This is a genomic window from Paraglaciecola sp., assembly GCF_039964565.1.
Taxonomy (GTDB): Bacteria; Pseudomonadota; Gammaproteobacteria; order Enterobacterales; family Alteromonadaceae; genus Paraglaciecola.
This window is the reverse complement of sequence record NZ_JBDVXF010000044.1, coordinates 346,029-461,371: the sequence shown is the minus strand read 5'-3', so window position 1 is coordinate 461,371 and position 115,343 is coordinate 346,029. Positions and strand designations below refer to the sequence as shown.

The 115,343-nt window shown below is 40.3% G+C and carries 96 protein-coding genes (2 of these 96 cut by a window edge); 59 read left to right on the top strand and 37 right to left on the bottom strand.

The genetic code is table 11. The features are described from left to right. Window positions 1-2,591, bottom strand: partial view of a pitrilysin family protein gene (locus ABJK37_RS21685; protein WP_348358183.1) — the 5' portion only. The gene continues 304 nt to the left of window position 1, outside the view; 2,591 of the gene's 2,895 nt are visible here — the first part of the coding sequence; the start codon lies at window positions 2,589-2,591; the stop codon falls past the left edge of the window. A gap of 271 nt (window positions 2,592-2,862) precedes the next feature. On the opposite strand from ABJK37_RS21685, the gene ABJK37_RS21680 reads away from it, so the two are divergent. Genes ABJK37_RS21680 through ABJK37_RS21670 form a run of 3 tightly spaced genes read left to right on the top strand, consistent with a single transcriptional unit; the run spans window position 2,863 to window position 5,911 of the window. After that, window positions 2,863-3,780, top strand: coding sequence for an acyltransferase (locus tag ABJK37_RS21680; protein ID WP_348358181.1), 918 nt, complete (start codon window positions 2,863-2,865; stop codon window positions 3,778-3,780). Next, a complete protein-coding gene (locus ABJK37_RS21675; protein WP_348358179.1) occupies window positions 3,773-4,669 on the top strand; it encodes an acyltransferase in 897 nt (298 codons plus the stop codon). The genes ABJK37_RS21680 and ABJK37_RS21675 overlap by 8 nt, the downstream gene beginning before the upstream one ends. After that, window positions 4,670-5,911, top strand: coding sequence for a mechanosensitive ion channel family protein (locus ABJK37_RS21670; protein WP_348358177.1), 1,242 nt, complete (start codon window positions 4,670-4,672; stop codon window positions 5,909-5,911). Window positions 5,912-5,927: 16 nt separating this feature from the next. Here ABJK37_RS21670 and ABJK37_RS21665 read toward each other — a convergent pair whose 3' ends face one another. Beyond that, on the bottom strand, window positions 5,928-6,125 hold the full coding sequence (locus tag ABJK37_RS21665; protein WP_348358175.1) for a hypothetical protein: 198 nt from the start codon (window positions 6,123-6,125) through the stop codon (window positions 5,928-5,930). A gap of 267 nt (window positions 6,126-6,392) precedes the next feature. On the opposite strand from ABJK37_RS21665, the gene ABJK37_RS21660 reads away from it, so the two are divergent. The 4 genes from ABJK37_RS21660 (at window position 6,393) to ABJK37_RS21645 (ending at window position 10,164) form a co-directional block, all read left to right on the top strand. Continuing rightward, the gene (locus ABJK37_RS21660) at window positions 6,393-7,175 is read left to right on the top strand and encodes a YggN family protein (protein WP_348358173.1); all 783 of its coding nucleotides are present in this window, start codon (window positions 6,393-6,395) and stop codon (window positions 7,173-7,175) included. Between the two features lie 38 nt (window positions 7,176-7,213). After that, window positions 7,214-8,026, top strand: coding sequence for an NAD-dependent epimerase/dehydratase family protein (locus ABJK37_RS21655; protein ID WP_348358171.1), 813 nt, complete (start codon window positions 7,214-7,216; stop codon window positions 8,024-8,026). Window positions 8,027-8,587: 561 nt separating this feature from the next. Further along, a complete protein-coding gene (gene trpS / locus ABJK37_RS21650; protein ID WP_348358169.1) occupies window positions 8,588-9,610 on the top strand; it encodes a tryptophan--tRNA ligase in 1,023 nt (340 codons plus the stop codon). Between the two features lie 200 nt (window positions 9,611-9,810). Continuing rightward, a complete protein-coding gene (locus ABJK37_RS21645; protein ID WP_348358167.1) occupies window positions 9,811-10,164 on the top strand; it encodes a hypothetical protein in 354 nt (117 codons plus the stop codon). 320 nt (window positions 10,165-10,484) lie between these two features. Here the strand turns inward: ABJK37_RS21645 and ABJK37_RS21640 are convergent, their stop codons facing one another. The 6 genes from ABJK37_RS21640 to ABJK37_RS21615 form a co-directional block, all read right to left on the bottom strand. Next, window positions 10,485-11,906 carry a sodium-dependent transporter gene (locus ABJK37_RS21640; RefSeq protein ID WP_348358164.1) on the bottom strand — a complete coding sequence of 474 codons (1,422 nt, stop codon included), beginning with the start codon at window positions 11,904-11,906 and terminating at the stop codon, window positions 10,485-10,487. Window positions 11,907-12,031: 125 nt separating this feature from the next. Further along, the gene (locus ABJK37_RS21635; protein ID WP_348358162.1) at window positions 12,032-12,766 is read right to left on the bottom strand and encodes an SDR family NAD(P)-dependent oxidoreductase; all 735 of its coding nucleotides are present in this window, start codon (window positions 12,764-12,766) and stop codon (window positions 12,032-12,034) included. After that, window positions 12,759-13,172, bottom strand: a complete 414-nt coding sequence (locus ABJK37_RS21630; protein ID WP_348358160.1) for a DUF393 domain-containing protein — start codon at window positions 13,170-13,172, stop codon at window positions 12,759-12,761. Before ABJK37_RS21630 ends, ABJK37_RS21635 begins: the two co-directional genes overlap by 8 nt. 95 nt (window positions 13,173-13,267) lie before the next feature. After that, window positions 13,268-14,497, bottom strand: a complete 1,230-nt coding sequence (locus tag ABJK37_RS21625; protein WP_348358158.1) for a sigma-70 family RNA polymerase sigma factor — start codon at window positions 14,495-14,497, stop codon at window positions 13,268-13,270. Between the two features lie 47 nt (window positions 14,498-14,544). After that, a complete protein-coding gene (locus ABJK37_RS21620) occupies window positions 14,545-14,886 on the bottom strand; it encodes a YciI family protein (RefSeq protein ID WP_348358156.1) in 342 nt (113 codons plus the stop codon). A 352-nt stretch (window positions 14,887-15,238) separates the two neighbouring features. After that, on the bottom strand, window positions 15,239-16,378 hold the full coding sequence (locus ABJK37_RS21615; RefSeq protein ID WP_348358154.1) for a hypothetical protein: 1,140 nt from the start codon (window positions 16,376-16,378) through the stop codon (window positions 15,239-15,241). Between the two features lie 225 nt (window positions 16,379-16,603). Here ABJK37_RS21615 and ABJK37_RS21610 point away from each other — a divergent pair, with 225 nt between their 5' ends. The 4 genes from ABJK37_RS21610 to ABJK37_RS21595 all read left to right on the top strand — a co-directional run bounded on the left by ABJK37_RS21610 (window position 16,604) and on the right by ABJK37_RS21595 (window position 18,908). Further along, window positions 16,604-17,014 (top strand): nuclear transport factor 2 family protein, encoded by a 411-nt coding sequence (locus ABJK37_RS21610; protein WP_348358152.1) that lies wholly within the window; start codon window positions 16,604-16,606, stop codon window positions 17,012-17,014. 34 nt (window positions 17,015-17,048) lie between these two features. Further along, a complete protein-coding gene (fldB, locus tag ABJK37_RS21605; RefSeq protein ID WP_348358149.1) occupies window positions 17,049-17,591 on the top strand; it encodes a flavodoxin FldB in 543 nt (180 codons plus the stop codon). A 9-nt stretch (window positions 17,592-17,600) separates the two neighbouring features. After that, window positions 17,601-18,401, top strand: a complete 801-nt coding sequence (locus ABJK37_RS21600) for a CLCA_X family protein (RefSeq protein WP_348358147.1) — start codon at window positions 17,601-17,603, stop codon at window positions 18,399-18,401. A 99-nt stretch (window positions 18,402-18,500) separates the two neighbouring features. Further along, window positions 18,501-18,908, top strand: a complete 408-nt coding sequence (locus ABJK37_RS21595) for a biopolymer transporter ExbD (protein ID WP_348358146.1) — start codon at window positions 18,501-18,503, stop codon at window positions 18,906-18,908. Between the two features lie 124 nt (window positions 18,909-19,032). On the opposite strand, the gene rraA is transcribed toward ABJK37_RS21595, so the two are convergent. After that, a complete protein-coding gene (gene rraA / locus ABJK37_RS21590; protein WP_348358144.1) occupies window positions 19,033-19,518 on the bottom strand; it encodes a ribonuclease E activity regulator RraA in 486 nt (161 codons plus the stop codon). A 387-nt stretch (window positions 19,519-19,905) separates the two neighbouring features. On the opposite strand from rraA, the gene ABJK37_RS21585 reads away from it, so the two are divergent. The 6 genes from ABJK37_RS21585 (at window position 19,906) to ABJK37_RS21560 (ending at window position 24,661) form a co-directional block, all read left to right on the top strand. Continuing rightward, a complete protein-coding gene (locus ABJK37_RS21585) occupies window positions 19,906-20,076 on the top strand; it encodes a lipoprotein (protein WP_348358142.1) in 171 nt (56 codons plus the stop codon). Next, on the top strand, window positions 20,077-21,327 hold the full coding sequence (lysA, locus tag ABJK37_RS21580) for a diaminopimelate decarboxylase (RefSeq protein WP_348358140.1): 1,251 nt from the start codon (window positions 20,077-20,079) through the stop codon (window positions 21,325-21,327). It abuts the gene before it with no gap. A gap of 167 nt (window positions 21,328-21,494) precedes the next feature. After that, the gene (gene dapF / locus ABJK37_RS21575) at window positions 21,495-22,325 is read left to right on the top strand and encodes a diaminopimelate epimerase (protein ID WP_348358137.1); all 831 of its coding nucleotides are present in this window, start codon (window positions 21,495-21,497) and stop codon (window positions 22,323-22,325) included. A gap of 21 nt (window positions 22,326-22,346) precedes the next feature. Next, a complete protein-coding gene (locus tag ABJK37_RS21570) occupies window positions 22,347-23,012 on the top strand; it encodes a DUF484 family protein (protein ID WP_348358135.1) in 666 nt (221 codons plus the stop codon). Window positions 23,013-23,018: 6 nt separating this feature from the next. Continuing rightward, entirely contained in the window at window positions 23,019-23,912 is an 894-nt protein-coding gene (gene xerC, locus ABJK37_RS21565) for a tyrosine recombinase XerC (RefSeq protein ID WP_348358133.1), read from the top strand. Between the two features lie 32 nt (window positions 23,913-23,944). Next, window positions 23,945-24,661 carry an HAD-IA family hydrolase gene (locus ABJK37_RS21560; RefSeq protein ID WP_348358131.1) on the top strand — a complete coding sequence of 239 codons (717 nt, stop codon included), beginning with the start codon at window positions 23,945-23,947 and terminating at the stop codon, window positions 24,659-24,661. A 15-nt stretch (window positions 24,662-24,676) separates the two neighbouring features. Here ABJK37_RS21560 and cysE read toward each other — a convergent pair whose 3' ends face one another. Beyond that, a complete protein-coding gene (gene cysE / locus ABJK37_RS21555) occupies window positions 24,677-25,456 on the bottom strand; it encodes a serine O-acetyltransferase (RefSeq protein WP_348358129.1) in 780 nt (259 codons plus the stop codon). 118 nt (window positions 25,457-25,574) lie between these two features. Between cysE and uvrD the strand changes: the two genes are divergently transcribed. Next, on the top strand, window positions 25,575-27,743 hold the full coding sequence (uvrD, locus tag ABJK37_RS21550) for a DNA helicase II (protein ID WP_348358127.1): 2,169 nt from the start codon (window positions 25,575-25,577) through the stop codon (window positions 27,741-27,743). Between the two features lie 62 nt (window positions 27,744-27,805). Then, complete coding sequence (locus ABJK37_RS21545) at window positions 27,806-29,035, top strand: diguanylate cyclase (RefSeq protein WP_348358124.1); 1,230 nt, start codon at window positions 27,806-27,808, stop codon at window positions 29,033-29,035. 17 nt (window positions 29,036-29,052) lie between these two features. On the opposite strand, the gene rarD is transcribed toward ABJK37_RS21545, so the two are convergent. Next, window positions 29,053-29,952, bottom strand: coding sequence for an EamA family transporter RarD (rarD, locus tag ABJK37_RS21540; protein WP_348358122.1), 900 nt, complete (start codon window positions 29,950-29,952; stop codon window positions 29,053-29,055). A 290-nt stretch (window positions 29,953-30,242) separates the two neighbouring features. Beyond that, window positions 30,243-31,166 (bottom strand): diguanylate cyclase, encoded by a 924-nt coding sequence (locus tag ABJK37_RS21535; protein WP_348358120.1) that lies wholly within the window; start codon window positions 31,164-31,166, stop codon window positions 30,243-30,245. A gap of 377 nt (window positions 31,167-31,543) precedes the next feature. Here ABJK37_RS21535 and recQ point away from each other — a divergent pair, with 377 nt between their 5' ends. Together recQ and dnaB are read left to right on the top strand one after the other, a co-directional pair. Beyond that, window positions 31,544-33,364: a DNA helicase RecQ gene (gene recQ, locus ABJK37_RS21530; RefSeq protein WP_348358118.1), complete on the top strand. Its 1,821-nt coding sequence runs from the start codon at window positions 31,544-31,546 to the stop codon at window positions 33,362-33,364. 96 nt (window positions 33,365-33,460) lie between these two features. Next, the gene (dnaB, locus tag ABJK37_RS21525; protein ID WP_348358116.1) at window positions 33,461-34,858 is read left to right on the top strand and encodes a replicative DNA helicase; all 1,398 of its coding nucleotides are present in this window, start codon (window positions 33,461-33,463) and stop codon (window positions 34,856-34,858) included. 115 nt (window positions 34,859-34,973) lie between these two features. Here dnaB and ABJK37_RS21520 read toward each other — a convergent pair whose 3' ends face one another. From ABJK37_RS21520 to ABJK37_RS21505, 4 genes are all read right to left on the bottom strand, one after another. Beyond that, window positions 34,974-36,323 carry an OmpA family protein gene (locus tag ABJK37_RS21520; RefSeq protein ID WP_348358114.1) on the bottom strand — a complete coding sequence of 450 codons (1,350 nt, stop codon included), beginning with the start codon at window positions 36,321-36,323 and terminating at the stop codon, window positions 34,974-34,976. A 106-nt stretch (window positions 36,324-36,429) separates the two neighbouring features. Further along, window positions 36,430-36,849 carry a secondary thiamine-phosphate synthase enzyme YjbQ gene (locus ABJK37_RS21515; RefSeq protein WP_348358112.1) on the bottom strand — a complete coding sequence of 140 codons (420 nt, stop codon included), beginning with the start codon at window positions 36,847-36,849 and terminating at the stop codon, window positions 36,430-36,432. Between the two features lie 15 nt (window positions 36,850-36,864). Further along, window positions 36,865-37,329, bottom strand: a complete 465-nt coding sequence (locus tag ABJK37_RS21510; RefSeq protein WP_348358253.1) for a chemotaxis protein CheX — start codon at window positions 37,327-37,329, stop codon at window positions 36,865-36,867. A gap of 29 nt (window positions 37,330-37,358) precedes the next feature. Next, entirely contained in the window at window positions 37,359-37,505 is a 147-nt protein-coding gene (locus ABJK37_RS21505; RefSeq protein ID WP_348358110.1) for a hypothetical protein, read from the bottom strand. A 430-nt stretch (window positions 37,506-37,935) separates the two neighbouring features. Here ABJK37_RS21505 and nudC point away from each other — a divergent pair, with 430 nt between their 5' ends. Further along, on the top strand, window positions 37,936-38,754 hold the full coding sequence (gene nudC / locus ABJK37_RS21500; protein WP_348358107.1) for an NAD(+) diphosphatase: 819 nt from the start codon (window positions 37,936-37,938) through the stop codon (window positions 38,752-38,754). Between the two features lie 261 nt (window positions 38,755-39,015). Beyond that, a complete protein-coding gene (gene hemE / locus ABJK37_RS21495) occupies window positions 39,016-40,080 on the top strand; it encodes a uroporphyrinogen decarboxylase (RefSeq protein ID WP_348358105.1) in 1,065 nt (354 codons plus the stop codon). 8 nt (window positions 40,081-40,088) lie between these two features. On the opposite strand, the gene ABJK37_RS21490 is transcribed toward hemE, so the two are convergent. From ABJK37_RS21490 to mpl, 4 genes are read right to left on the bottom strand one after another with little or no spacing between them, the layout of a single operon-like run. Continuing rightward, window positions 40,089-41,075 carry a sugar phosphate isomerase/epimerase family protein gene (locus tag ABJK37_RS21490; protein WP_348358103.1) on the bottom strand — a complete coding sequence of 329 codons (987 nt, stop codon included), beginning with the start codon at window positions 41,073-41,075 and terminating at the stop codon, window positions 40,089-40,091. A gap of 40 nt (window positions 41,076-41,115) precedes the next feature. Beyond that, window positions 41,116-43,023 (bottom strand): alkaline phosphatase family protein, encoded by a 1,908-nt coding sequence (locus ABJK37_RS21485; RefSeq protein ID WP_348358101.1) that lies wholly within the window; start codon window positions 43,021-43,023, stop codon window positions 41,116-41,118. Between the two features lie 17 nt (window positions 43,024-43,040). Continuing rightward, complete coding sequence (locus ABJK37_RS21480; protein WP_348358099.1) at window positions 43,041-43,817, bottom strand: S1/P1 nuclease; 777 nt, start codon at window positions 43,815-43,817, stop codon at window positions 43,041-43,043. Window positions 43,818-43,840: 23 nt separating this feature from the next. Next, window positions 43,841-45,190, bottom strand: a complete 1,350-nt coding sequence (gene mpl / locus ABJK37_RS21475; protein WP_348358098.1) for a UDP-N-acetylmuramate:L-alanyl-gamma-D-glutamyl-meso-diaminopimelate ligase — start codon at window positions 45,188-45,190, stop codon at window positions 43,841-43,843. Between the two features lie 244 nt (window positions 45,191-45,434). Here mpl and ABJK37_RS21470 point away from each other — a divergent pair, with 244 nt between their 5' ends. Continuing rightward, a complete protein-coding gene (locus ABJK37_RS21470; RefSeq protein ID WP_348358096.1) occupies window positions 45,435-46,403 on the top strand; it encodes a class 1 fructose-bisphosphatase in 969 nt (322 codons plus the stop codon). Between the two features lie 73 nt (window positions 46,404-46,476). Here the strand turns inward: ABJK37_RS21470 and ABJK37_RS21465 are convergent, their stop codons facing one another. Beyond that, a complete protein-coding gene (locus tag ABJK37_RS21465; RefSeq protein WP_348358095.1) occupies window positions 46,477-48,471 on the bottom strand; it encodes a sodium-translocating pyrophosphatase in 1,995 nt (664 codons plus the stop codon). A 318-nt stretch (window positions 48,472-48,789) separates the two neighbouring features. On the opposite strand from ABJK37_RS21465, the gene ppa reads away from it, so the two are divergent. The 4 genes from ppa (at window position 48,790) to ABJK37_RS21445 (ending at window position 52,924) form a co-directional block, all read left to right on the top strand. Further along, window positions 48,790-49,338 (top strand): inorganic diphosphatase, encoded by a 549-nt coding sequence (gene ppa / locus ABJK37_RS21460; protein WP_348358093.1) that lies wholly within the window; start codon window positions 48,790-48,792, stop codon window positions 49,336-49,338. Between the two features lie 179 nt (window positions 49,339-49,517). Then, window positions 49,518-50,681 carry an MFS transporter gene (locus ABJK37_RS21455; RefSeq protein ID WP_348358251.1) on the top strand — a complete coding sequence of 388 codons (1,164 nt, stop codon included), beginning with the start codon at window positions 49,518-49,520 and terminating at the stop codon, window positions 50,679-50,681. After that, a complete protein-coding gene (locus tag ABJK37_RS21450; protein ID WP_348358091.1) occupies window positions 50,678-51,151 on the top strand; it encodes a DUF3299 domain-containing protein in 474 nt (157 codons plus the stop codon). The genes ABJK37_RS21455 and ABJK37_RS21450 overlap by 4 nt, the downstream gene beginning before the upstream one ends. Window positions 51,152-51,304: 153 nt before the next feature. After that, window positions 51,305-52,924: a methyl-accepting chemotaxis protein gene (locus ABJK37_RS21445; protein WP_348358089.1), complete on the top strand. Its 1,620-nt coding sequence runs from the start codon at window positions 51,305-51,307 to the stop codon at window positions 52,922-52,924. Between the two features lie 38 nt (window positions 52,925-52,962). On the opposite strand, the gene ABJK37_RS21440 is transcribed toward ABJK37_RS21445, so the two are convergent. Next, complete coding sequence (locus ABJK37_RS21440) at window positions 52,963-53,361, bottom strand: thioesterase family protein (RefSeq protein ID WP_348358087.1); 399 nt, start codon at window positions 53,359-53,361, stop codon at window positions 52,963-52,965. Between the two features lie 12 nt (window positions 53,362-53,373). Next, entirely contained in the window at window positions 53,374-56,202 is a 2,829-nt protein-coding gene (gene uvrA / locus ABJK37_RS21435; RefSeq protein ID WP_348358085.1) for an excinuclease ABC subunit UvrA, read from the bottom strand. 200 nt (window positions 56,203-56,402) lie between these two features. Here uvrA and ABJK37_RS21430 point away from each other — a divergent pair, with 200 nt between their 5' ends. Then, window positions 56,403-57,740, top strand: coding sequence for an MFS transporter (locus ABJK37_RS21430; protein WP_348358083.1), 1,338 nt, complete (start codon window positions 56,403-56,405; stop codon window positions 57,738-57,740). Window positions 57,741-57,752: 12 nt separating this feature from the next. Continuing rightward, complete coding sequence (gene ssb, locus ABJK37_RS21425; protein WP_348358081.1) at window positions 57,753-58,349, top strand: single-stranded DNA-binding protein; 597 nt, start codon at window positions 57,753-57,755, stop codon at window positions 58,347-58,349. Window positions 58,350-58,765: 416 nt separating this feature from the next. On the opposite strand, the gene ABJK37_RS21420 is transcribed toward ssb, so the two are convergent. Next, on the bottom strand, window positions 58,766-62,893 hold the full coding sequence (locus ABJK37_RS21420) for a COR domain-containing protein (protein ID WP_348358079.1): 4,128 nt from the start codon (window positions 62,891-62,893) through the stop codon (window positions 58,766-58,768). Between the two features lie 320 nt (window positions 62,894-63,213). After that, entirely contained in the window at window positions 63,214-63,468 is a 255-nt protein-coding gene (locus ABJK37_RS21415; RefSeq protein ID WP_348358077.1) for a hypothetical protein, read from the bottom strand. A 348-nt stretch (window positions 63,469-63,816) separates the two neighbouring features. Here ABJK37_RS21415 and ABJK37_RS21410 point away from each other — a divergent pair, with 348 nt between their 5' ends. Continuing rightward, window positions 63,817-65,142 carry a site-specific integrase gene (locus ABJK37_RS21410; RefSeq protein WP_348358075.1) on the top strand — a complete coding sequence of 442 codons (1,326 nt, stop codon included), beginning with the start codon at window positions 63,817-63,819 and terminating at the stop codon, window positions 65,140-65,142. Here ABJK37_RS21410 and ABJK37_RS21405 read toward each other — a convergent pair. Next, window positions 65,041-65,634, bottom strand: a complete 594-nt coding sequence (locus ABJK37_RS21405; protein ID WP_348358073.1) for a helix-turn-helix domain-containing protein — start codon at window positions 65,632-65,634, stop codon at window positions 65,041-65,043. The genes ABJK37_RS21410 and ABJK37_RS21405 overlap by 102 nt on opposite strands. Before the next feature lie 285 nt (window positions 65,635-65,919). Between ABJK37_RS21405 and ABJK37_RS21400 the strand changes: the two genes are divergently transcribed. Next, on the top strand, window positions 65,920-67,758 hold the full coding sequence (locus tag ABJK37_RS21400; RefSeq protein WP_348358071.1) for an EAL domain-containing protein: 1,839 nt from the start codon (window positions 65,920-65,922) through the stop codon (window positions 67,756-67,758). Here the strand turns inward: ABJK37_RS21400 and ABJK37_RS21395 are convergent. Beyond that, window positions 67,755-69,773 carry a TonB-dependent receptor gene (locus ABJK37_RS21395; RefSeq protein ID WP_348358250.1) on the bottom strand — a complete coding sequence of 673 codons (2,019 nt, stop codon included), beginning with the start codon at window positions 69,771-69,773 and terminating at the stop codon, window positions 67,755-67,757. The genes ABJK37_RS21400 and ABJK37_RS21395 overlap by 4 nt on opposite strands. 724 nt (window positions 69,774-70,497) lie before the next feature. On the opposite strand from ABJK37_RS21395, the gene ABJK37_RS21390 reads away from it, so the two are divergent. From ABJK37_RS21390 to ABJK37_RS21305, 18 genes are all read left to right on the top strand, one after another. After that, window positions 70,498-71,424, top strand: coding sequence for an MSHA biogenesis protein MshI (locus tag ABJK37_RS21390; RefSeq protein WP_348358069.1), 927 nt, complete (start codon window positions 70,498-70,500; stop codon window positions 71,422-71,424). Further along, window positions 71,424-72,038, top strand: a complete 615-nt coding sequence (locus tag ABJK37_RS21385) for a PilN domain-containing protein (RefSeq protein ID WP_348358067.1) — start codon at window positions 71,424-71,426, stop codon at window positions 72,036-72,038. The genes ABJK37_RS21390 and ABJK37_RS21385 overlap by 1 nt, the downstream gene beginning before the upstream one ends. 21 nt (window positions 72,039-72,059) lie before the next feature. Further along, window positions 72,060-72,737 carry a type II secretion system protein GspM gene (gene gspM, locus ABJK37_RS21380; protein WP_348358065.1) on the top strand — a complete coding sequence of 226 codons (678 nt, stop codon included), beginning with the start codon at window positions 72,060-72,062 and terminating at the stop codon, window positions 72,735-72,737. A 6-nt stretch (window positions 72,738-72,743) separates the two neighbouring features. Then, complete coding sequence (locus ABJK37_RS21375) at window positions 72,744-73,082, top strand: hypothetical protein (protein WP_348358063.1); 339 nt, start codon at window positions 72,744-72,746, stop codon at window positions 73,080-73,082. After that, the gene (gene mshL, locus ABJK37_RS21370) at window positions 73,072-74,730 is read left to right on the top strand and encodes a pilus (MSHA type) biogenesis protein MshL (RefSeq protein WP_348358061.1); all 1,659 of its coding nucleotides are present in this window, start codon (window positions 73,072-73,074) and stop codon (window positions 74,728-74,730) included. Before ABJK37_RS21375 ends, mshL begins: the two co-directional genes overlap by 11 nt. A gap of 3 nt (window positions 74,731-74,733) precedes the next feature. Beyond that, window positions 74,734-75,642, top strand: a complete 909-nt coding sequence (locus ABJK37_RS21365) for an AAA family ATPase (protein ID WP_348358059.1) — start codon at window positions 74,734-74,736, stop codon at window positions 75,640-75,642. Further along, window positions 75,639-76,763, top strand: coding sequence for a tetratricopeptide repeat protein (locus ABJK37_RS21360; protein WP_348358057.1), 1,125 nt, complete (start codon window positions 75,639-75,641; stop codon window positions 76,761-76,763). Before ABJK37_RS21365 ends, ABJK37_RS21360 begins: the two co-directional genes overlap by 4 nt. Further along, on the top strand, window positions 76,760-78,631 hold the full coding sequence (locus tag ABJK37_RS21355; protein WP_348358055.1) for an ATPase, T2SS/T4P/T4SS family: 1,872 nt from the start codon (window positions 76,760-76,762) through the stop codon (window positions 78,629-78,631). The genes ABJK37_RS21360 and ABJK37_RS21355 overlap by 4 nt, the downstream gene beginning before the upstream one ends. After that, window positions 78,618-79,838: a type II secretion system F family protein gene (locus tag ABJK37_RS21350; RefSeq protein WP_348358053.1), complete on the top strand. Its 1,221-nt coding sequence runs from the start codon at window positions 78,618-78,620 to the stop codon at window positions 79,836-79,838. Before ABJK37_RS21355 ends, ABJK37_RS21350 begins: the two co-directional genes overlap by 14 nt. Before the next feature lie 4 nt (window positions 79,839-79,842). Further along, a complete protein-coding gene (locus ABJK37_RS21345; RefSeq protein ID WP_348358051.1) occupies window positions 79,843-80,373 on the top strand; it encodes a hypothetical protein in 531 nt (176 codons plus the stop codon). A gap of 97 nt (window positions 80,374-80,470) precedes the next feature. Beyond that, window positions 80,471-81,094: a type II secretion system protein gene (locus ABJK37_RS21340; protein WP_348358248.1), complete on the top strand. Its 624-nt coding sequence runs from the start codon at window positions 80,471-80,473 to the stop codon at window positions 81,092-81,094. A 177-nt stretch (window positions 81,095-81,271) separates the two neighbouring features. Beyond that, the gene (locus ABJK37_RS21335; protein WP_348358049.1) at window positions 81,272-81,787 is read left to right on the top strand and encodes a prepilin-type N-terminal cleavage/methylation domain-containing protein; all 516 of its coding nucleotides are present in this window, start codon (window positions 81,272-81,274) and stop codon (window positions 81,785-81,787) included. Between the two features lie 84 nt (window positions 81,788-81,871). Next, on the top strand, window positions 81,872-82,420 hold the full coding sequence (locus tag ABJK37_RS21330) for a prepilin-type N-terminal cleavage/methylation domain-containing protein (protein ID WP_348358047.1): 549 nt from the start codon (window positions 81,872-81,874) through the stop codon (window positions 82,418-82,420). Continuing rightward, the gene (locus ABJK37_RS21325) at window positions 82,407-82,949 is read left to right on the top strand and encodes a prepilin-type N-terminal cleavage/methylation domain-containing protein (protein ID WP_348358045.1); all 543 of its coding nucleotides are present in this window, start codon (window positions 82,407-82,409) and stop codon (window positions 82,947-82,949) included. The genes ABJK37_RS21330 and ABJK37_RS21325 overlap by 14 nt, the downstream gene beginning before the upstream one ends. Further along, entirely contained in the window at window positions 82,949-83,812 is an 864-nt protein-coding gene (locus tag ABJK37_RS21320) for a type II secretion system protein (RefSeq protein ID WP_348358043.1), read from the top strand. Before ABJK37_RS21325 ends, ABJK37_RS21320 begins: the two co-directional genes overlap by 1 nt. Continuing rightward, window positions 83,793-84,236, top strand: a complete 444-nt coding sequence (locus ABJK37_RS21315) for an MSHA biogenesis protein MshP (RefSeq protein WP_348358041.1) — start codon at window positions 83,793-83,795, stop codon at window positions 84,234-84,236. Before ABJK37_RS21320 ends, ABJK37_RS21315 begins: the two co-directional genes overlap by 20 nt. Next, window positions 84,233-89,074 (top strand): DUF6701 domain-containing protein, encoded by a 4,842-nt coding sequence (locus ABJK37_RS21310; protein WP_348358039.1) that lies wholly within the window; start codon window positions 84,233-84,235, stop codon window positions 89,072-89,074. Before ABJK37_RS21315 ends, ABJK37_RS21310 begins: the two co-directional genes overlap by 4 nt. A gap of 193 nt (window positions 89,075-89,267) precedes the next feature. Next, entirely contained in the window at window positions 89,268-91,139 is a 1,872-nt protein-coding gene (locus tag ABJK37_RS21305; RefSeq protein WP_348358037.1) for an SUMF1/EgtB/PvdO family nonheme iron enzyme, read from the top strand. Between the two features lie 287 nt (window positions 91,140-91,426). Here ABJK37_RS21305 and ABJK37_RS21300 read toward each other — a convergent pair whose 3' ends face one another. After that, on the bottom strand, window positions 91,427-91,831 hold the full coding sequence (locus tag ABJK37_RS21300; RefSeq protein WP_348358035.1) for a response regulator: 405 nt from the start codon (window positions 91,829-91,831) through the stop codon (window positions 91,427-91,429). Further along, window positions 91,815-93,449 (bottom strand): ATP-binding protein, encoded by a 1,635-nt coding sequence (locus ABJK37_RS21295; RefSeq protein ID WP_348358034.1) that lies wholly within the window; start codon window positions 93,447-93,449, stop codon window positions 91,815-91,817. Before ABJK37_RS21295 ends, ABJK37_RS21300 begins: the two co-directional genes overlap by 17 nt. Window positions 93,450-93,654: 205 nt before the next feature. On the opposite strand from ABJK37_RS21295, the gene ABJK37_RS21290 reads away from it, so the two are divergent. The 8 genes from ABJK37_RS21290 (at window position 93,655) to tldD (ending at window position 104,355) form a co-directional block, all read left to right on the top strand. After that, a complete protein-coding gene (locus tag ABJK37_RS21290; protein WP_348358032.1) occupies window positions 93,655-94,698 on the top strand; it encodes a rod shape-determining protein in 1,044 nt (347 codons plus the stop codon). A 58-nt stretch (window positions 94,699-94,756) separates the two neighbouring features. Next, window positions 94,757-95,617: a rod shape-determining protein MreC gene (mreC, locus tag ABJK37_RS21285; protein ID WP_348358030.1), complete on the top strand. Its 861-nt coding sequence runs from the start codon at window positions 94,757-94,759 to the stop codon at window positions 95,615-95,617. Further along, window positions 95,614-96,090 carry a rod shape-determining protein MreD gene (gene mreD, locus ABJK37_RS21280; RefSeq protein WP_348358028.1) on the top strand — a complete coding sequence of 159 codons (477 nt, stop codon included), beginning with the start codon at window positions 95,614-95,616 and terminating at the stop codon, window positions 96,088-96,090. Before mreC ends, mreD begins: the two co-directional genes overlap by 4 nt. Window positions 96,091-96,092: 2 nt before the next feature. Then, window positions 96,093-96,662, top strand: coding sequence for a Maf family protein (locus ABJK37_RS21275; protein WP_348358246.1), 570 nt, complete (start codon window positions 96,093-96,095; stop codon window positions 96,660-96,662). Further along, window positions 96,652-98,115: a ribonuclease G gene (gene rng / locus ABJK37_RS21270; RefSeq protein WP_348358026.1), complete on the top strand. Its 1,464-nt coding sequence runs from the start codon at window positions 96,652-96,654 to the stop codon at window positions 98,113-98,115. Before ABJK37_RS21275 ends, rng begins: the two co-directional genes overlap by 11 nt. A 61-nt stretch (window positions 98,116-98,176) precedes the next feature. Further along, a complete protein-coding gene (locus ABJK37_RS21265) occupies window positions 98,177-102,088 on the top strand; it encodes a YhdP family protein (RefSeq protein WP_348358023.1) in 3,912 nt (1,303 codons plus the stop codon). A 28-nt stretch (window positions 102,089-102,116) separates the two neighbouring features. Continuing rightward, window positions 102,117-102,920 carry a carbon-nitrogen hydrolase family protein gene (locus tag ABJK37_RS21260; protein ID WP_348358244.1) on the top strand — a complete coding sequence of 268 codons (804 nt, stop codon included), beginning with the start codon at window positions 102,117-102,119 and terminating at the stop codon, window positions 102,918-102,920. After that, complete coding sequence (tldD, locus tag ABJK37_RS21255; protein WP_348358021.1) at window positions 102,913-104,355, top strand: metalloprotease TldD; 1,443 nt, start codon at window positions 102,913-102,915, stop codon at window positions 104,353-104,355. The genes ABJK37_RS21260 and tldD overlap by 8 nt, the downstream gene beginning before the upstream one ends. 7 nt (window positions 104,356-104,362) lie before the next feature. On the opposite strand, the gene ABJK37_RS21250 is transcribed toward tldD, so the two are convergent. Both ABJK37_RS21250 and yjgA read right to left on the bottom strand, forming a co-directional pair. Beyond that, window positions 104,363-106,798, bottom strand: a complete 2,436-nt coding sequence (locus ABJK37_RS21250) for an Ig-like domain-containing protein (protein WP_348358019.1) — start codon at window positions 106,796-106,798, stop codon at window positions 104,363-104,365. Window positions 106,799-106,803: 5 nt separating this feature from the next. Continuing rightward, the gene (gene yjgA, locus ABJK37_RS21245) at window positions 106,804-107,343 is read right to left on the bottom strand and encodes a ribosome biogenesis factor YjgA (protein ID WP_348358017.1); all 540 of its coding nucleotides are present in this window, start codon (window positions 107,341-107,343) and stop codon (window positions 106,804-106,806) included. Window positions 107,344-107,428: 85 nt separating this feature from the next. Between yjgA and pmbA the strand changes: the two genes are divergently transcribed. Then, window positions 107,429-108,754, top strand: coding sequence for a metalloprotease PmbA (pmbA, locus tag ABJK37_RS21240; protein WP_348358015.1), 1,326 nt, complete (start codon window positions 107,429-107,431; stop codon window positions 108,752-108,754). A gap of 115 nt (window positions 108,755-108,869) precedes the next feature. On the opposite strand, the gene ABJK37_RS21235 is transcribed toward pmbA, so the two are convergent. From ABJK37_RS21235 to ABJK37_RS21210, 6 genes are all read right to left on the bottom strand, one after another. Next, on the bottom strand, window positions 108,870-110,792 hold the full coding sequence (locus ABJK37_RS21235) for an EAL domain-containing protein (RefSeq protein ID WP_348358013.1): 1,923 nt from the start codon (window positions 110,790-110,792) through the stop codon (window positions 108,870-108,872). Between the two features lie 3 nt (window positions 110,793-110,795). After that, a complete protein-coding gene (locus tag ABJK37_RS21230; protein WP_348358011.1) occupies window positions 110,796-111,506 on the bottom strand; it encodes a transglutaminase-like cysteine peptidase in 711 nt (236 codons plus the stop codon). Window positions 111,507-111,521: 15 nt separating this feature from the next. Further along, window positions 111,522-112,178 (bottom strand): OmpA family protein, encoded by a 657-nt coding sequence (locus tag ABJK37_RS21225; protein WP_348358009.1) that lies wholly within the window; start codon window positions 112,176-112,178, stop codon window positions 111,522-111,524. Beyond that, window positions 112,168-113,538, bottom strand: a complete 1,371-nt coding sequence (locus tag ABJK37_RS21220; protein ID WP_348358007.1) for a TolC family outer membrane protein — start codon at window positions 113,536-113,538, stop codon at window positions 112,168-112,170. Before ABJK37_RS21220 ends, ABJK37_RS21225 begins: the two co-directional genes overlap by 11 nt. A gap of 61 nt (window positions 113,539-113,599) precedes the next feature. Then, complete coding sequence (locus tag ABJK37_RS21215; RefSeq protein ID WP_348358005.1) at window positions 113,600-114,973, bottom strand: HlyD family type I secretion periplasmic adaptor subunit; 1,374 nt, start codon at window positions 114,971-114,973, stop codon at window positions 113,600-113,602. Further along, on the bottom strand, window positions 114,970-115,343 hold the 3' end of the coding sequence (locus tag ABJK37_RS21210; protein WP_348358003.1) for a type I secretion system permease/ATPase. The gene runs 1,801 nt beyond the window's last position; only the last 374 of its 2,175 coding nucleotides appear in the window; its start codon lies beyond the right edge, outside the window; the stop codon is at window positions 114,970-114,972. The genes ABJK37_RS21215 and ABJK37_RS21210 overlap by 4 nt, the downstream gene beginning before the upstream one ends.

The following is a 115,343-nucleotide window of genomic DNA, read 5'->3' as shown; positions in this document are numbered from 1 at the left end:
TCGACAGTTAACCCTTGAGCTTGAAAGGCTGATATTTCTTTTCTAAATTGCACAATAGAATCAGCAGTGGTGTCGGCACGCACCCCGGCTTGAGCTCGATAGAAACCGTGAATGTCATCTCCATAAAAGAAAGATCTGGCGCCGTAGGTATACCCTTTATCTTCCCTAAGATTGAGGTTAATTCTACTGTTAAACGCACCGCCAAGGTTGTAATTCATTAAATCTGCGCGGTAATATTCACCAACCGAGTCATACTTAAGCGCACGTTTTCCAATACGAATTTCTGATTGTGCCGCTTCAGGCTTGTCGATAAAGTATAGGGTTCCGGTTTGCAGTTCTGGAAAAGGCTTGATTGCCGGCATTGGGCTACTTTTGCCTTGCCAAACATCCAAAGTTTTAAGTGCCTGACTAATTTCTTTTTCACCCAAATTGCTTACTACAATAACGTCTGCATTCGCAGGGCCGAAATTAGCTTCGTAGAACTCAGTTACGTCCTTTAAAGACAGTTTTTCGACAGTAGAAATTGTGCCGTTGTTAGCATAAGCAAAACTATTGTTGGCACCAAAAACCAACTTATTAAATACCTCTGTTGCGGTTGTTGATGCATCTTTTTTCGCTCGTTTCAAACCTTCAATTTGTTGCTTTTGAAGCCGTAAAAAATCAGCAGGGTCGAATTTAGGCTGGGTTAATTGCTCGATAGCTACGGCAAGTGTTGGCTCCAGGTTTTTAGTGAGTGTTCGTATATTAACTGTTGTAAACTTATTATTAGCTGAAAAGCTCACGGTTGAGCCCAACTTCTGTAATTGGTTGGATAGGTCTTCAGCAGTGGATTGTTTGGTTGCCTCTTCCATCATTGCCGCGGTTAGCGAAGCGAGTCCAAGTTTGTCTATTGACTCCCTTGTTTGCCCGGCTGGAACCCGAATTCTTATGGTAGTGGTTGGCACTTCGTCATTAACTGCGCCTAACACTTTGATGCCGGTCTGAGTGCTTAACTGGTAAATATCCGGCACACTGACACTAGGGTTTTTCCCCGAAGTAGGGATCGCCGAACGGTCAAAATCAGAAGTACCAGGGCGCAACACGAGTGACTCGTCTTCTGCACTTTCTGGAATGATTCTGTCATAACGTTGCCATGTATCCGGCTTGATTATTTGTTGTGATTGACCATTAGGCACTATGCTCATGATCACACCATGATTACCCTTAATATATTTTTTATAGACGCGCATTACATCATCTTGGCTGACGTTTTCATAACGAGCCACGTCTTCACCAATAGCATCAGGATTGTCTCTAAACGTTTGGTAACTTGCCAATTGAGCCACTTTGCCAGAGACACTTTCCAAACCATAAATGAGACCGGAGACGATGTCGGCTTTTACACGCTGAATGTCATCCAACTTAGCACCACCACGACTTTCAAACTCATCCAATGAAGCTCGAGTAATCGTTTCTAGTTCCGCTAAAGTCGTTCCTGGAGTAGGCAATGCAAAAATACTGAATTGGCAACTGAGTTCTGCACAGCCATGACTTGCATTGGCTTGCACCGCCTTGCCATTTTTAACCATATTTTTGTACAACAACGAGGTTTTCCCCGTTCCTAATATATACATCAGTACGTCAAGTGGCGCTTCGTCTGAATGATTGAGATGAACAGTAGGATAAGACATATACATCAAAGGCAATGACACATTGTCTTGCATAGAAATATAACGATCTTTGTTCAAAGTAACGGGGTGATATATTGGATTAGCCACTTCAGGGCCGCGGGGTATACCGCCAAAATATTTTTTTACCCAGGCTAAAGTTTGCGCTTCATCCAAGTCGCCGCCAATGGTCAAAGTGGCGTTGTTAGGCCCATACCAGCGTAGAAAGAATTTTTTTAAGTCGTTAAGGTTGGCGCGATTTAGGTCTTCAATATATCCAATAGTGGACCAAGAGTAAGGATGCCCTTCAGGGAATAGTGCTTCGTTGACTCTTTCTCGTAACAGTCCATAGGGTCGATTATCGTAATTTTGACCACGTTCGTTTTTAACCGTTTCACGTTGGTTTTCAAATTTTTCTTTAGTCACCGCATCAAGAAAAAACCCCATACGATCTGCCTCTAACCACAGCATACGTTCCAATTGGTTAGAAGGAACGGTTTCATAATAATTGGTGCGATCTTGATTGGTGGAGCCGTTTAGGGTGCCACCAGATTCTGTGATCAATCCAAAATGTTGTTCATCTGCAACATTTTCAGAGCCTTGAAACATCATGTGTTCGAAAAAATGTGCAAAACCGGATCTGCCCGGCTCCTCACGCCCAGAGCCGACATGATAAGTCACATCAACATGCACTAGTGGGTCTGAATTGTCAGAATGTAAAATAACGGTTAGCCCGTTGTCGAGCTGATACTTAGAAAACGGGATACTAATTGCAGCGTCTTTTTTCTCAACACTGGTAATTTTTTTAAAGCCCTGAGGTATTCCCTTGGATTGCGGTTGCTCAGTATCAAGGTGACTGACTTGTGTCTGAGAATTGTTTACATCACAAGCAGACAGGCAAAATAAAGCCGAAATACTTGCGATGAGTAGAGTTTGTTTTTTCATAAAAATGCTTTACCCGTTTTTTACTCATTAAATGCGATGATGACATAACTTGAAGGGCTGAGATAATACACACTCCAGATTCAAAAATCTCGAATCACTATTTGAGTCTGTGTTTCCATCGATAGCGGAAGCGGCTCTGAACCATTGTTTGGGTGCTTTAAGTAGGGTGACAATTTTTCTATATGAGTTGAAATTAATAACTACTACATTTCATGTGCTGTTTTAGTTTAAACTTGTCGCAGTATTAAGAGTAGTAGTGGTGTTTTGCTGTATGTTTTCGACAATTATTTCCTCCTTATTTGGTGCAATTTCTATATTAGGATATTTCTTTAATACCCTATTTTGGTTGATACCCATTTTAATTTGTTCATTTTTTAAATTAATCCCTATTAAAATATGGCAGACGTTTATGTCGTATTTGTTAGATGGGTGCGCAACCTTTTGGATTTCAGTCAATAGCGCCAATCAAAATTTATTTAGCCGTACTCAATTTGAAGCAACAGGACTAGAAGGGTTAAGCCCTAAGGATTGGTATTTAGTAATATCTAACCATCAATCATGGGTTGATATTTTGGTACTACAGCGGGTTTTTAATCACAAGATTCCTTTCCTGAAATTTTTTCTCAAAAAAGAACTGATTTGGGTACCCTTTCTTGGTTTGGCTTGGTGGGCTTTAGATTTTCCTTTTATGCATAGATACAGCAAAGCCTTGTTAGCCAAAAAACCTCATCTAAAAGGTAAAGACTTAGAAAACACTAGAAAAGCTTGCGAAAAGTTTGTTTTTAAACCCGTCAGTATTATGAATTTTGTAGAGGGCACCCGTTTAACTGAACATAAACGAACTCGCCAAGGCGCTGCGTTTCAGCACTTACTTAAACCTAAGGCGGGAGGCATGGCTTTTGTTTTAGGCGCTATGGGAGAACAATTACATAAACTTCTAGATGTGACTATTCACTATCCTGAAGGCACACCAACGTTCTGGGACTTTGTGTGCGGAAAAGTTAAAAAAGTGCAGGTACAAGTTAAAGTATTGTCTATTCAAGACTTAATCAGTAACGATACCTTTGGAGCAGATTATTTTGATGACCACAAACAAAGGGTCAAATTTCAGCGTTGGCTTACCGAGTTATGGGAGCGAAAAGACCGAGATTTGCAGGCACTTTCTGAACAAAAATCTCAAAATGTTTAGTGTGTTACCAAGTTTTATCGTCTATCCCCTGCATTTAACATTGCAAATGTTAAGCCTAGCGTTTTGGGCGATAAACATTATTTTGCTCGGTTTCATTAAGTTTTTACTGCCTTTCTCATTTGTGTCTAAACCGATCAATATTGTTCTCAACTTCATGATGTGCGCGTTTGGTTTTTGCAGCGTGACACTAATAAAATTGATGAACAAGGTGGAATTTGACTATGTTGTTGACGGACAACTTAGTCAACAAGAATGGTACCTCATCATTTCAAATCACCTAAGCTGGCTAGATATTATTTTGTTGACAGATTTTGCTGCTGGAAAAATACCTGCGCCAAAGTTTTTTCTTAAAAAAGAGTTAATTTGGCTTCCTTTTGTTGGACTTGGGGCTTGGGCCCTAGATATGCCTTTTATGCAAAGGTATAACAAGGCTTTCTTGCAAAAGAATCCACATTTGCGTGGAAAAGACATAGCGACCACCAAAAAATCTTGTGAAAAATTTCGGCAGCTACCTACAACAGTAATCAACTTTGTTGAAGGCAATCGTTTCACTCCCGAAAAACAAAAGCTAAAACAAGGCCCATTCACAAACTTGTTACCACCCAAGGCTGGGGGAATTGCATTTACGCTTGCCACCATGGGAGAATTATTCACAAGCGTACTAGACGTTACGGTAATCTATCCCGATACAAAAGGCAGCCCAATGCATGCAATGTTAAGCGGCCGTCTTAGAAAAGTTATTGTGAGAGTCCATGTGCATCCAGTAACTGATGAAATTGTGGGTGATTATTTTAACGATGAATGCTTTAAACAAGGTTTTCAAAACTGGCTAAACTCGGTTTGGCACAACAAAGATAAACTAATATCTAAATTAAAAGAGACAAACTAAGTGCTTAACAATCAATTTCTTACTGACAGTCTAATTTCCGCTTTAGCGCAACTAGGGGTAAAAACAACGCCTGAAGATTGGATTTTTCAAAGTGTTGCGTTGACTGGAATATTAATTTTCGCTGGATTAAGTAGTTGGATAACTAAACGTATACTTAACAGCAGTCTCAGAAAGTTAGTCAGTAAGAGTAAAAACGGATTCGACGACGAGCTTCATGAACATGGCTTTTTTAGGCGAATCGGGCATATCATTCCTGCCTTAGTTATTTATCTACTTAGCCAACTATTAATTGAGAACCCGTCTTTACTGGCCTTCTTACAGAAATCCTCGATTATCTACTTGCTTGTTTCTACCGTCATGGCTGTCAGTGCATTACTCAATACGGTTGAAGATACTTACAACGCATCAAGTTTAGCCAAAAAAGCGCCAATAACTGGTTTTATTCAAGTGGGTAAATTGTTTGTAGTGATCATCGCTGGTTTATTAATAATTTCAAACTTAATGGATAAGTCCCCATTGCTACTGTTGTCGGGACTAGGTGCATTAACTGCGATCCTGCTGTTACTTTTCAGAGATACAATACTGGGCTTTGTAGCAGGCATTCAAATAGCAGCAAATCGCATGGTGAATACCGGCGACTGGATTGAAATGCCGAATTTTGGTGCTGATGGCGAAGTGTTGCAAGTGGGTCTGACTACGGTAAAAGTACAAAATTGGGATAAAACAGTTTCAACCATTCCCACTTACACTTTGATAACGGATTCCGTAAAAAACTGGCGCGGCATGACAGAAAGTGGCGGCCGCCGTATCAAACGTTCGTTAAATATTGATATTCAAAGTATCCGTTTTTGCGATCAGGATATGTTAGATGAATTTGGAAAAATTCGTTATATAAAAAGTTATATTCAAGCCAAACTTGAAAAATTACAACGCTTTCATAGTGAACAACACATAGACACCACAGATTTAGTCAATAGCCGCAGGCTTACCAATATCGGGACGCTGCGCGCCTATATGCAATCCTATTTAGAAAATCACCCCGACATCAACAAAGACATGACACTTATGGTTCGTCAAAGACCTCCAACTGAATTAGGGGTCCCTCTAGAAATCTACTGTTTTTGTAGTAATAAAAACTGGGTGGCTTACGAAGGAATTCAAAGCGATATTTTTGATCACTTATTGGCCATTTTGCCAGCTTTCAGACTAAGAGCCTATCAACGTGTGAGTGATAGACCCTAATTTTCTAAATCTAACCCTAGGCTGTGGCTAGGGCATAAACGAACACCGCGAATAAAGCCAAAGCAGCCACACCAAAAAAGCTATATTCAACTTTAGACTGCATGACGTTATGACCTTCTGGTGTAGGTAAAAAGCTCATAATGAGACTGCTAATACCTAGAACAAAGGTAATTAAAGTAAAGCCAAATAAAATGGGTTCATGCCAATTGCTCATTAGTTAATTCCTATGTATATAAAACTGCGTATATTATGCACCAAAACATGCGGATCCCAAAAGACATAAAAATAAAATCTCCTCGTTTTAAGTTCCAAGGCTAGTGGCACAAAATCTCATTTATTAGTGATATTCACTAACTTCGCCTCATTTTTTGTCAGACTGCATATCGAAAAAAACGTAAACAGTTGTTTTATATAAGTTTTATTTTATGGCCTAAGCTTTGCTCTATTTACTGAGTCAATCTGACCCATTTAGGAGAATATTATGCGTACCACGATTTTTGCAGCAGCGTTAACGTGCTGTTCAGTTCCAGCATTAGCGAATCAGTGTAACGTTGAGTTTAGCGGCAACATGCAACTAGAAAACAATGTGTTGGCCGTCACTTTGGACAACAAAACCCAGCTTACTATTGCTGAAGATAAGACTTTGTATGTTGATGGTGTTGCACTAACTTTGGATACGCAACAACAACGTTGGGTAGATAGTTATTATGACGGTATCAATCAAGCGGCACCACAAGCTGCGGCAATCGCTACAGAAGCAGTCGCTTTGGCGAGTACCGCTTTAAACGAAGTATTTACCGAACTATTGGGCTCTGATAACACCTCACTGGCAGATTTGTCCGATAAGTTGCGGGATCTAGATCAACAAATCCAATACAACTTTTATTCAGAAAATGGTGACATTCGATTGCATTCTGATTCATTTGAAAATGGTGAGTTTTTTGGGCACCAATGGGAAGCTCAGTTTGAAAATGCAATCGAAAGCCTTGTCACGGAATCAATTGGACACATAATGGTGGCCATAGGTACCCAGCTTATATTTAACGGTGGCGATATGGATAGGTTCGAACAAAAAATGGAACGTTTTGGCGAACAAATGGAACAAAAAATAGAATACCAAGCCGAAGCACTAGAAGAACAAGCCGAACAACTATGCACTACCCTTGCTAGAGTTGACAACGCAGAAAACCAATTACAAATGCACATCAAACAACTTTCTGGTCTTGACGTCATTCAAGTTAGCCATGATTATCAGGCAATGTGATAACTTAGGGTTACCATACTGTTAGACGAAAAATATTCATGCAAATTGCAATTGTAGGATGTGGTTGGTTAGGACAACCCTTAGGTTTAAGTTTACAAAAAAGTGGCCACAATATTGTGGCCACTAATCGTTCTGAAACTGGCTGCGCAAAACTAAATACATTGGGGTTTAAAGGGTTACAGTTCAATCTCGGTGACAAACTTTCAACTAACAACCTTGAAGCAATTTTTAACTCTGATTTATTAATTTTAAATATTCCTGTCGGGCGAAAAAGCAATGCAAATGGGACCTTCCTTGCCAATATAAACGACTTATTAAAACGCCTTGTCACAAGCACAGTTAAAAGAGTGGTTTTTGTTAGTACAACTTCAGTATATGGCGCCCAAAAAGGTGAGCTATCTGAACATTCCGCGACCTCTCCCAATACTCAATCTGGCCAAATAAACCTACAAATTGAACAGTTAGTACAAGAATATTTTTCCTCAAATGCCACCACAATGAGACTTTCTGGGCTAGTGGGAGAGGATAGGCATCCAGTCATCTATTTGGCAGGAAAAACCGCATTAGCAGCACCTAATACCCGCGTTAATTTAGTGCACCAAGTAGACGTCATTCAAAGCATTGAAAGTATCATTAGAAATGAAATTTGGGGGCAAACCTTGTTGTTAAGTGCCGCCGAACACCCTACCAGACAAAACTATTATACTTGGGCTGCTAAGCGCCTCAAATTAGCAATACCACAATTTATTGACGAATTAGAAGCATCTGACGGCAAGATAATCAATGCAGCGGCGAGCATACGCCTACTGGATATAACACTTCAATACCCTAGCCCTTATGATATGTTGTGAATCACAAGATCTGCGCCAATTTTATAGCTCGTTTACAAAGACTACATGACATGTAATTAGCAGGCTAAACGTTACTAGCGAGCCCTCTGGCAGCATTGACTACACGCCCATTCGATTAGGGGTATCTTCAGGGGATATCCTAGTAGAGAGTTCATGGTGGTTGGAGTTATGAAATTTCTGTGCTTTCTAGATAGTGTTTACAGCAATATCTATTTAATTTGTGCGTTTAAGTTTTCACATAACCTGAGCGAAAATCCTGCGTTAGGGATAACTCGATTTTACCCCTGTACGATTTAGAGCATTTTGATTGCCTTGCCTAACAACAATGTTTTTACATCAGTTTTTCTATTAGCAATCCACTGCTCGGTGTTGAATTTCGACCGGATTATCGTTAAATTGTCTGCATGAAATACATTTCAACGCCCACATCATTCTTTTTCTGGTGGCGCTCTATTTAGAGCGGCACGGAATTCTTACATTCTTAAGCTGCTGGTAGGTAGCTAAGACTGTCATTTCTTTTGTATCTCCAGTAGCGATCTATTTTAACTAGGAGATATCCCCATGAACACAAAACAAAATGTTGATAAACCAGAAATTATTCTAACCGGAGATAGAGCTACAGGCCCATTACATCTCGGTCATTATGTTGGCTCTTTAAAGCAACGTGTAGCTTTGCAGGCAATTCATGAGCAAACAATTCTTGTGGCTGATATGCAAGGTCTTACTGACAATGCTCACAATCCGAAAAAAGTGTCATCCAACATTCTTAACGTTGTTGCTGATTATCTAGCTGTTGGTATCGACCCGTCGAAAACAACTATTTGCCTTCAATCTCAACTCCCCGCCCTTGCTGAGTTGACTATGTATTACAGCAACCTCGTCACCATCAGTCGGTTAGAGCGAAATCCGACAGTTAAAAGTGAAATCCAAAACAAAGGATTTGAGCGCTCTATCCCAGCTGGTTTTCTAACCTACCCTATATCGCAAGCCGCAGATATAACAGGGTTCAATGCGTCATTAGTGCCTGTTGGAGATGACCAGTTACCCATGCTTGAACAAACTAACGAAATAGTGAGAAAGGTTAACTCACTAGCAGGACGTATTGTTTTGAGTGAGTGTCGGCCTTTACTCAGTAATGCATCGCGGCTTCCTAGTACAGATGGAAAAAATAAGATGTCTAAGTCGATGGGCAACGCCATTAACCTTGGTGCTACTGAAAAAGAGATCTCCGCCGCTGTGAAATCAATGTATACCGACCCTAACCACTTAAGGGTTGACGATCCCGGTAAGGTAGAAGGAAATGTTGTGTTTACCTATCTTGATGCCTTTCATCCTGATGAAGAGTATATCAGCCAATTAAAAGAGCACTATCGACGTGGGGGTCTTGGTGACGGTACTACGAAAAAACTACTGGAACAGTGTTTGCAGGACATGCTCCGGCCTATAAGAGAGAGAAGAATCGAGTTTTTAAATGATAAGGCTCAACTAGTGGATACTTTAGCCAAGGGAAGTCAAATCTCTAGAGAAAAAACAGCAGAAGTACTTTTTAATGTTAAAGATATTTTTGGATTGAATATTTTCTAAAATTAGCGTTTTAGTTGCACTGTGCTCCAAAGCCTTAATTGACACTCAACCATATCTTATCTAAAGTGATAACGCAGTGTAATTTAATTACCGCAATTGTATTTTCACCATTACACCAGCAGCAAAAATCACCCGTGAAATGGCGTTTTACTCAATGTAAGGGATTTAGTCACCTTTAAAAATTAACAAGGGGTTAAGAGATGTTTAAATTTAATTTGTCTTTAATATTGATACTGAGTTTAACTGGTTGCAGTCTATTTCCTTTCGAAACAGCTATTAAGGAAAATCACTTTAGATTCGAAAATTTTAAGAGAGATGTAGGTGACGATTTAGAGTTTGTTTATTTGATGTGTTCCCATAAAAAGCCGATTGGTTGGGAGCAGCCCAAACAATATGAGAGTGGCGAGCATAACCTCTGGGTGATGGTTGAAACTTACCAGCGCGATATTCCTATTAGCTATAAGGTTGCAGTAGTAAATTTCGATGTGAATTTACAAGCTGATAAAAGTTATATGCTAAATAGAAAAATAGTTAAACGTAAAGCATTTCTGTGAATCCAAGAAGTCGATACCGGTGAAATCGTTTCAGAAATTTTATCAGAAGATCTTAAATATCCACTATCATATGATTTCCTTGAGAAAAGAAAGCAATGCAAAACCGGTACAGTTTAGTGATTAAAACTCACCCTATGAGTTAGGCTAGAGGCAATTTAGGTTAATCAAAGTTACTTTCGTTAATACCAGTAAAGTCGCTCATTGGTAACCACTTAAACTTAACCCATACCAACCGTTAGACTCTGCTTCCAAGTTAGAACAAAAAAGCCAAACCCGTTAAGGTTTGGCTTTAATTGTTCTAACTGCAACTCATTCGGGTATTAACCAATAAGTGCCGCACCAAAATATTTTAAGGCTATGGTATTGATAAGCACCAGCAACAAAATAACCGGAATAAAAGTCCCTACCGAGAAATCGACATAACGTTCAAACCAACTATGTTCATAGTCGGGTGACCCTTGATCTAGTTCTTTATTGAAATTTGCTTTCTTCCAACGGTAAATAACGAAAATACAAATCAACAAACCATTCAATGGCAAGATGGTGTCGTAAAACACGTCAATTATCACATCAAAGAACGATTTGGATTGGCCTGCGTAACTGATAAACCCAGTGAAAAAATCCAATATCCCGAATGATGTTGCAGCCATTAGTGAAAAAATAACCAGCAATGCCCCCATCCAACCAAGGGCTTTGCGGCGGCTGAATTTTTTCTCTTCCATTAATGCCGCCACTGGTACCTCAAATATTGAAACGATGGAGGTAATCGCAGCAAAAAATACTAATAAAAAGAAAAAACTAGCAACAGCGCTAGCCCCTACATAACCAATAGTGGCTTGTAATGCTAAAAATATTTTAGGTAAAAATGTAAATATCATGCCCACCGACGAGTCACTTAAATCGTTCGTGTTGATATCGGGGTTAAAAGAAAACACCGCTGGCAGAATCAATAAACCTGCGATAAACGCAACAGCGGTATCTAACAAGGCCACCATTTTTGCTGAACCCGGCACATCGGTCTTACTATCTAAATACGAGCCATAAGTGATCATGATCCCCATACCCAAAGATAATGAAAAGAATGCCTGAGATAAGGCACCGTTGACCACGGCAGCGTTAATTTTGCTGAAGTCAGGGATCACGTAATATTTCACACCTTCAAATGCATTGTCCAAGGTCAAAACAAAAATGACTAGGGCGACTAACATAATAAACAAGGTAGGCATCATAAACTTCGCAGCTTTTTCTATACCTTGTTTTACACCGCCTTGAAGAATGAGATAAATAATCGCTAATACTGCAACCATATAATAAAACAGATCAAAACCATTAATAAAGGAGCCAAAAGTATTGGGGTCCGCTAGCATCTCAAGGTTACCCGTTAAAGAATGAAACAAATAACCGAAGATCCAAACCGTAATGACTAAATAAAAAACCGCAATCATGAAAGGCGTAATAATCGACAACCAACCAGCCAATTTCCAGCCTTTATGACCGTTTGTCATGGTTGAATAGGCACCCAATGGATCTTTACGACTATTTCTACCCACAGACATTTCAGCCAACATCACGGGCAAGCAAATAAAAGCCACAAAAACGGCGTAAATTAACAAAAATGCGCCGCCACCATTTTTAGTCGCTGCGACGGGGAAACCTACCATGTTACCGATGCCTACAGCCGAACCCGCTGCAGCTAGAATAAAACCTAAACGTGAACCAAACTGTTCGCGAGGTGCGCTCATAACCTATCCTTTTTATTTTTATAATTTTGTTAGATATTAACAGCAGATTTTCAGAAAGTCTTTTATGTTACCAACGCATTAAACATAAAAAGTAGTAAAAAATCTTTACAGCTAGTTTTCAGGACTTACCAAGGGATATAACGGCCCTGCCAATCAATATAGTGCGGGCCGTCCTCTGGACTTAGGCTAGGAATAATTTTAAGTAACTGTGTGGCAGTGAAATCTGCGGTGAATAGCTTACCTGCTGGCACGTTTGATTGAAAAGGTTGTGATAAATCTGTGGCAACTGTGCCTGGATGGTAACTCACAAGGCAGAGATTTTTTGCCCGTCTTTGACATTCGATTTGTGCACATTTTATCAACATATTCAGAGCGGCTTTACTGGCGCGATATCCATACCAGCCACCCAATTCGTTATCTTCAATACTTGCGACCCGTGCACTAAAAAATACCAACGTAGCCGGTTGCGGCCCTTTGAGTAGTGCTTCCACATGTTTTAACCACAGTGCAGGTAAAATGCTATTCACGGTGAAATAATAATTAAGTTGTTGCGATTGAATATCTTCTAGGCGTTTTTCAGGTTTGATATTATTAGGGCCGTGAGTTTGTAATGCGCCGATGCAACATATCACCAGCGTAAACTGTATCCCAGAATTTTTGAGTTGTTGGCAATATTCAGAAACTAATGTTTCGTTTTCAGAGTCAAGACTATAGTAGTTTACACCTTTAATTGGTTCTGAAGGAGCATTGCGAGAAACCGCAAAAACATTTCCATAAACCGTCGATTCGCTAAGGTGCCTAACCAATGTTTTGCCTATGCCGCCTGAAGCTCCTATAACCAAAGCATTGCCCTTAAACATCAGGTGTTCCTCGTTTAATTTCGCAAGTTCGACAAGTTTTTTTGCCCGTTAAGAGATAAGATATGCGGTAGCGATTTTTGGCGAATATATTGTAGGCTCTGTCTGCAAACCAACTTATCACCGGCCAGCGCAGTGGTGCGTACACCCACCCTTTTCCTACTAAGCGCCAAGCTAAGTAAGTCACATCTAATCCACTGATCAATTTTCCATTTGGTAAATAACCGTGTATACGAGCGTTTAGCGCATGCCAGTCAAGTTGCGGATATTCCTCTGCAAAACAAGGCGCTTGAATGTCGACAAAAGTGATAGTGTGTTGTTTATCCAACTGCTTAAGTTTGTTCATTTCCAACAAACATAATGGGCAATAACCATCATAAAAAAGAGTAAGGGACGAGTGTGGCTGCATTTAATGAATTTGCACCTTTGCTTAAGTTTGCTTAAGTTTAGTTAGTTCGATTTGCTTACAGGTACGAAGAAAAATGGCGAGTGGTTTACTTTGACTCAACCTTTTCGCACTAACAGGCCTTGTTTTTTTATTAGGAAGTCCCTCTCGATATTATTTTTAGTAAGATTTATTGCCTTAGTTATCGATCTGTAAGCTTTTTCGGGCAAGTTCAATTGGCTTTCTAATTCACTACAGGCAGCGTGATACGGTTGATAGTGCTGCAATGCCTCACCTAGACGTAAAACATCTGCATAGGCTTGCTGCAATTGCCCAGCATTCGCTTTAGCAATACTAAGATTTAGTGCAACAACAGGCGAAGGGTGCAGTTGCAATAAACTCCTATATAATAATTGAATTTGCTGCCAGTCAGTGGTTTCCCAACTCGTTGCTTTTGCATGTAACGCACTGATTGCAGCCTGAATTTGGTAAGAGCCGCGCTGCTTAAATTGCAAAGCTTGCTGAATAAATTGATTAGCCTGTTCAATCTGCTCGTGATCCCATAAAGCTCTATTTTGCTGCTCTAAAGGAATATAGGGATCTAATTGTGTGCTACGAGACAAGCGCCGCGAGTTATGAAATAACACTAACGCAGCTAAACCCAATACCTCTGGGTTGGATATCAATTTGACCATTAACAGGCTCAACCTTACGGCTTCGTCTGCCAAGTCGAGTCTTGTTAGGGACTGACCTTGATACGCTGTGTAGGATTCGTTATAGATCAAATAAATGACTTTTAATACCGATGGCAATCTATTGGAAAGTTGCTCTGAACTAGGAACTTCATAGCTTATCCCAGCATCTCTTATCTTCTTTTTAGCACGGGTAATACGCTGACCAATAGCAGCTTCGGAAGTAAGGTAAGCTCGAGCAATTTCGCGCACTTCCAAACCACATAAAGTACGCAGCGTCAGTGCCACTTGAGCCTCCTCTTTTAACGCGGGATGACAACAAGTAAAAATTAATCTCAACCTCTCATCGGGCACTTCATATTCTGTTTCTGGCTTTAAATCTGGTTGTGCATATAAAGATTCTTCAATTAACTGTAGCTTTTGGTCATTTTTTTGAAATTGCTGGTGCCGCAATTTATCGATGAGTTTGCGCTTAGCGACTAAGTGTAGCCAAGCGCCAGTATTTGTTGGAATACCTTGAATCGGCCATTTATTGCTAGCCTGTTCACAAGCGTCTTGCAGAGCATCTTCGGCTAACTGCAAATCTCGAGACCAATACACCAGCGAGGCTAACACTTGGCCAGATTCAGCGCGAAAAATTCGCGCTAGATTATCCATTGACAAAAGCCCCTGACTTTTGAATCGCGAGCACGGTTTAGGTACTTTTACTGTTCAAATACCATCACCGGTCTGACTTCTATGGTCCCATATCGTGCACTAGGGATTTTTGCCGCCCATTCGAGGGCCTCATCCAAATCTTTGCATTCCAACAAATAGTATCCACCAAGCTGTTCTTTGGTTTCTGCAAAAGGGCCATCGGTCAATTCAGGTTGACCATTTCGTACCCTAACAGAGGTGGCAGTACTAACGGCCTCTAAAGCGTGGCCACCGTGCATAATACCAGCCGAGTCAAGCTGATCTTCGAATTCTTGATATTGAGTTATCAAGGTTTCCATATCCACGTCATCTTGGTCTTCACCCGCATAAATCAAAGCTAAAAATTGCATATATTTTTCCTTATAATTGAATAAAAGTAAGAAACAAAAAATGTCTCTCACTATAACGTCGAAACAGCCAAGCGTATTCAGACACTTTCTAAAAGAAACTTACTATTTTTATGCCATAAGTCATAGACGCTAATAATATAGATGATCAATAACACAATGATTGAGTGACCTATGGAACTTAAGAAACGAAAAATGAGAGGAAACAGGCGCATTAATTAGCAATCAAAAAACGTTCAATCAATCTCAGGTGTAAATGTTAATGATTAATGGCAAACCGTTATTCAGATATTATTTTGGGAAAAATGAACAACGGCAAATGCTATCTGTTGTTATGAACAATCAAAGGCTCGAACTAATCGAACCAACTGGTTTGTATGGGCACACTAAATAACAGTGGAGCAAACATTTCGTAATGAGAGCGATTTTGTTCACACTTAACATTGTTTAAGTACATAGCCTTCCAAGGATCATTAATTAACCAGAGAGTATCATCGATCACCGCAACACCTTCTATTGAAGCGTTATCCATGATTTCATAATTTCCACACTCTTGGTTGTTTCCCTGAACCTCAGCAAAAAAAGTCATAGGGATAATGACGGTGTCTTGCTCGCCAGATAAGTCCACTACCCATAACGCTTCATCATTTCTGGCAGCCGCAAGTAAAAACTCTCTACCATCTGGTGTTTGATAATAGTCCATACCATTTATAGGGTGATTTCCCGACTCAAAAGTAGGTAGCTTTAAACTAAATTTGGTGACTATAGCAAATTCATCAGTTTGCCAAAATTCGTCATCCATAATTAACGAAAGCACTCTCGCCTGTTTCTTGGAATCTTTTTCAACCCCAAGATACAAAGTTCTATCTTGGCCAAATGCGAGCGCTTCGACACCGTCGTTCGGGAAATCTCCAATCTGCATATCAGCAGTAAACTGAATCGGACGCACGTGAGTCATCAACACTGTGTTATTTACTTGTAATTCAAGCCTAACGAGCAGTTTGGGATATTGTGTCGAGCCCGAATTTAAGTATTTTTGTTGGCATGCCTGCGACATGGGTTCTGCATAAGAGCCATCTTCGGTAATGATATAGAATACTTCATCATCATCAGGATCAACCACCAAAGACTCTAAATCTGGATTGTTAGAAATGTAAGGGGCGAAGCAGCTTGATTTTAACGTTTCAGATAACACCATTGGAAAATCAGGACCATTTAACAAAGCATTATCCGCTAATATAGCGCGTAATCTCAAACGCTGTGAGAGGTCAGCGCTTCGATCACTTAACGTCAACAAACCATCACGCCACTTAACTAGACCTGATGTCTGAGGATTAAGCATGACTTGCCCATTTTGTTCCACGATCCAATGACCATTAACTTGCAAACTTTGCTCTGCTTTATTATCCGAATGGTGCTTTACCGGACTGTTCAATTCTGGGCCCTTTCCGCAGCTACTAATTAATAAACTGCCAATCCCTATGATAAAACCCACATATGCTCTCATATACGGTCTAGTCTCACTGTTGCAAACGATTATTCAAGCAAATTAGTTTACCCTACCCCAATTCATGAAGAAATATAAAACTAACCATTTGGTCATTAAATTACGTGGGGGATTGCCGGTTGCTTATTTTGATTTGATATAAAAAGCCGCGACACAAAATATTTTTTGTATAATGTCTCAGTAGCAACGCGCATTTGAGGAGTATCTAATTCAATGAAAGTCATTTGGTTCATAGTGTTAATAGGCTGGTCCTTATCTGTCGCAGCTTCGCCGACAATACAAGTAGAACGATTTATCGCTGCGTACAACCAGCACGATATACACAAAATGCTTGAATTAACCACTCAAGAAGTGAAATGGTTGTACAATATAAATGACAAAATATTGATAGAAACAGACAGCAAAGATGCGCTACGTACTGCAATGGTTGCGCATTTTAAGCAACAACCCAATGCCCGCTCACAGATCAAAAGCTCACTGACACTTGGCAACACGGTTGCAGTTATAGAGGAGGCATTTTCCCATGACGGGGTAAGCTCTCAATGTGCCTTATCTATATATCAACTGAAACAAAGCCTAATTCAATCAGTCACCTATTATGCGGCCACAGCCTGCCAACAATGACTTTCTCAAATGCTAAAACACCGATTAATATCTAATGAATAACAAAGAACTAAAAATTGGCCTATTTTACGGCTCAACCACCTGTTACACCGAGATGGCCGCCGAAAAAATACAAGCGCAGCTTCACCATTTAGCGAGTGATAGCTGCGTTGAATTATTTAATATCAAAGATACTGAATTATCCAAAACTGAGCAGTTTGAGGTTCTTATTTTTGGCATTTCTACTTGGGATTTTGGAGAGCTTCAAGAAGACTGGGAAGCAACTTGGCAAGATATAAAAGGCCTAAATTTGGCAGGCAAAACCGTAGCCATTTTTGGTTTGGGTGACCAACTTGGTTATGCTGAATGGTTCCAGGACGCGGTAGGCATGCTGCACGACGAACTGCTAGTACTCGATTGTGACGTGATAGGATATTGGCCTAATCAAGGATATGAATTTATCGCCTCAAAAGCGCTGACAGAAGACAATGCCTTTTTTGTTGGTTTATGCCTAGATGACGAAAATCAATATGAACTAACCGATGAACGTATCAACAATTGGTGCAATCAGTTAATCACTGAAATAAAACTACTGTAGAAGCATACTTTGCAAAGTTCAGAGTCGCGACTTCACAAACCTTACTATCGAAACGGCCCTTCTCATCGTGATGGAGCCGATGTGAGTTTTCAAGATATTGTGAAAATTTTTGGTTTTCGAACTGTCACTATTGGTAAATGGGTCACCACTGAAGAACAGCAAATTGCAGCCAACCTATTTTTTGATGCTTTGTGTGATTTAATGGAAATATTACAAGTTCCAGAAGCAGTCATTTCACTTAATGGTAGTCTATCACTGGCCTTTGGCAGCGGAGGGAGAAAACATAGTAGTGCTCACTATGAGTCTACGACTAAAAAGTTAGCCCTAGCGAAAAATGCTGGGGGAGGTGCATTAGCTCACGAATGGTTTCATGCGTTTGATCATTACATTTGTGACAAGCTGTTTACTCAGACTACCTCTATGCAATTTGCTTCACAATGTTGGTTACAAGACAAGCAACAAATCCCGCATTTGTTAAATGAAAAACTCAGTCTGTGTTTTGAAAGTATTTTTCTTTCTACGAATAAATGCCAACCAAATGAATTTGTAAACCGCAGCGCTCAAGCAGACAAAATTTTAAAAATATTTTATTACGCCCGTCCCCAGGAGCTTGTTGCACGTGCCTTTGAAGCCTGTATTCAAGACCATCACATTAAAAATGCATTTTTGGTGCAAGGCACTAAACAGAGTCCCGAAGCTAAGATGGGTATCTACCCTGATAAAGGACTCAGAATAATTTTTTCTAAAAACCTACTGGATTATTTTTATCATTTGGGGCACGCTATGGCGAAGTCGAAAAACATTAAATAAGAGTATTTTGTTAATTTAAAGCTAATTAATAGATGCTCTACAGTCTAACTGCCTTTATACTAGGCAGTCTCGTTTTAACCCAATTGGCGATTTATACCGATGAAAAGAAAAAAGCACGGCAGTTCTGACGACGAAGCTGCAATTGATATGACTCCCATGTTGGACATAGTGTTCATCATGCTTATCTTCTTTATTGTTACCACTTCTTTTGTGAAAGAGAGGGGTATAGAAGTTAATCGTCCTAAAGATTCTAATACGCCTCCACCACCAACTAATGTTAGATCGTTAGCTATTCGAGTGGAAGAAGATGGCACTATTGTTGTTAATGGTCGCCAAGTAGATATACGCCGCGTTGAAGCCAATATTCAAAGCTTCTTGGCAGAAAATAACCAAGATTCTGCCGCTGTTCAGGCTCATCCAAAAGCTAAGCACGGTGATGTCACTGAAGTTATCAATGAAGTGAAAAAAGCCGGTATAGCAAACGTTTCGGTTTTAGTGGCTAACTAAAAGCATTAAATTAACAATTAATTAAAAGGCCGCTAGTCATATGATTAGCGGCCTTTTTTTATTTTAAAATCGATTACAAACTTTAAGCTAGATGCTTTTGTAAAGGCAATCAAAAAAATAAAAATCACTCAAGATCAAGTGGTTCTGGCGAAAGTATTATCCCTGTAGTATCTGCGTATAGATGGTCTTCTGGTAAAAATGTCACACCACCAAAGTTAACCGCTACGTCTATTTCACCGAATTCTTGATCATCGGCACTCACCGGAATGGATGCAATAGCATGAATACCAATATTAATATCTTCTAGATCTTCTACTTCACGCACGCTGCCGTAACACACAATGCCTTCCCAACCATTATCAAATGCTAATTGCGCTGTACTCGAATCAATTAACGCCCTGCGCATAGAGCCACCACCGTCTATCAACAACACTTTGCCTAAACCAGGCTGCTCTAAGGCTTTTAGGACTAATCCCTTATCTTCAAAACACTTGATGGTAGTAATTTCGCCACCGTAAGAAGATCGTCCGCCAAAACTCACAAACATGGGTTCAACCACGTCAACACTGTCGGCAAAAACATCACAAAGAGTAGAAGTATTGTAATCCATGTTTGTTCCAAATTTAGATTAGTGAGGTTTTAGTATACTGCTAGCGTGCAGCAAATCCAGCGTAAACATATTTTATGTCGTGCTTTAGTTTTAATATAAAATTTCACTTAAATTGCGACTCATATCTAGATAACGAGTCTCTCGACTCGCCCTGTTTCATTTGAATGTGCATCTAGTCAAAATCAACGGTGCCCATACATCCTGTATTTCTGCCATGCAAGATACTTTCATAGGGGTAATAGTGTTTTCTGCAGTACCAAGAATTTGAAGGCGGCTCCTACTTGTTATGCCATATTACATAAATTATGCAATTCTCTCCCGAGATCTCTTTGTTTTTAACCTAGGTAATGACATTATTGCACCCTAAAAATTAATTGAGTTGTTGCTATGACCAACAAAGCTAAATTCAAAGCAATGGGCGTAACATTATTGGCAGTTTTGGTACTGACTGCCTGCGGCCAAAAACGTGCTTTATATTTGCCTGAAGAACCCACTACAAACAGCAGCTCACAAGACTCAAAACCATTAACTGAGTCTACCGAAAAAGGAGAAGATTGATTGGACTACTTTGCCTATAAAAATCAACAACTGTTCGCGGAAGACGTATCCCTAGAAAGTGTTGCTCAACAATACGGTACACCTTGTTATGTCTATTCAAAGGCGACAATTGAACGGCATTGGCTTGCGTTTAATAAAGCAGCAGGCAGTCAACCACACTTAGTTTGTTATGCAGTCAAAGCTAACTCAAATTTAGCGGTATTAAATGTTTTAGCTAAACTCGGTTCTGGCTTTGATATCGTGTCTGGTGGTGAGCTTACGCGAGTACTAAAAGCTGGTGGGGATCCTAGTAAAATAGTCTTTTCAGGAGTGGGTAAGACCCATGAAGAAATTTCCTTAGGGTTACAACACGATATTAAGTGTTTTAACGTTGAGTCTCGTAGTGAGTTAGCACGTATTAACGAAGTGGCTGAGCAAGCAGGCAAAAAAGCGCCAATTTCTATTCGGGTCAATCCTGATGTCGACGCTAAAACTCACCCCTATATTTCTACAGGTCTCAAAGACAATAAATTTGGGGTCGAACGCCAACAAGCTATCGAAATTTACCAATATGCCAACAGCTTGCCCTTCTTAAATGTAGTAGGTATTGATTGCCACATTGGCTCTCAGCTAACCGATTTAACGCCTTTTATTGATGCGTTAGACATTTTGTTAGCCTTGATTGATGAATTGGCTACACACGGAATCCATATACAACACCTTGACGTAGGCGGTGGATTAGGTGTGACCTATGATGATGAAAAACCGCCGCATCCGGACCAGTATACACAAGCCATCGCTGAACGATTAGTCGGTCGAGAGCAGCTATTGCTTATCTTTGAACCGGGCCGTGCAATTATGGCCAATGCCGGTGTGTTATTAACCAAGGTGGAATTTTTAAAACAAGGCGCTGAGAAAAACTTTGCAATTGTTGATGCCGCAATGAACGACCTGCTTCGCCCCGCTCTTTACTCGGCATGGCAAAGTATTATTCCACTTAACACCTCAGCTAAAAGGCCTAAAGCGGTTTATGATGTAGTCGGTCCCATTTGTGAAACCGGCGATTTTATTGGTAAAGGTCGTGAACTAGCGATTGCACCTGATGACTATCTAGCGGTGCGCAGTGCCGGAGCCTATGGTTTTGTTATGGCCTCGAACTACAACAGTCGCTGTAGAGCCGCGGAAGTGTTAATTGATGGTGGCAATATGCACCTGGTGAGAGAACGTGAGAAATTAGAGCAGTTATTTGAAAGTGAGCACATACCAACTTAAGTATAGTGATAACTTACTGTTCAAAATGTTATTCATTTTGCGATTATTTAGCCCGTTGTTAGTTAAAGACATAGTCAGTCTTTCTCTGAAATGATATAACTAATTTCATAATATCAATCACGTCGCTTGTAATGCGTGTTGACAAAAATTTTAGCTAAGTAGTCGCAATGCAAATCCAGTTTTCAAAGATGCATGGTCTGGGAAATGATTTTGTAGTTATTGATAACGTAACACAAAACGTATTTTTTTCTAAAGAGAAGATACAACAACTCTCAGACAGAAATTTTGGTATAGGATTCGATCAACTTTTGATGGTTGAGCCACCTTATGATCCTGACCAAGATTTTCATTACAGAATATTTAACGCAGATGGTAGCGAGGTATCCCAGTGCGGTAACGGAGCGCGATGTTTTGCTCGTTTCGTAAAAATGAAAGGTTTAACCAACCGCAATAAAATTGTGGTCAGCACTAAAGCTGGAAAAATGGTTCTATATCTTGAGAAAGATGGACAAGTAACAGTGAATATGGGTGTACCTGAGTTTGAGCCAAGCTTGGTGCCGATAAAAGCTAACAAACGTGAAAAAATTTACATATTAAGAGCGCAAGAACAGACGTTTTTCTGTGGTGCTGTATCCATGGGAAATCCACATTGTGTATTGTTAGTCGATGACGTGCAAACCGCAGATGTTGCAACAATGGGCCCTTTGCTTGAAAAACACGAACGTTTTACTGAGGGTGCCAACGTGGGTTTTATGCAGATTATTAACCCCAGCCATATCAAATTGCGTGTTTATGAACGAGGCGCGGGTGAAACACTTGCCTGTGGAAGTGGCGCTTGCGCAGCAGTCGCTGTGGGACAATTGCAAAACAGGTTAAGTAAAGACGTAAGAGTTGATTTACCAGGGGGCAGTTTAAAAATACGTTGGCAAGGTAAAGACAACGTATTAAAAATGACTGGCGCTGCAGAACATATTTTTGATGGATATATAAACTTATGAGTAAAGAGTCGCAAAAATAAAATGGATATAACGACTGCATATGAATCTGAAGAATTAATAGACGCTGAACAAGTAGCTGCTTTTCTACTTGAAAATCCTAATTTTTTTGCGCAATTTCCACATCTTGTAGAAAAACTTAGTATTCCCCATGCTCACAAAGGCAGTATTTCTCTGGTAGAACTGCAAAGTGAGCAGTTGCGTAAAAAGGTCAGAGTGTTAAGTCATAAATTAAATCAACTCATTACCATAGCCAAACAAAACGAAGCCATTTATCGCATCTATGCAGATTTAAATTTGCGCATTCTAAAATGCACTAATATGGATGACCTGAAATTTATCCTAGAAGAAGTTATTCAAGAAAACCTACAATTAGCATCAGTAACTCTCAAACCTTTTAAAGGGGCGCATGCTTTACCAGAGATCCAGCAACGCTTGCTAATCGAAAAACGATTTAAACGACACCGATTTTTCTTCGGTCGCTTAAGTGAACATGAGCGTAAGTTGTTATTTAATGATCAAGAAGCTAATTCAGTCGCCTTATTGCTTATCGGTGACTTAGGAGAACTCGGAATATTGGCTATTGGTAGTAAAGATGCTGGGCACTTTAATCCAGATATGGACACCTTACTCATCACTCAATTGCAGCAATTTTTAGGTATTTTGTTACCCAAATTGCTAACCTACTAGTCACAAATGTTATCGCCAAGCTTATACTCTTGGTTAGAAAAATATCTAGCCTATCTTAAGTACGAAAAAAATCTGGCGAGTACTTCAATTGAAAATTATCAAAGACAACTGACTGCTGCATTCGACAAACTTGAGATTGATTCTTGGTCAATGTTCAAGGTATCAGATGTGCGACACATCCTGAATGAGGCCAGGAGGAATAACTTAAGTTCTCGATCAATTGCGTTACGTCTGTCAGCTATCCGCGGGTTTTGCAGTTATTTAATTCAACAGCAGCAACTCGCTCAAAATCCAGCGTCATCAATCCAAGCCCCCAAACAAGACAAACCTCTGCCTAAACAATTGAACGTCGACGAAATGACTCAATTGTTGGATATACAAGAAGATGGGCTTCTAGCAATACGAGATAAAGCCATGATGGAGCTAATGTATGGTTGCGGCCTACGATTGTCAGAACTAGCCGACCTTAATCTCAAAAGCATTCAAGTAGACAATCAGCTAAGGGTCATCGGTAAAGGTAGCAAAGAACGTTTGCTTCCAATTGGAAAAATTGCCGCAGAAGCCTTAGTGGTATGGCTAAAAATTAGGCCACAATTAGCTAGCAGTGATGAACCCGCATTGTTTGTAAGCATGCGTCAAAAAAGGCTAGGTACACGTCAAATAGCTAAACGTATGAAACTGTGGGCTAAGCGACAAAATTTAGGGCAGTCAGTTAACCCACACAAACTCCGCCATAGTTTTGCTACTCACGTATTGGAATCAAGCTCTGACTTAAGAGGCGTACAAGAATTGTTGGGGCATGCTAACTTATCTACGACTCAAGTATATACACACCTAAACTTTCAACATTTGGCCCATGTGTATGACAGTGCACATCCCAGAGCTAAAAAATCTAAGTAACTAACTGATTAAAAAAGAACATATAGTCCTAAATGATATTTTATAAAAAACTTAAACCAATTCAAGCAATTACATTCGACCTAGACGATACCCTATATGAAAACACTAGTGTAATTGTCAAAGCCCAACGTTCTTTGATTGAATTTATGCATGAACAATATCCAGCGACAAAAACCTTAGACAATACGTTTTGGCGAACTCAACAACAAACACATATTTTAGCAAATCCAACTATCAAAAATGACATAAGTGAATTGCGACGCTTAACTCTAACGTCCGGTTTTTCGGCAATAGGTCTAGTTGGTGATGAGCTGAATGCCGCTACAGAAAAGAGCTTTAAGCATTTTTATTTTCAGCGAAGTAACTTTACTTTAAATAGAAATATTCATTCTTTATTAAAAACGTTAGCCCAAAAAATACCTTTGGTGGCGATCACCAATGGTAATGTCGACCTAGAACAGATTGGTATTAGTAAGTATTTTAGTGGTAGTTTTAAAGCCAGTTTAGCGTTCCCAATGAAACCACATATCGCTATGTTTGATGCAGCGCAGAATTTTTTGAATATTCCTCATGAGAACATTTTGCATGTAGGAGATAATTTATCTAAAGACGTCTATGGGGCACTTAAAGCGGGCTATCAAGCGGCTTGGTATGCTGAAGATAGGGGTATGTTTATTCGTAATGAACAATTACAGCTTTTACCCCATATACAACTGAGCCGGTTGAGCCAACTGTTAGATTTGATCTAATCGTTAAACTAAGACTTAATCTTCCAGTATATTTTGACGCATAGTTTCACAGGGTTTTCGGCAGGTAGGTTTCCCGACAATTTTAGCAGGAATACCAGCCACGGTAACATGTGGAGGTACGTGACTAAGTACAACACTTCCCGCGCCTACTTTGGCGCCCTTTCCTATAGAAATATTACCCAAAATTTTGGCACCCGCTCCGATCATCACTCCTTCTCGAACTTTAGGATGACGGTCACCTGCTTCATTACCGGTTCCACCAAGTGTTACTGATTGCATAATAGAAACATTATTCTCAATAACAGCCGTTTCGCCGACCACTATTCCAGTTGCATGATCAAACATGACAGCCTGCCCGATTTTTGCTGCAGGATGAATATCTACCGAGAAAGCTTCAGAGTTACGGCTTTGAATAAATAGCGCTAAATCCTTACGATCCTCTAACCAAAGCTGATGCGCTAATCGATGCACTTGAATAGCGTGAAACCCTTTAAAGTTTAGTAATACAGTAAGAAATGAATGTACTGCTGGATCGCGGCTAAATACGGCTTGAATATCTGCAATAGCCGCTTCTACTACTTCGGGGTGTAGCAGGTAGCAATGCTCAAACATTTCTTTCACAGACAAAGTACTCACCACGTCATCTGCCAATTTATTGGACAAAATAAAACTCAAGGCGGTTTCAAAGTTGTGATGCGCCAAAATACAAGTATGCACATAACTAGACAATAGCGGTTCTTTTTCAACCAAATGTTCAGCTTCATCTTTTAATTGTTGCCAGAATTCAATACTCATAATTTCTCTGCTGTCTAATTTACGCGATATCAGTTGTATATAGGGTTTAGTTTAGTGTATTTAAATACAGTGTTACTGATATACTTAGAAAATATTTTTCTAACGTATTCTTTGTGCAATGGATGTATCTCGACTTCTTGACCAGTTAAACGACGAACAACGCGATGCAGTAGCGGCCCCTGCATCTGACATGCTAATTTTAGCGGGCGCAGGCAGCGGTAAAACCCGAGTTTTAGTGCATCGAATTGCATGGTTGATGGAAGTTGAGGGTATTGCTCCATACGGCATTTTAGCTGTAACTTTTACCAACAAAGCAGCCAAAGAAATGCGCGGCCGTATAGAACAATTGCAAGGTAGCGCACTGAATAGCATGTGGATCGGTACGTTTCATGGTATTGCCCACCGATTGCTACGCACTCATCATGACGAAGCAAAGCTACCTGAAAACTTCACTATATTAGACTCGGACGACCAATATCGCTTAATTCGACGAGTTCTTAAGAGTCTGAATCTTGACGAGAAACACTGGGCTCCAAAACATGTGCAATGGTATATCAATGGCAATAAAGACGAGGGACTACGTCCGCAACATATCGAAACATATGGTGATGCTACCCAACAAAAAATGCGGGAAATTTATCAAACATATCAACAAACATGCGATCGTGCCGGTTTAGTTGATTTTGCTGAATTATTACTCAGAGCACACGAACTATGGCTAAATAATCCAACAGTACTACAACATTATCAAAAACGTTTTAGAGCCATTTTAGTAGACGAATTTCAAGACACCAATAACATCCAATATGCATGGTTACGTCTACTTGCAGCTCCTAGTAATAATATGATTATTGTCGGTGACGATGACCAGTCTATCTACGGCTGGCGCGGCGCAAATGTTGAAAACATTCAACATTTCTTAAGAGATTTTAAAGGCGCAAAAACCATCAGGTTGGAACAAAACTACCGCTCCACTGGCAATATATTAAAAGCAGCCAATGCCGTGATTGACAACAACCAAGGAAGATTGGGTAAAAAACTGTGGACAGAAGATAGCCAAGGCGAACCCATTTCACTTTATGCCGGATTTAATGAGTTAGATGAGGCTAGGTTCAATATTTCACGAATAAAAGAATGGCGCGATAATGGTAATGCCTTGGCAGATTGTGCAATTTTATACCGCAATAACGCGCAATCACGGGTTTTAGAAGAAGCGTTATTACAAGAGTCCATCGCCTACCGAATTTACGGAGGTTTACGATTTTTTGAACGTCAAGAGATTCGTGACGCTTTAGGTTACTTACGTTTGATTAATCAGAACATAGATGACGCTGCCTTTGAACGCATTGTGAATACGCCCACGCGAGGTCTTGGTGATAAAACTCTATCGCAAATTCGCGAGTTAGCTCGAGACCGAGAATTATCCATGTGGGATGCCAGCACGCAAATACTTGCAGAAAAACGACTTACAGGTCGCGCTGCAAATGCGCTCATTGCATTTACAAAACTATTAACACAACTCGCCCAAGATATTAAGGATCTCCCTTTAGAGCAACAAGCCGATCACGTAATCAAACACTCTGGCTTATTTGCGATGTATAAGGCAGCAAAAGGTGAAAAAGCCCAAGCCAGAATCGAAAACTTAGAGGAATTAGTCACGGCTTGTAAACAATATGTCGTACCCGAAGAAGCGGATACCATGACACCTATGTCCGCGTTTTTGGCCCATGCCTCTCTTGAAGCAGGTGACAACCAAGCTGAAAGCCATCAAGACGCAGTACAAATGATGACTATACACACCGCAAAAGGGCTGGAATTTCCATTAGTCTTTATGGCGGGTGTAGAAGAAGGCATGTTCCCGAGTCAAATGAGTAACGAAGAACCAGGGAAAATCGAAGAAGAACGTCGCCTTTGTTATGTGGGTATGACGCGAGCCATGCAAAAGTTATATATTACTTACGCTGAAAATAGACGAGTATACGGTCAGGACAAATACCATACTCCTTCACGCTTCATCAAAGAAATCCCAAGTGATTGTATTGAAGAGGTCCGTTTACGTACCAGTATTTCACGTCCAGTTCAAAATAGGTTCACTCCAGTAACCGGGCATACTGCATTCGAATCTACTGGGTTTCAGTTGGGAGAAAGGGTGTCTCACCCCAAATTTGCTGAAGGCACTGTTTTAAATTATGAGGGCAGTGGCGAACACGCTAGAGTACAAGTCAATTTTGACGAGTTTGGCAGCAAATGGTTGGTTATGTCATTCGCAAAATTAACAAAAGTCTGATATTTCAAGAGCTTGAAATATTTTAATCTACTAAATTAAATTTTTACGGCAAAATTGACATCATGCAACGCAAAGTACTAATAGTCGAAGACAGTAAAAGTAGCATGAACCTGATGCGTAAACTTATATCAAAGGCTAAGTTGCGCCCGATTTGCACTACCAGTTTAGTGGAAGCCAAACATGTTTTTTCCAGTTCAGCTCCAGAAGACTACCTTTGTGCAGTAGTAGACTTTGATTTGCCAGACGCACCAAATGGCGAAGCGATAGACTTTGCGATCGAATCATTTTTACCCACAATAGTCGTCACAGGTTCACTCGATGAATCGACTAGAACCACTATTCTTAATAAAAATGTGGTGGACTACATCCCCAAAGAGAATGCTCAAGTTTATGAATACTTAACACGGTTGTTAAACCGCCTAGCTAAAAATAAAAAAATAGCGGTGTTAGTGGTCGATGGATCACGTATCTCTCGGCATTCGATGACGGCTTTACTTAGACGCCATAATTTTATTACTTTTGAAGCGACCGATGCCGCTCAAGGCATGGAGATCCTGCGCAGCAACTCGAATATCAAGTTGGCGATTATAGACGACAATATATCTGGAATTGAGATGATTTCTGAGCTTCGTAAGCTCTATTCCAAAGAAGACCTCGGTATCATTGGGGTCTCTTCAGATACGACATCAGGCTTGTCTGCAAGGTTTATCAAAAGTGGTGCTACGGATTACTTACATACCCCGTTTTGTCATGAGGAATTTTTCTGCAGAATTATGCAAAATGTCGAACGTTTGGAAAATATTGCCACAATTAGACGTGTTGCGAATTTGGACTATTTAACAGGCCTACCCAACAGGCGGCATTTCTTTGATAGAGTCGCAGCTAATCAGAAAACAACTCCTCATGACCAAAGTTTAGCAATTATAGATATCGACCACTTCAAAGCAGTTAATGACACTTTTGGCCATGACTGTGGTGATTACACTCTGAAGGAGTTAGCAAAGTTAGTAGCAGAATTTTTTGCTGATTTCACAGCGGCAAGATTTGGCGGTGAAGAGTTTTGTGTATTCTTTTCTAATGTTGCTCCAGAAAAAGTGATAGATATAATGGAAAACTTTCGTGATGCAATTGAAAACAAAGTTCTCACATTTGAAAAACAAACATTGTCATGCACTGTGAGTATAGGTGTCACCCACAAAAGTAAAGGTGGCATCAACACTATGCTGCGCATCGCAGACAAACACCTGTATTGTGCCAAAACGGAGGGTAGAAATAGGGTAATATCGGACTAGTCGAAAACTATCCAAGACTATTTGTAATTTCCCAATCTCGATTTTCTATAAATTCTCAACGAATCATAAACATAGATGAGCAGTCCGCTCCATACGAAGATAAAGGTAACAACTCTAGCGCTGTCTAATGGTTCCTGGTAATACACCACGGCCAATAGAAACATTAGACTTGGGCCAACATATTGAAAGAACCCTAAGGTGGTAAAACGTATCCGTTTAGCGGCGGCGGTAAAACATAATAATGGAGCGGTTGTGACCACGCCAGCAAGCACTAGCTTAATATTTAGATCTGTCGTGTTTGATAACATATTGCCACTTGAAGGTTCCATGACGACCCAATAGAGCAAGGCGAACGGCAACATAATACAGCTTTCGATAAACAAACCGGGCATCGATTCCACACTAACTTTTTTTCGTAATAGTCCGTATACGCTAAAAGTAATCGCTAACGCCAAAGCAACCCAAGGGATCTGTCCGTGAGTGAAAATCAAGTACATAACGCCAGTAAGCGCCACTAACACCGCTAAAAATTGCAATCGCGACAGCGTTTCTCGGAAAAAAAATCGCGCAAGAAAAACGTTAAACAGAGGATTAATAAAATATCCTAGACTGGCCTCGAGCAAATAATTGTTGTTTACAGCCCAGATAAAGGTTAACCAGTTTAGTGCCAACAACGCCCCACTAATTGCCAAAATAATCATCACTTTTGGATCACGGATTGCTGTAAATATTTGCTTAAACTTTTTTCGTATCAACAACAATACACACAGTACTAATACTGACCAAACAATTCTGTGCATAACAATCTCTAAAGCTGGCACACTCGTCAGTAACTTAAAATACATGGGCGCGATACCCCACATAAAGTAAGCGGCTAACGCAAAAATAACACCTGCTTTTACTGATTTATCGTTCAACTATTTAGCCTAAAATCGTCAATGCTTGAAATGGGATTGCAGTGTGAGTGAAGCGATTGTCAAATGCAATCTAATCCCTTATTTGGGATGGGTAAATATATGAAGCAAACCAGCGATATTTGTTAGTGATTGTTAATGATATTTTTAATGTTTAGTTTTACGAGTTATGAAACATGCTTAGGTTATCAACAACCATCTTTTGTACGACTAAATTGTTATCAAGTCATATCAAAACCGAATTAATTGCCTAGTGTCACATGTTAGCAGCGCTTACTCACTCCAAGTGAAAGTTAGGTCGAAGCAGAATATTGATTACGACCCGCTTGTTTTGCTTTAAACAAATTGATATCGGCCTTATCAATAAGGTCAATTGAATTGGACGCGGCGTTATTTTTAAGGGTAGGGCTAAAAACAGAAATGCCAATACTCACTGTAACTATTGGATAAGAAGCCTGTTTTGCTGATTTAATATTTCGATTTTTGACATTTTCGATTAAATTTTGTGCTACTTGTTTCGCCCCTTTGAGATCGGTAAAGGGTAGTAAAAGTACAAATTCTTCACCACCATATCTTGCTGCGAGATCTCGTTCTCTTCGTTTGCTTGAGGCAATTATCGAGGCAATTATCTTCAAACATGCATCTCCTTCGAGATGACCAAACTCATCGTTAAATAGCTTAAAGTGATCAATATCTATCATTAATGCTGCAATAGAATGACTGCCTCTTACGGCGGCATACCATTCCTTGTTTAACATAGTATCCAATTGCATTCTATTAGCTAAACCGGTCAACCCGTCGGTACATGAGACTTGGGCAAGCTTTTTCTGTTGCGCTACCATCGTCATTTGATTAGTCACCCGAGAAATCAGAATACTTGGCCGAATCTTTTTATCTATATAGTCAACAGCTCCCATCTGTAAACACTCGTCCTCTTCATCGAGATTGGGGGCTTCGGCCAAAAACATAACAGGTATATGTGCAGTGAGTTGACTGTTCTTTACAAAAGTACACAATTCTTGACCCGAAATAATAGGTGAATTAACGACGCTTAAAACCAAATCGATATCTTTGAGCATTATGCTTTGTAATGCAGATTTGCCGTCTTGTGCTATTTCGATGTTGAAGGTTTTAGCAAAAAGCGAGGTGAGTGTGGATATGCTGACAACATCATCGTCAATTATGAGTAATGTAAGTTGATGCCGAAAAGCCGTCATAACATCCCTGCAAAATACTGCTACTAGCTACTAACTAAATATGATTTAAGTTAATTGCCCCTAGAAGAAGCTCAATCATGTTTAAACCTTAACCACTAATAAAGCACTTTATTGTCAATATTGCGAGTAATAATAGTATTAAATTTGCGACTATATGATTAAATTTCACGACTTGTCGAACGTAGCGTTTAATTAATTATTTTTTATGCCCAAGGTTATCCCTATATTGAATTAGAACACTGTATCCATTGTAAGCGAGGAGACGTCCCCAATCGTTAAACTTTTAGTGTAGCGATCAATTTAATCCCCGTAAGCAAGTGAACCTATAGATAAAAACAAGTAAACTTAGGCTTTATTTTAATCTTTTTGAGTTTCAGTTGTCAGATCACCCAGAACCATCTCCGCTAGCAATCACCGACGCGCAGAAAATATTAAAACACACCTTTGGTTATGACCATTTTAGAGACGGCCAAGCTCAAGTCATTGCCCAAGTCCTGCAGCAAAAAGATGTGTTAGTACTTATGCCTACTGGCGGCGGTAAGTCGTTGTGTTATCAAATTCCTGCGATGCTGCTGCCCGGTTTGACAATCGTTATATCACCTCTGATATCCTTGATGAAAGATCAAGTCGATGCACTGTTAACCTATGGTATTAATGCCGCTTATATCAATTCCAACTTATCTGCCCAAGAAATGTTGAACATATACAGGGGTATGCAAGATGGCAAATATCGGCTCATATACGTTGCGCCTGAACGGCTTATGCAGTTGGAATTTATCCATCGCCTACAGGGACTCTCTTTAAGCCTTATAGCTGTTGACGAAGCCCACTGCGTATCTCATTGGGGGCATGACTTTAGAAAGGACTACAGGCTTCTTGGGCAACTAAAGGCGACCTTTCCCCATGTTCCAATTATGGGATTAACGGCGACTGCTGACTTGGCCACCCGTGCGGATATAACTCAACAGCTTAATTTACAGCAGCCGTTTATTTTCAAAGGTAGTTTTGACCGACCCAATATCCGTTATAATCAAGTGACTAAATATAAGGCCACTGACCAAGCGATTGCTTTTGTTAAGCAACAAGATGGCAGCGGTATTATTTATTGTAATAGTCGTAAGAAAGTGGATGACCTCAGCATCGCCTTAGCCAAAAGTGGCGTAAATTGCGCGGGTTATCACGCCGGTCTCGAAGGCGAAATTCGCGACAAAATTCAACGTGATTTTATACAAGATAAAATAGACGTCATAGTGGCAACCGTCGCGTTTGGAATGGGCATAGACAAATCAAATGTACGATTTGTTTTGCACTTCGATCTGCCACGAAGCATTGAATCCTATTACCAAGAGATAGGTAGGGCCGGCAGAGATGGTATGCCTGCTGAAGCGTTATTATTATTTGATGAAAAAGATGCAGCCCGAATTCGCCAGTGGATCTCAACAGGCGAAAACGTCCAAAGAAATAATGTAGAACTGCAGAAATTTGCAGCGATGGAGGCCTTTGGTGAAGCGCAAACTTGTCGGCGCCAAGTATTGCTCAACTATTTCGCCGAGTATTCAGCCGGCCATTGTGGCAACTGCGATATTTGTCTCGATCCACCAAAAGCATTTGATGGTACGGTAGATGCGCAAAAGGTACTATCTTGTGTTTTTAGATTAAAACAATCTGTAGCCAGTCAATATTTGATCGATGTACTCAGAGGAAAACAGCTAAAACGTATTCTTGAAAACGGCCACGATAAACTAAGCACCTTTTCCATTGGCAAAGAAAAATCTGATGCCTATTGGCATAACGTTATCAATCAACTGATCCACCGAGGATTTCTGCGGGTAGATATCACCCAGAATGCAGTCTTAAAACTAACAGAGGAAGCCAGACCAATTTTACAACAAGCCCAAAAGCTTCAGCTTGCGGTGCCAAGATTGAGTCTAGATTTAGGTAAAAAGTCACCCATAGCAGCACTAGATTATGACAGAGCGTTATTCGCCAAACTCAAACATCTTCGTAAAAGGATTGCAGAGCAAGATGATGTTCCCCCTTTTGTTGTATTTAGCGATGCAACCTTGGCTGACATGGCCGATAAATGCCCAGAAACTGAATTTGACTTCCTAGATATCCATGGTGTCGGGCAAACTAAACTCGAACGTTATGGAGAGCGTTTTATCGCCGCTATTTCTAAGCATTTAATTCGCGCCTAAAATGCCAACCTATATGCTTGAGTTTTTCTCCAAAAGGTTTACTTTTCAGACCAATTTAGCGCATACTTATCGGCCGTATTTGAGCTGATAATATCCATGCCTGTAAAAGCCATACCACAAAAAAAAGCGGACGAAAAAGTTGAAAAGCTGAAGGTTCCGCCACACTCAATTGAAGCCGAGCAATCGGTATTGGGTAGTATGCTTATTTCCCCTGAATCTTGGGATAAAGTCGCTGAACTTGTGGTAGAAGAAGATTTTTACAATCGCTCACATCAAATCATTTTCCGTGCGATTATTCGCCTCCTTTCCCAAAGTCACCCAATTGATTTAATTACTGTTTCTGAAGATCTTGAAGGCCTAGATGAGCTAGAAGCAGCGGGTGGTTTCGCTTACTTAGGAGAACTAGCAAAGAACACTCCCAGTTCAGCTAATGTGGCAGCTTACGCGCAAATAATCAAAGAACGCGCCGTAGTGCGTGAGTTGATTGGTGTGGCACACGAAATTGCGGATACTGGGTACAACCCTGAGGGACGCAATAGTGGCGAAATTCTCGATATGGCCGAGAGTAGGGTATTTGAAATTGCCGAGAAGCGCACCGGAAAAGACGAAGGTCCAAAAGATGTCGAATCGGTATTAACTAAAACTATCGATCGCCTTGAAGTATTAGTTAAAAGTAATAAAGAAGTGACTGGGGTCTCGACCGGTTATACAGATTTAGATAAGAAAACGAGTGGTTTACAACCGTCAGATCTAATAATTGTCGCCGCTAGACCTTCAATGGGTAAAACTACTTTTGCCATGAATTTGTGCGAAAATGCCATGTTATTAGAGGAAAAGCCGGTATTAGTATTCAGTTTAGAAATGCCCTCTGAACAAATTATGATGAGGATGCTGGCATCCCTAAGCCGCGTAGATCAAACTAAAATCCGTACCGCACAGCTTGATGATGAAGATTGGGCGAGAATGTCTAATACTATGGCAATGTTGAAAGACAAAGATAATCTGTTTATTGACGATTCTTCTGGTTTGACTCCTATGGACGTGCGTACTCGAGCACGAAAATTAGCTCGAGATAAAGGCGGAATTAGCCTAATCATGATAGATTATTTACAATTAATGCAAGTTCCTGGTTTAAGCGATAACCGAACCCTAGAAATCGCTGAAATTTCACGCTCACTTAAATCACTCGCCAAAGAGTTGGAAGTCCCAGTGGTGGCGTTATCACAGTTAAACCGTAGTCTTGAGCAACGTAGTGATAAAAGACCAATCAACTCTGATTTACGTGAATCAGGCTCTATTGAGCAAGATGCCGATTTAATTATGTTTATTTATCGAGATGAAGTTTATAACGAACAAAGTACTGATCAAGGTGTGGCTGAAATAATTATAGGTAAACAGCGTAATGGCCCTATTGGTACGTCTAGGTTAACCTTCCAAGGACAGTTTTCTCGTTTTGATAACTATGCGGGTCCAGCTGTAGAGGATGAATATTGATACACAAATCAATATTCATAATTTGAAAAGTGTCTCGAGTTGACTGAGCTAAATCACTGAATAAAAGGTAAAAAAAAGAGATGCAATTGCATCTCTTTTTTTTGAATAACTATCGTTATCGTTGTACTTTAACTCTAGTACTAGTTGATACTTTAACTACGATACGACGGTTAACTTGATTTGCTTTAGCCGTGTTTGAAGTATCTAACAACTGAGTTTCACCAAAACCGATAGCGGTCAAACGCTCTGCATTAATACCATATTTCTGGATTAATAGAGTTCTCACTGCATTTGCACGCTTTTGAGATAACATCAGGTTGTAATCGTCAGAACCTGGAGCAGAAGCATGACCTTCAATTACAGCATCGGTTGCAGGATAACGGTTCATGAAATCTGCAACTTCTTGGAACTGAGAAGCACTAGAGTTTCCAATAACTGAACTATTGTTGGCAAACAATACTTTCACATTGATAGACACTTCTTCTTCAGTAAATACGCTACACCCTTTAGCGTCGACTTTATCCGTTAGCGGTGTATCAGCACAATTATCTACATCATCTAATACGCCATCTTGGTCAGTATCTAATACTAAACTACAACCTTTAGCACCTACCTGAGTACCAGGTGCAGTATTTGGACACATATCTATGTTGTTAGGAATACCATCATCATCAAGGTCGTTCTTACAACCGTAGCTATCTACCACAGTTCCAGCTGGTGTTTCTGGGCAGTTGTCTAAACGGTTAATAACACCGTCGCCGTCTAAATCCAAAACACAACCCATACTATCTACTGCGATACCTGCTGGAGTATTTGCACACTGGTCTTGGCTATCAACTACGCCATCATTGTCACTGTCTTTAGGCATTGAAGGAGCGGTTGAGCCACCGAAGGCGTAGGCTAAACCTAATTTAAAGCTTAGGTGTTTATCACCATTGTCACTGGTTTCACTACTACCACTAGCGATAGTTTGATACGCAGCCATTTCAGTAATAACTTTAAGGCGATTACCTAAATCCCAGTCCTTAGCTGTATCCCAATACTGTCCTAAATCCCAGCTTTCACCTAAAGTCCAGTGCTTACCTAAACCAATATTGACCATTGAATCGTTATCAGCAATTTGGGTTCTTTTAAGGCCACCAAAAAGATAAAAATCATTGCTATCTGGGAAGAAGTATAAAAGGTCAACACCTACGCGAGTACCGTCGTCATCAAGGAATTCATTGGCTACGTCAAGTTCTAAGTAAGATGCTTCAATCCTAACTGCCCACTCCGGAGTAAATTTAAAACCAAATTCACCACCCACTCCAAAACCGTCTCCTAGGAAATCCGGGCTATCATCATTGCCCGAATAAAATTCGCCAAACCCAGCAACCCACTTATCGTTTTCTTTTGGCTGCTCTTGTGCAAATACACCTGTACTTAACGCAGCAGCTATTGCACTTACAACTAATAATTTTTTCATCTTAACTTGTCCCTTATTGTTCATTTCAAATTTAATTGGCACACTATTTACAGGATCATATATAGATGTATACCTTTATCGCAACTACTTTATTATAATTAGGTTATCATTCCCCACAAATAGTCGCAATTAAGCGACGATTTGCAGCTCTTACTCGATGTTCTCCTAATATTATTCCTTGCCATGTCCCTAAGCCTAGTTCTCCGTCAACAATGGGAATAGTCAAACTGTTCCCCATTAAGCTAGCTTTAATATGAGCAGGCATATCATCCGCACCTTCATAGTTATGCACGTAATACGCCATATTATCGGGCACCATCTTATTGATATGCGTTTCTAAATCTTGACGCACAGTAGGATCGGCATTTTCATTAATCGTTATACTAGCACTGGTATGTTGGATAAATAAGTGCAGCAAACCCTTTTTAACGTTTTTTAGACCTTTTAGCTGTGCGCTGACTTCGTCAGTGACTAAGTGATATCCTCTGGTCTTAGGGGATAAAATAATAGATTGTTGCATCCACATATAATTGCAGGCCTATTACTTATTAAAACACATTTCTAAATATAGTTTTCCAGACTCGTGAGAAAAAGGCATAACCATTTTTTTCCCATCGACTTGATGTTTAATCGAGTGATTGACACCTGAAACAACTACCGGTGTAGCCATACCAAAATCATAACCTTTTTCCCCAAGTTCGTTTTTGGCTCCACCGCAAATCATATTAGTAATTTCACCCACCATATCTTGTACGTCAGAATCTAAACTATCAGGCTTTTCCCCCAACATTTTTTGCATTATTTCTAATACTAGTCCTTCGTCTAAGGAAATTGACATTGAGCCTTGAATATTTTCACCCACCATACCAATCAGTCCAGATATGTCTCCCCTGGCTTGATTGTCACTTTTCTTTTTAGGTTTACCTGGCACTAGCTGAATTTGTGCCATGGTTTTCATCACATTTAGTAAAGCGGCAATAAAAGGGTTAATAAACTCAGCATTCATTATATTCACTTTTCCTTCTTAAAGTTCGCTCATTGGCAAGCTGCGCAAATACCAAGAGCTTCAATTGTTCGGCTTACTACGTCAAAACCTACTGATTGGGTTTCTTTTACATCGCCATCGGAATCAAAAATTAAATAAGTTAACGTAATCGCTTCGGTGACAGACAACGAATACATTAGTGGATTCAATTTTAGGTATTAACGCACCCTATAAGATAAAATCTAGCCTACTCTAAACTTTACCACGCTCCGCGCTAGACACTGTTAGTCTAAGTACCACTAATAATTCATAAGCGCGTAACTCTGGCAGTAGCACATAATGTCTCCAAACTTTGCAAACCTAGCGCCATTGCTTCCCAAAACTGTCACCCTTTATCCATCCAAATATCAACTAAATACCCGCCGGTATTAATCGCATTTATTCCTTCAAAACAAACCGTTAGATATTAACACTAATTCTAATGTGTTGCGTATTTTAAACATTTTTAGTTTGTTAACTGTGAACAGGTTGAGCGACTTAATAAATAGATATGCAATTTTGAAAGTATATTTCAGCGAGCGGTTTTACTGTGTTAACTTATGAAAAATGAGTGATTTTGGTATTAATATGATTGAACAAGGTATACAGGTAAAAGCTGACACAAGAGGCATTTGGTTAATTTTTAGCGGTGAAAAAATTTTTCAATTCACTGAAAATTCAGGGTTGATAATAGACACTTGGGAACAGCTCAGTTTTGCCCATGCCTACCAAGATCAAATCGTCAAAATAGGGAATCATGAAGATTTACCTTGTTTCTTGATCGATATGGGGAACGAACATATCGAGCATGATGCACTATCACTAGTCAGTATGCGCGCGTTGCTTATGCAAAACCAAACCAGCTTTTTTGGTGTCGCTTCACGAGCATGGCAGATAGCATTATTTATGCGTACCCATAGATTTTGTGGTCAATGTGGCAGCACGATGCAACAAATTGATTGGGAGATGGCAATGCAGTGTTCACGTTGTCTTCACCGCTGTTATCCAAGAATTTCGCCGTGCATTATTGTGTCTATACGTAATAAGGACAAGATATTACTGGCTCAAGGAAAACCGCAACGTTCTCGACAAATGTTTTCGACTTTAGCCGGTTTTGTAGAAAGTGGTGAACAACTTGAACAAGCGGTTCACAGAGAAGTCTTTGAAGAAGTGGGGATTAAAGTTAAGAACTTACGCTACTTTTCAAGCCAGCCTTGGCCTTTTCCTCACTCGTTAATGGTAGGTTTTTTAGCTGACTTCGATTCAGGAGAAATAAAAGTAGATGGCAAAGAAATTCTCGAAGCACACTGGTTTGACCCTGAGAAACTACCCAATATCCCACCCAAATTATCCATTGCGGGACAACTGATCCAAAAGACTATTGAAGAGATTAGTCAACAAAAATAGCGAGGTATAGCGTAATCGCTAGATATAAAAAACCCCACGTAAAGTGGGGTTTAAATATTTTAGCGTCTTGGTCTCGTTATCGAGCTTCTTGATTTATGTTTGCTTTCGCATCAGTGTTATAGCAGACAAATCTCTGTGATTGCAAGTTTTTGTTAAATATACTCCAGTTTATCCTTTTTTCAGCGGCTAAAATCGCTACAATACAGCCCTTTAAGCCTATCACCCAAATTTTAGGTAAATAATTCCAGTTTGAGGAAATCAATGCAGCCATTGCAGAACGACCGATATTTACGAGCATTGCTCCGCCAACCAGTCGACACAACACCAGTATGGATGATGCGCCAAGCAGGTCGGTATTTGCCAGAGTATAAAGCCACCAGAGCACAAGCTGGCGATTTTATGTCGCTATGTAAAAACGCCGAGTTAGCCTGCGAAGTAACACTTCAACCGTTACGTAGATTTGACTTGGATGCCGCCATCTTATTCTCCGATATTTTAACTATTCCAGACGCCATGGGATTGGGTCTATATTTTGAGACTGGTGAAGGTCCAAAGTTTCAAAACCCTTTGACTTGTATGGCTGATATTCAAAAATTACCCGTATTAGATCCTGAAGTTGAACTAGGTTATGTAATGAATGCGGTTCGCACTATTCGCAAAAATTTGCAAGGTAGTGTGCCATTAATTGGTTTTTCCGGCAGCCCTTGGACGCTAGCTACATACATGATTGAAGGTGGCTCTAGTAAAGCTTTCACTAAAATCAAAAAAATGGCCTTTAGTGATCCACAAGCGCTGCACTTGTTACTGGATAAGTTAGCTGATTCAGTTATTTTGTATCTTAATGCGCAAATTGCAGCCGGAGCGCAATCAGTAATGGTATTTGATACATGGGGCGGCGTGCTTTCTGGTCGCGATTATCAAGAGTTTTCCCTACAATATATGCATAAAATTGTGGATGGCCTTACACGGGAAAATGATGGGCGAAAAGTGCCTGTTACTTTGTTCACAAAAAATGCGGGATTGTGGTTAGAATCCATTGCAGCAACAGGTTGCGATGCAGTTGGATTGGACTGGACAGTTGATATGGCCGACGCTAAGGCACGTATAGGCGACAAAGTTGCACTGCAGGGTAACATGGACCCTTCTATGTTATATGCGCCAGCCGCTCGTATTGAACAAGAAGTACAACTAATTTTGGACGGTTTTGGTAAAGGTAATGGCCATGTATTTAACCTTGGCCATGGCATTCACTTAGATGTACCACCAGAGAATGCCAAAATATTCATTGATGCGGTTCACAAATTAAGTAAACCTTTTCATCAATAACGAGTACGCTATGCTTTTGAAAGCATGTCTCTAGTTTGCTTGAGTAATGAAATGGTCGCAATACTGCCGGCCATTTCGCTCATCCCTTCACCTTCAAATTCTGCGCATGCATATCCAGTGAACCCAGCGGCGGTGAGTATTTTCATACATTGTAAATAATTGATTTTTGACTCTTGACCATTGGATTCAAAACCATATGTTTTGGCACTGACACCTCGAGTATAAGGAGCCAGATCATGTAACCCCTGAATAGTGTCATAACGTCTCTGTGGTGAGTGATTCCAGCCCCCCATAAAAAAATTATCTAAATCCGTGTAAACGCCTAAATTAGGATGCTTCACTTTTTCCATTAACATAGCCAACCAAGCACCGTTACTAGAAGGGTGACCATGATTTTCAACTAATAATTCCAAACCTAACTGTTGAGTATAAGCCGCCAACTCAGCTAGGCTTTCAGCGTTTTGTTCAAGCTGTTCAAGGTATGTCCCCTCTCCATAGGCATTCACTCTAAGTTGTGAACATCCCAACTCCAATGCAGCGTCTATCCATGGTTTGTGTTTTTCAATTGCCAGGTCTCGTTTATTTTTAGATGGACTCCCCAAATACCCTAATTCATCACATAATAAGCAGGTAAAACCAACACCTTGGTCATTCGCCATTGCCTTGAATTGCTTCAGCCAAGGTTTATCTTGCGCATGTCCAAACCAAAGCACGTTGGCTAAATCCACCATTTCGACGCCTAACTTCCTAGCGATAGTAACAATGTCTCGAGGATCCATATCCCCCTTTAAAACCGAGTCAGGGTCTGAATGTAAGGTTTTGATAAACCACTCATAATTATCACGACCATCACCAAAAATAGCCCGATGAAAAGACCACTGACTCAAGGCGATATCAAACAATCTGTTAGTTTTTAGTGGGGAAGCATGCAAGTTAGGCATAACGGACATTGCCACCAGCGAAGATGCTGTTTTTACAAAGTTTCTACGATTCATCAACTGCCCTTTTAATTTCGATTAAATATAGGCAATAAGCCTACTCTTGCTTAGTAAAAGTGACTACCTCACCTGAAGCACAAAGCTGCTGTGCTTCAACTTTACTGCAGGCTTGATTCATTTTAAGTAAACCTATACCAGCGCCGTTCGAGAGTGTCGTTAATTTATGGTCATTGGGATTGCGATGCCTAACCAGCATATTACGTCTCTGGGTGAACCAATTAAGCGGCGAATATTTGCTATATAAAATACGATTAAGTTTGTCGAACCACTTTAACAACTTATCTGGAAATTCATTTTTGATTCCGCTACTGGTGATTTGCGTGATATTTGGACTGTTATTTCTGAATCTTAACGTGACGTCATACACAAAAGAGTAATGCACATCACCTGACAGAATCACAAAATTAGGAGGTGTTTTGCGATTACGAAAAATATTTAACATCACACTGGCGGTGCCTTTGTGAGCCATCCAGTTTTCAGCGTCAACAGTCAGTGCTTTGCCAAAAAAGGTAAAAATACGCTGTATAGTCTCAATGAGTTTCACACCAAAAATGGGTGCTGCAGACACCATGATCACAGATTCTTGACCAATGAGTTCCTGCTGTAATTCACACAGGGCTTCCCAATCCATCAATCCAGAAGGTTTACTTAAACTCGACTCTGAACGCCAACGTTGGGTACGTGTATCTAATACCACCAGCTTCGGAGAAGTTTGCAAGCAATAATGCCATTGTTCCCATTCAAGCATTATGTGCACAAGTTTGTCATGTTGCTGGATGCCACTTTCAGTAAAATATTCTCTACACGACTCGAATAAGGGCCGCAATTTTGTAGGGTCATTGCCCCAACCTTGACACAACCAATACCCTATTAGCGCGTTGCCTACTATGCGTTTCGCAAATAAGTTACCGTATACCGCTTCTTCCCAACCTCGGGTTAAATTCCAATCATCAGTAATATCGTGGTCATCAAAAATCATGTATACCCGCACATGAGCTAAGGCACGCCGGACTTTATCTAGTCCAGCAACGAAGTGTTCGATTATGACCTGTTCTTCTCTAAATTTTTGTTTGAAGGGTTCAGGGATTGACGTGTCAGTGATCTCTGTCAAATGCCACATTTCAGGGGACCAGGTAAGAATATACATAGCCATAACTTCAGCAAAAGAAATTAAGTGGTTACTCGCATTGACCGAAGTAAAAATAGGTTTGCGTTTGGCAGCAAAAAACTGGCTATACGTATTCTCAGTACTAGGGTCGTCTGGTAATAGTTCGGGTCGTTGATAAAAACAATTTGGGTGTTTAAATAACTCTTGGCTATTTTTAATTGTTGCACCTTCAAGCTCTTCATGAAACAGACCCAAAAGATCTATTGTTTGCTCAATTACAAGAAGTGTTGGTCCCGCAACGTCATCGGTATAAACCTGGTCTCCGGACATCATTAATAAGTCTGGCAACTCACTTTGTCCGTTTACACCTTTTTCTATTTGTTGGTCGACTATAACTAAACCATCGCCACTTTCATGATGAGGTTTACGACAAGAGCCATGCAACATATGCCCGATTTGTCTACGGATCAAGAAGCTAGGGTACGCCTCACCTGAATAAAGCAAAGAGGGCAGCAACTCGGATAAGAAACTACTGGCTCCATACTGATCTTGTAAACTGATGTCATAACTCACTCGACTGCCACATGGAATTTCAGTATTCGGTTCAAGAGTGATTATATTCACAAAAGCGTGACTACCCACTTGAACTTGACTCAACTGATCCGCATCTAGCCGAGCATCAAACCAGGTACTTTGCTCTTTTTGATTGAACAAGGTTACTGAAAAATCAAATGCTTGACTGGTTATCAGCCAAAAACAAACTTGATTAGCATTCGCTCGCCGAACAATAGGGCCGGCGAGTATTTTTGGCAATAAAGCAGCGGTATTTTTAGACAAAATACTTAAACGCGTGGTTATTCAAACACAGAATTGAGATAGGCTGCGATTCGAACGCCAGCCATTTGCAAACGCTGCTTCACAATAGGCAAGTTTTGAAATTGATAATCCCAAGATAACTTGTCTTTTTCTGGATAAAGAGTCGCTCGTAACTTGGCGCTTTCAGCTATCCAAACCTTAGGATCCAGCTCCTTCCAATCTTGAATTTGTTGTTCAGAAATTTTACGGCTTAATATGTTGGACCATTCTGTATAAGACAATTGTTGCCTATCAATTAAACCTGAGTCCCAGACTCGGTGTAAATTAGAGTCTTCCCAAAAGAATTTCAATTTAACATCGTTGCCGCCTCTATCGAGACCGTTTCCTGCATGAAAAGGTTGGTGTAAATCCCCAATAATATGCACGATAAATCTTAGAGCGAGCTGTTTTTTTGCAATGCTAGTTTGTTTGCTTTTTAGTTGGTTTGTAAACAATTCCAATGCTGTGACCGCATTGCCTTCAGGCGGCGGGGCAACATCTGAATACGTTTTCCCTGCGTAAACGTCTACATAGTGCCAAGGGTTGGCTGTTTTTTGCCAAAATTCACTAGGATCGGCACGCATTTCGTCAGCATAAGTCGACGCTTCTGCTAGGTCTTCATTCACTAACAACTGCTCAATCGCTAGTTGTGCTTGTGGAGTTAAATATTGCTCCGCTATTGCACCGGTTACCCTATGACCAATCTGGCCCCAACTTAACGCTTGAAAACTCATCGCCGCGGCAATGGTACCTATTACTAATTTTTTTAACTTCATGTTAACGCTCTTGTATTTATTAATTATATTGTTGCTAATTGTTCTTTTAACAAATCATGGATACCACCAAAACTACCATTACTCATTACCAGAATGTGATCTCCGGGTTTAGCATAAGAAACAATAGATTTGACCAACAGTTGCAAGTCTTTATATAACATTGCGGTGACGTCACTCTGCGCCAGTAGTGCATCCATCGACCAGCTTAAATTAGCAGGCTCAAGAATAAACACCTGGTTAGCTTTTGACCATGACGCGGCAAGTGTATCTTTGTGAATGCCCATTTTCATGGTGTTAGAGCGAGGCTCCAATACAGCCAAAATACGCCCGTCTCCCACTTTTGATCTTAATCCGTCGATAGTGAAAGCAATGGCAGTTGGGTGATGAGCAAAATCATCATAAATTGTAATGTCATTGACCTTAGCTTTAACTTCCATGCGGCGTTTTACATTGACAAATTGACCTAAAGCCGCCACTGCCAGCTCACTTTTTACACCACAATGTTTTGCAGCAGCGATGGCCATCAAACCGTTATTTAGATTGTGTTCGCCCATTAAATCCCAATGCACTTTTCCTTGATTTTGTCCTTTAAACAACACATCAAACTCACTGCACTCGGGGTTATTATTTTGTACCTGCCAATCACCGCCAGTAAATTGCACTGGCGTCCAACATCCCATATCTAAGACTTTGCGTAAGTTGTTGTCTGATTTCGGTAAAAGAACCAGTCCGTTATTGGGTACCATTCGTAATAAATGGTTAAACTGTTTTTGAATATCACCTAAGTTCGTAAAAATATCTGCATGATCGAATTCAAGGTTATTCATGACCAATGTACGAGGTCGATAATGAACAAATTTGGAACGTTTATCAAAAAAGGCACTATCGTATTCATCTGCTTCAATCACAAAAAATGGGGTTTCGCCCAAACGTGCCGAAACATCAAAGTTTTGTGGAATACCACCTATTAAGAAACCCGGCTTTAACCCCGTATATTCTAATATCCAAGCCACCATACTGGAGGTACTGGTCTTCCCATGGGTACCAGAAACGGCTATTACCCAACGATCTTTGAGTACATTTTCTAACAGCCACTGCGGGCCACTGGTGTAAGGCAAGTTTCTTTCTAAGACGTATTCCACTGCCTCATTACCCCGAGATAGCGCGTTACCGATTACCACTATATCTGGTTCATTCTTAAATTGTTTCGTGTCGTATCCTTCAAACAACTCAATACCTAAAGACTCTAATTGTGTGCTCATAGGCGGATAAACATTAGCGTCAGAACCAGTCACTTTGTGCCCTAACTCTTTTGCAATAGCGGCAATTCCTCCCATAAAAGTGCCACAGATACCTAAAATATGTAGATGCATAGATTGCCATTTAAAAAGTCTAAGAAGGGTAGATTACCAGAACAAATATCCGTAACCCAATTAACAATGTAAAAATTTTACATTGTTGCTGCAGCTAAGTTTTAACGCCGTATCGGTATTGGTTATAAAGAATACGTTTAGGTTACTGAGTTTATGATTTTTTGTGGGTATAATTATTGAAGCAGTATTAACAATAATAACAATCTTGCTGCATCACCCTACAACTAAAAGGTATTTACACGTAATGAAAAGACTTAACTCGCAACTTCAAGAAGATGGCGCTCCTATGGAGCTAATACTGCTACTAAGAACATTATTAGCAGGCTGTAAAGAAATTTCATTTAGGGTCAGTCAAGGCGCATTGGCTGGTGTATTAGGGTCAACACTGAGTGAAAATGTTCAAGGTGAAACCCAAAAGAAGTTAGACATTATTTCTAATCAAATTCTCAAAGATATTCTTAGTGAGTCTGGTTACGTTAAAGCGATCTCTTCTGAAGAAGAGGACGAAGTCGTACCTTGCAATCCAAATGGTAATTACTTGGTTAGTTTTGATCCCCTTGATGGTTCATCCAATACCGATATTAATAGCCTCATCGGTACGATTTTCTCAATTACACATGCACCACAATGGATGGACCCCGATGACCCTTCGGCGTTTCTGCAACCAGGTACACAAATAGTTGCCGCAGGTTACGTATTATATGGCCCATCTGCAATGCTCGCTTTAACTACGGGACGTGGTACACATCTGTATACCTTAGATAAAACCCATGGCGGTTTCTTATTAACCACTCCGAATGTCAAAGTGCCAGAGCAAACATCAGAATTCTCAATTAACGCATCGAACCAACGTCATTGGGAAGCGCCTATTCAAGACTATGTTAGCGATTTGTTAGCGGGAACTGATGGGCCTAGAGAGAAGGACTATAACATGCGTTGGGTAGCTGCAATGGTAGGAGATATCCACAGAGTATTGTGCAGAGGTGGAATTTTTATGTACCCCTACGACAAGCGAGATCCTAATAAAGCGGGTAAATTACGTTTATTATATGAAGCCAACCCTATGGCCTTCCTCGTTGAACAAGCTGGGGGCTTAGCTGAAACCGGTTCAGGTCGAATCATGGAAGTAATGCCAACTGAAATTCACCAACGGGTCCCTGTTTTGATTGGCTCAAAGGATGAAGTTGAAGCATGTTTAAGCTACAACAAATAGACTTTATTAGTCATAAATAAACCTAAAAACGCCTCAGATGAGGCGTTTTTAGGTTTCCGGTTAGTAGGACTTATTACAATAACGGGGCGATGACCAAACTCACTATAGCCATTACATTGATAAGGATGTTCATAGATGGGCCTGATGTATCTTTAAATGGGTCGCCCACGGTATCTCCAACTACTACTGCGGCATGCGTATCAGAACCTTTACCACCTAGGTTACCTTTTTCTACATACTTTTTAGCATTGTCCCAAGCACCACCAGCATTAGCCATCATTAACGCAAGCAACACACAACCTAGTAATGCCCCCCCCAACATTCCGCCTAATGCATAAGCACCTAAGCCAAAACCAACTAATGGTGGAACGCCAACGGCTATTACCCCTGGTAATATCATTTTCTTCAATGCTGCTTGCGTAGCAATATCAACACAACGTGCATTGTCAGGCTCGGCGGTACCTTCCATCAAACCGTCTATTTCTCTAAACTGGCGGCGGATCTCTTGGATCATTTCAAATGCTGCATCCCCAACAGCTGTCATCGTAATTGAGGCGATTAGAAAAGGTAATAACCCGCCAATAAAGAGACCTATCAACACCATGGGATTACCCAAATTAAGAGTAAAATCGGGGTATTTATTCACCAAGGTTTCTATAAATGCTGCAATAATAGCAAGAGCAGCAAGGGCCGCTGCGCCAATAGCAAAACCTTTACCTATAGCAGCGGTGGTATTACCCAATTCATCTAAGGAATCGGTAATATCGCGAGTTTCCTTTCCTAACCCCGCCATCTCAGCTATGCCCCCAGCATTGTCAGCCACTGGGCCATAAGCATCGATAGCCATAGTAATACCCACAGTCGCCAACATACCCACTGCAGCAATACCTACACCGTATAAGCCCGCTAATTGAGTTGACGCAAAAATAATTGCGCAAATAGTTAGCACGGGAATCACAACAGATTGCATACCGACAGCCAACCCCGTGATCATTACCGTAGCAGAGCCCGTTTCTCCGGCTTCAGCTATTTTACGTACAGGTGTGGAAGCGGTGTAATATTCCGTTACTAGACCAATAATAATCCCCCCTACCGCTCCAGCAACAACTGCCCACCATACATGGTCATTCACGCCAAGTTTGGCAACCACAAAATACGCTACAACGATAAAAATGCCGGCCGCTGACATAGTACCAGCGCGTAAAGCCACCTCTGGTTTACTGGCGGATAACAACTTAACTAAAACAATGCCAGCAACCGAACATAACAATCCAGTCGAGGCCAAAACTAAAGGCAGAAACATTAAGGACTCTCGGCTACCTAAAACACCTAAAGCCATAGTAGAAGCAATGGCAATGGTGGCAATCATAGAACCACAATATGATTCAAATATATCTGATCCCATGCCAGCAACATCACCCACGTTATCCCCCACATTATCCGCAATGACACCAGGGTTTCGTGGATCGTCCTCGGGAATGCCCGCTTCGATTTTACCCACTAAATCAGCACCCACATCAGCGCTTTTAGTGAAAATCCCACCACCTACACGAGAGAACAACGCAACTATAGATGCCCCCATTCCAAACCCATGGATCACATGGGCAGTGCTTGGGTCGCCACCAAAAAACCAATATAGTGAACCTAAACCTAAAAGCCCCATAGCGGCAACACACAACCCCATGACAGAGCCGCCCATAAAAGCAACTGTTAGCGCCGCTGCTGGCCCTTTATCGTGAGCTGCTTGAGTAGTACGTACATTTGCTTTAGTCGCCGTAAACATGCCCATATAACCAGCAAAGGCAGAACACACCGCGCCCGCAACAAAAGCGAGAGTGGTGTATTGTCCTAAAGAAAAATACAAAGCAATACCCACCACTAAGGCAAAAAGAAATAACATTTTATACTCGCGAAGCATAAACACCATGGCACCGGAATGAATAGCATCACCTATTTTAGATATGGCAGGATCTGAAACCGGTGAATTTTTGATCATCAGATAAATAATAAAGGCACAGATTAAACCAGCGATTCCTAGAACAGGTGGCATGTAGAATAATTCAGTCATAAAAGTTCCCAGAGTTAATTTAGCTAAGACACAAAGCAAACCGTTTTTGGTTTAAAGCTAAATACAAACTGCCAAACCAATTTTACTTTGTGATACTTTCACGCCAATCCCTCATTGCCTACATCATTCATGAGTATATGGCTATTATGTTGTTTTATTTACAATTTATTTACAACTATAACGAGATATTTACCTTTAGTTCAAGTTTTAATCATTAATTGTACTTAGACTGCATTTTAATCACTTTGATGAGTTTCTTCTTGTACCTGTAAGCACTATAATCTTGCTCATTAGAATTCAATCACCTTAGGTAATACTATGAGCCTTAATGCCGTACCCGCTGGTAAAAATTTACCAGAAGAAATCAACGTAATAATCGAAATCCCTGCTCACTCTGATCCTGTCAAATATGAAGTAGACAAAGATTCAGGAGCCATATTTGTTGACCGCTTTATGGCAACTTGTATGCACTATCCTACTAACTATGGCTATGTGCCACACACATTATCTGAAGATGGTGATCCAGCTGATGTATTAGTGTTGACACCTTTCCCATTATTAGCAGGCTCTGTTATCCGTTGTCGTCCAGTGGGCGTATTAAAAATGACAGACGAATCAGGTATTGATGCAAAAATTCTTGCGGTACCAGCTGATAAGTTATCAACAATTTACCGCGGCATTACTGATATTGATCAAATTCCAGAGCTAACTAAACATCAAATTCAGCATTTCTTTGAGCATTACAAAGATCTAGAGCCAAATAAATGGGTAAAAATTGAAGGTTGGGAAAACGCAGCCGCAGCGAAAGCTGAACTAGTCAACAGTGTTAAGTTGTACGAAGCAAGCGAAGAAAAACCCGCATTCTAATTTCCCCGAAAATAAATGCATTACTGAGCCGATTTTGTAATCGGCTTTTTTATTTGGGTGGATAAAATTTATTGTGCGACAATTAAAACTCAGCAAACGATAGGTCACATAATTTGCACTTTAATTCATTTTCCCCTTTGTCTGACATTCGCAAAAACCCGCAATTTCTATTGCTCGCAATGGCCTTCGTAATGCCGCTCGTATTTTCTGTGTGGAATGCTTTACTCAACAATTTTGTAGTGGAAAAAGCACAATTCAGCGGTGCAGAAATTGGTCTATTACAAAGCTTTCGAGAAGTCCCCGGATTTTTAGCTTTTACTGCTGTTTTTTTATTATTGGTTATAAAAGAACAAACCCTAGCGTTAGTTGCACTGGCTGTAATGTGTATTGGTGTAGCGATAACCGGATGGTTACCATTTGAAATAGGGTTGTATTGCACTACTGTGCTTATGTCGATTGGATTTCACTACTTCGAAACCATCAATCAATCGTTAACATTGCAGTGGATACACAAAGACAAAACGGCTCATTTTATGGGTATACAATTGGCGGTTAAGAGTTTCGCATCCTTGTTGGCATATGCATCGATATGGGTATTGATGGAATGGTTTGAGGTTACCTATAGTTCAGTCTACATGTTAGCTGGAGGAGTGGGTCTGCTAATTGTGTATTTACTATGGACAAATTTTGACTCGTTTTCTCATGGCTCACCTCAACATAAACATATGTTTTTACGCAGGCGTTATTGGTTGTATTATGCCTTAGTGTTTTTTAGTGGCGCGAGAAGGCAAATATTTATGGTATTTGCTTCCTTTATGATGGTTGAAAAATTTGGCTATTCAGTTGGTGATATTAGCCTACTTTTTATTATCAACTATGTTATCAATCTACTTTTCGCACCTAAAATCGGAAAATGGATCAGCCGTATTGGAGAGCGCCGCGCGCTAACAATAGAATACATGGGATTGCTCATTGTGTTTATCAGTTATGCGTTGGTAACAGATGGGCGAATTGCTGCCGCTTTATATATTATTGATCACCTATTTTTTGCGATGGCCATCGCCGTGAAAACTTACTTCCAAAAGATTGCCGACCAAAAAGATTTTGCCTCCACTGCTGGTGTCAGTTTCACTATCAACCACATTGCGGCGGTTGTGATCCCAGCGTTATTAGGTATCGTATGGTTAACGTCACCCAGTTTAGTGTTCTATATCGGTTCAGGTTTTGCCATTTGCTCCTTGTTGCTAGCGTTGAATATACCGAACACCCCCAGTCAAGGTAATGAAGTAGTGAAAAACCCATTTTTTAGAGCAAATCAAATACAGGCCAATAAAAACACATGATTAAAATTGTTCATGCAACTTGCTTAATATTAGCTTTATTTACGCAAACGACCTTTGCAAACGAGCCTCTAGAATTATATTGGGAAGATATGGTGCCACCCAATTATCAAGCACCCGACACCCCATTGAGCCATGACGGCAGCATGATGCAATTAGGAATTGATGCCCCAATAGTCGAAAACCTCGATGGCAAATTGGTAAAAATACCTGGATTTGTTGTTCCTTTAGAGGGCACCAACAAAAACACCAGTGAATTTTTGTTGGTGCCTTATTTCGGAGCCTGTATTCATGTGCCACCACCACCCGCAAACCAAATCGTTTATGTGAAGTTTTCTAAGGCCGTGCCGATAGACAGATTAAACGATGCAGTATGGGTAACAGGTACATTAAGTACTCGAGGCTGGGAAGGTGACCTTGCAACCGTAGGATATTCTCTAGTAGGCATTAGCGTAAGTCCTTATGAAGGATAGCAAAATTTTACAAATGAAGCTGGCCCTAAGAAACTTTTGTTGAACCATAATTTGTCTATACTGATTTTAGAGGTGATTTTTTCGTAGGTGACTGGTTAGCTCAAAATGCAGAGTATCAGGCACTAAATGCAAACTGGATGATAAGGTGATTTAATGAATTTTTTGACGAAACTGTCTATTGCGCAAAAGTTATTTCTTATTCCAATCATTGGAACTGTTGGATTCTTATTATATTTAGGCATCACCACTTATACTGCATTAAAAAACGTCGATTTATTAGAAAACGTTATAGAAGTCCAATATCCGGCATTAGATGTGACCAAAAATGCCCTAGTTAAAATGGAAAAGGTCAAAGAAACCCTAAGCAGTGCCGTTACCACGGGTGATGAAGAGTCCTTAGAGAATGCCCTTAATCACGCCAAAGAAACTCAAAATTTATTGCAAAAAATTAAAGCAATTGATCCCGACCTAAGTACCGATATAAATAGCATTTTGCAATCCTTCAATAATTACTACAACTTGGCTTTTGATGTATCTAAATCAATGATAGATGGTACGGCTGACTATTCAAAATTGGGTGAATTATCCGGCACCATGAATGATAATTACGACAACGCCTTTGAAAACTTAAGTCATTTTAAAGAAACGCGCACTAAAGCGTTCCAAACAGATATACAAGAAGCGAGCGACAGTGGCCAATCTACCATTTTTATCGGTGGAGCAATGGCTCTGTTAACTATCATTTTATTATTTGCCACTGCGATCCCTATTGTTAACGGCATTAAAGGCAGTATTGTTCAAGTAGTCAATTCACTAAAAGATATCGCCCAAGAAGATGGCGATCTGACAGTCAGGATCCAGTCAAAAAACAAGGATGAAATTGGTGATTTAGTCCATTGGTTTAATCAGTTTATGGAAAAACTTCAGGGAGTGGTCAAAGACATTGTTAATGCCTCTTTGCCTTTATCAAAATTAGCACAAAATTTAAACCAGCTAACAGACGACACCAATAAGACGATTGACGTACAACAGCGCTCTGCAGGACAAGCTAAAAATGCAGTAGACGCAATGAGACACAGCGTGATCGCGGTAGCTGAGAGCGCGGCAGAAGCAGCCAACGCCGCCAGTGATGCATCGAATGCAGCGAGCGATGGACAAGCGGTTGTTAATGACACTGTACATAGTATCCAGGTATTAGCCGCAAATGTTGAAGATTCTTCAGAAGTCATCAGAAAATTAGAGGCCGATTCAAACCAAGTAGGTGTGGTACTTGATGTAATCAAAGGTATTGCAGAACAGACCAACCTTTTAGCGCTTAATGCGGCCATTGAAGCCGCTAGAGCTGGTGAACAGGGTCGAGGGTTTGCGGTAGTCGCCGATGAAGTGCGTACCTTAGCGTCAAGAACACAACAATCTACAGAGCAAATTCAACAAACCATAGAACAACTTCAAAACGCAGCACGTTCCGCAGTAAGTGTTATGGCAAAAGGAACAGAACAAGCGAGTAATAGTGTAGAAACAGCAAATAAAGCTGGTGCTAGTTTATCAGTCATTACCGATACTATTAGTCGTATTACCAACATGAACGATCAAATTGCGCAGTCTACTGGCGAGCAGCAGAACGTAGCCAAAACCATCAGTAGCAGTGTCGATGAAATTCATAGTCGTACTGAAGAAACGGCAAGCAGTTCCAGAGAGTTAGCATCGGTGAGTTCCGAGCTAGCCAAATTAGCGCAGCATTTAGAGGGCATAGCCAAACAATTTAAAGTATAGCGTTAGGCTGTAAAAACCTACATTTGGGTTTTTATGGCCTAATCAAGCGCATAAAAATTTGCCGAAAGTGTGGCTTTTATTTCGTCTTTAATCGCCACTGACTGTTTTGTATTAAAATCAAAATGTACTAGCGTTGTTATACCTGTGGCACATTTATTTTGCTTCTGCCACAACTCTTGATAAACATCAAAAGAACTCGTACCAATGCGGCTAATATAAGTTCTCACTTGTACTTTGTGACCGTAATAAATCTGCTCTAAAAAGTCCACTTTGTAACTCGCTAAAATTAGCGGCCAGTTTTGCAAATCCAACTCAGGATTAAAAAGTTTAAAAATAGGATCGCGGCCACTTTCAAACCAGCCCACTAAAGCAGTATTACTCACATGAGCTAAGGCATCGGTCTCGTAAAAACGTACATTAAATTCTTCGACAAACATATCATTAGATCCTTACTTTTGTAGCAAAGGCTTAAGGAACCGCGCAGTATGTGAAATTTCTGTCTTACAAATATCTTCGGGAGTACCTTGTGCCACGATTTGACCGCCACCTGAACCGCCTTCGGGTCCCAGATCGACTACCCAATCTGCGGTTTTTATTACATCTAAATTATGTTCAATTACAACAACAGTATTACCGTGATCACGTAATCGATGCAGCACTTCCAACAACTGTTTAATATCGTGGAAATGCAAGCCAGTAGTTGGTTCGTCTAAGATATACAGTGTTTGCCCAGTATCGCGCTTTGATAACTCCTTAGCCAACTTAACACGCTGCGCCTCTCCACCCGATAAGGTAGTAGCCGCTTGGCCTAAACGCACATAAGACAGACCTACGTCCATCAAAGTTTGTAACTTACGGGCAATAGCGGGGATAACATCAAAGAAAGGACGGGCTTCTTCTACTGTCATATCTAATACTTGATGAATATTCTTTCCTTTATACTGTATTTCCAAAGTTTCGCGATTATAGCGTTTGCCTTTGCATATATCACAAGGCACATATACATCTGGTAAAAAATGCATCTCTACTTTGATTACCCCATCTCCTTGACAGGCTTCACAACGCCCCCCTTTGACATTAAAACTAAAACGTCCGGGTTTATAACCTCGGGATCTAGCCTCTTGAGTACCCGCAAATAATTCACGCACCGGTGTAAAAATTCCGGCATAAGTAGCAGGGTTGGATCGTGGTGTTCTGCCAATAGGACTTTGGTCAATATCCACGACCTTGTCCATAAACTCCATACCCGAAATACTTTTATAGGGTGCTGGCTCTCCCGTGGTCGCTCCATTCAATTCTCTGTGGGCAATTCGATAAAAGGTGTCGTTTATCAAGGTAGATTTGCCCGAACCAGACACACCAGTAACGCATGTCATCAAACCTATAGGCGCTCTAAAAGTAACGTTTTGAAGATTGTTGCCAGTGGCGCCTGTCAACTCCACCCACTTATCTTGGTCGATTTCAGTTCGTTTAGCCGGGACTTCAATTTTTTCACGCCCCGAAAGGTATTTACCAGTTAGTGAATGCTCACTTTTCTTAATATCTTCAATCGTCCCTTGGGCGACTATTTCGCCACCATGTACACCTGCACCTGGGCCAATATCCAAAACAAAGTCGGCAGTTCTGATAGCATCTTCGTCATGTTCAACCACAATAACTGTGTTGCCTAAGTCTCGTAAATGAATCAGTGTATCAAGTAACCTTTCATTATCCCGTTGATGTAATCCAATTGAGGGTTCGTCGAGCACATACATCACCCCCACTAAACCAGCTCCTATTTGACTGGCTAACCTAATTCTCTGAGCCTCACCTCCAGACAAGGTATCGGCACTGCGCGACAAAGACAGATAATTGAGACCTACGTTGACTAAAAATGACAGTCTGTCATTAATTTCTTTGAATATTTTTTCAGCTATTTTTAGTCGTTTACCGGTTAGCGTTAGGTTCGCGAAAAACGCTAATGCTTCGGCAATCGACATATCGGTAATAATATTTAATGGTGTTTCGCCTACAAATACGTTTCTGGCTTCTAGTCTCAAGCGAGTACCAGAGCAACTAGAACAAGGTTGTTGACTCAAGTATTTAGAAAGCTCTTCCCTAACCGCATTTGACTCAGTTTCTTTGTAGCGGCGTTCCATATTGGGAATAATCCCTTCAAATGGATGTTTTCGCTCCATGATATCGCCACGGTCATTGATATATTTGAACTTCAGTGATGTGCCTTTACTACCATATAACACGATATCCTTGGCTTTTTCATCTAGCTCTGAAAAAGGCACTGCCAAGTCAAACTTATAGTGGTCGGCCACGGCTTGCAACATCTGAAAATAATAATAGCTGCGTTTGTCCCATCCTCGAATAGCTCCACCAGACAAGCTTATTTCTTCATTTGCAATAATTCGATGGGGATCAAAAAATTGCCTAGTGCCCAATCCATCGCAACTTTGGCATGCTCCGGCAGGGTTGTTAAAGGAAAATAAACGTGGCTCCAATTCAGCCATACTGTAACCACAATGTGGGCAAGCAAAATTAGAAGAAAACACCAACTCTGCCTTATCGGGCTCATCCATAAAAGCGACTGTAGCTGTGCCCCCAGACAAATTTAAGGCGGTTTCAAATGACTCTGCCAAACGAAGTTTTAAATCTTCGCGCACCTTGAAGCGGTCAATTACTACTTCAATCGTGTGTTTTTTGTGTAAATCCAAATCAGGGGGATCAGACAAATCACACACGTTACCGTCAATTCGCGCCCGAATAAAACCTTGAGCCGCGAGGTTTTCTAAGGTTTTAAGATGCTCACCTTTGCGGCCTTGGATAACAGGAGCAAGCAACATCAGTTTGATATCAGCTGGCATCTCCAAAACGCGGTCAACCATTTGACTAATTGTTTGCGCGTCTAACGCCACATGATGCTCAGGGCAACGGGGCTCGCCCACTCTTGCATATAACAAACGCAAATAATCGTAAATTTCTGTGATAGTTCCCACGGTAGAACGGGGATTATGCGAGGTCGATTTTTGTTCGATCGAAATAGCGGGTGATAAACCTTCGATATGATCCACATCAGGCTTTTCCATCATAGACAGAAACTGCCTAGCGTAAGCCGACAAAGACTCGACATAACGCCTTTGTCCTTCGGCATACAAGGTATCAAAAGCCAGGGAAGATTTACCCGAACCAGACAAACCTGTGATAACAGTTAATTTGTCTCTGGGAATATCTAGATTGATGTTTTTTAGATTGTGGGTTCGAGCACCGCGTACTTCAATTCTATCCATTTTTAACTTTTATCAAATGCAAAAGAAGAAGTATTACATACTCTTGAAACTAGCTCTACGGCAACTCTGATTATCTTTTTTAAGGCACATTGCAGCTAATCAAAAATGTTGTTTAAATTGTTTGTGAAAATGGAATCTATGCTAGACTAGTCGGCTATTTTGACATCCACCTTTTTGATTTTTTGATAATAGATTAAACCTTGAATTCTACCGAACTTCGCAGCGCTTTTTCTCTTGCCTTTGTGTATGTATTACGCATGCTTGGCCTGTTTATGGTTATGCCTGTTATTGCCGTAAGCGCCCAAGAATATCCCGATTATTCAGCGTTTTTGGTTGGCTTAGCCATAGGTGGATATGGACTCACACAAGCATTATTGCAGATTCCCATGGGGGTTTTATCCGATAAAATTGGGCGCAAACCAGTAATTGCTGGGGGATTAATCATATTTGCTGTTGGTAGTCTTGTTGCAGCAACGGCTGATAGTTTAGTTTGGGTTGTTGTAGGACGCTTTCTGCAAGGGGCTGGCGCAATTGCTGGTGCGATTATGGCCTTGGCCGGTGATTTAAGCCGCGAAAGACAACGACCCAAAGTTATGGCCATCATAGGTATTTCTATTGGTTTTTCGTTTTACCTAGCATTACTTTTAGGCCCTATTATTGCCAGTCAATTTGGATTGAGCGGTATTTTCCTGATGACAGGTGTACTCGCATCTTTATGCGTATTTTTAGTATTATTTGTAGTACCTAATGCAAAAAACATTGCACCAAAGGGTGATACGTTGCCCATTTACGAGGACCTTTTCAATCTATTTAGGCACCCTCAATTACTACGCTTAAATATCAGTGTTTTATTACTACACATGCTGATCACCCTGTTATTTGTACAAATTCCGGTGTTTCTAGTTGATTTAAAATGGCCCCTTTCCACACACTGGCAAGTCTATTCAGTGGTACTATTTGCTTCAGTTATTGGCCTTGTCGTACTTATGGCGCTAGCCGCTAAAAGCAAACAAGCAGTCATGCAATTTAGCGTTGCTGGCATGGCGATTATATTTGGACTGTTTGTTTTTGGGCAACATTCAATTATTTATTTGATGATTTTGGTAAGCCTATTTTTCACTTGTTTCAATTATCTAGAAGCAAATTTTCCGGCGATGGTTTCGAATATATCCCCTGCTGGTAAAAAAGGCTCAGCCATGGGTGTGTATGCTAGTTTTCAGTTTTTTGGTGCATTTATTGGTGGTGTGTTGTCTGGCAGTATTGGCACGCTTTTAGGCATTCAGTGGGTGTTTATATTAGCCAGTATTTTATGTGTTATATGGTTACTTTTGGTTAAGGGGATCAACGGGACGCAAAGGCTAAAAAGGTATACACTTAACACAAATGAAATAATAACAGATCTGACTTTACAGCAGCTTTCTGCATTAAAAGGCTTGGTTGATATAACAGTTGTTCCAAATGAACAAGTTATGTACATAAAGGCAGAACAACATTTCGATATTCAACAAGCTCGACTTGTACTGAATTTAAAAGAGTAATTAGGAGGAAACATGGCGAGTAAAGGTGTAAATAAAGTAATTTTAGTGGGTAATTTAGGTAAAGATCCTGAAGTAAGATATACCCCTAATGGTAAGGCAGTGGCCAATCTAACCTTAGCCACTTCAGAAAGTTGGAAAGATCAAAGTGGTCAGATGCAAGAAAAAACAGAATGGCACCGAGTCTCCATGTTCGGAAAACTTGCCGAAATCGCTGGCGAATATTTGCGTAAAGGCAGCCAAGTTTATATTGAAGGTAAACTTCAAACTCGCAAATGGCAGAATAAAGAAGGGCAAGACCAATACACCACAGAGATTGTTTTAGACCCATTTAATGGCGTCATGCAAATGTTAGGTGGACGCGGTGGCAGTCAATCTGAAGGGGGTTTCCAAGGTCAACAACGTCCAGCGCAACAACCTAATCAAGGTTACCAGCAAGCGCCACAGCAAGGCTATCAACAGTCGCCTCAGCAGAATCAACAATACCAAAAGCCACCAGCCCAAGGTAACCCTCAACAATCCAATCAAGGTTTCAATCAAGCACCGCAGCAAGGTCAACCAGCACCTATGGCAGAACCAGATTTTGATTTTGACGATGATATTCCGTTTTGAGGCGGAACTGAGACCACTTTTTGTAACGTTTAATAAAAAGCTATTTAATAACATATAGATAAAAAGAGTTTACAGTTGAAAGTGGCATTTCCTGTAAACTTTTTTTTCGCCTGTTTAGTGGTTATGCTGTACCTTACAATATTTGTAAAGAATTAGATTCGTGCTTCCTAATGTCACATATCGCTTCAATTAGATTTATCACATTGAAAAATCAATTCACGACTTAAAAAAACATAATGCAGTTTTTGTTGTTCAGTTACTTCTTAATTTTGTGAAGTTCATGCAAGAGCGACTTGGGCAGAAGTCCTATTGGGACATCTAGAAAAGTGCATTTTATATTTGAAATCAGTAAATAATTGGGTCTAATGCTGATTTAAATTCGAAAGTCCAATTCGCTCTTAGTTAACTAAGTATTCTCAGCGTAAGGTTCGGAGCTTGCTCCTCTCTTCTGCAATTCTCTCGCAAAGTAACTCTACTGCTTCATCTATACCCGCGGTTCCTCTTGGCATAAGTACATCACTGAACCAAGAAGTAATATCAGAAACGTAATGAAGAAAATCTTGAATCATGATTAGCTCATTTCTATCAGCTTGACTAATAGAGAAAAAGCCTCGCTTGTCGAGCATAGAATAAAGCTGATTATATTCTTTTTGCCAAAACTGAACTACGTTATCCCTTTCTTTAGCTCTTGAATATGAGTTTGTTTCTTCAACGAATAGGGGGATCACTCGACTCAGCATATGGTTTTTATCGTCTTGTGAAAACCGAAACATACACAACATTTCAAACATGCAATTAACGCGATGTAGATAGTCATCACTGAGCACGACAAATATGTAAGCTCCACGACCCAATTGTTTCATAAATTCAACAATTGACTCTCCAGACTTTAGAATTTTAGTATCTCGCCTTAATTCAATGTAATCAGGTAAAGCCTCCTCAAGGGCGTTAACCATCTCAATACTTTTTTCTGACCAAGCATATGAAATATATACTGGAATTAAGTCTTCTCTCTTTCGAACTGAAACACCTGAGTTCGGGATATTTTTCAAGCTTTCATTCTCGGTATTTTTGAAATAGTTTCTATTCTCGGAATAAAGTATTTTGACTGAAGGTTGCTCACCTATCTTAATTCGACGTATTGCATCGCTTAACTTTTCGATGAATGAGCGTGCTATCTCAATACTTCTATCTTCTGTCGGACTGGAAGGCATACCCTCGATATATATTTCTCCACTAAACGAATTGTTTTCGATATTTGGCAACCTCGACGAAATTTTGACAACCGTATTGTGACCTATATCGAAAAAACAAATACCATATGCCCAATAAACTGCTCGGTAGCCAGCCTCTTGACAAATTTCAATAAGTATTCTCCTTAGAATCCCTTCATGGAGGAATGAATACTTCAAACAAATTTTGTTATCTGACGCTCTGCTTTGCCAAATTGTATTGATCTCGCAATGGGATTCTTTTTCAGAGGGTAGTAGTGAAGGCGCGATATAATTGCTAGGTGAGATTTCAATAATTGCTTCACAGCTTTTCATGATTTCAATAAAGAGGCCTCTTTCAGCGGGGCTCCGACCTTTCCATACAATTGTTTCCAGTAATGATTCAGAGAAGTGACCACCTTGACTGGTAATTATTGGGAGTACTCCATTTCGTCTAAATAACGTATAAACACCTTCCAACATCCATGACATATCGAGTACTATTTTTCCACCAAACAATGAATTCACCCAAAATATTTCGCCTGAGTTGTGTAAATATTCTTTAGCATAAGAGGGATCGGCGATGCTGAGTTTTTGGCATAGACTGTCGAATTTTATTTGCGTGATAATCTTGTCTTTACGCAAGTCCCGGAGGCACTCAGAAAGCTTAAGCCAATTGATGGGCATTCTAACTTTTCCAAATTTCTCTAACTGAAGCGTAGCGACATTTTTTAAAGCTACTTTGAGTGAGTCTAAACCACTGGATCGTTTTGAAGATGAAGCGACGGCGGTATTTATATTGCTTTTACGCCCTAAAATTGGAGGTTTTAATGTATCTATCTGTTTATCGCATTGAGTTTGAACAATAATTATAGGAGCTTGGTTCCCTGCGTAGCTAGTGACGTACTCTAACCAATACTGCAAGGGTCGATTTCGCATAGGAACATTATTTTCCTCATAAACATCTGTATTTTCGTATTTGGGATTCCAAGCAATTATAAAAATGGCACGTTCATCTAAAAAAATTGAGTGAGTGCTTAAATATATATCTTGTCCTCCAAAATCCCATATCTTAGCATTGATACCGACATACTCATCCTCTTGAGCAGATAGTTGAAATTCCCCCAACTCAATGCCGTGTGTGGATTCTACTGATTCGTCATAGTTCATTCCTTGAAGTCTGCGAGCGAGTTGTGTTTTGCCCACTGTGCCGTTACCTAAGATAAACACCTTAATTACACTCTCGGAAACCTCTGCTAAATTCAGGTCTTTTCCCCAAGCTTGGATAGCCGGCAAAATATCCTTTTCTTTGGCTGAGCCAAGTTCTTGAGGAGCACCGAGTAACTTGTCCGCAAATAAACAATTCAGTGATGTTAGGCAAGAAAAAGGATTTGCTCCTGGATTAACGTCTAAAGCAGTGGTAAATCGAACATCAAGTTCTTGTAGTTTTATTAGTGCAGACAGAGGTGACAAGTCTTTGACTTTCTCACAATTATGCATAATAAGTTTTTTAAGTGAGGTAAGTTTTGATATTGGGCTAATATCACTTAAGTTTCGACAGTAATTAAGACTTAGCGTTGTTAAACTTTTTAATTCAGACAACGGAGAAAGATCCGTCAATTCCTCGCTACTTGGAAGTGACAGTGATCGAAGAGAAGGCAACCGTTTGAGCGCGCCTATTTCTCTCATTATTGGTGCGCCAGTTACAATAATATCTGTTAGTGCCGGCAGGTTAACGAGGTCCGGAGTTGAGGCTAACTTGTAGCTGTCTTGAATCCGTAGTTCTAATAATTCAGGTAAATTCTCCATTTTTCCAATGCGGTTTACGTCATCGCACTTCTTGATAATTAACTCTTTTAATTTTTTCATATCAACCAAGCTTGGTATTTCTTCAAGTTTATGGCAATAAGTTAAATCAATAATTTCAAGCGCTTTGTACTTTGAGAGGCATGATATTTTTATAATTCTTTCGCATGACGACAGAATTAGTATCTTCAATTTGTCAGCTTTGAGGGGAAGGGTGACTTGAGTTAAAAAAGTACAGAGATTCAGATCAATTACTTCCAATGTTTGAATTGACTCCAGAGTAGGGATTTTTATAAGTCTATATAAATGGTTTAAAATGAGAACTCTAATTGAACTCAATCCTTCGAATGAGTCAATTGATGATATTTTAGCAAAACTAATCTTAAGATATTTTAAGTTGCGCAAATTCTTTATTGAGGGAAGAGATTCAATGCTTTCACACTGATCAAGATCTATAAGTTCGATAAATTGGAAACAAGCGAATTTTGGAAGTGACTTTAGTTTTTTATTGCCACTCAAACGAATGTTTTTTAATTTTTTGGAATTATCCACGTTTGGAAAATGTTTAAGCAATATATTATTTGATAGATCTAAATCCTGTAAGAAAAATGCTCCAAAGATATTTCCCACGCTCTCCAACATTTTACAACTAGTAATTGTTAGGCTTTTTAAAGATGGAAGATCATTGATCGCTGGAAAACATGTTATCGAGTCACAACTATCGATGAAAGCAGTTTTCAATCTTTGAAGACCATTTAGCCCATGAATTTCATGTAAATAGGCGTTTCCAACTAGTTCTATTTTTTCCAAATTAGTGTTGGATTTAGATACCTTTAGTTCTTTGAGCGCGCATTGAATGATAGTTATCTCTTTCAGTTGGCTTAACTGAGACAGTGCCGATATATCATTTAGTTGATAGCACCATGCGGAACGGAATACTTCCAAATCAATCAATACAGTCAAGAAATCTAAGTTACTAAGAGAAGTGCTACAACAGATAGTTAACTCACGTAACGCACTTAAAAATTGGATATTTGAGAAATCAATTGAACGAGCATTAATAACTTCTAGGCTGAGGAGTCCAACTAGTTTAGACAATGATGAAAAATTAAAATTGATATTTGTTTTGATTACTAGCTTTTTAAGATTCTTTAAATTTGCCAAAGGTGATAAATCGATACAGGGCTGAGGATTTGGAAGAAAGTTTTGAAGCTGGATCATTAAACAATCCAAGTTAGAAGTATCAATTAACGTGCCTTCGTTATAGAAATTGCTGTCAAGAATGGATAATGACTCTAGTAGAGGAAGTTCAGCATTATCAAATTCAGTGATATTTGAAAGAGCATTGCAATTATAAAAATGGAGAGATTTCGCGAAAGGCAACAGATGAATGCTATCAGGGATGCGTGCGAGTCCTTTTAGATTTAGAGTAACATCATCTTCTTTATTAGCGATTGCCTGTTCAAGTTGATATTTAAAATCAGGTGTTTGGTCGCTTTTGTTCTTTGAAATGGACTTTTGTGACAAAACTAACCTTCCTTGTTGATAACATTGCTATGCTACTTTTATTAAACTGATTTCGCTAATATGGTAACTTTAAAATATTCCTATATATGTCGACAAAGAGCAAACAAATCCCTATCAAGTTGCTTAAACTCTAACTTTTAAAAACTATCAGACATTTACCACACTGCCCGCTTTTTGGCCAACATCAGTTATTCAATAAAAATATAGTCAATGTCTGCAAATCGCCAAACCGGAAGTATTTGACGAAAATAGCTACAACCCCTTTCTGTTATTTTGAGCCTATCAACGAGTAGTTCGACTAATGTGGATCTTGGCACAGCTTATATGACTAACGATGCCATAATTGGGTAATATACCTTAGATACTTGGAAAAATGTGTTTAGGTCACTTAAGGAGAAACCTGTTTTCTCAGCAAGAAAAACTCTGCCCTCATCGTCAAGAAAGCTGGCCATAGCTAGAACCTCAAAGTTTGTTTTGATGTTTTCAAATAGCGACATTTTTTCCGCGACATAAGAATCGTCTAATCCTTTAGCGATTAATATTTCTCTAACGTCGTGCACGATGGATGGTGTCATAAATAATAAGCCCTAATCAGAGTTGTTAAATAGAGAATTGAGCTGTCTTGAACATCTATATTCTTCGCCTGTGTGACAGTATATTTCGCTTTTTCTTTGAGAAGAATTTCGAATAGTTATGAATCTTATAAAAACTCATTCAATCAACTATTTTTTCATACAAAAGTTTCAGCGTTCTGCCCCTACAATAGCACATAGTATTTTAACTCCGCATTATAATTATGATGATTTTTGTCAATTATTTATTTATAAATCAATGATTTACAAAAAATCATTCTTGATTCCTCAATCCCTATAGGCAACACTTTAAATCATATCGACTGACCGATAAGAAGTGAAACCACCAAAATGAACACTAAAATTTTTGAGTTTGCTACTGGCGAACAATACTGTTCTTTGATCGGCGACGATGGCCTTCCAATGGCTTATCCAAGTTTGTTCGTAACTGTAAATCATCGCAATAGTACAGATGCATTTACTACTATTGACAAAGAAGTTCGGCACATCAGATACCTATACGAGATTTGCCAATACTTGTGCATTGATTTGGAGCAAAAATGCCTCAAAGGCGAATTCCTGAAAAAAGCTGAAATGAATTGGTTGGTAAAGTGGGCAGGCAGGACAGTTAAGTCATTTCGGAACCATGTTGCCAAAAATAAAAAATTTATGGCAGGAAATGTGATACCTAAAATAACAAAACTAGAGTCTGCGCGAGCAAACATCGTCATCGAAGGCTCAGGACACATATCCCCGCATACTCACTTCAATAGGATTACAACATTCGCCCGCTACATTGGCTGGCTTGAATTATATTGTTTTTCTTCAAAACAAGGTAACGCAGAAGAAACACTCAAAACTTTGCGTCCAAAAAAATTTAGTAATGTTGATGATATTGATGAGCATGCAATGCTCGTAATTGACTGTTTAGATGAGCCATCCCGAGGCGACAACATTAAACAGATGGGGGAAACGCTTGAGCTTAATGCTTATCATTCCTTAACAAAAAGCCAAAGAATCAGAGTGATGGACGTACTTCGCCCTGATTCGTCTGATAATCCGTGGGGCGAAAGCGTTAGGGTTAGAAATCAGCTTACTTTTCATTTACTTGACGCAACTGGAGTCAGACGCGGAGAACTCGCTAGAATTCGCATTAATGACATCATTCGTTCCAAAAAAAATGGAAGGAAATATCTTAGAATAAGAAAACGTGAAGATAAAAAAGACAAGCGTCTTGATAGACCCAAAGCTAAAACGTTGGGTCGTATTATTCCGATTACGTCAGAGTTAGCTCTGCTTCTTGAGGACTGTATCGTTAAGTATCGATCAAAAATCTCTGGTGTTGAAAGAATCGACTATCTTCTTGTTCCACATCGCGCGAGTAAGTCAAAAGGAATAGCACTTTCATTAAGTTCTATAAACAAGATCTGCTCTCAACTTACCAAGGTCGTAGGATTTAAAGTAAATCCACACTCTTTCAGACACTCTTGGAATGACGACTTCAGCGAGATTGCAGATGACATTATAAGACGAGGAGAGTCTACAGAAGCAAAAACAGAAAGCGATAGAAGAAAGTTAATGGGGTGGACAGAGGAGTCTAAGATGGCAATGAAGTACGGTAAACGCCATGCAGACAGGCGAGCATTTCAAACTGGCTTGCCCCAGAATACGGCCTGAAAAAATGACATCATTACTCACAATCTCAATCACTCTTTGCAGATTAAGATGGTCTCGATGTTTCTCAAGCAAAAGTTGCTGACAACTGCGAGGCATGGGTGGCATATTTTCGGCAATTTCTGTCAGTTTTACAGCGTTACTATGCACACTGTTAGCCAATGACAAATATCTAAACTGTGATGGCGTGACGCCAAATTTTTGCCGAAAGGCGCGTTCAAAGGTTGCCCGTTCTGAATAACCAAGCCTAATAGCCAAATCTTCAATCTTAGTTTGTTTTGTTAACAAGGCTTTTACGCAAAGTTCATTTAAAAATTTACTTTGAATAAGTTTATAACTGGTTTCTTCTTGGGCCAGTTTACGCCTAAACGAGGTCATGCTTATAGACAATGCACAGGCGCATTGTTCAATGGTTAAGGATGCAGGTAAGTCCCTCTCGCTCAATAAACGATTGACAGCCGCTGTGAGTACTAAAGAAGGTTGAGAGTGTTTCATCAGCAAATATTTCTAATCAAAACAACATAGTAGAGGTATCCCAATTACATACACCTAATCAACGGAAAAAAAACTAGATTACTATTTCAAGCATCAATTTTCGACAATAATATACACCAAACAAAATAAGCGCCAAGTTGACTTTTCGTCCCTTAAATCGCACCTTTATTCCCAAAAATAAAAATATATAGAATATTTTATGATAAATTTTGACGATAGCATTGCTGAATATGTTACAAGAATGTATCGTCTTCCATCTCGAACACAAGTTGAAATTAGTTTCATATGAACGGTGAGCTACGGCAATTATTTTACTCGAAGCATGAACCAAACCAAAAGCAAGATAATATTCTGGTAGTAGATGATGATCCTGAGGTTTTAAGAAGTGTTCGCCTTGTTTTAGAGAAAAAAGACTATAACGTCGCAACAGCCACCAGTGGAGAACAAGCCTATCAGTTGGCATGTCGTTTTTGCCCTGAATTAGTCATATTAGATATCAACATGCCGGGAGGTTGGAACGGTTTGTTAACCTGTCAAAAGTTTAAATCAGATGAACAGCTATCAACAATTCCAATAATGTTTTTAACCGCTACAGCAGCCGAATTGCAGCAAGGCTTTGAAGTAGGCGGTGTAGATTACTTGTTAAAGCCCTTGAATAGTCAAGAATTAATAGTAAGAACTCAGTTTCACTTAAAAATGAAACGTTTAGTAAATCAAGCTCAGCAAACTAACCTTAGGTTAGAAAGTAAAGTCCAACAACACCACCGCGATTTAGCTGATTCTAATCAAAAACTTAAGCAAGCTATCGTTGAGTCAAGGTTGCTTAATAATCGCTTACAACTCGCGCAAGGCACTGACCTTTTGACGAAGCTGCCTAGTGGAGTTAGCTTTGAGAACACCTTGCAATGCTATCTAGATGATCGTGGTCTTGCTGAATCCGATGGGGCGCTATTATTTTTGGAACTTGTAGGGTTTGAAGTTATCAATCAATGTTTTGGATGGGACGCAGGCGACTATGTTCTTTGTAACGTTAGCAATTTATTACAATCACAATTAGGTGACTCCGCTGTATTAGGTAGGCTGGGTGGATACCAATTTGCGGTGTTTTTAAAGCATACCTCTGTCACAACCGCTGCTGTAGTCGCAAGAGGTTTAGTCGATTGTTTAAATAGCTTTCCTTTTACCTTTAAGGGTCAGAAAATCCAAGCTGATGTATGTATCGGCTTTTGCGTAGTCAATGATGATGAAACGAGTGCCAGAACAATCACTTCGAAGGCTATTCGCGCATCGGTTCAAGCTAAGAAAGAGGGCTTAGGATCTATTGTCAGTTATCAAAATAAAAATGTAAAACAGTTAGCGATAGAAACAGATAATGACTTAGTCGACCGTGTTGAGTCAGCGTTAAAATCAAACGGATTCTCACTTTTTTATCAGCAAGTTACCCCTTTGCAAACACAAGAGGAGCAATTACCTACTATCGAAATGTTATTAAGGCTTAATGGTGAAAACGTTAGTCAATTGAAACTGGACAAGGAGAGCATTGAAGTTTCTAAGCTCAACCCAATCAATAGGAAAATTGATTTTTGGGTGCTACAAGCCACCCTAAATTGGTTACAGGACAATCAACACTTACATAGCCAATTTAGTCATGTTTCAATCAATCTTTCATCAGAAACCATAACTAACCCTATGTTTCTGATAACGCTCGAAAATATACTGGTAGAAAAGTCAATAAAACCCGATCTATTGTGTTTCATAATTTCTGAGTCTGACGCATTATTCACAATTGAGAGGGCTAGTACGTTTTTATCTCACCTAAAAAAAATAGGATGTAAAACTTGTCTAGATGATTTTGGTGAGCAAACTTCTCTGATTCAGTATCTAAATGTATTAAAACTAGACTACCTGAAAATAGATAGCGCGGTGATTCGCGGCTATTCAGATAACCCGAGCAACGCTCTACTTTGCGAAACACTAACGAAAATAGCCAAGTTATCTGGCAAAGCGCTGATTGCTAAACATATTGAACATGAAGCAGCGGCCGATAACTTAATTGAACTTGGGATAAAACACGCCCAAGGTTCGCTGTTTCATGAACCAGAACCCATCAGTAATTTAAGTTAAAACTTAAGTCTAAGCGTGGAATAAACCGACCTTGGCTCACCTACGAAATATCGATAACTCCCAAAACCAAAGTCAGCTCTTTCGGCGTAATCTTCATCGCCCAAGTTAGTGATTCTTACACTAATATCCAATTTATCCGTTAACGCCCAGCCTGTTCTCAAGTTGAGTAAATTATGACCGCTGTATTCAGCGGTATTTTCTGGATTAAGATAATAATTACCTTGATGTACCCACTCTAATTCCATAAAGCTGCCAGAATCAGCTCGCCATCCAAATTGCAAACTGCCCGTATGTTCTGGGGCAGTATCTATTTCATTGTTATTGATATTAACTTGGCTTAGCGTGAGGTTTGCAGCGTATTGGTGTTTCGCAAAAGTGCCATTGGCAGAGACATAGAACTGTTGCCACTGGTAGTTTATTGCTAACTCGATGCCTTGATGAGAGGTTTCACCATTGCTAATATTTTGTCTATTGGTATCTTGGAAAATAAAGTTGTTCTTATGCATCGTAAACAAGGTCAGGTCGTAGAAAAAACCTTGGGTCTGCCCCCTTAGACCGAATTCGATGGAATCTACATTTTCAGCTTCAAGCTCGGCGAGTGTTTGTCCAGCTTGAAGTCTAAATAACTCGGCGGCTTGAGGTGCGCGATAGCCTGTTGAATATTGAGCATAAAGTCGATTCTGATTGTTTACTGCATAATTTGCATTTATTTGATATGACCATTCTTCATAATTGGCCACTTGATCCCCAGGGCGAGTAAACCGGCAATTTTCTACACCATCAGCACAAGCACTGCCCGCAGTTAGGCGATTGTTATAGTCATACTTAGTGCGTTCATACCTCACGCCAGTGCTAAGATCCAGCTGCTCGCTAGCGGCCCATTGTAATTGCGTAAATGGAGAATATACAGTTGCATCCACTTCATAATCATAGTGTGTGCCAGCTGGGATAGTAGGTGAAAAATCTTCGGATTGCGTCTCGGTCAATTGCCCTTTAGTCAGGTCAACTTCAAAACCACTCAACCATGTTAATTTACCGTAAATTTTCTGGAATTGTAGTTGTGCGCCAATACTAGATTGATTGTTTTCTTCTAGAGGTTGCCAAATTAGGTAGTGTTGCAAAAACTGCATATCAGCCCACCTAACATAAGGTGTAAAGGTAAGACTGGCAGTATCGTTTTCAATATACTTAATTTGACTGTAGAAGCGCATCGACTGGCTATCTCGAAACGCTTCTGGGTTGGGATTCTGAGTTTTAAGAGCCGCATCTTTATAAGCATCCAAACCACTTATAAAACCAGCAGTTTCTTGATTTAAATTGGTTGCTGCTAGTACATTTTTAATTTGCCACTTACCCTCTTGGTATTGGTGAATCAAATTAAATTTTTGCTGCTCGAAACCACTGTCCTGCAAGTATCCACCATCTTTGGTGATATTGCCGTAAAACAGCACACCATGTTGGTCACCAGTGTTGGATAAACTAAACATGCCACGAGAATAGTCATGAGGGCCAACACTCAAAGATAAATGTGATTGTTCTACTTCAAAGGGATTGGGAGTCAGAATGTTAATGACGCCATGCACAGCATTAGAGCCATACATAGTACTTGCAGGACCACGTAAAACTTCGACAGAAGATGCCTGTTCGGTATTGGCATCAAACAATTGATTAACGTTACAAAATCCTGGTGCACGTAATGAGATACCGTCCTGTGCGGTAAAAAATGCGCCACATCCCCCAGTGCCGGTTAACACAGGAGACCGAATAGCCGTTAAATGCTCTTGTCCATTTCCTCGGCTAATCCAAGTACCAGGAGTCCTGACTAAAGCTTGATTAATATGTTGTTGTTCAATCAACTGCAAAGTTTCTTCATCCAACCAACTGATGTTACTACCTATATCGAACACATTACTCGTCGTTCGAGTGGCAGTTACTGTAATATTGTCAATAGGTTGTACTTGGGCTAAACCTGCGACTGGAACAATCAAAAACAACAGACTAAAAAAACGATTCACGTAGTCCAAAAAATCTCCCAAAACACCTATTTTATGTGGCATGACGTTAAAAACATTCGTTATTGTACGTTGCAAACTACTAGCTGCATACCTCAATTTCTTATCGAGTAGTAAGTACAACACTGCCTAAACTACTTACCGTTATAGATAAATAGTTCATTAAGAAAAAATGAATTTTCCCGAGTGTTGACTAACTTATGTCTTTAACTAAAACGCACAACGCTCAATCATCAAACTAAAGGGTGCTAGATATCGCGGCATTCTATTTGATATGTGACACTATTCGCCTTTGCATTAAACTTGTTACTAAGGCATTTCGTCCTGATGCTGTATCTAAGCGCAGTATAACGCTTCGCAACTTAGTCTCTTGATAGTGTTGTTGCATACCGAAACAAAAAAACGCGTTATTTGATAGTCAGTGACGGCACACCCCAAAGAACTAATCTCTTGAAATAAATAGATATTTTTTATTTTTAGCCAAATCAAGTCATTGACAAAAAATCTAAGAAAACACCCGTTGATTTGTTTTTAGGCTGACCTTGGTAGAGTACATAATTGTACTCATAAAATAACTCTATGATTGCCTTTTATTCAACTAGTTTTTGACGATAAATCATTGGATTTATTACATAAACTGCCCATATTAAAAGTCTATATAAAACTAGCGCTTTACGTTGTTTTTTGCTGTAATGGAGCTTAGTTATTAAGAAACATAGTCTGTGACATGCAAATAGGTTGGCGAGAGTTTATTAAAAGACGTTTTAGTAAGGCCTCAAAATTTCACTCCGTTGGGATCGAAATTGGCGTAGACGAATTTCATGTTTCTACCCTACAAAAGATTAAAGGTGAAATTAGCTGGGTAAAGCAAGACACTCTCCCAATTGAAAGTTGGCAAAGCTCACTTAAAACCTACGTCGACAAAAATAGTCTCTCGAACACTCAGTGTAACGTCGCGTTCTCTATTTCAAAGTATCAAATGTTACAGCTAGATAGACCAGACGTTGAAGAAGGAGAACTACTCCAAGCGCTGCAATGGTCAGTCAAGGAACAGTTATTTAGTGACGATGAACTCGCCATTGATTATTTCGATACGCCAACTGAGGCAGCAAACCTCAAAAAATTAAATGTTGTTGCCATCAGTAAGCAAGAAGTGAAAGAAGTTCGAAATGGTGTGTTAAAAGCAGGGTTGGCACTGAATATTATTGGCATTGAAGAACTCGCAACATGTAATTTAGTTGTGCCTAGTGACGATGCCATTATTACCTTAAAGCAAGAAGAAGGTGGGCAGCTGAGCCTAAATATTGTTAAACGCAACGAGTTGTATTTTTCACGACGATTACGTGGCTATGAAAATTTAGCTAATTTTTCACCAGAAGAATTAAAAATGGGCGTCGTTGATAACTTGAGTTTAGAAATTCAACGTTCCATGGATTATTTTGAGAGCCAATTACGCCAAGCCCCGGTTAAAAAAGTTTATCTTTCTTTGGATACCATTCATCAGGATGCGCTAGCAGAGTTTATAAAAGAGGTTATTTTTGTGTCAGTGGAATCCTTTATTCCCAACATCTCAAAAAATACTGAAATGCCAATAGCACCATCAAGCCTAGCAAGCTTAGGCGCCGCAGTGGATAACGCGAGTTTGATTGGCTAATGAAAAATAGAATTAACCTTTACCACCCAGAGTTTCACCCCAAGTTACGTTTGCTTTCTCTGACTATTGTTATCGCAAGCTGGGTGCTCACGGCGATTTTATGCGGCTTTCTGTACTTTTATTTCGCAACTGAACAGCAAAATTTTCAAGCGGAGATAGGTATTTTAGAACGTGATAAGCAGCAGCAAAAAATATTAGTGACAGAATTACAAATCGCGGTAGACAGCCTTAAAATTGATCCGGTTCTACTTCAAAAAGTTGAAAATAATCAGCAGCTAGTTAACCTTAAGAAACGTGTTTTAGATGAGTTGTCTGGACGGGAACAGTCAACAACACAAGGTTACTCCAACTTAATGATAGATCTCGCTAGTCATAATCAAACAGGATTGTGGTTAACCCACATAAATTTAAATGGCGCCAAAGTCGAGCTTCAAGGTGCAACAACAGATTCTGCCCTCGTACCTAAATGGCTTAGCTCTTTAGGGCAAACTGATTATTTTAATGGGCAGGAATTCGCGGATACTAGGCTATATTTGGACTCAGATAAACAACTCAAGTTTGTTGTTTCGTCAGCAGAAGAGTCTAATCCAGAAGCTGGGACTAGCAATGAATAGCTTAAGAGGGTCAGGTAAAATATGAAACAACAACTTGCCCTAGAAGCAGAGTACCAAAAGTTATCAAATAAATTCCACAGCACAAGTTCCCGTGAACAGTGCCTAATTCTGATTTGTGGTTTAGTTGTAATATTACTATTGATGTATACCTTTTTATTTGAGCCTCTTTTAGAGGATTCCGAAAAGTTACAACAAAACCGTGTTAATGCCCAAAAAGAAATATCGACTTTAGAAGTTCAAGTCGCGCAATTATCCGAAAAGCTAAATCTTGATCCTAATGAACCGGTTAATACAAGAATTGCAGATTTAGAACGTGAAATTCAAAATATTACGCTTCAGTTAGAGACAAAAACTAACAACTTAGTACCTGCTAATAAAATGGCAGGAATGTTGGAAAGTGTGCTGGCTGGTAGCAAAGGGTTAAAGTTAATTGAGTTACAATCAATAGCACCGGTTCCTATATTGCTGGAACCCGCCAAAGAAGGAGAAGAATCCAAGGCTGGACTTTATCGCCATGGTGTTACACTTATCTTCGAGGGGAAATATTTTGATATTCAAGAATATTTACAAAAACTGGAATCATTACCATGGCAATTCTACTGGAAAAAATTTGATTATTTAGTGGGCGATTACCCAACCGCAAGTGTTGAGTTAGAAATCTACACTCTTAGCACCAACAAAGCTTTCATAGGGGTATAAACGCAAATGCAACACCTATTAATATTGGTAATTTTTAGTTTCGCCAGTGCACATGCCAGTACACTGCAGGATCCAACTAAGCCTAACCCTGATAAATCCTTGGTTATGGGACAAGATTCAGACGCAATGCTGCCAGAGGCCTTAAAATTAACCGCCATCATTAAAACCAATCACAATAGACAAGCTATTATAAATGGGAAGAGCGTTATTCAGGGACAAATAGTTCAAGATTACAAGGTGCTATTGATCAGTGAAAATCACGTTTTATTAGAAGGTTCAGATGGTCCACAAACACTCTATGTCAATAACAACAACATTAAAAAAGACTCGAATAATGGTTTCTAACAAATTACTACTAATTAGCCTAATGGTGGCTATTTGTTCATGCCAAAGCCCACAGAAAAAAGCAGCTGTTTCTCATTCTTTGGACTCTGCAATTGCTGAGTATGAAAACGAATCTAAAGCAGCGCCACAACGACAACCTTTAGACATAGTACCGGATGAAATTAATCAAGCATTACTCCCTAAACCTAGCGACTCTTCCAACCAATTATTTGGGGAATCAAAGTACGACATCAATGCCCAAAAGGTAGATGCTGCAGCATTTTTTAGTAGCATAGTGAAAGATACCCCCTTCAGCGTTGCAATTCATCCAGAAGTAACCGGTGAAATCTCACTGGATTTAAAACAAGTGACATTGCAAGAGGTGTTTGATTTAGTCTCGGAAATTTACGGGTACGAAGTCGAGCGTAAGCGCAACATCTATCGTATTTATCCTTCAGGTATGCGCACTGAAACCTTTGCCATCAACTATTTAATGATGACTCGTGATGGTTCAACTCAAACCAGTATCACCTCAGGAGGTGTGACGCAAAATACTGGTAACAATAATAGTAATAACAACGCTCAAAATGGATACAGTGGAAATTCAAGTAACTCTGGAAGTAGCAGCAGTTATGGCACAAATACTAATAGTAACGGTACTAATATTTCGACACGCACAGAAACAGATTTTTGGACTGAACTTCTAGAAACTTTAGAGTCAATGATTGGTGAAGGAGATGGAAAAAGTGTCATGGTTACTCCTCAGGCAGGCCTGGTGACAGTACGAGCTTTACCAAAAGAAATTAGAGCAGTGAAAGCATTTTTAGATGTGTCAGAAGAAATTATCCAAAGGCAAGTGATACTCGAAGCCAGAATTCTTGAGGTATCATTAGATGATGGATACCAGCAGGGCATTAATTGGGGCCAAATTTTAGCCAATGGTGGCTCGACCGATTTCCAATTCTCTAACACTGCTGGCACTTTAGGCAATAGTGTAAGTGCAGCGCTGGGAAATATAACCAGTATTTCTTTTATTAATAAGGATTTTTCTGGCGTGTTATCGTTACTGTCTACTCAAGGAAATGTACAAGTCTTGTCTAGTCCACGAGTGACAGCCGTCAATAATCAAAAAGCGGTCATTAAAGTTGGTGATGATGAATATTTTGTCACCGATGTGTCGAGTCAGAGCACTATTTCTAGCAGTACTACATCAGTCGTACCTAACATTGAGTTAACCCCTTTCTTTTCTGGTATCGCCTTGGATGTGACACCGCAAATTGATGCTGAAGGTATGGTTTTATTACATGTTCACCCTTCGGTTATCGAAACCCAAGAACAAGAAAAAGTAGTGACGCTAAATGAAGAACAGTACGTGCTACCGCTGGCGCAAAGTAATATCCGCGAATCTGATACTGTTATACGTGCCAAGTCGGGTGAGATAGTGGTGATTGGCGGATTGATGCAATCTATTATTTCTGAATCAGAGTCAAAAACTCCTTTGCTGGGGGATATTCCCTATTTGGGTAATCTATTCAAAAATAAAAGTAATAGTGAAATTAAGAAAGAACTTGTGATTTTGATTAAACCTACAGTGATAGATAAAGACACATGGAAACAGCAGCTAAGACGTAGCAGGGATCAAATGGCTGACTGGCTGCACGTGGACTAAATCATGTATCTATACCACTTCGGTATTAAAGAGTTACCTTTTACTTTAACACCTAACACCAGTTATTTTTTTGGTCTGCCTAGTCATAAAGAGGCCATTCAAGTGTTGTTGACTGCACTTAGGACAGGTGAAGGTTTTATTAAAGTAACAGGTGAAGTGGGTACGGGAAAAACGCTGATTTGTCGTAAACTGTTAAACGAATTACCTCAGCATTTTGTAGCAGCTTACATTCCCAATCCTTATCTTACCCCTTCAGAACTGCGCCGTGCAGTAGCGAGTGAATTGAACGTGGTCCTCACTGACCATGCCGACCAACAAGAATTTACGCAGCGCATACAGCAACGACTGATTCAAATACACCATGAAAATAAAGGCGTGGCACTCATAATTGATGAAGCGCAAGCGTTGCCGGTAGAAAGTATTGAAGCACTTAGGCTAATTACCAACCTCGAAACAGAATCCCGTAAATTATTGCAAGTGGTATTGTTTGGCCAGCCTGAACTAAACGACAAATTGGCTTTACCCGAACTAAGGCAATTAAAACAGAGGGTCACGTTTTCTTATTCCTTGCAAATAATGGATGCCGATCAGGTATACCAATATGTTAAACACCGGATGAATGTAGCCGGTTATCGAGGGGGGGATCTGTTCGACCGAAAATGTTGTTCCTTACTGTATAAAGCCAGTAAGGGGACCCCCAGAATAGTCAATGTGCTATGCCATAAAGCTTTGATGCTTGCATACGGGGAAGGCACGCAAAAAATCACGCCATTACATATTAAACTATCAATAAGAGATACTGAGGCTGCTAACCAAACAAGCAATATCTTACTTGCTTCATCTATCGGAATTTTAGTCATGATGCTGTCTTTTAGTATTGCCTACTTTGCTTGGTCGGGGTTCGAAATATGAGTGTAGTGAACAAAATGCTACAAGATTTAGAGGCCCGAAAAACGCAAACAGATGAGATACAGGCTGACTATCAAGCTCCACCCAAAAAACAATCAAAACCGTTAGTTATATTACTGTTAATTTTGGCTATTGCCGCCATTATTTTTGCGCTAACGGATATCCATTGGCTATTTTCTGAAACCAAAACCGAGCAGAGTTTAGCAACAACCGAAACGCAAACCTTGGCATCTAATGTCCCGCGAAAAATGTCCATGGTCTCAGAAGAATCACAGCAACAGTCCGTTACTTCACAAAACAATACAGTTCAAAAAGCTAAAACTGACAATATAGTTGCCGCTCCCTCTGCAAAAATACAGACGCCAAGTGAGCTGTCAGATGCAAAGCCAAGGTCGCCACAGCAATCCGATACAACTGAGGCCCAGATTAACTCCATACAAGTGATAGATACTCAAGAAGTTGCGACTAAGGCTTCTCGGTCACCAGAAATCATCACCGCAACAGCTGCAGAGCCCACTTCTCGTTTTAGTAAAACCAATAGTAACAAGGAAAATAGCGGCGACAGTTTAAAACAGCGCATAGTCGAAAGCCTTAAAGAAGATGATCTCGATTTGGCAAGATCATTACTTTACAAATTACTAGAAACTGAACCTACGAATATTAAGGCCCGCAAGAAACTCGCATCCTTACTATTTTCCCAAGGTAACTATGCACAAGCTAAGCAACTTCTTGTGAAAGGCATTGCGCTACACCCAGCACAAGGTGACTTACGATTGATGTTGGCTCGACTGTTAATGATTCAAAAAGAGCCGGCACAAGCAATTGATATATTAGCGAAATTTCAACCCATAACAGGCAACCAAGTAGAATACTTAGGTTATCGGGCGGCTTTAGCGCAACAACTAAAACACACAAAAATGGCCATGTCAGATTATCAATCTTTAACCCAAATCGAATCTAACAACGCAAAATGGTGGTTAGGTTTAGGTATAGCAAAAGATCAATTAGGTGAAATAGACCAAGCAGTGCAGGCCTATACAAACGCCAAATCCCTGGCCCAATTAGATAATTCAGTGCATGATTTTATCCAACAACGAATTTCAGTATTAGCAGGCGATCAATGAAACCTAAAGCCAAAATACGCCTAGGCGACTTACTTGTCCAAAAGGAAATTATCAGCGAAGAACAGTTGATGCAGGCACTTGCGGCGCAAAAAGAGTCGGGCCGTAAATTGGGATTCATGCTGATAGAACTGGGATTGGTAACCGAAAATCAGCTTCTGTCATTTTTATCACAACATCTCAAGGTGCCGTTGGTCGATATCAGCAAACACAATGTGCAGCTAGCAGCAGTCAATATGCTGCCTGAGGTGCAAGCTCGTCGGCACCGCGCCTTGGTGATTGAAGACAAAGGCGATAGACTTCTAGTTGCGATGAGCGACCCGGCGGATTTAGCCGCTATTGATGTATTGTCTCGACTATTACCTAAACCTATAGATGTGGCTGTGGTTAGTGATAGCCAGTTGATACAAGCCTATGACAATTTTTATCGCCGCACTGAAGAAATAGCCTCATTTGCACAAGAACTTGCAGAAGAATATCAAGATGAAGCCGAATTCGATTTTGACTCTGGCGTTGGTGACGAACAAGACACAGCGGTAGCTAGGCTATTACAATCAATTTTTGAAGACGCAGTTCAAGCCAAGGCATCAGATATTCATATTGAACCCGATGACGCATTATTACGGATCCGTATGCGGGTTGATGGAGTACTGCAAGAGAATGTCATTCAGGAAAAAAACATTGCATCGGCCTTGGTACTTAGACTCAAATTAATGTCAGGATTGGATATATCTGAAAAACGGCTTCCCCAAGATGGCCGAACAAGTATGCGTATCAAAGGCCATTCAATTGATGTGCGGGTATCGACCATGCCAGTACAAGCTGGTGAATCGGTAGTGATGCGTTTACTGGATCAATCTGCTGGCCTATTGACCCTTGATCAAACGGGCATGCCAAATAATCTATTAACTCGCTTTAGAAGCCTATTGCACCGACCACACGGTATGATTTTGGTAACTGGCCCTACAGGCTCAGGTAAAACGACCACGTTATATGGGGCACTAAGCGAACTCAACAAAGCAGCATCAAAAATTATTACGGTAGAAGACCCAGTTGAATATAGACTGCCAAGAATCAACCAAGTACAAACCAATAACAAGATTGGCTTAAGCTTTGCTAACGTATTACGTACAACCTTACGCCAAGATCCAGACATTATTATGGTCGGCGAAATGCGCGATCAAGAAACAGCCGAAATAGGACTACGTGGTGCGTTAACCGGGCACTTAGTGCTCTCTACCCTACATACCAATGACGCCATAAGCAGCGCCGTAAGATTGTTAGATATGGGCGCTCCTGGTTATCTAGTAGCCAGTTCCTTACGTGCTGTAGTAGCACAAAGGTTAGTGCGCAAAATTTGTAATAATTGCAGTGAAGATTACCGCCTCAATGCCGAGGAATTACTATGGTTAAACAATTTAGATACCAATTTAGAAGCGATTAATTTCAAACGTGGTATAGGTTGCCAGAGCTGTAATAGAACCGGTTATAAAGGGCGGATAGGTGTATTCGAATTACTTGAAATGACCGAAAACATGATGAATGCCTTAAAATTAAATGACACCATTTCTTTTTCGCAAGCGGCGCAAAATAGTCCTGGATTTGTACCTCTTGCTAAAGTCGCGTTAATGTATGCCAAAATGGGCATTACAACAGTCGACGAAGTTCTTAAATTGATAGAAATGGTGGCAGATGAGCGAACTATTTCTAAGCCCAATGATAATGAAGTTATCGAACAAGAATTAGCGCAAGTGGTAGAAGATCAAAGCGAAAATGAAGCAACCAAAGAGGAGCCCCCTAAATCGTCAGGCTTTTCATTTGAACTTGAACCATTAACTAAACCACCAGGAGGCGACGGTGGCCCAGTTTAGCTATAAGGCACGAAATGCGAGCGGTGAACTGACCTCTGGTGTTTTAGAAGCAACAGATGATTCATCTGTTGCTCAAATATTGGCTGGGCGAAACTTTACACCTATTGAAATCACCGAAAATAGCCAAGAACAAATCGATGAATCGGCACAAGTCTCTTTTTTAACACCCAATGTTACGCTTGATGATTTAGTGATATTTTCGCGTCAAATGTATTCGTTGGCCAAGTCAGGGATACCTATTTTACGGGCTGTTAAAGGGTTAGCTGAGACTACAGGTTCGAAGCGAATGGCTATGGCACTCGAGGACGTTGCTGATCAATTGGAACGAGGTCGCACCCTTTCTACAGCGTTAAACAAACACGACCACGTTTTTGGGCGATTATTTGTCAGTATTGTGCACGTAGGAGAAAATACCGGTAAATTGGACGAAGCCTTTTTACAATTGTCATTTTACCTTGAGCGCGAACAAGAAACCCGCAAACAAATAAAAGCAGCAACCCGATACCCCATGTTTGTGTTAATTGCCATAGTTATAGCTATGGTAATAATGAACATGGTAGTGATCCCAATTTTTGCTGAAATGTTTGTTTCTTTTGGTGCAGAGTTGCCACTAATGACACGTATATTATTGGCAACGTCTAACTTCTTTATCACTAAATGGCCCTACTTAGTTGTAGGGATCACACTAGGGATTTACCTGTTAGTCAGGTACTTACGAACTGAAACTGGCCGCTATAAGTGGGACAAAACCAAGTTAAAGTTACCTATTGTTGGCAGTATTTTTGAACGCACTTTGTTAGGCCGATTTGCCCGTAGCTTTTCTATGATGTTGGTATCTGGAGTACCGCTTACCTCGGCGCTTAATTTAGTAGCAGAGGCAGTTAATAATGCATATATGGCCGAATGTATTTTAAACATGCGTAAAAATATCGAAAAAGGTGAAAGCTTATCTAGGGTGGCCAGCAGCAGTAAATTGTTCACACCATTAGTATTACAGATGATAAGTGTGGGAGAAGAAACAGGGCGCGTAGACGAGTTACTAGCAGAAGTTGCTGAGTTTTATGAGCGAGAAGTCGACTACGACTTAAAAAGTCTCACCTCGAAAATAGAACCTATATTAATCAGTATTGTAGCGGGCATGGTGTTAATACTCGCCCTAGGTATTTTTACTCCTATGTGGGACATGATGGGGGCCATAAAAGGTTAACATTATGGATAAAAACCAAGCAGCCGATGAGCGTAGTCGTAGCCTTTTTATTAATATCACTGTGGTAGTGGTGTTTATCAGTTTAATGTTGGGCTTTATGATTCATCTAAATAACGGCTCTACTAATTTACGGCGACTTGCGCTAGAAAATTTAGCTGAACAGTTTTCAACTAGTGTTAGTAATGCCCATTGGCAGTGGCAAGGGGAAGGCCGCCCTGAAATAGTCCTGTTAATCACCTACGCCAATAAGCTGGGCGAGAATGAAACTTTAATTGAAACAGATAGAAAACCTATATTTATGAGTCATTTAGGTTGGCCAAAAGCAGAACCAACGTCACAAGGCTGTGCTAACATTTGGAAAATGCTACTCAATATGCCAATGAATATAGACGGCTTTAAAATTTTTGCTGAATATTATGACGGGATTAAACTAAACGATAATCCATTGGATTCTGTGTGTCGATATCGATTATCTACTGGTCCATACTTCGAATACAAAGTGTTTTCGGGTCAGGTATTAAGCGTTAAAGAATGACTACCTTTTTTAAAAAATCACAAGTGAAAAACCTTGTAGGAGCGCCGCTATGACCAACAACATTAAGAGCAACAGCAACGCTAGAGTTGAGACAAATATGCAATTAAATACCGGGCACTATGGCTACCCTAAAAAAGCCACCTCGGGTTTTACCCTAATAGAACTAGTGATAGTGGTGGTTATTTTAGGCTTATTGGCTGCAACCGCTTTGCCTAGACTATTAGATGTGACCGCAGATGCTGAGGATGCAACAGTAGATGGAGTGGCGGGAGGTTTTGCCACTGGAGTTGGTTTAGTCAGAGCTCAGTGGGAATTAGAAGGCCGCCCAACTGAAAATAATGGCACCAATTCGACCTTCGTAACAATTGAAAGCATTCAAGTGGGCATCGATCAAGATACGGGCTACCCAACAGGGCAATTAGACACCGACAGTAGTTCTGAAGATGACCAAATGAGTACATTGGACTGCGAGAGTATTTTCAACTTAATTATGCAAAGTGCCCCAACTATTTCGTCGGATTGGAATGATCGACCATTTGAAAACTTCAGATATTTTACTAATGTAAGAACGGGCATAGGCTCAGGTGGTAATGATGTTTGTTATTATTACCTAACACAAACAGTTAAAAATCGCACAACTGAGCCTACCGATAACTTGGCTGGAAACGGATTTATCTACGATCCAAGAATTGGCCAGGTGATAGTCTTTAGTAACAATTAGTCACAGCGATAGTTTTCTGTAGTGATAAACCTTAGCAATGCGCTCAAAAAATATACTTAGGTATAAACAAAGATAACTAGAAAAACGCTATCATTTGGTTAAAATGATGTTTAAATGGTATAAAACATCTAATAGATTCAGGGACTTAGTTAGCAAAACCTTTGAGGACAAAAAAGCATGCAACAACAACGTGGTTTTACATTAATCGAATTAATTATTGTAATCGTGATTTTAGGTATTTTGGCTGTAACCGCCGCGCCTAAATTTATAGATATACAAGGTGATGCAACCGCCTCAACTCTTAAAGGTGTAAAAGCAGCGTTGCAAGGTGGGTCTCAGTTGGTTTATGCAAAATCAGCCATTGCTGGTGAGCAAAAAAATGTAGGAACAGATCCCAGTGTGGATAAAAATAAAGTAACTATTAGCGGAGGGGATGTTAATACAAATTATGGTTATCCAAGCGCTGTCACAATGGACGCGACAATGTTACAACGTTGGGTAGATTTAAATTTAACAGCTGTAACTGGAGATTGGACTTTCACAGAAGATTCTCCCGCCTCAGGTTCATTTACTATTACTCCACTCGGTACTGCAGCGTCTACTGTTGCAGCGAATCAATGCCAAGTTACTTATACTGACGCGGCGAGTCAAAACGCCTCACCCACTATTCTTGTTCAAACAGGTGGTTGCTAGTGTTATAACTAACTTAAATTTGGAGTTGTAATCCAAATTTAAGTTACGCAAGTCGAGTGTTAGTCGTTGTACGCTCTAGCGAGAATGATATTGAACAAGCATATACCTAGTAACAGAGCGGCCGGCTTTACTTTAATAGAACTAATAGTAGTGATTATTCTACTTAGCATTTTATCTATATCAGTATTCAGCCGTTTTTCTGGGACTTCGGGTTACGCTGAGTACACCTATCAGGCTAGACTTGTATCCGCGCTGCGTAATATGCAAACCCGTGCAATGTATGACAATCGCGGTGGATATTGTTTTAAAATCAATTTTGATAGCAGCACAGCCGCTTTTGGTCCTCCTACTTTGGATTATACCAGCGGCTCATCAAGCTCAATTAGTGCAACCTGTTCTAGTAATATCGACTTTAATAATCCCGATTATCTTGCTACTACTTCAACTGAGATGGCAAGTGAAGGGGTGGGATTAACTACAACACCCAGTTTTAACTCTATCGATTTTGATGATTTAGGCCGTCCCCAATTAGAAAGCGGAAATTGCAGCGCCACTTGTAAAATTACTATGACCGGTGAATCTGCAGTGTCGGTGTGCATTGAATCTCAGGGGTATATTCATGCCTGCGAGTAAAATTACAGGCTTCACACTGATCGAACTTGTCATCGGAATAATAGTGTTTTCTATTGCACTAGTTTTATTTACCTCCTTGATTGTGCCTCAAGCTATACGCAGCGTAGAGCCCATCTATCAAGTTAGAGCCACTGAATTGGGGCAATCCATATTAAACGAAATTACCAGTAAGTCTTTTGACGAAAAGTCCGATCGCACCGGCGGCACAAACTTTTGTGATGCCGCATGTATTGGCACAGTTAATTTAGGTCCAGATGGCGGCGAGACCCGAGCGAGTTTTGACGATGTGGACGATTATAATGGACTCACTGAATCAGGCGCTGCAATTAAAAATACTTTAGGTGAAAGTACAACAATAGATAATAGTAACCTGTATGAAGGTTTTGCTCTTAGTGTTACTGTTGTCTACGACGCTGACATGGACGGAGTCGCTGATACAGTTGTGAGCAACACTAAGTTAATTACCGTTACTGTTACCACTCCTAGTGATGAAAATATCATTTTTTCTACTTTTCGGAGTAATTACTAGTGTATCGCTCGAATATTATGACCAATAAAGGTTTTACCTTGGTCGAATTGGTAACTGTAATTATTGTATTAGGGGTTGTGTCTGTAGGTATTGCTGGCTTTATTCGTACTGGCGTAGGCATTTATAACGATTCCACTGAGCGCGATCAATTATTAGGCGCCAGTCGCTTTGCCGTTGAGCGCCTTACTCGAGAACTCCGAATGGCGGTCCCTAATAGTGCGCGGGTAAAGGCCAATAACTCTGGCTCTATTGTGTGTATTGAATTTATTCCTTCTGAATGGGTGAGTTTTTATACTAGCTTGTCAGTAAAGCCTGACACATCGACTTCAGCCACTATAGTAGAGTACGCAAATAATCCAATAGGTTTTCAGTTAAATTCTGGCGATTTCGCCATTGTTTATCCAACTAATACCCTCGAAAACAACAACGACGTATATCATTTGGCAAATAACAAACGCAAAGAAATAACTAGCTGCACGGATACTGGGCCCGATACGAGTTGCGATACGGCTGATGATCCTGGAGGAACCGCAGTGCTAACTGTCAGCGGTGCTTTTGAAGATCACTCACCCGCTTCTCGTCTGTATATAGGCAGAAAAACCATCAGTTACTGCGCTCACCAAAATAGCCGCAGTATTTATCGTAATGAAGGAAATATCAGCGAGGAACAGGTTATTTATACTTCAGGCACTTTGATGGCTGAAAACCTCAATAATGATTTTAATAACCCCGATGAAACACCTTTTAGAGTGTATGAGGCGACATTAACTCGTAACAGCATAGTGCATATTTTGTTAGCCTTTGAGCGTAACGAAGAAATCATCAATTTCAGTAGTGAAATACATGTACCCAATGTACCGTAAATACAGTCAGCCATTTTCATTGGCTAGTTTATCTAACCAAAAGGGCAGCATGCTGGTTATCGCTTTGTTTGTGATCATTGTTTTGGCGCTGCTAGGGCTAACGATCACTCGATTATTATCATCATCTTCAGAAACTGTGATTCATGAAGTCTTAGGGCAAAGAGCCCTAAATGCTGCTCGAGCAGGAATCGAATGCGCTGTGTCGGAGGAATTTGGTGGAGGCTGTAACCACCCAATATCAAAAGACTTTAATGGAGTAAGCGGATTAGAAAATTGTAATTACAGCGTCACTCCCACCTCTAAATTGATTGAAGATGGTGCCAAATCCTTTACGTTTTGGACCTTTTCCAGCGTTGGCCAATGCACAGCGGGTAACATTAATGTGACCCGCTTAGTGTATATTGATGCGATGGTAACGTTATGAGAGTAACTATTACCCTAGTACTTTTATTATTATTATTTTTAAAAACCTTCGCAGCTGTTGCAGCGATAATGCCCACTGCCAACTATCGTTTTGATGAACTTTCGTACAGTAATCGAGAAAATGAAGTCATTGACAATATTGGAGGATTTGATGGACGCGCACAATCGGCGCATCCTGTTCCTGGTAAAATATGTAATGCCGTTGATTTCAGTCTAAGTGGCACCAACGATTATGTTGTCTTAGATGAAAATGTGCTGACAGGACAAACAGATTTCAGCGTTTCTGTTTGGGCAAAAACCAATAAACAAACTAACCAAGGCATTTTGTCAGGCTCAGGTGCTAGCTTCAACGAAATGCTTATGTGGTTCAGCAGTCATGTCGAGTTTCGGCCCTTTATAAAAGAGCAGAGTAATGGAGATATACCTATCGCGAGCATTGCTGATGGGAATTGGCATCACTTAGTATGGACTCGCCAAGGAGATAAAAGCTGTATTTATCAAGATAAGGAATTGAAAGGCTGTGTAACTCAATCTACTGCACCACTTGATATACAAAGCTTAATATTAGGCCAAGAACAAGACAGTATTGGCGGTAACTTTGATTCCTCGCAGGCATACAACGGACTAATAGATGAACTATTGATCTACAGGCAAGCACTTTCTATTGGTGATATTAGTACTCTATTTGATAATCAAAATGCTGGACTAAACTTCGATGGTAGTCCACGAACTTGTCCTATCCCTCCCCCTGCTTTACTAGAATATCGTTTCGAAGAAGACTATTGGGATGGTTCCGAAGGAGAAGTGCTCGACAGTACTGACAATAACAATGATGGTAAAGTAAAGTATAACTCAACACCTGAAAACATTTCGCCAGCCTTAACTGGAAAATTAGGCACTTGTGGTTATGCCAGCCTAGATGATGGGACAATTCAAGTAACAGGTTTACCTTTAGATACGACAACAAATGGTGTCAAAACTACCGTCACCTTTTGGATGAATTGGGATGGAACCAACAGCACTATGCCCATCGGCTGGAATGTCTACGATATTTGGCTGATTAATGGTTCAATTGGCTTTAATACTGGAAGTGGTGATGTATATGGTACATCTAGTGCTGGCCTTGCCAATGGCTGGCACCATATTGCCGTTGAATTTACAAATGGCAGCGTAACTAGCAATCGAATGTATATTGATGGCATTGAACAAGTGCTTACTCAAAGGCAAGGCACTCCAAATAATAATCGAGCTTTTGTAGACAGTGAATTTCGAATTGGTGGCTGGGCAATTAATTCTGGATATGACTTTCACGGTTTAATAGATGAAGTGCGTATATATGACTTCTCCCTGACCACGTCTCAAATTGCTACGACTATGGCTGAACGACATACGTGTAAAACCAAACCTATTGCAGAGTATCGATTAGACGAACTTTCATACAGCGATGTTGAGGGCGAAGTAGTAGATAGCATTGGCGGATTTGATGGTCGAGCAAAATTGACACAACCGATAGCCGGAAAAATATGTAATGCGCTGGACCTAAGTGCTACGGGCATTGAAGACTACCTTATTCTTGATGAAAACGTGTTAACTGGTCAGATAGATTTCACAGTGTCGGTATGGGCCAAAACCAATAAACAAACCAATCAAGTTATTTTATCTGGCTCAGGGCGCAACTATAATGAATTGCTCATGTGGTTTAACAGCAAAAGTGAATTTAGGCCTTTTTTAAAAGATAGAAGCAATGGCACTATCCCAATCGCTTCCATAGCGGACGAAAACTGGCAACATCTTGTTTGGACTAGACAAGATGACCGGAGTTGCTTTTATCAAAATAAAGAACTGAAAGGCTGCATTACTCAATCCTCAGCTTCCCTTGATATCCAAAGTTTAATTTTAGGTCAGGAGCAGGACAGTGTCGGCGGTAACTTCGATTCACTGCAAGCCTATGAGGGCTTATTAGATGAGCTAATCATTTATAATGGCGCTCTGTCATCTGACGAAATTGCCACTCTTTACGAAAATCAAAACGCAGGACTGAATTTAGATGGAAGTGCACGAATTTGCCCAACTCCACCAGTGTTACTTTCAGAATACCGCTTTGAAGAAAACAATTGGGACGGTACCGAGGGTGAAATTTTCGACAGTACTGGCAATAACTTCCATGGCAAGGTTAGAACAAACTCTACACCCGAAAATGCTTCCCCAGCTTTAACTGGTAGCTTTGGTACCTGTGGTTATGCAAGTCAGGATAATGGTTCTGTTCAAGTCACAGGGTTGCCTTTAGATACCACAACCGATGGCGTTAAAACTACCGTCACCTTCTGGATGAATTGGGATGGTACCAACAGTACAATGCCCATTGGCTGGTACATTCACGATATATGGATAGTTAATGGTTCAATTGGCTTTAACACCGGGGCCAGTGATGTATACGGTACATCGAGTGCAGGGTTAGCCAATGGTTGGCATCATATCTCCGCAGAATTTACTAACGGTAGCGTTACAAACAATAAGTTGTATATAGATGGAGTAAAACAAACACTCACACAAAGACAAGGAACACCCAATAAGAGTCGAGCCGTTGTCGATAGCGAGCTGCGCGTAGGCGGATGGTCAAGAAATACTAGTTATGACTTTCACGGATTCATAGACGAAGTAAGAGTATACCAAGGTATTTTACCAACAGCCCAAGTCATCGAAGTTATGAATGAACGACATCAATGTGGTGCCATCGCCCCAGACCATTATGAAATAATACATGATGGCCAAGGCTTTACTTGTGAAGCCGAAAGTATAACTATCAAAGCTTGCGCGAATGCAAACTGTGACACTTTGTATGATCAAGAAACCGCCATCACTCTAGCACCTTCTGGCTGGTCAGGCGGTGATACTTTAGTCTTTACTGGGCAATTAACCACCAGCCTAAATATCACCGATGAAAGTACTGTTACTATGGCAAAAACCGCAGCTAATCCCGAGGCCGATCTTTACTGTTTTAATGGTACGACTGAAAGCTGTGACATGACTTTTTCAAATGATGGGTTTGAAATTTACGGCGCAAGTATTGGTGACCCATTGCCAGATCAAATTGCCGCTAATAATTTCGAAAATGTCAATGTAAGGGCGGTTCGCAGCGTTGGTAATGTATGTGAGGCGTTGTTAGAGGGCCCTCAGGAAATTACGTTATCTTATGACTGCGAGTCACCGAACCAATGTCTCACACCACTCAATGATATTAATATTGTGGGTGATGATACAGGTGAAAGTAGTGGCAACATTGCAGTAGTGTTTAATGCGCAAGGAGTAGCGAACCTAGGGCTGCTGAATTATCCAGATGCAGGTAGATTAACACTGAGCGTAGCCGCTGAAATTGATGGTGTCACGTTTGAAAACTCTGATAAAGAACCTGTAGACGTTTACCCTAGCTACTTAAAATTGAGTGTTGCTGAAACTGAATTATTATATGCTGGTGCAGGTAACCAAAATAACTATGTGGCCGCAGACAACTTTACTTTTGTCATTGGTGCTTATGGCAGCAATGATAAATTATTACGAAATTATCAAGCTGAAAACCCAGAATTAAAAGTGGAAAGAGTATCTCCTGTTAGCTCCGGCGAAAACGGTATTTTTAAATATTCGGATTCAGGCACAACAATTTCAGGCGAAGGTGCAGCCTTTAGCAATGCGACAGGTCTAACATTTAGTGATGGGGAACATAGTTACCCATTGGCCCATTACACTGAAGTGGGCCGTATTGAAATAGACGTAAAAGACGCTAATTACCTTGGAAATGAAGTTGCTGTTGCCGACACGCTTGTATTAGGAGATTTCTATCCTGCTTATTTTGATGTTGCCTTAACAGAGATACCGACTTTGGCTGATACATGTAACAATACATTTAGCTATTTAGGTCAGACGGTTGATTTTGATACGCCGCCAGAATTTACGGTAACAGCCTACAACGCCCTTGGCGATAGAACCTTTAATTATAGTGACACTTATTGGAACTACTTGCCTGAAAAACCCACTGCAGCGGAGTTAAGTTTTGTTGATAGCTCAACCTACGCCTCAGTAAACTCTGCCAGTGTGGTTTATTTAGGTGACTTGCCTGTCATTGCAAGCAATAGTAATTATGATGGTTCAGGAACAGTTACCATTAACAATGCTAGTTTTAGATATAACAAAGTCAATCCGACTGACAATAGCGTTTTTGCTCCGGTTTCACCTTTTGACGCGCAACTCACTATGGCATTTACCAGCGATTTTTTTACCAGTTCTTTTGTTGATCAAAATGGCAATGAAGACAGTATTTGTTATCAAGCCAGTCATACTGATACAAACTGTTTAGGTTGGGATATAGAAGAAGTCACAGGCACCCAAATTCGTTATGGTCGCTTGGTATTAGAGAGTACCTATGGACCTGAAACTGAATCACTTAACGTACCGATAAAATCTGAATATTTTAATGCTGACCAGTGGTTATTAAATACCGATGATAGCAATTGCACTAGTATCGATTTCAGCGAAGCCAACAATGAGATTCAATTATCAGATACCACCTTTGCTAACTCGCTTAATAGTGTTAATAGTTCAGGAGTATTAATTGAAGGTGTTGCTGTGGGCAACCAATTCACCCTTGAAGCACCAGATTCAAGCGGCGAGTTAGATATTTGGTTGGACCCCACTGCAACAAACGTCACTTGGCCGACTTATCTTAATTACGATTGGAGTGGAGATGGTTTCATCAATACTGATGACTTCCCTCAAGCTACAGTCACATTTGGTCTATTTCGAGGTAACGATAGGATCATTCATTGGCGAGAAGTATTTAATTAAAGCTAATTTATATAGGGTAAGGCGAATAAAATAACGTTTGCCCACGTAACAAGCTTGCGCTTTTTGTTGTAACTCAATAGCATAGGCTACGCAAAGTTGTGATCTGGTAATCTTATGATCTGGTAAGCCCTGCCCGATTTATGTCATGACAATAAAAATAGTTGCCATCAAGCAACCCGTTTGGAACCGAATAATGAACCGTATAGCTCAATTTTCTATTATCATTGCCCTTTCGTTTAGTCACAACCTTTTGGCTGCCGACTTATCGGTTGCAGAAGTTGAAAATAAAATTTCTGTAAAACAGTCAGAATACGATAATTACAACAGTTCACTCGAAGCTCAAATTGCCAATGCAGCGAGCTTAGAAAGAGAACTGAGTGATCTGCGTCAAAACGCCACACTAGCTGATGCAGATAGACAATCTGCCTTGATTGAAATGAACTTACAATACGAAAAGGTCATTGATGATCCCGAGTTAAATATATCGCCTACTATCGAAACCTACGCTAAAGCAGTAAGAACTCATAAAGCTATCAAAGACGCCATTACTGATAAATACAATCAGTGGCAAAATGAGTTACAAGAAGTGGAGCAGATGCAAATCTCGAAACACAGCCTGCTCAACACTATTGAAGGTTTAAAAGAGCAACTAAACAGCGCACGTATCGATCGCTTATACCAGGAGTTTAACCGTAAGGAAGCCATAGTAGTCAGTCATAACATTGCTTGTGATAAAGACGAAACATTAGCCAAATGTATTAATCGCGGTAAATCCTTAGCTAAGCAAAAAGCCTCAAAACGATTTTTAGACAGTGTTTACGCAGGTTTAAGTGAATCAGATGAAGCTGAAAAAAGAAGACCCACGTCAGATGCTTCAGTGCAAGTCTTACGAAGCGAAGTAGCTGATAGTAACTTTAGTGGCCAAGGTAACTTTAACGTTAAAATGAATTTGGAATTACAAGGTAACTTAAAACGTTCTGAGGGCTGCGAGTTATTAGGATTAGACAGACGATATTGCGTGAATTTTAAGGCTAACGACAATGCAAAAATCACTAAGGTGAAAGTTTCGCCTATGGCGACTGATGAGTCGGTAATGTACGAGTTAACGGTCCGCTCTAACGTGTTTGATGATGAAGTATTCATAGACGGTGTGAGTTACGGCTCTACCAAGCTGCAGGTTATGTTACCGTCAGGTGAACATGATATTGAAGTGGTTAAACGTGGTTATGAATCAAGCCGTCAAAAAGTTTCTTTATCTGAATCTCAAACCCTTAAAGTCGAATTGGATCGTTCACAGTATACTTTTAGCAAAGGCGAACGTATTCAGGATATTCTAGCGGGGGACATACCAGGACCAGACCTAGTAGTCATACCGGCAGGCAGTTTTCGCATGGGAGATATCACGGGTGTTGGCCTAGACAATGAACGCCCAGTGCAAACCCAAGACCTAAAACAATCGTTTGGTATTAGTGAAACAGAAATTAGCGTAAAGGCATTTGAAACTTTTGTAAACTCCACTAGTTATGTAACTGATGCAGAAAAACAAAAAGGATGTGCTGCGTACGAAGATGGACAAGCAGTATGGAAAGAAGATCGAAACTGGCGTACACCAGGATTTAACCAGAATGAAAACAATCCAGTAGTGTGTGTCAGTATGCGCGATGCCAAAGCTTACGTAGAGTGGATATCACAAGCCAGCAATCAAGCTTATAAGTTACCCACTGAAACTCGTTGGGAATATGCAGCAAGAGCGGGCAAGGAAACAGACTATTGGTGGGGCGAAGGTATAAGCACAGACAACGCAAACTGTGGTTGGTGCGGTAGTCAGTGGTCTAATGTTAGTACGGCACCAGTGGGCTCTTTTGAACGAAACGATTTTGGCTTATTTGATACAGTTGGTAATGTCTGGGAATGGACTACCAGTAAACAATCAGATGGTACTGCAGTGGTTCGTGGCGGGGCTTGGAATTTTGCACCACGCTTGGCTCGAGTGTCAACTCGAATGGAATTAGATAGTAGCTTCCGTTCAAACTATATTGGTTTTAGAGTCGTTCGTGAACAGTAAAACTCGATAACAGTCTCGGCGAGTTAGAATTAGACTCAATAATCCTACTCGCTTTAAGTCTTCAATGCAGATTGATACTAATCTTTATCGCCTATTGACCTTGATATTCTATCTCACTCTTGTGTACTTCACCTTTCACATTAAAATGTTTTAAACATCCCTTGATTAAGCCAACAGCTGTGTATGCTCCCTCATTAGGTAAGTCGCTTTTTCTATCATATGCTCTAAAACATCGGCCGAATGAATTCTTTCAACCATATCCATGAATTATGGAAAAACCATGCCTTTCACGATTTTTTCATTTTTTTAAGGTAGTTTTGTAAAGTATCTAATATACGTCCAGAATTAAAAGGTTTAACAATAAAACCATTGGCACCACTTTTAATTGCAGAAGTAACATTTTTTGATGAGCTTTCACCGGACACCATTACAACCATCATTTCCGGATACACTTTTCGGATTTGGTTCAGTACTTCAAGACCACTGGTGTGAGGTAATTCAATATCTAAATACACCAAATTAATATCATGAATTGCGATCCTATCGGGTATTAATTCGCCAGTGGATGAATGAAAAAAATTCACATCAATGTCGGCTTTATTTTCACGAATACAAACTAAAATAGCGGCGCGTAATAACTCTCTGCTGTATTCGACATCATCCACTAATAATATATTAATCGTTATACTCATTTAACACTTCCGCTAACTTCAGATTCAAATTGGTACATTGTTGAACAGCCTCGTCATACTGCTTTTTTCTTAATAATATCAAAGACTGCGAAGCTAACTTAGCTAAAGCGTCGTAACCAAAAGTCTCGGCAGATCCTTTAATAATATGCGCTGAGTTGGTTAAACCTGCATAGTTTAGCGTCTTTATGTTTTCGGTTATATCTGTATTTTGATTAGTTAACTCCTTAAAAAATAAAACTTTTATCTTTGGGTCTTGAGCAAATAAATCAGATCTTTGTGTTTTCTGAACTACGGCATCATTCTTAGCACGCAAGTGTTGTTTTAGTACCGCATACAATTTGCTTAATTCGAGAGGTTTTTTTAACACACCATTAAAACCAAGTGACTCATATTCTTGTATGTCAGCCGCCGTAACGTTCGCCGTTAGCGCATATATCGGGGTGCTAATACCCAATTGTTGAAGCGACTGCACAGCTTCCTTTCCACCCATTACAGGCATTTGAATATCCATCAAGATTAGATCATATTCCCCTGATAGAGCCATTTGCAAGCCTTCCAAGCCATTTTCTGCCGAATCTATTTCGGCTCCAGTTTGCTGCAGGTTAAGGGTGATTAGTTGACGATTTACTTCGATGTCTTCAACCAACAATATACTACCTACTAATGACGGAGCTCCAAATGGTTGAAAGTCAACAGTTTTTCTATCTTTAATAGTGTTGCATTTACCCTCATATTCTTCACAGGCGATAGTAACCGAAAATTTTGACCCCTCTCCCAAAGTAGATTTTAGCTCAACGTCTCCCCCCATTAATTCAACCAAACTTTTAGTTATGAAAAGCCCCAATCCAGTGCCGCCCAAATTGCTAGAAAATTTGCTATCAGTATTAAGAAAATACTCAAAAATCAAAGCTTGTTTTTCAGCAGCAATACCTTCACCGGTATCCACCACATCAATCAACAAGGTACCAGAGTTTGGCTGGAATTTAACATGTACACCAATACTGCCTTGTTTAGTGAATTTAAGCGCATTGTTAAGTAAGTTATGCAACACCTGCTTAAGCCGAGTAGGATCGGTTACTACCCATTCAGGGATATCGGATTCGATTTCCAAAGAAAACTCTAACGTTTCTTTTTTACAGTTAAAAAGATATATTTGTTCTATATCTTTCAGCAAATCAGGAAGATTAAACCTTGTTGGTTGCAGTTCTAAATTTTTATTTTCAATCTTACTAATATCTAAAATTTCACCTAACAATGTTGTTAAGTGACGCCCACTTCCAACTATAGTATTCAGATATTTAATGCTATCTTCGCGACTGACACTATTTTGCAACAGCACTTCGGCAAAGCCAATAATAGCGGTTAGAGGTGTCAATGTGGCATGGCTCATATTAGCCAAGAATTGTGATTTTGCCTGATTCGACTCCCGAGCCTCAGATTTCGCTCTCTCAGCCTCTTGGGTGCGTTCTAAAATTTGTTTTTCTAAGCTTTCTCTTAATTCTTCTAATTCTTGATTACGCTGAAATAATTCAAGAGATTTTTTTTCTAATAGCGCTTCGGCCGCTTGACGAGCTTGTCGCTCACATTGATAACGCTTTTCTAGTCTCTCTTCATTCATGTCGATACTTTGTACGTCGATTTTAAATTGCCAGCTTACTATAGCCAAAAATAGTGTTTTATAGTTGCTTTTGACACTTAATTCACAAAAATGTGTTGAAACCGTTATTTTTATGGCCTTGTTGATGCTCTATACTTGCCCAATTCACGGTGCATTGGTACAGTTAGCGGAATATTTTTCTTATCAACCAAAGTGCGGTTTTTACATGTTCAAAAAGCTACGGGGAATGTTTTCCAACGATTTATCAATCGACCTCGGTACTGCAAATACACTTATCTATATCAAGGATCAGGGCATTGTTCTCAATGAACCTTCTGTTGTTGCAATTCGTCAAGAGCGCGCAGGAGGACCCAAAAGTGTTGCTGCCGTGGGGCGTGAAGCCAAACAAATGTTGGGTAGAACTCCCGGAAACATAAAAGCGATTCGTCCCATGAAGGACGGTGTAATTGCTGACTTCTATGTAACAGAGAAAATGTTGCAGCATTTTATCAAACAAGTTCACGACAATAATTTTTTACGTCCAAGCCCACGGGTTCTAGTCTGTGTACCTTGTGGTTCAACACAAGTGGAGAGACGAGCGATACGTGAATCTGCATTGGGCGCAGGAGCCCGTGAAGTGTATTTGATTGATGAACCGATGGCCGCTGCAATTGGTGCAGGCCTACCTGTTTCAGAAGCAACCGGCTCTATGGTAGTCGATATTGGTGGTGGCACCACAGAAGTAGCGATTATCTCACTTAACGGCATCGTATATTCTTCTTCAGTTAGAATTGGTGGCGACAAGTTTGATGAAGCGATTATTTCTTATATTAGACGTAACTTTGGTTCGTTAATAGGCGAAGCTACAGCTGAACGCATTAAACATGAAATCGGTGCAGCCTATCCAGGTGAAGAAGTAAAAGAAATTGAAGTACGCGGCCGAAATCTAGCAGAAGGGGTTCCACGAGGTTTTACACTCAATAGCAATGAAATTTTAGAAGCCTTACAAGAGCCGTTAACCGGTATAGTATCTGCTGTGATGGTTGCCCTTGAGCAGTCTCCTCCAGAATTAGCATCTGATATTTCTGAGCGAGGAATGGTTTTGACCGGTGGTGGAGCTTTACTTAAAGATCTAGAGCGTCTTTTGATGGAAGAAACAGGGATCCCAGTAGTTATTGCTGATGATCCACTCACATGTGTTGCAAGAGGCGGCGGAAAAGCTTTCGAAATGATCGATATCCATGGAGGCGATCTCTTTAGCTACGAGTAGTAGTTTTGATATTTAATAGTAAACAAGGCGACACGATGTCGCCTTTAGGCAGGCAATAATGAATTTGATGTTTTCTAGTGGCCCCTCCCTGCCTAACAGGTTAGCTCTGGCTCTTATACTTTCAGTGTCACTCATTGTCTTTGATCACAAATTTGATGGTTTCGGCACAACCAGAGTCTATCTCAATTCGCTGGTAAGCCCGTTGCAATATTTAGCTAACTTACCTGGTCAATTACTCAATGCTAGTGCAAGTCGCTTTGTTTCCCACGAACAATTGCTAAACGATAATGCAAAGCTAACCCATGATGCCATGTTAATGAACGGCCAGTTGCAACGTTTGACTTTTTTGCGAGAGGAAAATGACCGGCTACGCAGCTTGTTAAATTCACCCGTTCAAGACAATACTCGCAAAGTTGTGGCTGAACTTATGGCTGTTGATAACAACCCATACAGCCATCAAATAGTTATTAATAAGGGAGCTATAAATGGGGTGTTCGAAGGGCAGCCTGTTTTAGATGACAACGGTATTGTAGGGCAAATCATGCAAGTGAGTTCAACCAATAGCCGCGTATTACTTATTGCAGACGTCACACACGCCATACCGGTTAGAGTTGCCCGAAATAATGTACGCCTAATTGTTTCTGGTTCAGGTAGTTTAGACGAACTATTGATCCAGCATGTAGCCCATAGTAGTGACCTAAAAGAAGGCGACCTATTATTGTCTTCTGGCTTAGGCAATGTCTATCCAGAAGGTTATCCAGTCGCCACTATTACCTCCATTATTCGAGATGAGAGTCGGCCGTTTTCGCAAATTAAAGCAAAACCAGTTGCACAACTTGATCGCTTAAAATACCTATTATTACTTTGGTCAGAACGCACCCTTCAAGAAGAAACAAATACACAGGGAACAGTAAAATGAGCATTCGCAATTACTCGATTGCGCTAAGCATTGTGATTGCATTAGTTTTGCAGATTATGCCGATGCCAGCTATCGCTGACTTGTACCGCCCCGATTGGGTATTACTAGTCCTTAGTTATTGGGCATTAGCACTGCCTAACAGAGTTAATGTAGGGGTGGCATTTTTTACAGGTCTCATTCTAGATATATTATTGGGAACGAGTATGGGTGTGCACAGTTTCGCTATGTGCCTATGTATTTATGTCTTGGTAGTGAATTATAAACGCTTACGTAATTATTCTGTTTGGCAACAATCTATCATCATTGGCATTATGGCCGCATTGTATAATTTGGTGATTTTTTGGTTACAACATTTAATCACTGATATTTATTTTTTGTTTGATTACTTATGGCCCGTAGCCAGCTCTATGGTGATTTGGCCATGGTTATTCTGGTTATTGCGTAAAGTTCGACGTCAACTACGTCTCCATTAATGATGTTATTACTTGCTTCACAGTCCCCCCGCCGAGCTGAATTACTGCGACAGATAGGGATTCCATTCACTCAATTTCCGGTAGATATTGACGAAACAGTACTCCCCAACGAATCCCCCATAGAATACGTGCAAAGAATGGCTCAAGAAAAGTCTTCTATGGGTTTTCAAAAGGCTGACAACAACAATATCGTATTGGGAGCTGACACAATTGTGGTAGCCCAAGGACAGATTTTAGGTAAACCGAAACACAAAAACGACGCTACCCGTATGTTGAATATACTCTCTGATAACACTCACCAAGTATTCACTGCAGTAACCATTGTTAGCGCTAAACAACAAAAAAGCGCGCTTGTTGAAACTCAAGTTTGTTTTGGCCCTCTAACGACACAACAAATAGCATGGTATTGGCAAAGTGGTGAACCGCAAGATAAAGCCGGAAGCTACGGGATACAAGGTCTTGGAGGACAATTTGTGAAACATATTAATGGAAGTTACAGCGCGGTCGTAGGTCTACCTTTATACCAAACTAAAATAATGCTAACTGAATTTGGGGTTGTAAATGAGTGCTGAATTATTAATTAATGTTACCCCTTCTGAATCTCGTGTAGCTTTGATAGAGAGTGGAATATTACAAGAAATCCACATCGAAAGGCACACCAAACGAGGCTTGGTTGGCAATATTTACCGAGGAAAAGTCAGTAGGGTACTACCGGGAATGCAAGCTGCATTTGTGGATATTGGCTTGGATAAAGCGGCGTTTTTACATGCCTCTGACATTGCCATACATAGTGAAGTTGAAGAAGAAGTGTCGCCTAACCATATCGAAAAACGAGATATACGCGAATTAGTTAGAGACGGACAAAATATTGTCGTTCAAGTAGTCAAAGATCAAATTGGCACTAAAGGCGCAAGACTGACCACTGATATTACTATTCCCTCGCGCTATCTGGTATTTATGCCAAGTGTAGAGCACGTTGGTGTATCGCAACGAATTGAAGAAGAAGCAGAAAGAGAACGACTAAAAGCCCTAGTCCAAGGTTTTTGTAGCGAAGACGGAGGGTTTATTTTACGTACTGCAGCCGAGGGCGTAAAAGAACAAGAACTGACTCAAGATGCCGATTTTCTTAAACGTTTATGGCAAAAAATTCGTTCACGAATGAAAAACAAATCCCACATATTGTATGAGGATTTGCCGTTAGCACGTCGGGTGCTCAGAGACTTTGTGGGAACGAAATTAGATCGCATTAGAATTGACTCAAAGTTGTCATTACAAGAATTACAACAATTTACCAAAGAGTATGTGCCGGAACTGCATAAACTCTTAGAATATTATCCTGGCGAAAGACCCATTTTTGATTTGTACGATGTTGAAAATGAATGTCAGCGCTCATTAGAAAGACGAGTAGATCTAAAATCTGGTGGATATTTGATTATCGACCAAACCGAAGCCATGACTACAATCGACATTAATACTGGCGCATTTGTGGGTCATCGTAATTTAGAAGAAACCATTTTTAATACCAATATTGAAGCAACTCAAGCGATTGCACGACAACTTAGGCTTCGTAACCTAGGTGGCATGATCCTAATTGACTTTATCGATATGACAGTCGAAGACCATAAACGAAGAGTAATGCATAGCCTTGAGTTAGCCACAAGTAAAGATAGAGCAAAGATTAATATTCACGGTTTTACTGTGTTAGGTTTAATAGAAATGACCCGTAAAAGAACCCGTGAAAGTCTAGAACATGTCTTATGTGGCGAATGCCCAGTATGTAAAGGCCGCGGCTCTATTAAAACCGTCGAAACAGTGTGTTTCGAAATTATGCGCGAAATTGTAAGGGTTAATCGAGCATACGACGCAGATAAATTTGTGGTTTATGCGTCACAAGATGTGGCGGACGCTTTGTTAGGAGAAGAGTCACACATGTTGGCTGAACTTGAAGTGTTCGTCAGCAAACAAATTAAGGTTCATACTGAGCTACTGTACAATCAAGACAAATTTGATGTTGTTATGATGTAAGCGGCTTATAAAAGTGACCCCCAGACTTTCGACATTGTCATAATGTGAGCAGATTAAAACCGTGAATACCAAAACCAAAGGCGCATCATTTTATGTCGCCTACTTGATCAAAAAACTCTGGGCACTGGTTGCCTTGAGTTTAGTTGTGGTTGCGGTGGTTTTAAGTGTTGCACGTTATTCTTTGCCGTATATGAACGAACAAAAAAATTATTTAGAGCTTTGGCTGTCCGGTCAAGTGGGCGCTCAAATCAAAATTGGCGAAATAACTGCAAGATGGCAAGGTATAGGACCCGCTATCGTTCTACGCGATATTCAACTCATCCAAAATGAGCAATCGCCATTGAATCTTACCATTGCCGAAACATCCATTGAAATCGATTTTTGGCAATCTGTTTTGGCCTGGCAAATTCAATCTAATAAGTTTGATTTACAGGAAATGGAGCTAACCGTTGATGTAGCGTCTATTAGCCAAAAACAGAACAATTACCCCATAGTCGATGCTTTAGAAAAGTTGTTTTTGCAACAGCTACAACTGTTTTCTATTAGTCAAAGCAAAATAATAATCAACACAGCAAACAATCAGCGACAAGTCGTGCTGATTGACCAAGTGTCATGGGTCAATAAAGACGAGCACCATCAGGGTGTGGGGCAAATGCAAATTGAAGAAATTGCAAAGAATTCTTCGTCATTTATTCTGGATTTATATGGCAATCAAGAAACCCTATTTGGCACCTTTTTCGCCAAAGGAGAAGAAGTAGACCTATCCCCTTGGATTGAACATTGGGTCCCCAGCAAACACGAATTACTTGAGAGTCGTGGCAGTTTTGTTATGTGGGCAACCATTAGAGAAAAATCACTTCAATCGGTGCAGCTTGATCTCTCTAATAGCCGTTTTGACTGGCAACATCCCAATCAAGATAACTCAGAAAATAACACAAAAGTGGCGGTACTGGGTGGCCAAATAAATGCCAGTCCTGTGAATGATGAGTGGCTATTTAATCTCAATAATTTGACCATGCAAATAAATGATAACGTGTTGGTCTCAAATTGGTTGGGTAAAGTAGACAAAACTGGCGCCTTGTCGTTACAGCATAAGCAACCACTGCAAGTGGCAACTGTGTTGCCAATGTTAGCCTTAGCATTGGAGGCAAGCCAAACGGAGCTAATTGAATCACTGCAACCTCAAGCCATATTGGATTCGATAGATATTCATCGCACATTAAATGGTGACGTGGCAATTAAAGCCGCAATTAGCGACTTAACCTGGCGACAAACCAAGGCGATTCCCGGTATGTCAGGTATGGCAACTGAGTTAAATTGGTTCAATGGTAACGGACGCTTAAACTTAAAAAGTAAGTCGGGGCAACTTTCAATTAATAGATTGTTACCAGAAGATATTGAATACCAACGTTTTTATGCCGATTTATTTATTGAGACCAATGCTCATGGCGTCGATATTAGCTCTGAAAATGCCCTTTTTAAAAGCGACCTAATTAGTTTAAGCCCGCACTTTTACTATAGTAGTCACAATCAACACTTAGCGTTATCGACCCAAATTGAAGCCGTTGATGTTAAGCAATTACCCCTACTTTACCCTTCAGAACTGATGGGGAAAGACACCAAAAAATATCTCACCAACGCGTTGCAACAAGGTCAAATAGAAAATGCGCAATTATTGTGGCACGGCCAAATTAAGCAATTTCCCTTTGAACAGAAGCAAGGCGTATTTCAGGCGCAAGTAAAAATAAACAATGGGGAATTAAAATTTGCGCCACAGTGGCCAGCGCTAGACAACTTTGATGTCAATTTACTTTTCGAAAATAAAAGCCTCACGATGACTAGCCAAAAAGGCAGCCTATTAGATGTAGAACTAACAAACTTATCAGCCAAAATCCCGCAACTCGCGTCAAACGCCGTATTAACTATCGATGCGAATGCCCAAGCCAGTGGAAAACAAGTAACAGAATTAATGTTACAAAGTAATCTAGCTGATACGCTCGGAAAAACACTACAACAAGTGCAAGTCAATGGCGCGTTAACAACCCAATTGAATTTAATGATCCCCCTTTCAGGCAAAGAGTTAGTAGCCAAAGGAGAGGTGCTACTAACCGAAAACAAGGTTGAGTTACCTAGCCTCAATATTTTGCTGGAAAAAACCAGTGGCACAGTCAGTTTTGTCAACAGCAAAATAGATACTAGCGATTTACAGGCGCAATTGTTACAGCAACCGATCAAATTCAAAGTAAACGGAGTGCAGCAAACCAATGGTTACCAAACGGATATTAATATCACAGGAAACTGGGAGGTCACTCCGTTACTTGAATTATGTTCTTCTGGCTTGACTCAATATCTCTCGGGAAACAGCAGCTGGTCAGCGGATATCGCACTGACGCTACCCGGCCAAGGTTATGAATATTCAGCGCAAATATTTAGCGACCTCACCCAAATTGACTCAGATTTACCCTCCCCATTTGCTAAGACCTCAAAACAATCTTTACCTCTTTTAATTACTAGTCAGGGAAATGAGCAAGCTTCTTCAATAAAAGCTACCTTGGGATCGGAAGTTGAATTTAACGGCAATTTACCTCACAACAATATGCAATTTTCTCGAGCACATTTATCTATTGGTCAATCAGACATGCTAGGGATGGGCCTAGGTTTTAGTATCTCAGCAAATATGCAGGAGTTAGATGCCACTCCTTGGTATAACGTAATCAACGCCCTTATCGGTGATCTCCCTGACGATAACAAAACCCCCTTAATAGAGGCGCCAAAACGTATTTTCATCACTGCAGATAGCGCACTAATCGCTTCACAGAGGTTTACTGGATTAGAGATGGTGGCAAAAAATACCAGTGATAGCTGGCTGTTTGACATCAATGCCAAAGAAACCCGTATGGAAATGACCTTATATAAAGATTGGCTAAATAAAGGAATCGATATTGAGGCTGACTTTATCGAATTGACACAATGGCAAAGCACTCAACCTACTAACGATGAGATACAATCTGAAACACCGATTGAATTTGCTGCCAATATTGACACTTTGCCTCCGATTAGCTTTTCTTGTGAACGGTGCCGTCTAATGGAAAATGATCTTGGAAAGATTGATTTTAGTTTGTCCCGCTCAGCCACTGGTATGAAAATCGATCAAGTACGTTTAAATAATGATCATGGTTTATTTTACGGTTCAGGCGATTGGTTTTTAAATAATGGTCAAAGTAGCACTCGATTAAAAGGAGAATTTAGTAGCTCCGATTTTGGCGCATTCCTGAAAGGTTTTGATTTAGATTCTGGGATCAAAGATTCGAAAACCAGCTCCAAATTCGATTTGAGTTGGAAAAGCGCTCCATACGAATTTAACTTCGACAGCCTTAATGGCCAAATTGAATGGCGCTTGAGCGATGGTTATTTAACCGAAGTAAGTGACCAAGGTTCACGAATATTTAGTCTACTAAGTCTTGATTCATTGGTGCGTAAACTGCAACTTGATTTTAGAGACATATTCGCCAAAGGTTTTTTCTACGATAAAATTAATGGCAGCTTTCAGCTAGAAAATGGTATCGCTTACACTGAAGATACTTTAGTTGATGGTGGAGCAGGAGAAATCTCTATGCACGGTTATACCGACCTGAATGCTCAACAATTAAATTACCAAATCGAATTCACCCCAAATGTCACATCCAGCTTGCCAGTAATCGTGGCGTGGATGATCAATCCTGCTACCGCATTGGCAGCGCTTGCGCTAGATCAGATGCTGACATCTGCCAAAGTTATTTCAAACATCAAATTCTCATTAACTGGCTCTTTGGATGATCCTCAACTCACTGAGTTAGGACGAGACAGTAAAGAAGTCTCTTTACCTGCGAGCATAACGCCGCAGGTGGAACCCCAAAAACCTGACCAATCTAACTTGCAATTAGATCCTCAGGTTAATAACCAAGAAACTGTTGAGGGAGCAAAAAGTGGATAACGTCCGTCCTAATATTGTCGCTATTCAGATGACATCTTCACCCTTAGTCGAAGAAAACCTAAAATTTGTTGAGCAACAGCTGCAAAAATTACCTCCTCAAAGACCCTGTTTAGTTGTGTTGCCTGAATGTTTTGCTTGTTTTGGCGGGGGTGACCAATTGATGCTAGAGATAGCGGAAGATTTAGATCATGGCCCAATACAACTTAAGCTAAAAGACTTCGCTAAACAATACGGCGTTTGGATAGTAGCGGGTAGCTTACCAATTCTATGTTCTACGACCAATAAGTTCACAGCTTCGAGTTTGTTGATTAGTGACCAAGGGGAAATAGTCGAAGAGTATCAAAAAACACACCTCTTCGATGTCCAAGTAGCAGACAATACCGGGACCTATCAAGAATCACGCTACACCCAATCAGGTAATAAACTTATTGTCGCTGACACTCCATTTGGCATTCTAGGCTTAGCTATTTGTTATGATATAAGGTTTGCGGGTATGTTTTTAGCAATGAACCAAATAGCACAACTAGACGTCTTGGCTTTACCTGCTGCCTTCACACAGCAAACGGGCCAAGCGCACTGGGATGCTTTGCTTCGGGCACGTGCTTTAGAAAATCAGTGTTACATTGTTGCCGCGAATCAAACTGGCAAACATAGCAATAAACGACAAACTTATGGTCACTCCTGTATCATCTCGCCTTGGGGCGACAAACTAGTTGAGTTACCCCATGATACCGGCATGATCCATGCTCAAATTGATCACCCATTACTCGCTGAAATTCGCACTAAAATGCCAGTTTATCAGCACAACAAATTCAGGAGTCACCTTGTCTAATTTGGTTGAAGAGAACTTACTAGATGCATCAAATCTAACCCGAGCCACATTAGAAACAGCTCTAGGTACCATATATCAACATGATAATGATTTCGCTGATTTGTATTTTCAGTCAAGTCAACATGAGACCTGGGTACTAGAAGACGGCATCATTAAAGAAGGTAGCTACAATATAGAGCGCGGTGTAGGTGTGCGTGCGGTCAGTGGAGAAAAGACAGGATTTGCCTACTCTGATGATATTTCCCCTGAAGCACTGCTCAAAGCAGCAAAAGCCTCAAGAAGCATCGCCAATTCAGGTGGCAAACACAAAGTCACTGCGCTTACGCAAAGTCACCCAGCTAGTCGCTATCATAGCGAAAATCCACTTTTGGGAATGCAAGAGCAAGAAAAGATCGCTCTGTTACGAGCCGCAGATGAATATATCCGAAAACAAGAAAGTGCCCTCAGCCAAGTAGTTATAAGCATCAGTGGTGTGTACGAAGAGATTTTAATCGCAGCAACAGATGGCACATTTTGTACCGATATTCGTCCGCTTATCCGTTTTAATTGTTCAGTATTAATGGAGAAAGATGGCCGTCGTGAAAGAGGCAGCTCAGGTGCCGGAGGAAGATTTGCCTATGATTATTTTGTCGCCAACGATGATGGTAGACCTCGCTACCAACAAGTGGCTGATGAAGCGATTCATATGGCCAGAATAAATATGCAGGCTATTCCTGCACCGGCAGGGCAAATGCCGGTTGTACTTGGTAATGGTTGGCCGGGTGTATTGTTACATGAGGCAGTAGGCCATGGATTAGAGGGCGACTTTAACCGTAAAGGTGCGTCTACTTTCAGTGGAAGAATTGGTGAACGAGTTGCAGCCAAAGGTTGTACTGTTGTAGATGATGGCACATTAGCAAATAGACGTGGCTCGCTCAGTGTTGATGATGAAGGCACTCCTACCCAATACAATGTGTTAATTGAAGACGGTATTCTCAAAGGTTACATGCAAGACAAACTCAATGCTCGATTAATGGGTGTTGCCCCAACAGGGAATGGTCGCCGTGAATCATACGCCCATTTGCCTATGCCAAGAATGACCAATACTTATATGTTAGGCGGAGAATCTTCACCCGAAGAAATTATTGCTTCAATTGATAAAGGGATTTATGCACCTAATTTTGGTGGTGGTCAGGTCGATATCACCTCTGGCAAGTTTGTATTCTCCACATCTGAAGCTTATCTAATCGAAAAAGGCAAAATCACCAGTCCAATCAAAGGCGCGACCTTAATTGGCAATGGCCCAGAAGCGATGCAAAAAATATCCATGATAGGTAATGACTTGGCCTTAGATAGAGGCGTTGGGGTATGCGGTAAAGACGGGCAAAGTTTGCCCGTTGGTGTTGGTCAACCCACCTTGAAAGTAGATGAGTTAACTGTTGGCGGTACCGCTTAACTTTTTTCTAGTTTAGTGTCACAACAAATGTTACCACTGAAACAATTCCACTTGGCGAAACCACTTCAGCATTAACTGTTGCAGTGGTCGCTATTCCAGTGGTTTCACTGAGATTATTGGTTAGGGTAAAATCAACACTAGAAGCACTATTTGAATTTGTAGATCTCATTACCGAATTAATTTGTCCTGCCAATAAACCCGAGCTGGAGGTAATAGTAATAGTCGAATTACTGGCTACAGGTTGATTGGCTGTATCTGAAAATCTCAATGTTAAATTGATTATTTCGCCACGATCTAGTTCTATTGTTGGCTGGGAAGCACTCTGATGATTGCTGAAAATAACCGAGTTTCCTTGATTCAATATATCCAAAAATGCTTCTGAACTAGCCGAGACTAGCTCCATCGCACGACGCACATGTAGGGTGTTAGCAGTCCCCTCACCACAAGTACTAGCGGTCGTACACTGCGGACCATTAAACAGGCCATCTGGACCATCGAATTGACCGTTACTGTTATAGTCTAAAAATATTTCAAATGAATCTCTAATATTATTCGCGTTATCATCTCGCCAAGCTTCGCTATGGTCCACAAATCCAGTGCGCACAACCTGACTGGTTCTAAATCCACTATCAGTATTATCTCTAATTGCTGAACCATCTGCATCGTCATAGCTATTATTGCCGTTGGCATCAAACAAGGTTTCATGACCTATGGCAGTAGCTAAGATAGTGATCCTATGATCTGTTGTTCGTGGCTCAGCACTGGTCCAAACTACACTGCAAGTGCCGCTAGTTGTCACGCAACTAGGCTCAATAAACCCACCTTCAGTAGTGAAACTCACAGAAGTACCATCTGGCACCGGATTATTAAAGGTGTCAGCTAAACGAGCCACCACGTTGACAGTTTGACCACTAATACTGTCAGCCTCTGGATTTAAGTTATCTGCAGAAAGTGTAAAACTGTTTTGGTCGGGTAAACCTGTATTTACTGCCAATAAGTCTGACTGAGTCAGCACATTTGTACCTGTGTCTGTTTGAACTTCAGCGGTTACTCTAACTGAAGTAGGCACATTTCCAGAGGTGACTCTGGTGCTTACCTGTCCCTGAGAATTGGTTATGCCTGTAACAGGAGATAAACTCAATCCACCGGTTTCAGTATTCAGTGAAAAGACCACATACTGCTGTGCAAGTGGATTACCCAAGGTGCCATTAACTTGAAACACTAAAGTCGAAATTGTTTGGCTATTTTGGCCACCGGTACCTTGTAATACCAGTTGCGTGGGCTCTGCGGAAATAAACGTAATAGAGCCCACTGATTCTGCAAGTATGGAAATGGAGCGAGTGATGGAAACTGTGGATTCGTTTACAACAAGAGATGCAACTATCACATCCTCATTGCCGTCTCCGCCAGCACAGCTTAAGTCTTCATAGGTAGCAAACGCTTCACCATTTACGGTATTAACTTGCTGATCAATATTGGCAAAACCGTCCTCGGCACAACTAGAAGTAAACGTAATTGGAGTTTGTGTCAAAATGCGTTGATCGTTTTCGTCTACTAGTGCTAAGGAAACACCCAAGGTTGCGCCTGCGCTAATTTCAACATTGCCAACTGCGTCAGATGCGCTTATGCCTAATTGATTTTCTACAAACACACCGTCAGAATCAAAATGTCCCACTCTAACAATTTGTTCGCTAGTCACATCCAATGCTTGTATTTCGAAATTAAGTGATGTTAATAATTCTTCATCATCAACTATTGTGAGGGCTGTTACCTCAGCAGCACCAATATCTGCGTCCTCTGGTGTTAGCGTTACCTGTGCGATACCAGAGGAATCAGTTAGGGCATTATCTGTACTCAGGCCACCTCTTCCCACTGTAAAACTTACGATAACATTCTCAACTGGTAGTGCATTTTCATCGCTAACATATGCGCGAATTTGAACTTGTTCGTTCACTTTAAAGCGGTTAACAGATTCACCATTTTTAAGGATACTGAGATCTATAGATAATTCAGGTATATAAGGTGTATCAATTGCTAGAAACTCATAACTTTTTTGCGAACTAACCTCATCAAAACTAGCGACTAGTGTCAAAGCTCCAACATCGCCGCTACTACTCTCTATGAATATCTCAGCAACACCATTACTGTCGGTAAGTTTAGATTGCTCAGAAAGCTGTTCAAGCCCAGTCGCAAAACTAACAATTTCTCCCGAAACTAGTTTTGAACCTTGTTTCAATGTTGCTTGAACACATACAGTCTCACCTGCAGTAAAACTAGCGACAGCCTTAGTGTCGCAGTGCTGATCGAGAATAGCTAAGGAAAGACTATAGGTATCTGATGTTGTACCTGAACCAAAGGGATCACTGCCATTGTCGCCTGACACTCCACCACAACTGCTTAGTACAAGCACAGCAAAAAAAACAAAAATAAAATTCATTCGCATAAAAATCATCCGTTTATGGTTTGTTTTAAATATTGAAAGAGCTCACGAGAAGCTTTTGGTGGCTTATTTTCAGCTTGCTGCTTATTTGCTTGACGTACATATTGCCTCAACTTTTGGCGGTCAAGAAGGGGATAATCTGCAATCGTGGGATCAATTTTTTTATCGCCCTGCTGCAAAATTTCGTCTCTTAGAATTTCAATTTCATGAAACGCATTATTTATTTTTTTATGGGCAGACTTTATATTCGCCAAAGCCTGCTCTATTGGAACGATATCAGTATTTCGCATTATCTTGCCAATCAATTGCAATTGACGACGATACCCTTCTTTTTTGCGCAAAATTTTTCTAGCGAGCATCACGGCTTCTAGCAACTCTTCGTCCATAGGAACTTTGGCTAACGAGGATTGACCAAGATGAACTAAAGACTCACCTAATTTCTGCATCGCAACCATTTGTGCTTTAATTTGCGTTTTACTAAGTTGTTCGTCGTCTTCACTGACGTCGAATTCAACTTCTATATCTTTGTTTTTTTTCGAGGCAACCATGAGATTATCTTTAGTGATACACTAATAGAGATTGTAACCCCCATCGAAATAATAAACTACAGTGTAGCCAAATAATGAAGGCCTTATGCAACAACAATTAGCTGAAATACAGAGCATAGTAGAAGATGTTTTAAAATTAGCCAAGGAGAAAGGCGCGACCCAAGCCGAGGCTAGCTTATCCAAAGTAGAGGGCATTGCCGTGTCTTCACGGTTAAAAGAAGTAGAAACTGTCGAATTTACCAACGATGGCGGCCTAGGTATTACCGTATACCAAGGTAAGAAAAAAGGCAGTGCTTCGACAGCAGATTTGTCGCCCCAAGCATTAGCTCTCACCGTTGAAAAAGCCATAGAAATAGCTAAGCATACCAGCGATGATGAGTGCTCGGGCCTAGCTGACAAAAACTTAATGGCCTTTGATTACCCAGATTTAGATTTGTATCATCCAGTGGAACTTGATACGGAATACGCCATACAACAAGTCATTGCCGCCGAAACTAGCGCCTTGGATGTCGACCCTCGTATTACCAATTCAGATGGAGCCTCATACAACGCCAATTTAGGCACTAAGGTTTACGGTAATAGCCATGGCATAAATGCCGGATATAACAGCAGTCGCTTTAGCATGAGTTGTGTAGTCATTGGTGAGCAAGACGGTGATATGCAGCGTGATTATAGCTATACCGTTGCTCGTGAATTTGACAAGTTATCTAGCCCAGAACAAGTAGGTCGCGAAGCAGCAAAATTTACTTTAGATAGACTAGGTGCGAGGAAAATTAAAACTTGCAAGGTACCAGTGTTGTTTGACCGCGAAATAGCTGCGGGGCTGTTTGGTCATTTTATCAGTGCCATAAGCGGTGGCAGTTTGTATCGAAAATCTTCCTTTTTATTAGATAAACTCGGGCATCAAGTTTTACCTAAATGGTTTAATATAATTGAACGCCCCCATATTTTGAGAGGGCTAGCCAGTTCCCCTTTTGATCATGAAGGGGTCATCACCCAAGACATGGAGATTGTCAGTCAGGGGGTTCTCAATCATTACCTTCTTACCAGCTACTCGGCCCGTAAACTCAAGATGCAGACTACTGGTCACGCCGGTGGCATTCATAACTGGTTTATTCAACATAGCGGTGAATCCGATAAAGCAATGCTCAAAAAACTTGATACAGGTTTATACGTAACAGAGCTTATGGGGCAAGGTGTTAATATTGTCACCGGCGACTACTCTAGGGGTGCGGCGGGTTTCTGGGTAGAAAATGGAATTATTCAATACCCAGTTCACGAAATTACCATAGCGGGTAACTTAGCTGATATGTTGCTGAATATTGTGGCTGTTGGGGCTGAGCAAGAAACTCGCGGCAGTGTGCAAACGGGCTCAATATTAATAGAAGAAATGCAGATCGCGGGCGAATAGGCTTAGACTTTCATCAAATTCTAGTTCCACTAAGGCAACCCTATGTTGCCTTAGTGGATTACCTGTTAACCACTTGTGACTCAATAAGCATGAGAGTTATTAAGCTAACCAAGTATTACACAGAGATATCCTCTGGTGCCGATATATAACCTTGATATCCATCCGCTCGTAATGAAGCAAACTGCTTTAATTGCTCTTTATTTTCGATACCGGTAATAATTACCGCGATATTTAATCCATTGGCAACATTGATTAACGCTCTACACATCTCATTGCTTTGATTTAGCTTTTCGTAAAAGGCAAAGGATTGGTCAAGTTTAATATAATCAGGTTGAAGTTTTTGAAGATAATCAAGTGAACCCATTTGACGCCCGCACTGATCAACACCAATTTTTGCTCCTGCCAAACGTATTATTTCAGCGAGGTTTTTGCATTGCTCAAAAGAGCTAACTAACGCAGATTCTGACATTTCAAATAAGATATGATCTGTGTGTTGTGATTGTTGCAAAAACTGAGTTAGCCAAGGTGCAAAATCAGGATCGTGAACACTATCCTGTGTTAAGTTGATAGCGATGGCTTGTTTGGACTGTTCCAAAATTTTCTGTTGCTCAATGGTTTCTAACAAACACCGATCAAGCTGTGCGCCTAAAGATAATAACTCAATAAAAGGCATAAACTCCGCTGCACTAACAGTTTTTTCATCTATCCGTAAACGACAGTAGAGCTCACGTTGAATAACCTCTTCAGAGCGCATAGCGCTTACCTGCTGCCATTGGAATAAAAAGTGATTGTTATTGATAGCGTTAACCAGCTTAGCGCGCCATTGTTCCCTGTTGTATTTCTGAGGTTGCTGCTCATCAATCCAATGACTAACTTTGCCCGCTTTAAGGGCTTGTTGTAATGCGTTGTCTGATTGAGATAACAAATCAGAAGGCTGCATGTTATCGATACGTTGGCTTACGCCCAATGCAAATTTGCTATTGGCGTTACATCCAGCCTTAGAAATTTCTTGATTGATGATTCTAATCAGAGTTTGCAAATAACTTTCAATTTGATGATGCTCAGCTTTAGTCAGTAAGAACGCAAATTCAGTGTTAGTTATCCTAGCAATGACCCCTTCGGCAATAGGTGGTAATTCTGTCATCATTCTTTGCGACACAACCCTAATTATTTGATCGCGTCCTTGGTAACCATACTTACTATGTATGTCTTCTAACCAATCAAACTTAGCTAAAATAAGCCCACCAAAACCTGGCTCATTTAACCAATTATTGATTTGTGCGGATAGGTACTGACGGTTAGGTAACTGAGAAACGTGGTCTACAAGTTTGTCTTCTTTTAATTCACTTACCTCTTTATCTAAAGTAAGGAATACCTGTTTCAGTTGCCCCGACATGGAGTTTATCGCAATGACTACGTCTTTTAATTCTGTGGTTTGCGGCAAGACTAGGTCATGCTCAAAATTTCGCTGCCCTAACTGTTTCGCCTGCAATGCAATATCGTGCAATGGTTTTAGTATACGATTCAGTCTAAACCTCAGCATAAAGATGCTGAGAATAAACAACAGCGATAAAATCATCACAGTATCGTTCATTATCCGCCAGAGTTGCTGATAGCCTAGAGCTGGATGTGCTTCCACTTCGAGGGTAGCCAATTGCATCCAACCAGACGTGATGATGCTTTCTTTTTTCTGGACACCAAACACTTCTAGATTAACCAGCCATTCAGGTACACCTTCTATTACGACCGGATTTTCCCAAGTTTGCTGTTTATCATCTGCTAGCCAAGTTAAGGTCACTTTACGGTAAAACCCGCCTTCGAATATCACATTGATCAGGGTTTCCGCCGATACCATATCACCGGTTTCTATATGAGGCTGCAGCATTAACCCTAAAGATGTCATAGTGTTGTTCAAGTCGGACTGCATTTGTTGATTCATAAAGTCGCGGGTTTGAGTAAACTGAAAATAAACTAAACTGACCATCACCAGCAAAAAGAGTCCAAACAGAAGTGAGTTTATTTGTCTAAAAAGGGTCATTACTTAAAACTCCAATTTTATCTTGGGTTGTTTGAGTTTTGCGGTGTTTATGCGTTGACGCAAATCTTGCCATCGTTTAAGACGCGAAGAGTTTCCACTCAAAACACTGCTACCTCTTTCTTTATTTAACCACAGCTGACTACCGTTAAAGCTAAATACAGGAATAAGATCGTTACGTTCATTGGCTGGTTTTATCACGCCATCAATATTATCTAATATTAGGGGGATAGAGGCTGGTGTTTCGTAGTAGGCAAGCACCATATGATATTGATTAAGATGTATAGCTTTAACCATGGTAATTCTCATTTTTTCATCAGCTATACCTAGCTCCAACAAGGTAAAATACTTGGCTATTGAATAGTCTTCGCAGTCTCCCCCATTTACCCCAATAAACTCTACTGGAGTGGCCCAATAATTGTTCACGCCCCATAACTCTATATCATCGATAAAATGAAAGGTATTGAAAAAACGATTCACTTTTTTTAAGTTTTCATGCTCTAAGGAGCCTGGTTCTGGAACCATTAAGTTTAGCCAAGCCGCGCCACGTTTCGCTGCTCGTTCGCCATAACTACTTTGTAGTGCCTTTACAATATTGGGGCCATCGAGTTCAGTAATTTGATCGGCATAAAGCACAGACAAAAAGGTCATACTTAGTAGTAATATGTGAACTGGCTTCTTTAATAACTTCGATGTTATCCAACGACTGCTCCTCATATTACTCACTAATTATCATTGGACTTGGTCAACCGTATAAATAGTCCAACGCATTTCATCTTCACTCACTGTTTTGCTTAATTCAGCCACAATACGCCTGTTGGTTTCGTGAGCTTTTTCTGTATCTCTTGTATCAGCCAATCGTTCATAACTGTAACCAATAGACGAAACTCGCTCTGGAGATATTTTGTAGTCTTTGACCAAAACTGATTCAACCGCTTTTGCACGGTTTTCTGATAAAATTTGATTGTGCTCAGCGCTCCCAATTTTACTGGTGTGCCCCTCAATCAAGACTTTAAGATCCTGTTCTTGTGAAAGTATTTCTGCGACTTGCTGAATTTTTGGGAAGGCAGAATTCGGCAATATGTAAGAATCATGAGCAAACTTAATATCCACTTTTAATGGAACAATATGGGTAGATTGTGCGCCACAGCCGTAGTTATCGATAATGGCACCTAAAACCGTATTGTCACATTTATCTCTAGCCTCAATGACCCCGTCGCGGTCGTAATCATTCAGATCCTGCAACTGCTTAACACTAGGTTCTAGCTTAACTATATTGTTGTTAGCACAACCAGCGAACAACAAAGCTCCACACAGCACTAAAGATAACTTTGTCACAGCAGACACCTCAAAAACTTGCGTTTGATTCATAGTGGGCTTAATGCTCATACTCATGTTCCCCTTTCCAAGCTGAAGATCGCGTCACTCGCAACGAATCAAGTAACTGTCCGGTTACATTCAATAATCTATATCTGGCTATCAACTCATCAAAATTAGCGTCTAAATAATCTTTGCGAGCCTGAAAAAGTTCGTTTTCTGTGTCCAACAAATCAAGTAAATTTCTTTGCCCCAGACTAAATTGCTGTAAGTAGGCTTCTTGAGTTTCTTTTGATGTAACAACGTGTTGTTGCAGGTATTGTTTTTGTAATCCCAACATTTCATATGCATTCCATGCTAAGCGAAAGCTCTCCGTGACTTCACGGTGAGCGCGGTAGTTTATTTCCTGCGCTTCCGTGGTTTTATAGGCAGCACCTCTTTCTAACGCTACATCTTTTCCACCCGAATAGAGGTTATAACGCATACGCACCATGACACTTAAGTCATTGCGATGCCCGCCCACGTCTAAACCAGTTCGGTTAAAACCATCTTCACCAGCGATATCATTGTCGGCATTAGCTGCCACTTCAAGAGACAATTTAGGATAATAGTTTGCTTTTACCGAGCCGCTGTAAGCGCGAGCAGCTCGAATGTCCTGCTGAGCAGACTTGATTATAGGATGGTGTGCTAAAGCAAAATTTAATCCGCTGGCACTGTCGGCGGGTAACATATCCGCATCTGGTACTGGCATGACTAAATCATCAGGCATAATGTTGGTGATACTGATAAATTCCGCTCGGGCATCTTCATGATTATTGCGTGCGGCAATTAAATTTGATTGAGCACGGGCAAGACGACCTGTTACTTGAGAAAGGTCCGCTATGCTTCCCATTCCTGAATCCGTACGTTCTTTTATTTGACCGTAAATTTCTCTATGGGACTCGACATTTTTTTCAGATAAAGTCACCAACTGCTGAGTTTTTAAATAGTTTAAATACACTTGGCTGACTGAAAGGGCTAAATCTTCAGCTGTGCTAACCAAAGTCCATTGTTCTGCACTGGCTTCAAATTTAGTGCGTTTAACCTCGTGACTTGTGAACATGCCGTCAAACAGCATTTGGCTAATGCTGATGCCAAACTCACCTCTGCCAAGTTCAGTTTCACCATCATCAAACCCTAAATCCGATAAACGATTTCCTGGAGTATTAGTGTATTCGTATCCATAACCAGCCGTAACATCGACTGTTGGTAAATATCCAGCCGAAGCACGGTTGACATCTTCTTCTTTTGATTTGAAACGGGCGAACGCCTGACGAATATCAGGGTGAGTATCCAATGAAAGGGCGACTGTTTGTTCTAAACTTTGTGCATTTAGTCCTTGTGGGGACAATGCAAGCAGGCATAATGAGAATAAAACTGCATTTATGCGCATAACGATTTACCTTTAGTCATAAAAACTCCATCTTATTGTTTTTTAGTAATTTGCTTGTACGTTATCGTTCCCTAAGTGCGGCTTCATTAGCGCGCAACAACGGATTTAATATATATTCCAAAATTGTACGTTTACCGGTGATAACATCAACATTTGTCATCATGCCCGGTATAATTGGCATCTCTTCTTGGTTTTTGTTTTTAATACTTGAGGCATCAGTGCGCACACGAATCAAATAAAAGCTATTGCCTTCTTCGTCTTGAGTCGTATCGGCACTAATATGCTCTACTGTACCAGTTAAGCCACCATACCGGGCAAAATCATACGCGGTTATTTTAACCACTGCAGGTAATCCTGGATAGATAAAACCAATATCTCTAGGTTTAATTTTGGCTTCTACCATTAACTGATCTTCCGTTGGAACAATCTCAGCAATAGTTTGACCTGGTTTTACTACTCCACCTAAAGTGTTGACATGTATAGTTTTTACAGTTCCTACAACAGGTGACAAAATTAATGCCTTAGTGACTTTGTCCTGAGCACTGACCTGAGACTCGTTAATACGCGAGAGTTTATTTTGCAGTTCGTTTAGCGTGGCTCTTACTTCATTTCGGTACGACAATACTGTTTCACGCCGATTAAGTATGGCTTCTTGCAACGCGGATTTTAATTGCGGGGTTAACAACCGCACACCATCTAATTCACCTTGAAGATCGTTAACTGTGCGCTCTGATTTATACAACTCTATTTTTGACACTATGCCTTTTTCAGCAAGAGGCGTAGTTAACGCTAACTCTTTTTTAGCCAAAGCTAAGCTGATACCAAGGGTTTTAATCTTGGACTCTAATTCGGTTATTTCCTGCTCTTTTTGTTGTATTTGTTGCCCTTGGATGGCTAGCTGATTGATTAAATTATCTAATCTGCCTGAGTATTCTTCTTGCTGCTCCTTTACCATAAATTCTGCATTAAGATTTAGATCGTCAGGATAAATCGGCACTTTTTTAGTTATTTCAATTTGCAACTTCCAATCTTCGCTATTACCTACCAAGATGCTGGAAATCTCTGCTCTTAAGCGAATAATATTGGCTCGTAAGCTATCGACCTCTTGTTTTTGCTCTGCAAAATCTGAACGAAAGCGCGTGTCATCAATTCTGGCGATAGGTTGGTCTTTAGTAACAGGCATACCTTCCTGTACAAACCATTGTTGCAATACTCCACCATCTAGACTTTGAATAATCTGCACTTGAGAAGAAGGGATGACTTTTCCGATTCCAGATGTCACTTGATCGAGTGCAGAAAAATAAGCCCAAACAATAAAACTAACCAGTAACCCTGCCATAGACCAGATGATTAGACGATGCAAACTGGGGACTTCAGTTAACATTGCCCCATATACATCATCAGCCATTTCTAAATCTTTTTGGCTAACTTTCATGGCTTAACCGCCGCTTTGTTTTTACCTTCTTTAAGCTTTTGCAAAACTTCATCTTTGGGGCCATCAATCATTAACTTACCTTTTTCTAAAACGATGATCCTATCCACTAAAGACAGTAATTCCATTTTATGGGTAATTAACAATAAAGTTTTGTCGCTCGAAGTGGCACTAATGGATTGTATAAATTGTTGTTCGGCCCGGGCATCTAAACTAGCTGTGGGTTCATCTAATAGTAAAATTTGTGGCGCATTCAAAATTGCCCGCGCTAATGCAATTGATTGGCGTTGTCCGCGAGATAGATTATTACCACTTTCGCCTACCTGTTGATCTAAACCTTGAGTTTCATGATCGGTAAAAGCATTCACACCAG

Excerpts from the sequence above, each read along its gene's own strand:
- mshL (WP_348358061.1), top strand. The coding sequence starts at position 73,072 with ATGGTTTCTAACAAATTACTACTAATTAGCCTAATGGTGGCTATTTGT.
- ABJK37_RS21365 (WP_348358059.1), top strand. The coding sequence starts at position 74,734 with ATGTATCTATACCACTTCGGTATTAAAGAGTTACCTTTTACTTTAACA.
- ABJK37_RS21445 (WP_348358089.1), top strand. The coding sequence starts at position 51,305 with ATGAATTTTTTGACGAAACTGTCTATTGCGCAAAAGTTATTTCTTATT.
- ABJK37_RS21645 (WP_348358167.1), top strand. The coding sequence starts at position 9,811 with ATGTTTAAATTTAATTTGTCTTTAATATTGATACTGAGTTTAACTGGT.
- ABJK37_RS21625 (WP_348358158.1), bottom strand. The coding sequence starts at position 14,497 with ATGGATAATCTAGCGCGAATTTTTCGCGCTGAATCTGGCCAAGTGTTA.
- ABJK37_RS21325 (WP_348358045.1), top strand. The coding sequence starts at position 82,407 with ATGCCTGCGAGTAAAATTACAGGCTTCACACTGATCGAACTTGTCATC.
- ABJK37_RS21640 (WP_348358164.1), bottom strand. The coding sequence starts at position 11,906 with ATGAGCGCACCTCGCGAACAGTTTGGTTCACGTTTAGGTTTTATTCTA.
- gspM (WP_348358065.1), top strand. The coding sequence starts at position 72,060 with ATGAAACAACAACTTGCCCTAGAAGCAGAGTACCAAAAGTTATCAAAT.
- ABJK37_RS21470 (WP_348358096.1), top strand. The coding sequence starts at position 45,435 with ATGAAAAGACTTAACTCGCAACTTCAAGAAGATGGCGCTCCTATGGAG.
- ABJK37_RS21570 (WP_348358135.1), top strand. The coding sequence starts at position 22,347 with ATGGATATAACGACTGCATATGAATCTGAAGAATTAATAGACGCTGAA.
- ABJK37_RS21305 (WP_348358037.1), top strand. The coding sequence starts at position 89,268 with ATGAACCGTATAGCTCAATTTTCTATTATCATTGCCCTTTCGTTTAGT.
- ABJK37_RS21490 (WP_348358103.1), bottom strand. The coding sequence starts at position 41,075 with ATGAATCGTAGAAACTTTGTAAAAACAGCATCTTCGCTGGTGGCAATG.
- ABJK37_RS21505 (WP_348358110.1), bottom strand. The coding sequence starts at position 37,505 with ATGTATTCGTTGTCTGTCACCGAAGCGATTACGTTAACTTATTTAATT.
- ABJK37_RS21620 (WP_348358156.1), bottom strand. The coding sequence starts at position 14,886 with ATGCAATTTTTAGCTTTGATTTATGCGGGTGAAGACCAAGATGACGTG.
- ABJK37_RS21665 (WP_348358175.1), bottom strand. The coding sequence starts at position 6,125 with ATGAGCAATTGGCATGAACCCATTTTATTTGGCTTTACTTTAATTACC.
- ABJK37_RS21415 (WP_348358077.1), bottom strand. The coding sequence starts at position 63,468 with ATGACACCATCCATCGTGCACGACGTTAGAGAAATATTAATCGCTAAA.
- ABJK37_RS21390 (WP_348358069.1), top strand. The coding sequence starts at position 70,498 with ATGCAAATAGGTTGGCGAGAGTTTATTAAAAGACGTTTTAGTAAGGCC.
- ABJK37_RS21335 (WP_348358049.1), top strand. The coding sequence starts at position 81,272 with ATGCAACAACAACGTGGTTTTACATTAATCGAATTAATTATTGTAATC.
- trpS (WP_348358169.1), top strand. The coding sequence starts at position 8,588 with ATGAACACAAAACAAAATGTTGATAAACCAGAAATTATTCTAACCGGA.
- hemE (WP_348358105.1), top strand. The coding sequence starts at position 39,016 with ATGCAGCCATTGCAGAACGACCGATATTTACGAGCATTGCTCCGCCAA.
- ABJK37_RS21655 (WP_348358171.1), top strand. The coding sequence starts at position 7,214 with ATGCAAATTGCAATTGTAGGATGTGGTTGGTTAGGACAACCCTTAGGT.
- xerC (WP_348358133.1), top strand. The coding sequence starts at position 23,019 with ATGTTATCGCCAAGCTTATACTCTTGGTTAGAAAAATATCTAGCCTAT.
- ABJK37_RS21250 (WP_348358019.1), bottom strand. The coding sequence starts at position 106,798 with ATGCGAATGAATTTTATTTTTGTTTTTTTTGCTGTGCTTGTACTAAGC.
- ABJK37_RS21675 (WP_348358179.1), top strand. The coding sequence starts at position 3,773 with ATGTTTAGTGTGTTACCAAGTTTTATCGTCTATCCCCTGCATTTAACA.
- dnaB (WP_348358116.1), top strand. The coding sequence starts at position 33,461 with ATGCCTGTAAAAGCCATACCACAAAAAAAAGCGGACGAAAAAGTTGAA.
- pmbA (WP_348358015.1), top strand. The coding sequence starts at position 107,429 with ATGCAACAACAATTAGCTGAAATACAGAGCATAGTAGAAGATGTTTTA.
- ABJK37_RS21355 (WP_348358055.1), top strand. The coding sequence starts at position 76,760 with ATGAAACCTAAAGCCAAAATACGCCTAGGCGACTTACTTGTCCAAAAG.
- ABJK37_RS21310 (WP_348358039.1), top strand. The coding sequence starts at position 84,233 with ATGAGAGTAACTATTACCCTAGTACTTTTATTATTATTATTTTTAAAA.
- ABJK37_RS21340 (WP_348358248.1), top strand. The coding sequence starts at position 80,471 with ATGCAATTAAATACCGGGCACTATGGCTACCCTAAAAAAGCCACCTCG.
- cysE (WP_348358129.1), bottom strand. The coding sequence starts at position 25,456 with ATGAGTATTGAATTCTGGCAACAATTAAAAGATGAAGCTGAACATTTG.
- ABJK37_RS21455 (WP_348358251.1), top strand. The coding sequence starts at position 49,518 with ATGGCCTTCGTAATGCCGCTCGTATTTTCTGTGTGGAATGCTTTACTC.
- ABJK37_RS21545 (WP_348358124.1), top strand. The coding sequence starts at position 27,806 with ATGCAACGCAAAGTACTAATAGTCGAAGACAGTAAAAGTAGCATGAAC.
- ABJK37_RS21300 (WP_348358035.1), bottom strand. The coding sequence starts at position 91,831 with ATGAGTATAACGATTAATATATTATTAGTGGATGATGTCGAATACAGC.
- yjgA (WP_348358017.1), bottom strand. The coding sequence starts at position 107,343 with ATGGTTGCCTCGAAAAAAAACAAAGATATAGAAGTTGAATTCGACGTC.
- ssb (WP_348358081.1), top strand. The coding sequence starts at position 57,753 with ATGGCGAGTAAAGGTGTAAATAAAGTAATTTTAGTGGGTAATTTAGGT.
- ABJK37_RS21535 (WP_348358120.1), bottom strand. The coding sequence starts at position 31,166 with ATGACGGCTTTTCGGCATCAACTTACATTACTCATAATTGACGATGAT.
- ABJK37_RS21405 (WP_348358073.1), bottom strand. The coding sequence starts at position 65,634 with ATGAAACACTCTCAACCTTCTTTAGTACTCACAGCGGCTGTCAATCGT.
- ABJK37_RS21230 (WP_348358011.1), bottom strand. The coding sequence starts at position 111,506 with ATGAGGAGCAGTCGTTGGATAACATCGAAGTTATTAAAGAAGCCAGTT.
- ABJK37_RS21515 (WP_348358112.1), bottom strand. The coding sequence starts at position 36,849 with ATGTGGATGCAACAATCTATTATTTTATCCCCTAAGACCAGAGGATAT.
- ABJK37_RS21595 (WP_348358146.1), top strand. The coding sequence starts at position 18,501 with ATGAAAAGAAAAAAGCACGGCAGTTCTGACGACGAAGCTGCAATTGAT.
- mreC (WP_348358030.1), top strand. The coding sequence starts at position 94,757 with ATGAATTTGATGTTTTCTAGTGGCCCCTCCCTGCCTAACAGGTTAGCT.
- ABJK37_RS21630 (WP_348358160.1), bottom strand. The coding sequence starts at position 13,172 with ATGCAGCCACACTCGTCCCTTACTCTTTTTTATGATGGTTATTGCCCA.
- ABJK37_RS21220 (WP_348358007.1), bottom strand. The coding sequence starts at position 113,538 with ATGCGCATAAATGCAGTTTTATTCTCATTATGCCTGCTTGCATTGTCC.
- ABJK37_RS21400 (WP_348358071.1), top strand. The coding sequence starts at position 65,920 with ATGAACGGTGAGCTACGGCAATTATTTTACTCGAAGCATGAACCAAAC.
- ABJK37_RS21520 (WP_348358114.1), bottom strand. The coding sequence starts at position 36,323 with ATGAAAAAATTATTAGTTGTAAGTGCAATAGCTGCTGCGTTAAGTACA.
- ABJK37_RS21440 (WP_348358087.1), bottom strand. The coding sequence starts at position 53,361 with ATGTTTGTCGAAGAATTTAATGTACGTTTTTACGAGACCGATGCCTTA.
- ABJK37_RS21235 (WP_348358013.1), bottom strand. The coding sequence starts at position 110,792 with ATGACCCTTTTTAGACAAATAAACTCACTTCTGTTTGGACTCTTTTTG.
- ABJK37_RS21360 (WP_348358057.1), top strand. The coding sequence starts at position 75,639 with ATGAGTGTAGTGAACAAAATGCTACAAGATTTAGAGGCCCGAAAAACG.
- ABJK37_RS21330 (WP_348358047.1), top strand. The coding sequence starts at position 81,872 with ATGATATTGAACAAGCATATACCTAGTAACAGAGCGGCCGGCTTTACT.
- ABJK37_RS21635 (WP_348358162.1), bottom strand. The coding sequence starts at position 12,766 with ATGTTTAAGGGCAATGCTTTGGTTATAGGAGCTTCAGGCGGCATAGGC.
- ABJK37_RS21260 (WP_348358244.1), top strand. The coding sequence starts at position 102,117 with ATGACATCTTCACCCTTAGTCGAAGAAAACCTAAAATTTGTTGAGCAA.
- rraA (WP_348358144.1), bottom strand. The coding sequence starts at position 19,518 with ATGGATTACAATACTTCTACTCTTTGTGATGTTTTTGCCGACAGTGTT.
- ABJK37_RS21510 (WP_348358253.1), bottom strand. The coding sequence starts at position 37,329 with ATGAATGCTGAGTTTATTAACCCTTTTATTGCCGCTTTACTAAATGTG.
- uvrD (WP_348358127.1), top strand. The coding sequence starts at position 25,575 with ATGGATGTATCTCGACTTCTTGACCAGTTAAACGACGAACAACGCGAT.
- ABJK37_RS21560 (WP_348358131.1), top strand. The coding sequence starts at position 23,945 with ATGATATTTTATAAAAAACTTAAACCAATTCAAGCAATTACATTCGAC.
- rng (WP_348358026.1), top strand. The coding sequence starts at position 96,652 with ATGAGTGCTGAATTATTAATTAATGTTACCCCTTCTGAATCTCGTGTA.
- ppa (WP_348358093.1), top strand. The coding sequence starts at position 48,790 with ATGAGCCTTAATGCCGTACCCGCTGGTAAAAATTTACCAGAAGAAATC.
- fldB (WP_348358149.1), top strand. The coding sequence starts at position 17,049 with ATGAATAACAAAGAACTAAAAATTGGCCTATTTTACGGCTCAACCACC.
- ABJK37_RS21465 (WP_348358095.1), bottom strand. The coding sequence starts at position 48,471 with ATGACTGAATTATTCTACATGCCACCTGTTCTAGGAATCGCTGGTTTA.
- uvrA (WP_348358085.1), bottom strand. The coding sequence starts at position 56,202 with ATGGATAGAATTGAAGTACGCGGTGCTCGAACCCACAATCTAAAAAAC.
- dapF (WP_348358137.1), top strand. The coding sequence starts at position 21,495 with ATGCAAATCCAGTTTTCAAAGATGCATGGTCTGGGAAATGATTTTGTA.
- ABJK37_RS21215 (WP_348358005.1), bottom strand. The coding sequence starts at position 114,973 with ATGAAAGTTAGCCAAAAAGATTTAGAAATGGCTGATGATGTATATGGG.
- ABJK37_RS21345 (WP_348358051.1), top strand. The coding sequence starts at position 79,843 with ATGGATAAAAACCAAGCAGCCGATGAGCGTAGTCGTAGCCTTTTTATT.
- ABJK37_RS21385 (WP_348358067.1), top strand. The coding sequence starts at position 71,424 with ATGAAAAATAGAATTAACCTTTACCACCCAGAGTTTCACCCCAAGTTA.
- ABJK37_RS21290 (WP_348358032.1), top strand. The coding sequence starts at position 93,655 with ATGTTCAAAAAGCTACGGGGAATGTTTTCCAACGATTTATCAATCGAC.
- ABJK37_RS21610 (WP_348358152.1), top strand. The coding sequence starts at position 16,604 with ATGAAAGTCATTTGGTTCATAGTGTTAATAGGCTGGTCCTTATCTGTC.
- ABJK37_RS21295 (WP_348358034.1), bottom strand. The coding sequence starts at position 93,449 with ATGAATGAAGAGAGACTAGAAAAGCGTTATCAATGTGAGCGACAAGCT.
- nudC (WP_348358107.1), top strand. The coding sequence starts at position 37,936 with ATGATTGAACAAGGTATACAGGTAAAAGCTGACACAAGAGGCATTTGG.
- ABJK37_RS21585 (WP_348358142.1), top strand. The coding sequence starts at position 19,906 with ATGACCAACAAAGCTAAATTCAAAGCAATGGGCGTAACATTATTGGCA.
- mreD (WP_348358028.1), top strand. The coding sequence starts at position 95,614 with ATGAGCATTCGCAATTACTCGATTGCGCTAAGCATTGTGATTGCATTA.
- ABJK37_RS21315 (WP_348358041.1), top strand. The coding sequence starts at position 83,793 with ATGTACCCAATGTACCGTAAATACAGTCAGCCATTTTCATTGGCTAGT.
- ABJK37_RS21450 (WP_348358091.1), top strand. The coding sequence starts at position 50,678 with ATGATTAAAATTGTTCATGCAACTTGCTTAATATTAGCTTTATTTACG.
- mpl (WP_348358098.1), bottom strand. The coding sequence starts at position 45,190 with ATGCATCTACATATTTTAGGTATCTGTGGCACTTTTATGGGAGGAATT.
- ABJK37_RS21480 (WP_348358099.1), bottom strand. The coding sequence starts at position 43,817 with ATGAAGTTAAAAAAATTAGTAATAGGTACCATTGCCGCGGCGATGAGT.
- ABJK37_RS21225 (WP_348358009.1), bottom strand. The coding sequence starts at position 112,178 with ATGAGCATTAAGCCCACTATGAATCAAACGCAAGTTTTTGAGGTGTCT.
- ABJK37_RS21660 (WP_348358173.1), top strand. The coding sequence starts at position 6,393 with ATGCGTACCACGATTTTTGCAGCAGCGTTAACGTGCTGTTCAGTTCCA.
- ABJK37_RS21275 (WP_348358246.1), top strand. The coding sequence starts at position 96,093 with ATGTTATTACTTGCTTCACAGTCCCCCCGCCGAGCTGAATTACTGCGA.
- ABJK37_RS21410 (WP_348358075.1), top strand. The coding sequence starts at position 63,817 with ATGAACACTAAAATTTTTGAGTTTGCTACTGGCGAACAATACTGTTCT.
- ABJK37_RS21680 (WP_348358181.1), top strand. The coding sequence starts at position 2,863 with ATGTTTTCGACAATTATTTCCTCCTTATTTGGTGCAATTTCTATATTA.
- ABJK37_RS21375 (WP_348358063.1), top strand. The coding sequence starts at position 72,744 with ATGCAACACCTATTAATATTGGTAATTTTTAGTTTCGCCAGTGCACAT.